At 71.8% G+C, this 111,715-nt stretch carries 107 protein-coding genes (1 of these 107 only partly in view); 61 read left to right on the top strand and 46 right to left on the bottom strand.

Going from position 1 to position 111,715, the window contains the following annotated elements:
* Window positions 1–371: the 5' end (the start) of an MDR family MFS transporter gene (locus tag R8Z57_RS02630; RefSeq protein WP_318352197.1), read on the bottom strand. The gene continues 1,378 nt to the left of window position 1, outside the view; only the first 371 of its 1,749 coding nucleotides appear in the window; it begins with the start codon at window positions 369–371; its stop codon lies beyond the left edge, outside the window.
* Between the two features lie 185 nt (window positions 372–556).
* Between R8Z57_RS02630 and R8Z57_RS02625 the strand changes: the two genes are divergently transcribed.
* A complete protein-coding gene (locus R8Z57_RS02625) occupies window positions 557–1,069 on the top strand; it encodes a 2'-5' RNA ligase family protein (RefSeq protein ID WP_318352196.1) in 513 nt (170 codons plus the stop codon).
* A 4-nt stretch (window positions 1,070–1,073) separates the two neighbouring features.
* On the opposite strand, the gene R8Z57_RS02620 is transcribed toward R8Z57_RS02625, so the two are convergent.
* A complete protein-coding gene (locus R8Z57_RS02620) occupies window positions 1,074–1,736 on the bottom strand; it encodes a YqaJ viral recombinase family protein (protein ID WP_318352195.1) in 663 nt (220 codons plus the stop codon).
* 289 nt (window positions 1,737–2,025) lie between these two features.
* Here R8Z57_RS02620 and R8Z57_RS02615 point away from each other — a divergent pair, with 289 nt between their 5' ends.
* The 8 genes from R8Z57_RS02615 (at window position 2,026) to R8Z57_RS02580 (ending at window position 11,168) form a co-directional block, all read left to right on the top strand.
* On the top strand, window positions 2,026–3,009 hold the full coding sequence (locus tag R8Z57_RS02615) for a hypothetical protein (protein ID WP_318352194.1): 984 nt from the start codon (window positions 2,026–2,028) through the stop codon (window positions 3,007–3,009).
* A gap of 450 nt (window positions 3,010–3,459) precedes the next feature.
* Window positions 3,460–3,975, top strand: a complete 516-nt coding sequence (gene rplJ, locus R8Z57_RS02610; RefSeq protein ID WP_109211493.1) for a 50S ribosomal protein L10 — start codon at window positions 3,460–3,462, stop codon at window positions 3,973–3,975.
* A 42-nt stretch (window positions 3,976–4,017) separates the two neighbouring features.
* A complete protein-coding gene (rplL, locus tag R8Z57_RS02605) occupies window positions 4,018–4,407 on the top strand; it encodes a 50S ribosomal protein L7/L12 (protein WP_109211492.1) in 390 nt (129 codons plus the stop codon).
* 317 nt (window positions 4,408–4,724) lie between these two features.
* The gene (locus R8Z57_RS02600) at window positions 4,725–5,651 is read left to right on the top strand and encodes a sugar ABC transporter permease (RefSeq protein WP_318352193.1); all 927 of its coding nucleotides are present in this window, start codon (window positions 4,725–4,727) and stop codon (window positions 5,649–5,651) included.
* Window positions 5,638–6,561 (top strand): carbohydrate ABC transporter permease, encoded by a 924-nt coding sequence (locus R8Z57_RS02595; protein ID WP_318352192.1) that lies wholly within the window; start codon window positions 5,638–5,640, stop codon window positions 6,559–6,561. The genes R8Z57_RS02600 and R8Z57_RS02595 overlap by 14 nt, the downstream gene beginning before the upstream one ends.
* 94 nt (window positions 6,562–6,655) lie before the next feature.
* Window positions 6,656–7,993: an ABC transporter substrate-binding protein gene (locus R8Z57_RS02590; RefSeq protein WP_318352191.1), complete on the top strand. Its 1,338-nt coding sequence runs from the start codon at window positions 6,656–6,658 to the stop codon at window positions 7,991–7,993.
* 212 nt (window positions 7,994–8,205) lie between these two features.
* The gene (locus R8Z57_RS02585; RefSeq protein WP_318352190.1) at window positions 8,206–10,062 is read left to right on the top strand and encodes a DUF6807 family protein; all 1,857 of its coding nucleotides are present in this window, start codon (window positions 8,206–8,208) and stop codon (window positions 10,060–10,062) included.
* Entirely contained in the window at window positions 10,059–11,168 is a 1,110-nt protein-coding gene (locus R8Z57_RS02580; RefSeq protein ID WP_318352189.1) for a Gfo/Idh/MocA family oxidoreductase, read from the top strand. Before R8Z57_RS02585 ends, R8Z57_RS02580 begins: the two co-directional genes overlap by 4 nt.
* A 15-nt stretch (window positions 11,169–11,183) precedes the next feature.
* On the opposite strand, the gene R8Z57_RS02575 is transcribed toward R8Z57_RS02580, so the two are convergent.
* A complete protein-coding gene (locus tag R8Z57_RS02575) occupies window positions 11,184–12,233 on the bottom strand; it encodes a LacI family DNA-binding transcriptional regulator (protein WP_318352188.1) in 1,050 nt (349 codons plus the stop codon).
* 235 nt (window positions 12,234–12,468) lie between these two features.
* Between R8Z57_RS02575 and R8Z57_RS02570 the strand changes: the two genes are divergently transcribed.
* The 3 genes from R8Z57_RS02570 to R8Z57_RS02560 all read left to right on the top strand — a co-directional run bounded on the left by R8Z57_RS02570 (window position 12,469) and on the right by R8Z57_RS02560 (window position 16,008).
* Entirely contained in the window at window positions 12,469–13,812 is a 1,344-nt protein-coding gene (locus R8Z57_RS02570) for an ABC transporter substrate-binding protein (protein ID WP_318352187.1), read from the top strand.
* Window positions 13,813–13,903: 91 nt separating this feature from the next.
* The gene (locus R8Z57_RS02565) at window positions 13,904–15,037 is read left to right on the top strand and encodes a sugar ABC transporter permease (RefSeq protein ID WP_318352186.1); all 1,134 of its coding nucleotides are present in this window, start codon (window positions 13,904–13,906) and stop codon (window positions 15,035–15,037) included.
* Window positions 15,037–16,008, top strand: a complete 972-nt coding sequence (locus R8Z57_RS02560; protein ID WP_318352185.1) for a carbohydrate ABC transporter permease — start codon at window positions 15,037–15,039, stop codon at window positions 16,006–16,008. The genes R8Z57_RS02565 and R8Z57_RS02560 overlap by 1 nt, the downstream gene beginning before the upstream one ends.
* Window positions 16,009–16,069: 61 nt before the next feature.
* On the opposite strand, the gene R8Z57_RS02555 is transcribed toward R8Z57_RS02560, so the two are convergent.
* Both R8Z57_RS02555 and R8Z57_RS02550 read right to left on the bottom strand, forming a co-directional pair.
* Entirely contained in the window at window positions 16,070–16,741 is a 672-nt protein-coding gene (locus R8Z57_RS02555; protein WP_318352184.1) for a DUF305 domain-containing protein, read from the bottom strand.
* A 7-nt stretch (window positions 16,742–16,748) separates the two neighbouring features.
* Window positions 16,749–17,459: a DUF3105 domain-containing protein gene (locus tag R8Z57_RS02550; protein ID WP_318352183.1), complete on the bottom strand. Its 711-nt coding sequence runs from the start codon at window positions 17,457–17,459 to the stop codon at window positions 16,749–16,751.
* A gap of 363 nt (window positions 17,460–17,822) precedes the next feature.
* On the opposite strand from R8Z57_RS02550, the gene R8Z57_RS02545 reads away from it, so the two are divergent.
* Complete coding sequence (locus tag R8Z57_RS02545; protein WP_318352182.1) at window positions 17,823–19,178, top strand: multidrug effflux MFS transporter; 1,356 nt, start codon at window positions 17,823–17,825, stop codon at window positions 19,176–19,178.
* Between the two features lie 36 nt (window positions 19,179–19,214).
* On the opposite strand, the gene R8Z57_RS02540 is transcribed toward R8Z57_RS02545, so the two are convergent.
* Window positions 19,215–20,237: a nitroreductase family deazaflavin-dependent oxidoreductase gene (locus R8Z57_RS02540; protein ID WP_318352181.1), complete on the bottom strand. Its 1,023-nt coding sequence runs from the start codon at window positions 20,235–20,237 to the stop codon at window positions 19,215–19,217.
* Between the two features lie 104 nt (window positions 20,238–20,341).
* Here R8Z57_RS02540 and R8Z57_RS02535 point away from each other — a divergent pair, with 104 nt between their 5' ends.
* The 7 genes from R8Z57_RS02535 to R8Z57_RS02505 all read left to right on the top strand — a co-directional run bounded on the left by R8Z57_RS02535 (window position 20,342) and on the right by R8Z57_RS02505 (window position 28,134).
* A complete protein-coding gene (locus R8Z57_RS02535; RefSeq protein ID WP_318352180.1) occupies window positions 20,342–21,001 on the top strand; it encodes a phosphatase PAP2 family protein in 660 nt (219 codons plus the stop codon).
* A 9-nt stretch (window positions 21,002–21,010) separates the two neighbouring features.
* On the top strand, window positions 21,011–23,038 hold the full coding sequence (locus tag R8Z57_RS02530; RefSeq protein ID WP_318352179.1) for a helicase HerA-like domain-containing protein: 2,028 nt from the start codon (window positions 21,011–21,013) through the stop codon (window positions 23,036–23,038).
* Window positions 23,039–23,101: 63 nt separating this feature from the next.
* On the top strand, window positions 23,102–23,731 hold the full coding sequence (locus R8Z57_RS02525) for a DUF305 domain-containing protein (protein ID WP_318352178.1): 630 nt from the start codon (window positions 23,102–23,104) through the stop codon (window positions 23,729–23,731).
* A 285-nt stretch (window positions 23,732–24,016) separates the two neighbouring features.
* Entirely contained in the window at window positions 24,017–24,631 is a 615-nt protein-coding gene (locus tag R8Z57_RS02520; protein ID WP_318352177.1) for a hypothetical protein, read from the top strand.
* A gap of 51 nt (window positions 24,632–24,682) precedes the next feature.
* Complete coding sequence (locus R8Z57_RS02515; RefSeq protein ID WP_318352176.1) at window positions 24,683–27,196, top strand: FdhF/YdeP family oxidoreductase; 2,514 nt, start codon at window positions 24,683–24,685, stop codon at window positions 27,194–27,196.
* A gap of 24 nt (window positions 27,197–27,220) precedes the next feature.
* Window positions 27,221–27,700: a MogA/MoaB family molybdenum cofactor biosynthesis protein gene (locus R8Z57_RS02510; RefSeq protein ID WP_318352175.1), complete on the top strand. Its 480-nt coding sequence runs from the start codon at window positions 27,221–27,223 to the stop codon at window positions 27,698–27,700.
* Window positions 27,700–28,134 (top strand): molybdenum cofactor biosynthesis protein MoaE, encoded by a 435-nt coding sequence (locus R8Z57_RS02505; protein ID WP_318352174.1) that lies wholly within the window; start codon window positions 27,700–27,702, stop codon window positions 28,132–28,134. Before R8Z57_RS02510 ends, R8Z57_RS02505 begins: the two co-directional genes overlap by 1 nt.
* A gap of 234 nt (window positions 28,135–28,368) precedes the next feature.
* Here R8Z57_RS02505 and R8Z57_RS02500 read toward each other — a convergent pair whose 3' ends face one another.
* The 7 genes from R8Z57_RS02500 to R8Z57_RS02470 form a co-directional block, all read right to left on the bottom strand.
* Window positions 28,369–28,602, bottom strand: a complete 234-nt coding sequence (locus R8Z57_RS02500) for a MoaD/ThiS family protein (RefSeq protein ID WP_318352173.1) — start codon at window positions 28,600–28,602, stop codon at window positions 28,369–28,371.
* Window positions 28,602–28,877, bottom strand: coding sequence for a DUF6457 domain-containing protein (locus R8Z57_RS02495; RefSeq protein ID WP_318352172.1), 276 nt, complete (start codon window positions 28,875–28,877; stop codon window positions 28,602–28,604). The genes R8Z57_RS02500 and R8Z57_RS02495 overlap by 1 nt, the downstream gene beginning before the upstream one ends.
* On the bottom strand, window positions 28,874–29,653 hold the full coding sequence (locus tag R8Z57_RS02490; protein ID WP_318352171.1) for a molybdenum cofactor guanylyltransferase: 780 nt from the start codon (window positions 29,651–29,653) through the stop codon (window positions 28,874–28,876). The genes R8Z57_RS02495 and R8Z57_RS02490 overlap by 4 nt, the downstream gene beginning before the upstream one ends.
* The gene (moaC, locus tag R8Z57_RS02485; protein ID WP_318352170.1) at window positions 29,650–30,144 is read right to left on the bottom strand and encodes a cyclic pyranopterin monophosphate synthase MoaC; all 495 of its coding nucleotides are present in this window, start codon (window positions 30,142–30,144) and stop codon (window positions 29,650–29,652) included. Before moaC ends, R8Z57_RS02490 begins: the two co-directional genes overlap by 4 nt.
* Window positions 30,141–31,385: a gephyrin-like molybdotransferase Glp gene (gene glp, locus R8Z57_RS02480; protein WP_318352169.1), complete on the bottom strand. Its 1,245-nt coding sequence runs from the start codon at window positions 31,383–31,385 to the stop codon at window positions 30,141–30,143. The genes moaC and glp overlap by 4 nt, the downstream gene beginning before the upstream one ends.
* Entirely contained in the window at window positions 31,382–32,569 is a 1,188-nt protein-coding gene (locus R8Z57_RS02475) for a ThiF family adenylyltransferase (RefSeq protein ID WP_318352168.1), read from the bottom strand. The genes glp and R8Z57_RS02475 overlap by 4 nt, the downstream gene beginning before the upstream one ends.
* A 79-nt stretch (window positions 32,570–32,648) precedes the next feature.
* Window positions 32,649–33,842, bottom strand: coding sequence for an NAD(P)/FAD-dependent oxidoreductase (locus tag R8Z57_RS02470; RefSeq protein ID WP_318352167.1), 1,194 nt, complete (start codon window positions 33,840–33,842; stop codon window positions 32,649–32,651).
* Between the two features lie 115 nt (window positions 33,843–33,957).
* Here R8Z57_RS02470 and R8Z57_RS02465 point away from each other — a divergent pair, with 115 nt between their 5' ends.
* The gene (locus R8Z57_RS02465) at window positions 33,958–34,758 is read left to right on the top strand and encodes an MBL fold metallo-hydrolase (protein WP_318352166.1); all 801 of its coding nucleotides are present in this window, start codon (window positions 33,958–33,960) and stop codon (window positions 34,756–34,758) included.
* A 134-nt stretch (window positions 34,759–34,892) separates the two neighbouring features.
* Window positions 34,893–35,153 carry a hypothetical protein gene (locus R8Z57_RS02460; RefSeq protein WP_318352165.1) on the top strand — a complete coding sequence of 87 codons (261 nt, stop codon included), beginning with the start codon at window positions 34,893–34,895 and terminating at the stop codon, window positions 35,151–35,153.
* A 41-nt stretch (window positions 35,154–35,194) separates the two neighbouring features.
* On the opposite strand, the gene R8Z57_RS02455 is transcribed toward R8Z57_RS02460, so the two are convergent.
* A complete protein-coding gene (locus R8Z57_RS02455) occupies window positions 35,195–35,440 on the bottom strand; it encodes a PLD nuclease N-terminal domain-containing protein (RefSeq protein WP_318352164.1) in 246 nt (81 codons plus the stop codon).
* A gap of 343 nt (window positions 35,441–35,783) precedes the next feature.
* Here R8Z57_RS02455 and R8Z57_RS02450 point away from each other — a divergent pair, with 343 nt between their 5' ends.
* The 7 genes from R8Z57_RS02450 (at window position 35,784) to R8Z57_RS02420 (ending at window position 42,303) form a co-directional block, all read left to right on the top strand.
* On the top strand, window positions 35,784–36,284 hold the full coding sequence (locus R8Z57_RS02450; RefSeq protein ID WP_318352163.1) for a DUF805 domain-containing protein: 501 nt from the start codon (window positions 35,784–35,786) through the stop codon (window positions 36,282–36,284).
* Window positions 36,285–36,362: 78 nt separating this feature from the next.
* Complete coding sequence (locus R8Z57_RS02445) at window positions 36,363–36,755, top strand: TOBE domain-containing protein (RefSeq protein ID WP_318352162.1); 393 nt, start codon at window positions 36,363–36,365, stop codon at window positions 36,753–36,755.
* 2 nt (window positions 36,756–36,757) lie between these two features.
* Entirely contained in the window at window positions 36,758–37,564 is an 807-nt protein-coding gene (gene modA, locus R8Z57_RS02440; RefSeq protein ID WP_318352161.1) for a molybdate ABC transporter substrate-binding protein, read from the top strand.
* Window positions 37,561–38,388 carry an ABC transporter permease gene (locus R8Z57_RS02435; RefSeq protein WP_318352160.1) on the top strand — a complete coding sequence of 276 codons (828 nt, stop codon included), beginning with the start codon at window positions 37,561–37,563 and terminating at the stop codon, window positions 38,386–38,388. The genes modA and R8Z57_RS02435 overlap by 4 nt, the downstream gene beginning before the upstream one ends.
* A complete protein-coding gene (locus R8Z57_RS02430) occupies window positions 38,385–39,470 on the top strand; it encodes an ABC transporter ATP-binding protein (protein WP_318352159.1) in 1,086 nt (361 codons plus the stop codon). Before R8Z57_RS02435 ends, R8Z57_RS02430 begins: the two co-directional genes overlap by 4 nt.
* Before the next feature lie 491 nt (window positions 39,471–39,961).
* A complete protein-coding gene (locus tag R8Z57_RS02425; RefSeq protein WP_318352158.1) occupies window positions 39,962–40,573 on the top strand; it encodes a GNAT family N-acetyltransferase in 612 nt (203 codons plus the stop codon).
* A 98-nt stretch (window positions 40,574–40,671) separates the two neighbouring features.
* Complete coding sequence (locus R8Z57_RS02420) at window positions 40,672–42,303, top strand: SDR family oxidoreductase (RefSeq protein ID WP_318352157.1); 1,632 nt, start codon at window positions 40,672–40,674, stop codon at window positions 42,301–42,303.
* A gap of 3 nt (window positions 42,304–42,306) precedes the next feature.
* On the opposite strand, the gene cydC is transcribed toward R8Z57_RS02420, so the two are convergent.
* The 4 genes from cydC to R8Z57_RS02400 all read right to left on the bottom strand — a co-directional run bounded on the left by cydC (window position 42,307) and on the right by R8Z57_RS02400 (window position 48,428).
* A complete protein-coding gene (gene cydC, locus R8Z57_RS02415; RefSeq protein ID WP_318352711.1) occupies window positions 42,307–43,938 on the bottom strand; it encodes a thiol reductant ABC exporter subunit CydC in 1,632 nt (543 codons plus the stop codon).
* A 188-nt stretch (window positions 43,939–44,126) separates the two neighbouring features.
* Window positions 44,127–45,836 carry a thiol reductant ABC exporter subunit CydD gene (gene cydD, locus R8Z57_RS02410; RefSeq protein ID WP_318352156.1) on the bottom strand — a complete coding sequence of 570 codons (1,710 nt, stop codon included), beginning with the start codon at window positions 45,834–45,836 and terminating at the stop codon, window positions 44,127–44,129.
* A gap of 93 nt (window positions 45,837–45,929) precedes the next feature.
* Window positions 45,930–46,964, bottom strand: coding sequence for a cytochrome d ubiquinol oxidase subunit II (gene cydB / locus R8Z57_RS02405; RefSeq protein ID WP_318352155.1), 1,035 nt, complete (start codon window positions 46,962–46,964; stop codon window positions 45,930–45,932).
* A gap of 18 nt (window positions 46,965–46,982) precedes the next feature.
* Window positions 46,983–48,428: a cytochrome ubiquinol oxidase subunit I gene (locus R8Z57_RS02400; RefSeq protein WP_318352154.1), complete on the bottom strand. Its 1,446-nt coding sequence runs from the start codon at window positions 48,426–48,428 to the stop codon at window positions 46,983–46,985.
* Between the two features lie 258 nt (window positions 48,429–48,686).
* Between R8Z57_RS02400 and moaA the strand changes: the two genes are divergently transcribed.
* Window positions 48,687–49,754, top strand: coding sequence for a GTP 3',8-cyclase MoaA (gene moaA, locus R8Z57_RS02395; protein ID WP_378723596.1), 1,068 nt, complete (start codon window positions 48,687–48,689; stop codon window positions 49,752–49,754).
* Window position 49,755: 1 nt separating this feature from the next.
* Window positions 49,756–50,664 carry a formate dehydrogenase accessory sulfurtransferase FdhD gene (gene fdhD, locus R8Z57_RS02390; RefSeq protein WP_318352152.1) on the top strand — a complete coding sequence of 303 codons (909 nt, stop codon included), beginning with the start codon at window positions 49,756–49,758 and terminating at the stop codon, window positions 50,662–50,664.
* A gap of 66 nt (window positions 50,665–50,730) precedes the next feature.
* On the opposite strand, the gene R8Z57_RS02385 is transcribed toward fdhD, so the two are convergent.
* The 3 genes from R8Z57_RS02385 to R8Z57_RS02375 all read right to left on the bottom strand — a co-directional run bounded on the left by R8Z57_RS02385 (window position 50,731) and on the right by R8Z57_RS02375 (window position 52,483).
* Window positions 50,731–51,336 carry an ArsR family transcriptional regulator gene (locus R8Z57_RS02385; RefSeq protein WP_318352151.1) on the bottom strand — a complete coding sequence of 202 codons (606 nt, stop codon included), beginning with the start codon at window positions 51,334–51,336 and terminating at the stop codon, window positions 50,731–50,733.
* Window positions 51,337–51,410: 74 nt separating this feature from the next.
* Window positions 51,411–51,785: a hypothetical protein gene (locus R8Z57_RS02380; RefSeq protein WP_318352150.1), complete on the bottom strand. Its 375-nt coding sequence runs from the start codon at window positions 51,783–51,785 to the stop codon at window positions 51,411–51,413.
* Between the two features lie 110 nt (window positions 51,786–51,895).
* A complete protein-coding gene (locus tag R8Z57_RS02375) occupies window positions 51,896–52,483 on the bottom strand; it encodes a DNA starvation/stationary phase protection protein (RefSeq protein ID WP_318352149.1) in 588 nt (195 codons plus the stop codon).
* Between the two features lie 178 nt (window positions 52,484–52,661).
* Here R8Z57_RS02375 and R8Z57_RS02370 point away from each other — a divergent pair, with 178 nt between their 5' ends.
* The 4 genes from R8Z57_RS02370 (at window position 52,662) to R8Z57_RS02355 (ending at window position 56,751) form a co-directional block, all read left to right on the top strand.
* Window positions 52,662–54,080, top strand: coding sequence for an amidase (locus R8Z57_RS02370; RefSeq protein ID WP_318352148.1), 1,419 nt, complete (start codon window positions 52,662–52,664; stop codon window positions 54,078–54,080).
* A 149-nt stretch (window positions 54,081–54,229) separates the two neighbouring features.
* Window positions 54,230–55,186: an SDR family oxidoreductase gene (locus R8Z57_RS02365; protein ID WP_318352147.1), complete on the top strand. Its 957-nt coding sequence runs from the start codon at window positions 54,230–54,232 to the stop codon at window positions 55,184–55,186.
* Window positions 55,187–55,603: 417 nt separating this feature from the next.
* Window positions 55,604–56,347 carry a sulfurtransferase gene (locus tag R8Z57_RS02360; RefSeq protein ID WP_318352146.1) on the top strand — a complete coding sequence of 248 codons (744 nt, stop codon included), beginning with the start codon at window positions 55,604–55,606 and terminating at the stop codon, window positions 56,345–56,347.
* Complete coding sequence (locus R8Z57_RS02355) at window positions 56,344–56,751, top strand: DUF3054 domain-containing protein (RefSeq protein WP_318352145.1); 408 nt, start codon at window positions 56,344–56,346, stop codon at window positions 56,749–56,751. The genes R8Z57_RS02360 and R8Z57_RS02355 overlap by 4 nt, the downstream gene beginning before the upstream one ends.
* Window positions 56,752–56,782: 31 nt before the next feature.
* On the opposite strand, the gene R8Z57_RS02350 is transcribed toward R8Z57_RS02355, so the two are convergent.
* The 6 genes from R8Z57_RS02350 to R8Z57_RS02325 all read right to left on the bottom strand — a co-directional run bounded on the left by R8Z57_RS02350 (window position 56,783) and on the right by R8Z57_RS02325 (window position 62,119).
* Window positions 56,783–57,097 carry a hypothetical protein gene (locus R8Z57_RS02350; protein WP_318352144.1) on the bottom strand — a complete coding sequence of 105 codons (315 nt, stop codon included), beginning with the start codon at window positions 57,095–57,097 and terminating at the stop codon, window positions 56,783–56,785.
* 105 nt (window positions 57,098–57,202) lie between these two features.
* Window positions 57,203–58,807: a hypothetical protein gene (locus R8Z57_RS02345; protein WP_318352143.1), complete on the bottom strand. Its 1,605-nt coding sequence runs from the start codon at window positions 58,805–58,807 to the stop codon at window positions 57,203–57,205.
* Window positions 58,808–58,962: 155 nt separating this feature from the next.
* On the bottom strand, window positions 58,963–59,877 hold the full coding sequence (locus R8Z57_RS02340; RefSeq protein WP_318352142.1) for an ABC transporter substrate-binding protein: 915 nt from the start codon (window positions 59,875–59,877) through the stop codon (window positions 58,963–58,965).
* A gap of 27 nt (window positions 59,878–59,904) precedes the next feature.
* On the bottom strand, window positions 59,905–60,630 hold the full coding sequence (locus R8Z57_RS02335; RefSeq protein WP_318352141.1) for an ABC transporter permease: 726 nt from the start codon (window positions 60,628–60,630) through the stop codon (window positions 59,905–59,907).
* Window positions 60,627–61,298 carry an ABC transporter permease gene (locus tag R8Z57_RS02330; RefSeq protein ID WP_318352140.1) on the bottom strand — a complete coding sequence of 224 codons (672 nt, stop codon included), beginning with the start codon at window positions 61,296–61,298 and terminating at the stop codon, window positions 60,627–60,629. The genes R8Z57_RS02335 and R8Z57_RS02330 overlap by 4 nt, the downstream gene beginning before the upstream one ends.
* A complete protein-coding gene (locus tag R8Z57_RS02325; RefSeq protein ID WP_318352139.1) occupies window positions 61,295–62,119 on the bottom strand; it encodes an ABC transporter ATP-binding protein in 825 nt (274 codons plus the stop codon). The genes R8Z57_RS02330 and R8Z57_RS02325 overlap by 4 nt, the downstream gene beginning before the upstream one ends.
* Before the next feature lie 155 nt (window positions 62,120–62,274).
* Here R8Z57_RS02325 and R8Z57_RS02320 point away from each other — a divergent pair, with 155 nt between their 5' ends.
* Entirely contained in the window at window positions 62,275–63,690 is a 1,416-nt protein-coding gene (locus R8Z57_RS02320; RefSeq protein WP_318352138.1) for an NAD(P)/FAD-dependent oxidoreductase, read from the top strand.
* A 30-nt stretch (window positions 63,691–63,720) separates the two neighbouring features.
* On the opposite strand, the gene R8Z57_RS02315 is transcribed toward R8Z57_RS02320, so the two are convergent.
* Window positions 63,721–64,329: a flavodoxin family protein gene (locus R8Z57_RS02315; protein ID WP_318352137.1), complete on the bottom strand. Its 609-nt coding sequence runs from the start codon at window positions 64,327–64,329 to the stop codon at window positions 63,721–63,723.
* 203 nt (window positions 64,330–64,532) lie between these two features.
* Here R8Z57_RS02315 and R8Z57_RS02310 point away from each other — a divergent pair, with 203 nt between their 5' ends.
* The 7 genes from R8Z57_RS02310 (at window position 64,533) to R8Z57_RS02280 (ending at window position 70,361) form a co-directional block, all read left to right on the top strand.
* Entirely contained in the window at window positions 64,533–65,363 is an 831-nt protein-coding gene (locus tag R8Z57_RS02310; protein ID WP_318352136.1) for a DUF4397 domain-containing protein, read from the top strand.
* Between the two features lie 110 nt (window positions 65,364–65,473).
* Window positions 65,474–66,025 carry a class F sortase gene (locus R8Z57_RS02305; RefSeq protein WP_318352135.1) on the top strand — a complete coding sequence of 184 codons (552 nt, stop codon included), beginning with the start codon at window positions 65,474–65,476 and terminating at the stop codon, window positions 66,023–66,025.
* 21 nt (window positions 66,026–66,046) lie between these two features.
* Complete coding sequence (locus R8Z57_RS02300; protein WP_318352134.1) at window positions 66,047–66,610, top strand: RNA polymerase sigma factor; 564 nt, start codon at window positions 66,047–66,049, stop codon at window positions 66,608–66,610.
* Window positions 66,597–67,421 carry an anti-sigma factor gene (locus R8Z57_RS02295; RefSeq protein WP_318352133.1) on the top strand — a complete coding sequence of 275 codons (825 nt, stop codon included), beginning with the start codon at window positions 66,597–66,599 and terminating at the stop codon, window positions 67,419–67,421. Before R8Z57_RS02300 ends, R8Z57_RS02295 begins: the two co-directional genes overlap by 14 nt.
* A gap of 47 nt (window positions 67,422–67,468) precedes the next feature.
* A complete protein-coding gene (locus R8Z57_RS02290) occupies window positions 67,469–67,963 on the top strand; it encodes a DUF427 domain-containing protein (RefSeq protein ID WP_318352132.1) in 495 nt (164 codons plus the stop codon).
* A gap of 79 nt (window positions 67,964–68,042) precedes the next feature.
* Window positions 68,043–68,609 carry a PadR family transcriptional regulator gene (locus R8Z57_RS02285; protein WP_318352131.1) on the top strand — a complete coding sequence of 189 codons (567 nt, stop codon included), beginning with the start codon at window positions 68,043–68,045 and terminating at the stop codon, window positions 68,607–68,609.
* 69 nt (window positions 68,610–68,678) lie between these two features.
* Window positions 68,679–70,361 carry an ABC1 kinase family protein gene (locus R8Z57_RS02280; RefSeq protein WP_318352130.1) on the top strand — a complete coding sequence of 561 codons (1,683 nt, stop codon included), beginning with the start codon at window positions 68,679–68,681 and terminating at the stop codon, window positions 70,359–70,361.
* Here R8Z57_RS02280 and R8Z57_RS02275 read toward each other — a convergent pair.
* On the bottom strand, window positions 70,300–71,073 hold the full coding sequence (locus R8Z57_RS02275; RefSeq protein WP_318352129.1) for a glycosyltransferase family 2 protein: 774 nt from the start codon (window positions 71,071–71,073) through the stop codon (window positions 70,300–70,302). The two genes, R8Z57_RS02280 and R8Z57_RS02275, sit on opposite strands and share 62 nt — an antisense overlap.
* A gap of 192 nt (window positions 71,074–71,265) precedes the next feature.
* On the opposite strand from R8Z57_RS02275, the gene R8Z57_RS02270 reads away from it, so the two are divergent.
* From R8Z57_RS02270 to R8Z57_RS02260, 3 genes are all read left to right on the top strand, one after another.
* Entirely contained in the window at window positions 71,266–72,171 is a 906-nt protein-coding gene (locus R8Z57_RS02270; protein WP_378722452.1) for an SDR family oxidoreductase, read from the top strand.
* A gap of 107 nt (window positions 72,172–72,278) precedes the next feature.
* Window positions 72,279–73,370: a phosphogluconate dehydrogenase (NAD(+)-dependent, decarboxylating) gene (gnd, locus tag R8Z57_RS02265; protein ID WP_318352128.1), complete on the top strand. Its 1,092-nt coding sequence runs from the start codon at window positions 72,279–72,281 to the stop codon at window positions 73,368–73,370.
* Complete coding sequence (locus R8Z57_RS02260) at window positions 73,367–74,005, top strand: GyrI-like domain-containing protein (RefSeq protein WP_318352127.1); 639 nt, start codon at window positions 73,367–73,369, stop codon at window positions 74,003–74,005. Before gnd ends, R8Z57_RS02260 begins: the two co-directional genes overlap by 4 nt.
* 60 nt (window positions 74,006–74,065) lie before the next feature.
* Here R8Z57_RS02260 and R8Z57_RS02255 read toward each other — a convergent pair whose 3' ends face one another.
* The 3 genes from R8Z57_RS02255 to msrB form a co-directional block, all read right to left on the bottom strand.
* The gene (locus R8Z57_RS02255) at window positions 74,066–74,521 is read right to left on the bottom strand and encodes an SRPBCC family protein (protein ID WP_318352126.1); all 456 of its coding nucleotides are present in this window, start codon (window positions 74,519–74,521) and stop codon (window positions 74,066–74,068) included.
* A 126-nt stretch (window positions 74,522–74,647) separates the two neighbouring features.
* Window positions 74,648–75,202 (bottom strand): peptide-methionine (S)-S-oxide reductase MsrA, encoded by a 555-nt coding sequence (msrA, locus tag R8Z57_RS02250; protein ID WP_318352125.1) that lies wholly within the window; start codon window positions 75,200–75,202, stop codon window positions 74,648–74,650.
* The gene (msrB, locus tag R8Z57_RS02245) at window positions 75,199–75,684 is read right to left on the bottom strand and encodes a peptide-methionine (R)-S-oxide reductase MsrB (protein ID WP_318352124.1); all 486 of its coding nucleotides are present in this window, start codon (window positions 75,682–75,684) and stop codon (window positions 75,199–75,201) included. Before msrB ends, msrA begins: the two co-directional genes overlap by 4 nt.
* Window positions 75,685–76,771: 1,087 nt before the next feature.
* Here msrB and R8Z57_RS02240 point away from each other — a divergent pair.
* Window positions 76,772–77,284, top strand: a complete 513-nt coding sequence (locus tag R8Z57_RS02240) for a metallophosphoesterase family protein (protein ID WP_318352123.1) — start codon at window positions 76,772–76,774, stop codon at window positions 77,282–77,284.
* Here the strand turns inward: R8Z57_RS02240 and R8Z57_RS02235 are convergent.
* Window positions 77,250–77,837, bottom strand: a complete 588-nt coding sequence (locus R8Z57_RS02235) for a DUF2238 domain-containing protein (protein WP_318352122.1) — start codon at window positions 77,835–77,837, stop codon at window positions 77,250–77,252. The genes R8Z57_RS02240 and R8Z57_RS02235 overlap by 35 nt on opposite strands.
* The gene (locus tag R8Z57_RS02230; protein WP_318352121.1) at window positions 77,834–78,679 is read right to left on the bottom strand and encodes an endonuclease/exonuclease/phosphatase family protein; all 846 of its coding nucleotides are present in this window, start codon (window positions 78,677–78,679) and stop codon (window positions 77,834–77,836) included. Before R8Z57_RS02230 ends, R8Z57_RS02235 begins: the two co-directional genes overlap by 4 nt.
* Window positions 78,680–78,981: 302 nt before the next feature.
* Here R8Z57_RS02230 and R8Z57_RS02225 point away from each other — a divergent pair, with 302 nt between their 5' ends.
* The 4 genes from R8Z57_RS02225 to R8Z57_RS02210 all read left to right on the top strand — a co-directional run bounded on the left by R8Z57_RS02225 (window position 78,982) and on the right by R8Z57_RS02210 (window position 83,880).
* On the top strand, window positions 78,982–80,997 hold the full coding sequence (locus R8Z57_RS02225) for an acyltransferase family protein (protein WP_318352120.1): 2,016 nt from the start codon (window positions 78,982–78,984) through the stop codon (window positions 80,995–80,997).
* 165 nt (window positions 80,998–81,162) lie between these two features.
* A complete protein-coding gene (locus R8Z57_RS02220; protein ID WP_318352119.1) occupies window positions 81,163–82,368 on the top strand; it encodes a serine hydrolase domain-containing protein in 1,206 nt (401 codons plus the stop codon).
* A gap of 540 nt (window positions 82,369–82,908) precedes the next feature.
* On the top strand, window positions 82,909–83,253 hold the full coding sequence (locus tag R8Z57_RS02215; RefSeq protein WP_318352118.1) for a DUF2200 domain-containing protein: 345 nt from the start codon (window positions 82,909–82,911) through the stop codon (window positions 83,251–83,253).
* A gap of 75 nt (window positions 83,254–83,328) precedes the next feature.
* Window positions 83,329–83,880: an NYN domain-containing protein gene (locus R8Z57_RS02210; protein WP_318352117.1), complete on the top strand. Its 552-nt coding sequence runs from the start codon at window positions 83,329–83,331 to the stop codon at window positions 83,878–83,880.
* Window positions 83,881–83,905: 25 nt separating this feature from the next.
* On the opposite strand, the gene R8Z57_RS02205 is transcribed toward R8Z57_RS02210, so the two are convergent.
* Window positions 83,906–84,886 carry a lytic transglycosylase domain-containing protein gene (locus tag R8Z57_RS02205; protein ID WP_318352116.1) on the bottom strand — a complete coding sequence of 327 codons (981 nt, stop codon included), beginning with the start codon at window positions 84,884–84,886 and terminating at the stop codon, window positions 83,906–83,908.
* A 247-nt stretch (window positions 84,887–85,133) separates the two neighbouring features.
* Between R8Z57_RS02205 and R8Z57_RS02200 the strand changes: the two genes are divergently transcribed.
* The 3 genes from R8Z57_RS02200 to R8Z57_RS02190 all read left to right on the top strand — a co-directional run bounded on the left by R8Z57_RS02200 (window position 85,134) and on the right by R8Z57_RS02190 (window position 88,308).
* Window positions 85,134–86,435: a M18 family aminopeptidase gene (locus R8Z57_RS02200; RefSeq protein WP_318352115.1), complete on the top strand. Its 1,302-nt coding sequence runs from the start codon at window positions 85,134–85,136 to the stop codon at window positions 86,433–86,435.
* A 121-nt stretch (window positions 86,436–86,556) separates the two neighbouring features.
* On the top strand, window positions 86,557–87,702 hold the full coding sequence (locus tag R8Z57_RS02195) for a zinc-dependent alcohol dehydrogenase (protein ID WP_318352114.1): 1,146 nt from the start codon (window positions 86,557–86,559) through the stop codon (window positions 87,700–87,702).
* 21 nt (window positions 87,703–87,723) lie between these two features.
* The gene (locus R8Z57_RS02190; RefSeq protein ID WP_318352113.1) at window positions 87,724–88,308 is read left to right on the top strand and encodes a hypothetical protein; all 585 of its coding nucleotides are present in this window, start codon (window positions 87,724–87,726) and stop codon (window positions 88,306–88,308) included.
* Between the two features lie 112 nt (window positions 88,309–88,420).
* Here the strand turns inward: R8Z57_RS02190 and R8Z57_RS02185 are convergent, their stop codons facing one another.
* The 6 genes from R8Z57_RS02185 to R8Z57_RS02160 all read right to left on the bottom strand — a co-directional run bounded on the left by R8Z57_RS02185 (window position 88,421) and on the right by R8Z57_RS02160 (window position 99,776).
* On the bottom strand, window positions 88,421–90,304 hold the full coding sequence (locus tag R8Z57_RS02185) for an alginate lyase family protein (RefSeq protein WP_318352112.1): 1,884 nt from the start codon (window positions 90,302–90,304) through the stop codon (window positions 88,421–88,423).
* Between the two features lie 37 nt (window positions 90,305–90,341).
* A complete protein-coding gene (locus R8Z57_RS02180; RefSeq protein ID WP_318352111.1) occupies window positions 90,342–94,235 on the bottom strand; it encodes a cellulase N-terminal Ig-like domain-containing protein in 3,894 nt (1,297 codons plus the stop codon).
* A gap of 44 nt (window positions 94,236–94,279) precedes the next feature.
* The gene (locus R8Z57_RS02175; protein WP_318352110.1) at window positions 94,280–96,532 is read right to left on the bottom strand and encodes an FAD-dependent oxidoreductase; all 2,253 of its coding nucleotides are present in this window, start codon (window positions 96,530–96,532) and stop codon (window positions 94,280–94,282) included.
* Window positions 96,533–96,609: 77 nt separating this feature from the next.
* Complete coding sequence (locus R8Z57_RS02170; RefSeq protein ID WP_318352109.1) at window positions 96,610–97,896, bottom strand: ABC transporter substrate-binding protein; 1,287 nt, start codon at window positions 97,894–97,896, stop codon at window positions 96,610–96,612.
* Between the two features lie 57 nt (window positions 97,897–97,953).
* Complete coding sequence (locus R8Z57_RS02165; protein ID WP_318352108.1) at window positions 97,954–98,847, bottom strand: carbohydrate ABC transporter permease; 894 nt, start codon at window positions 98,845–98,847, stop codon at window positions 97,954–97,956.
* The gene (locus R8Z57_RS02160) at window positions 98,844–99,776 is read right to left on the bottom strand and encodes a sugar ABC transporter permease (protein ID WP_318352107.1); all 933 of its coding nucleotides are present in this window, start codon (window positions 99,774–99,776) and stop codon (window positions 98,844–98,846) included. The genes R8Z57_RS02165 and R8Z57_RS02160 overlap by 4 nt, the downstream gene beginning before the upstream one ends.
* A 175-nt stretch (window positions 99,777–99,951) precedes the next feature.
* On the opposite strand from R8Z57_RS02160, the gene R8Z57_RS02155 reads away from it, so the two are divergent.
* Both R8Z57_RS02155 and R8Z57_RS02150 read left to right on the top strand, forming a co-directional pair.
* Window positions 99,952–100,725 (top strand): IclR family transcriptional regulator, encoded by a 774-nt coding sequence (locus tag R8Z57_RS02155; protein ID WP_318352106.1) that lies wholly within the window; start codon window positions 99,952–99,954, stop codon window positions 100,723–100,725.
* A gap of 157 nt (window positions 100,726–100,882) precedes the next feature.
* Window positions 100,883–101,617 (top strand): CoA pyrophosphatase, encoded by a 735-nt coding sequence (locus R8Z57_RS02150; protein ID WP_318352105.1) that lies wholly within the window; start codon window positions 100,883–100,885, stop codon window positions 101,615–101,617.
* Window positions 101,618–101,636: 19 nt separating this feature from the next.
* On the opposite strand, the gene R8Z57_RS02145 is transcribed toward R8Z57_RS02150, so the two are convergent.
* The gene (locus tag R8Z57_RS02145) at window positions 101,637–102,212 is read right to left on the bottom strand and encodes a DUF2510 domain-containing protein (RefSeq protein ID WP_318352104.1); all 576 of its coding nucleotides are present in this window, start codon (window positions 102,210–102,212) and stop codon (window positions 101,637–101,639) included.
* Between the two features lie 74 nt (window positions 102,213–102,286).
* Here R8Z57_RS02145 and R8Z57_RS02140 point away from each other — a divergent pair, with 74 nt between their 5' ends.
* Window positions 102,287–102,688 (top strand): PPOX class F420-dependent oxidoreductase, encoded by a 402-nt coding sequence (locus tag R8Z57_RS02140; protein WP_318352103.1) that lies wholly within the window; start codon window positions 102,287–102,289, stop codon window positions 102,686–102,688.
* A 42-nt stretch (window positions 102,689–102,730) separates the two neighbouring features.
* On the opposite strand, the gene R8Z57_RS02135 is transcribed toward R8Z57_RS02140, so the two are convergent.
* The gene (locus R8Z57_RS02135) at window positions 102,731–103,714 is read right to left on the bottom strand and encodes an LLM class F420-dependent oxidoreductase (RefSeq protein ID WP_318352102.1); all 984 of its coding nucleotides are present in this window, start codon (window positions 103,712–103,714) and stop codon (window positions 102,731–102,733) included.
* Window positions 103,715–103,845: 131 nt separating this feature from the next.
* On the opposite strand from R8Z57_RS02135, the gene R8Z57_RS02130 reads away from it, so the two are divergent.
* Window positions 103,846–105,078, top strand: a complete 1,233-nt coding sequence (locus R8Z57_RS02130) for a glycosyltransferase (RefSeq protein WP_318352101.1) — start codon at window positions 103,846–103,848, stop codon at window positions 105,076–105,078.
* A gap of 62 nt (window positions 105,079–105,140) precedes the next feature.
* On the opposite strand, the gene R8Z57_RS02125 is transcribed toward R8Z57_RS02130, so the two are convergent.
* Together R8Z57_RS02125 and R8Z57_RS02120 are read right to left on the bottom strand one after the other, a co-directional pair.
* Window positions 105,141–105,467, bottom strand: a complete 327-nt coding sequence (locus R8Z57_RS02125) for an ATP-dependent DNA ligase (RefSeq protein WP_318352100.1) — start codon at window positions 105,465–105,467, stop codon at window positions 105,141–105,143.
* 109 nt (window positions 105,468–105,576) lie between these two features.
* Window positions 105,577–106,560, bottom strand: coding sequence for an AraC family transcriptional regulator (locus R8Z57_RS02120; RefSeq protein WP_318352099.1), 984 nt, complete (start codon window positions 106,558–106,560; stop codon window positions 105,577–105,579).
* A gap of 134 nt (window positions 106,561–106,694) precedes the next feature.
* Between R8Z57_RS02120 and R8Z57_RS02115 the strand changes: the two genes are divergently transcribed.
* On the top strand, window positions 106,695–108,389 hold the full coding sequence (locus R8Z57_RS02115; RefSeq protein WP_318352098.1) for a Na+/H+ antiporter: 1,695 nt from the start codon (window positions 106,695–106,697) through the stop codon (window positions 108,387–108,389).
* A gap of 57 nt (window positions 108,390–108,446) precedes the next feature.
* On the opposite strand, the gene R8Z57_RS02110 is transcribed toward R8Z57_RS02115, so the two are convergent.
* Window positions 108,447–109,478 (bottom strand): LLM class flavin-dependent oxidoreductase, encoded by a 1,032-nt coding sequence (locus R8Z57_RS02110; RefSeq protein ID WP_318352097.1) that lies wholly within the window; start codon window positions 109,476–109,478, stop codon window positions 108,447–108,449.
* A 167-nt stretch (window positions 109,479–109,645) separates the two neighbouring features.
* Here R8Z57_RS02110 and R8Z57_RS02105 point away from each other — a divergent pair, with 167 nt between their 5' ends.
* Window positions 109,646–110,137 (top strand): bifunctional nuclease family protein, encoded by a 492-nt coding sequence (locus R8Z57_RS02105; protein ID WP_318352096.1) that lies wholly within the window; start codon window positions 109,646–109,648, stop codon window positions 110,135–110,137.
* Between the two features lie 134 nt (window positions 110,138–110,271).
* A complete protein-coding gene (locus R8Z57_RS02100; RefSeq protein ID WP_318352095.1) occupies window positions 110,272–111,666 on the top strand; it encodes an FAD-binding oxidoreductase in 1,395 nt (464 codons plus the stop codon).
* Window positions 111,667–111,715 lie beyond the last annotated feature (49 nt).

Below are 111,715 nucleotides of genomic sequence, written 5' to 3'. Positions count from 1 at the left end.
ACGGCGCGGAACGCGATGAGCGTGCCGGTGTCCTGCGAGAAGCCCGCGGCCGCCGTGGCCAGCACGAAGATCACGATGGCGAGCTGGATCAGCAGCTTGCGGTTGAACAGGTCGGCGAGCTTGCCCCAGATAGGGGTCGAGATCGCCGTCGTGAGCAGTGTCGCGGTGACGACCCAGGTGAAGGCGGCCTGGTCGCCGCCCAGGTCGTGGACGATGACGGGAAGCGAGGTCGAGACGACGGTCGAGGCGAGCATCGACACGAACATGCCGAGCAGCAGACCGGTGAGCGCCTGCAGCACCCGGCGGTGCCGGCGCTTGTCGTCGGCGCTCTCGGTGGCGACCGGCCCGGTCGCGGGGGTGGACGTGGCCATAGGAGATCCTTCGAGCGGAGAGGGGTGGCGCGGCGACGGTGGCGCGAGAATGGTTGACGCAGGTCAACAGTTGATTGAAGTCAACGATATACGGATCGTTGATCTGTGTCAACTATCTCCGCTTTCGCCCGTATGGACAGGGCGGAAGGCGGCGCTCACCAGCCCATCGGGCGCAGGATGGGTGTGTGTTCAGTGTCGAACTGCTGCCCGATGCGGGCATCGAGGCCGCGATCCGGGCGGAGTGGGAGCGTCTGATCGAGGCGGGGCTGCCGAGCGCCGGCCGGCACAGCGGCTTCAGCAACCGGCCGCACCTCACCCTCGCGGTGCGGGATCAGCTGGACGCGCAGCAGGTCGCGGGGCTCGCCGGACTCGCCGCGGCGCTGCCGCTGCCGCTCGAGCTCGACGGCATCCTCCTGTTCGGCGGCGCGGAGCGGGTCATCCTCGCGCGGCACGTCGTGGTCACCGCCGCCCTGCGGGAGTTCCACGCGGCGGTCGCTGAGTGGCTGGGCCCGCCCGAGCCGCGCTACGCCAGCACCGCGTCCGACCACTGGTCGCCGCACGTCACGCTGGCCCGGCGGATAGACGCCGCGCAGCTGTCCGACGCGCTGCGCGCGGTCGACGTGCGGCCTCTCCGCGGCGCGGCGACGGCGTTGCGGATCTGGGATGCCGCGACCCGCACCGTCACGATGCTCGAGTGACGCGTCAGTCGGCGAGGGCGAGTGCGCGGAACGGTTCCCTCGGGCGGGCCGGCGGCTGCGGCATCCGTCCCGGCTCCTGGCGTGCGCGCATCGTGCGGAGATAGAGCTCGTCGATGAGCGCGGTGGCCAGGTGCACGAGCTTGGCGATCTCGGCCTCGTCGCGGTCGACCCAGGCACAGCGGGGCTCGTCATCGACGGGCACGAAGCCATCGTGCTGCTCCCACGCGACGAGGGTGCGCTCGGCGCCGAGCACATGCTGCTGCCACCACACCTGTCGCAGGTAGCCCCGGGGGATGCTGCGCCAGGCCTTGTTGGTCGTCTTGATCTCGGCCAGCACCACGCGTCCGGACGCGTCGACGGCGATGCCGTCGGGGGTCGCCAGGTGCCGCTTCTCGACCACGGCATGGAAGAGCGCCGACGACGGCTGGATGCCATGGGTAGCCGCGACCCAGCTCGCGATCTCGGGCTCGCGCGCCCGCCCGTGCGCCGTGTACGCGTTCCCCGAGAACCCCGAGCCCATGAGCTTGGCATCGGCGGCACGAGCGATCGCCCGCTCGGAGGTGAGCGTCGCCACGTCGGTCGCGGTGATTCCGCGCGAACGCGCCCGCACCCAGGCCACCCGGTCGCGCGAATCCGCGACGATGCGGGCGGCGAGTTCGGGGGTCACGCCCTCCACCGTACGCCGCCGCCGCGACATCCACCGACGCGACGCACGGCATCCGCGCATCCCCCTCCCACCCCCGTCGACATTGCACGATCTCGGCGAGAACGCATGTCGTCGGCGCCGACGACATGCTCGTTCGTCGAGATGATGCGATCTCGACGGCGTTGCCGACGGCTGGGGCTCCCGGCATCCGTTCCTCCTCAGGACGCCGGACCGGCTTCGTCGGTCGATCGCTCCACAGAACGCACAACCGGGATGTGCGGGGGCGGCTTCGGCGTGGGACCGTGCACGGATGCCGCACCACATCAGCTTCGAAGGCGCACGGCGGGCCGTGATGACCCGCGAGACACTCGAGCGCAACCGCTGGAGCGATCGGGACGTCCGGCGTGCGCTCGCAAGCGGAGGCTTGATGCGGCTGCAGCGGAACCGGTATGTCCTCGCTGCGGACTGGAACGACCTGTGGCCGGAGTCCCGGCACCGGATCGAGGTCGCTGCGGTGTTCGGCGAGATGCGCGGGGGCGATGCCGTCGCGTGCCGCGAGTCAAGCGCGGTGCTGTGGGATCTCCCGCTTCTCCGTCATGTGCCCGATGCCGTGCACCTGGTCATTCCCGGGCAGAAGAACGTGCCGAGCCGCAGCGGTCTGCGGCGGCACCTGGATGCACTTCCTGACCGCGACGTGACGATGCGTCACGGGATTCGCGTCACCACGCTCGATCGCACTCTGTTCGACCTCGCCCGTTCGCTTCCGTTCGAAGCGGCCGTCGCCGCTTGCGATGCCGGCCTCCGGCAGATCGCGTTCCGGGATCGCGCGTACGATGAGGCCGCAGCCGGGCTCTGGCGGGAGCGGATGTCGCTCATGGTGAAGCACGCGAAAGGCGTCCGAGGAGTCCGGCAGGCCGCGGCGGTGATCCAGTTCGCAGACGGACGCGCCGAGTCACCCGAGGAGAGCCTCGCCCGCACCCATCTGCGCACTCTCGGGTTTCAGAGACTCCGCCTCCAAGTGCCGGTTTCCGGCCCGGCGGGTCAGCGATGGCGCATCGACGTCGAGATCGAAGACGTGCAGAGCTTCCTCGAGGTCGATGGCATCGGCAAGTACGAGGACGAAGCTCTGCGGTCGGGTCGCACGCTCGAACAGGTTCTCCTCGACGAGAAGCGCCGCGAGGATTGGATTCGCGGTCTCACTCAGCAGCGTTTCGTGCGCGTCGAGCACAAGCACCTGCGCACGGCTGAAACGCTGGCGGAGCGTCTCGCCGCTTTCGGCATTCGCATCCCGTGAGCGCCGCCGCACACTTCGCCCTCGTCCGTTCTCTCCTGTCCGCCTTGCCTCGCCGAGAACGCACGTTCTCGGCGAACCAGCATGTTGTCGGCGCCGAGGACGTGCTGTCTCGCCGAGATAGCACCATCTCGGCGAACGGCCGGGAAGCGGGGGGGGGGGGGAGGGGGGAAGGGGGGAGGGGGAGGGGGACAGGGGGCGATTTGGCGGAGAGGCGGGTGTCGCGTAGGCTGTACGGAGCCGAAGACCGCCGGTCATCGACGTGCGTGTGAACGCATGGAGATCGAAGCTCTGCAACGCAGGGGCCCGCGCAGGTGTCACGAACGATTCTCCTGGAATCCTGCTCCGTGCGCTTGCGCCGGAGCTTTTTTGTTGCCGTGACGAGCTCAGATGACGGATGCCTCGGCCGGCGCCCCGCCACCGCGGAGCGTCTCGTACACACAAGGAGTGGCCATGGCGCAGAAGGAAGCATCGGTCGCCGAGCTCACGAAGAACTTCGAGGACTCGACCGCCGTTCTGCTGACCGAGTACCGCGGTCTGACGGTTGCCCAGCTCAAGGAGCTGCGCAACAGCATCCGTCAGGACGCGGAATACGCCGTGGTGAAGAACACGCTGACCAAGATCGCCGCGAACAACGCGGGGATCACGTCGCTGGACGACGACCTCAAGGGTCCGTCGGCCATCGCGTTCGTGCACGGTGACCCGGTCTCCGTCGCGAAGGGTCTCCGTGCCTTCGCCAAGGCACACCCTCTTCTCGTGATCAAGGGTGGTTTCTTCGACGGAAACCCCCTGAGCGCTGACGAGGTCAACAAGCTCGCCGACCTCGAGAGCCGTGAAGTCCTGCTGGCGAAGCTCGCCGGTGCGATGAAGGCCTCGATGACCAAGGCGGCATACGTCTTCAATGCGCTTCCGTCGAAGGCCGTCCGCACGGTCGACGCGCTGCGCGAGAAGCAGGAGTCCGCGGCCTGACTTCAGGCCCCGGCGTAGAAACCACAATCAAGGAGATACATCATGGCAAAGCTCAGCACTGAGGAGCTGCTCGACGCGTTCAAGGAGCTCACGCTCATCGAGCTCAGCGAGTTCGTCAAGGCGTTCGAGGAGACCTTCGACGTCACCGCCGCCGCCCCCGTGGCCGTGGCCGCTGCCGGCGCTCCCGCCGGTGGTGCCCCCGCCGAGGAGGCCGAGGAGAAGGACGCGTTCGACGTCATCCTCGAGGCCGCCGGCGACAAGAAGATCCAGGTCATCAAGGTCGTCCGCGAGCTCACCTCGCTCGGCCTGGGTGAGGCGAAGGCCGTCGTCGACGGTGCTCCGAAGGCCGTCCTCGAGGGCGCCAACAAGGAGACCGCCGACAAGGCGAAGGCCGCTCTCGAAGAGGCCGGCGCGACGGTTACCCTCAAGTAATCCCGCGCTGCTTCTGCAGCGATTCCCGAAGGCCCCGGATGCCGCGCATCCGGGGCCTTCGTCGTGCCCGGGCGCCGTCCCACCCCACCCGCGGACGCCGAGACTGCCGCGATCGTGAAAGCCCTTTCTCACGACCTGATCACGAACGAGCGCTGATTTTCCCGAGGACTTGCGCCGCGGCATCCGATCTGACAAGAATGAGAATGCGCATTCCAGAAAGCGCATTCTCAGCTCGAAGACGAGACTCGGAGGAACACGGTGACGACGACGCACCGCTTCATCAGACGGCGCCGGCGCCATGCCGGCGGAGCCGTCGCATGAGCGCGATCAGCGAGCTCGGCAAGCTCAAGTCCGCGAAGGCCGACGGCAAGAAGCAGAACAAGGCGGCCTATCTCTTCCTGGCCCCGTGGTTCGTCGGCCTCGTCCTGATCACCATGGGTCCGATGGTCGCCTCGTTCGGGCTGTCGTTCACGAGGTACAACCTGCTGAGCCCGCCGAAGTGGATCGGCTTCCAGAACTACGTGCGCATGTGGGAGGACGAGCGCCTGCACAACGCGCTGCAGGTGACCTTCACGTACGTGTTCGTCTCGCTGCCCCTGCAGCTGGCGGTCGCGCTCTTCCTGGCGATCGTCCTCGACCGCGGGCTGCGAGGCCTCGCCTTCTACCGCTCGGCGTTCTACCTTCCCTCGCTGCTCGGCGCGAGCGTCGCGATCGCGATCCTCTGGCGCCAGATCTTCGGGATCGACGGCCTGGTGAACCAGGTGCTGGCCGTCTTCGGCATCCAGGGGCAGGGGTGGATCTCGAACCCCGATACCGCCCTCGGCACGCTCATGATCCTCAACGTCTGGACGTTCGGCTCGCCGATGGTGATCTTCCTCGCCGGCCTCCGCCAGATCCCCACCATGTACTACGAAGCGGCTGACGTCGACGGAGCCAGCAGGCGCCAGCAGCTCTTCCGCATCACGATCCCGCTGCTCACGCCGATCATCTTCTTCAACGCGGTGCTCCAGCTGATCGGCACCTTCCAGTCGTTCACGCAGGCCTACATCGTCTCGGGCGGCACCGGCGGCCCGGTCGACTCCACGCTCTTCTACACGCTGTACCTGTATCAGCAGGGCTTCACGAACTACAACATGGGCTACGCCTCGGCGATGGCCTGGCTGCTGCTCGTGATCATCGGCGTACTGACCGTCCTGATGTTCTGGACCTCGAGATTCTGGGTTTTCTACGATGACCAAGATTGACGACGCCGCCATGACGGCCACGCCCGCGACCGAGACGCTCGTCACCGGTCGCCCGCCCCGCACCCGCCGGCGCAGCCCGTTCCGCAAGCCGATGACGAGCATCGTTCGTCACACGCTGCTGATCGCGCTCGCCCTCGGCATGCTCTACCCGGTGATCTGGATGGTCGTCAGCTCGCTGCGGCCGAACAGCGAGATCTTCCGCGATCCGGGCATCATCCCCGACAGCTTCGAGATCTCGAACTACACCGACGGGTGGAACGCGCTGGCGTACCCCTTCAACGTCTACATGTGGAACTCGGCGCTGATCGTGCTGGGCTGCATCATCGGCAACCTGGTGTCGTGCTCCATGGCCGCGTACGCGTTCGCCCGCCTGCACTTCACCGGCAAGCGGTTCTGGTTCGCGATCATGCTGCTGAGCATCATGCTCCCGATCCACGTGATCATCGTCCCGCAGTACGTGCTGTTCTCCCAGCTCGGATGGGTGAACACGTTCCTGCCCCTCATCGTGCCGAGGCTGCTCGCCACGGACGCGTTCTTCATCTTCCTGATGGTGCAGTTCATCCGCGGCATTCCGAAGGAGCTGGACGAGGCGGCGCGCATCGATGGCGCCGGGCACCCGCGCATCTTCCTGCAGATCATCCTTCCGCTCATGGTGCCGGCGCTCGCCACGACGGCGATCTTCACCTTCATCTGGACGTGGAACGACTTCTTCTCGCAGCTGATCTTCCTCACCAAGCCCGAGCTGTACACCGTCCCCCTCGCGCTGCGGTCGTTCGAAGACGCGCAGAGCTCCACCAACTACGCCCAGATGTTCGCGATGAGCGTCGTCTCGCTCATCCCGATCTTCCTGATCTTCCTGTTCGGCCAGAAGTTCCTCATCAAGGGGATCGCGACGACCGGGATCAAGTGACGCTCGCGTCACGCACCTCTTCGCGGGCTCCCGCCCACCCTCATCACACAACGCACCACAACCACACCCGACTCCGGTCGAAAGGATGCAAGACATGCGACGCAACACAACCGCCCCGCGCTGGTTGCTGCTGACCTCCGTCGGCGCAGCGACGATGCTGACGCTGACCGCGTGCGGGGGCCAGGCGGAGACCCCCGCCACCGGACCGACCCTGTCCGATGAGCCCGTCACGCTCAGCTTCACCTGGTGGGGCAACGATGTCCGCCACGGCATCACCGAGGAGCTCATCGCCGCCTTCGAGGCGGAGCACGAGAACATCACCATCGAGCCGCAGTACACCGACTGGGCCGGTTACTGGGACAAGCTCGCCACCACGGTGGCAGCCGGCGACGCTCCCGACATCATCCAGATGGACGAGAAGCAGCTCTCGACCTACGCCGCGAACGGCGTGCTGCTCGACCTCGGCACCCTCGGCGACCAGCTCCCCACGGGGGACTTCCCCGAGGCGGTGCTCGGCACGGGCGCGCTCGACGGGACGCAGTACGGCATCCCGGTCGGCATCAACTCCTACACCTACATGGCGAACGTCGACCTGCTCGAGAGCCTGGGCATCGAGCTGCCCGACGACGAGACCTGGTCGTGGGAAGACCTCAACAAGGTCGCCGAGGAGGTGACGGCCGCCAGCGGCGGCGCCGTCGTGGGCTCGCAGTCGTGGGGCTTCGAGGACGGCGGCCTGAACAACTGGCTCCGCCAGCACGGCGAGTCGCTGTACGCGGAGGACGGATCTCCCGAGGTCACCGCGAGCGAGGAGACCCTGGCCGCGTGGTGGCAGAACCTGCTCGACGTCACCGAGGCGGGCGGCACGCCCGACCCCTCCGCGACGATCGAGCGCGAGTCGGCGGGTCTTGCCGAGTCGTTCACCGCGACGAACCAGTCCGCCTTCGGCCCGTGGTGGTCGAACCAGGTCGCCGCGCTGCGCGAGGCGAGCGGGCAGAACCTCCAGCCGCTCATGGTTCCCACGCCCGACGAAGGCGAGAGCGCGGCGGCGTACTACAAGCCGTCGATGTTCTGGTCGGCCTCGGCCAAGACCGAGCACCCCGCCGAGGTGGCGCTGTTCCTCGACTTCCTCGCCAACAGCGAGGAGGCGGCCGACCTGCTCCTCGCCGAGCGCGGTGTGCCGGCCAACGAGAAGATCCGCGAATACATCACGCCCGAACTCGACGAGGTCAACCAGGAGGTCGTCGACTTCCTCGACGCGATCGCCCCGCGCGTGGGCGACGCTCCTCCGGCCACGCCCCCGGGCGGCGGTGCGATCGAGACGATCATCGACCAGCACACCCAGCGGGTGCTGTTCGGCGAGCTGACGCCCGAAGACGCCGCGGCCAGCTTCATCGCCGAGCTGCAGCAGGCGCTCGACGACGCGGCGATCTAGTCCAGGACCGGGGTGCGTCCGCACGCGACGCACCCCCACAGACCGCACGGGGCCGGACCGAAGTGATGAGGGGTCCGGTCCCGGGCGGCCACGCCGGCGACATCGGCCACGCCGGCCGCGGTGCCGCCCTTGCGGCGCGCCGCTCCCCGAGGGGGCGAATGCGCCGCAGGCAGGTCGTGCACGCCCATCATTGAGAGCAGAAGGAGATCGGGTTGACCGAGGTCACGTCGCGCCCCATCACGATGGCGCAGGTCGCGCAGTACGCCGGTGTATCGCAGGCGTCGGTGTCGCGCGTGCTCAACGGCGTCGCCACCGTCGACCCCGCGATCGTGGCGAAGGTGAACCGCGCGGTGGCGGCGCTGAACTACTCGCCGAGCGAGGCCGCCCGCAGCCTCGTGCGGGGGAGCAGCCACACCATCGCGCTGCTGGTGCCCGATCTCGAGAACCCCATGTTCCAGGGCGTGCTGAAGGGCCTGACGGTCGCGGCGGCGCGGGACGGCTATCGTGTCCTCGTCGCCGACAGCGCTGAGGCCGTGGGCGTCGAGGCCGAGATCGCGAGCGAGGCGCGCAGCAAGTGCGACGCCCTGGTGCTGGTGTCACCACGGATGCCGGATGCCGAGCTCCGCGATCTCATCCAGCGCACGACCCCGGTCGTGGTGGTGAACCGGCGCGTCGACGACACCCCGGCGGCGCAGCTCGCGGTGGACTACGTCACGGCGGTGCGCGAGCTCGGCATCCACCTGCGCGGGTTCGGCCACCGCCGCATCGCGTACGTCGCCGGTCCGCCGCTCAGCTACGCCAACGAGCAGCGCGCGCAGGGCCTCGGCGAGCTGGCACGTGAGTTCCCCGATCTGGAGTTCCTCACCATTCCGGCGGGGTCCAGCATGGAGGCGGGTTACGACTCCGCAGACGCCGTGCTCGAGACCGGGGCGACCGCCGCCATCGCGTTCAACGACCTGGTGGCCCTCGGACTCATGTCGCGCCTGCGCGAAGTGGGCGTCGAAGTGCCCGATCAGCTGTCCATCGTCGGGATCGACGACATCCCGCAGTCCCGTTTCGCCGCCCCTCCGCTGACCACGATGTCGGTCCCGCGGATCGAGATCGGGCGGCAGGCTTGGAATCGCATGCGTCAAGCGCTGGACGGCGAGAACGCCGACCACCCCCTGTTCTACCGCCCCGTCCTCGTGCCCCGCCGCAGCTCCGGCCCCGCGTCGCACGCCAGCGGCTGGGTCGGTCCCGCCCGCCCGGTGCTCCGTCTGGGGTCGACGGTCGTCGCGCAGTACGAGGAGGGCACGCAGGTCGACTCCGTGCTCTCGCCGCGGCCGTACCTCGACGCGGTCATCTCGCGCACGGGCACGCCGCTCACCGTCACCGAACCCACCGATCACCCCCATCACCTGGGCGTGAGCCTCGCGATCGCCGACGTCAACGGCACCTCGTACTGGGGCGGGCGCACGTACGTGCGTGGCGAGGGCTCGATCATGGTGCCCAATCACGGGCGCCAGCGACGGGATCGCCTCCACATCGACGGGCACTCCCTCGACGAGCGCCTCAGCTGGGTCGATCACCGGGGCACCACCCAGCTGGTCGAGGTCCGCGAGCTGCGCTCGGCAGAGCTCGCCGGCGGCTGGGCGCTGCGCTGGCGCAGCCGCCTCAAGGCGACCCTCGACGCCATCACGTTCGGGTCGCCGGCCACCAACGGGCGTGACGGTGCCGGCTACGGCGGCATCTTCTGGCGGTTCGCCCCCGAGATCGCGCGGGTCTTCAGCCCCGCCGGCGACACCGAGCGCGACGTGCACGGCGCGACGACGCCGTGGCTGGCGTTCACCTTCCCCGATCGCGGCACGACCGTCGTGCTGGTGCAGGGCGAGGAGCGGCTGCCGTGGTTCGTCCGGTTCGCCGAATACCTCGGCGCCGGCCCGTCGGTCGCGTGGGATCAGCCGCGCACGATCGCCGAGGGCGGCGAGCTCAGCCTCGAGCTGACCGCGTATGTGCTCGACAGCGAACTGGCGGATGCCGCCGCGGTCGAGGAGGCGCTGCCGGCCCTGCGCGCCGAGGCGGGGCTGTGAGCGGGCGCCTGCGCGTCGGCATCGCCGGCGTGCACGGGCACGGCCGCAGCCACGTCGACGCCACCCTCGGCCTCTCCGCCGACCTCGAACTCGTCGCCGTCGCCGACCCCCGGGGCGGCGGCGACGTGCCCTCCTCCACCGCCGTGTTCGCCGATGCGGCCGCGATGCTCGCCGACGTCGACCTCGACATCGCGGTGCTGAGCACGCCGATCCCGACACACGCCGAGCTCACGCTCCTGGCGCTGGAACGCGGCGCCCACGTGCTGCTCGAGAAGCCGCCGGTGCCCTCGGTCGCCGATCATGTCGCGCTCACGAGCGCAGCGGATGCCGCCTCCCGCGCCGTGCAGGTCGGCTTCCAGTCGCTGGGCAGCGCGGGCGTGGCCGCCACCGCGGAGGTGTCGGCATCCGGTGTCATCGGCGACGTGCGGCACTACGGCGCGGTCGGACTGTGGTCGCGCTCGGAGGAGTACTGGCGCCGTGCCCCGTGGGCGGGTCATCGCGTGCGCGACGGTCGCCTCGTCGGCGACGGCGTCGTCACCAACCCGCTGGCGCATGCTCTCGCGACGGCGTTCGCCATCGCCGGTGCCGCCGAACCCGACGACGTGGTCGCGATCGACGCCGATCTGCGGCGGGCGAACGACATCGAGACCGACGACACGTCTTCGCTCGTCGTCGACCTGCGCGGGGGAGTGCGTCTGGCCGCGGGCCTGGTGACGACGGCGCCGCGGCGGCACGAACCCTACGTGCTCGTCCGCGGGTCGCGCGGGCACCTCGTCTACCACTACACGCTCGACACGCTGCACGTCTTCCGGGACGGGGCGGCGCTGCCGCGCACGTACGCCTTCGAGCGCACCGGCCTGCTGGCGGACCTCGCCGCGCACGTCCGCGACGGCGGTCCGATCCTCGCGCCGCTGCGGCGGACCGGGGCGTTCACCCGGGTGCTCGAGGAGGTCGTCACCGGCCCGCCGCCTGTCCTCGTGGATCGGCGGCTCGTGCGGGTCGAGGCATCCGGATCCGAGACGTTCCGGGTCGTGAGCGGAGTGGAGGATGCCGCGGAGCAGGTGGCGTGGGAAGGCCGCACCTTCCGCGACCTCGGCGTGCTGTGACGAGGGCGGCCGCCGTCACGCGGTGCCGAGCGGTCCGACGCCGATGACGGCCGAGGCCTGGTCATCGATCGGGGCGGTGGAGTTGCGCACCACCAGCGGCGACGACTCGGACAGATGCCGGGCGGGTGCCGCCGGGTCGTCCAGCTGCCACATCAGGAGCTGCACCGCCGCGCGGCCCTGCTCGTGCGGCCGCTGCTGCAGGGTGGTCAGCGAGAACATCTCGGCATACGCATGGTCGTCGATCCCGACCACGCTCAGCCGCTCGGGCACGCGGATGCCCAGGCGCCGCGCCGCGATGACGGCCCCCACGGCGACTTCGTCGCAGACCCCGACGAGGGCGGTCGGGCGGGTGCGGCGATCGCCCAGCAGTTCGACCGCGGCGCCGTAGCCACCGGGGAGCGTGACCTCCGAGGGCACGTGACGGACGGATGCCGCGAGCCCGGCATCGCGCATCGCGCCGCGGTATCCGTCGAGCCGGCGACCGTCGCCGAAACTGGTGCGCCGCCCGTCGGGGTCGCCGCCGAGGAAGGCGATCTGCCGGTGGCCGAGACCGATGAGATGATCGGTGGCGATGCGCGCCGCCGCCTCGTCGTCGATGGAGACGGAGTCGGCGCCGACGCCGTCCCCTCCCACCGTGACGACGGGCTTGCCGAAGGCGACTAGCCGCTCCAGCTCGCGGGCATTGGGCTCGATGCCGACCGCGATCAGCCCGTCGAACCTCTTGCGGGCGAGGAAGTGCTCGAACATCTCGCGCCGTGCCGCCGACTCCGGCGCGGCGCCGTACAGGGCGAGGTCGTACTGCCGCTCGAGCAGTGCGTCCTGGACACCCTCCAGCACCTGGGCGAAGAACCACCGGTCCAGCGACGGCATGACCACGCCGACCGTCTGCGTGCGACCCGTCACGAGGCTCACCGCGCTCGTCGTGGGGACGTAGCCGAGGGCGGTGGCGGCATCCCGCACGCGGGTGCGCGTCGAGGCCGAGACGTAGCCCGATCCGGTGAGCGCACGCGAGGCCGTGGACTTCGACACGCCTGCCGCGCGAGCCACATCGGCGATGCCCGCCATCGGGTCCTCCTCGCCCCCGAGGACGCCGACGTCCCCGATTATGGAACCGGTTCCGGTCCACATTGTGCCGCGCCCGATCGAGTCGCGCCACCATGGGATGCGGTGTTTACCGAGTTGTGATGTGCCGTCGTTGTGTCGCCCTGCGGCATCCCTTAGCGTGAACATGGAATCGGTTCCCTATGTGCCCGCGCGGCATCGACGCCCGATGTTCCGCGGTACTCGATGAGGAGGACGTATGAACACATCCAGGAAGGGCCGCCTCGTCGTGGCTCTGGCCGTGGCAGGCGCCACGAGCCTCGCACTGGCCGCGTGCAGCGGCGGCCCCGGCGCCGGCAACGGCGGCGACGAGGGCGGCGGCGACGGCGGCGACAACGTCGTCACGGTCTACGGGACGATCGTCCCGCCGGAGCAGGAGCTGCTCGAGGAATCCTGGGCGGACTGGGAGGAAGAGAACGACATCGACATCCAGTACGAGGGGTCGAAGGAGTTCGAGGCGCAGATCGCCGTCCGCGCGCAGGGCGGCACGCCGCCCGACCTCGCGATCTTCCCGCAGCCGGGCCTCATGGCCGACATGGCCAGCCGCGACCTGATCCTGCCCGCCCCGCAGGGCGTCGCCGACAACGTCGCCGAATACTGGTCCGAGGACTGGGCGGGCTACGGCACCGTCGGCGACACGCTGTACGGCGCGCCGCTCATGGCGAGCGTCAAGGGCTGGGTCTGGTACTCGCCGGCGCAGTTCGAGGAGTACGGCTGGGAGGTGCCCACCGACTGGCAGGGCGTGCTCGACCTCACGGCGCAGGCTCAGGCCGACCTCGGCACGTCGCCGTGGTGCATCGGCTTCCAGTCCGACGCCGCGACCGGCTGGCCGGGTACGGACTGGGTCGAAGACATCGTGCTGCGCCAATCGGGCACCGAGGTCTACGACCAGTGGATCGCGAACGAGATCCCCTTCACCGACCCGCAGATCAAGTCGGCGTTCGAGGAGTTCGGCAAGATCGCGCTGAACCCCGACTACGTCAACGCGGGCTTCGGCGGCATCGACACGATCGTGACGACGCCGTTCGGCACCGACCCGGCGCAGGCGATGGCCGACGGGAAGTGCGCCCTGCACCACCAGGCGTCGTTCTTCGACGGCTTCCTCGTGGACGCCGGCGCAGAGGTGGGCGAGGACGGCGACATCTGGGCCTTCCTGCTCCCGCCCTACGAGGCGGGCGGCGAGGCCGAGGGTGATGTCGTCACCGGCGGCGGCGAGATCGTGGCCGCCTTCGACGACTCCGAGGCCACTGTCAAGGTGCAGGAGTTCCTCTCGAGCCCCGAGTGGGCGAACAACCGCGTGAAGCTCGGCGGCGTGATCAGCGCCAACAAGGGTCTCGACCCCGAGAGCGCATCGAGCCCGATCCTGCAGCAGGCGATCGCGATCTTGCAGGACGACTCGACGACCTTCCGGTTCGACGCCTCCGACCTGATGCCGGGTGCGGTCGGCGCCGGAACCTTCTTCAAGGGGATGGTCGACTACGTCAACGGCACCGATCTCGACACGGTGCTGCAGCAGATCGAAGCGGGCTGGCCCGCGGACTGATCCGCACCGAACGCGACGGGGCCGCCTTCACCGGCGGCCCCGTCCGTTCCCGCTCTCGCCCCGAGTCCGCCGCTGCACTCGAAAGGAAACCATGTCCGACTTCCTGAGATGGGTGAGCACGCTCAACCCGTGGCTGGAGATCCTCGTCATCGTCGGGGTCTTCCTGCTCGTGGTCGCGCTCATCCTGTTCTTCATCGAGATCGCCCCGCGCCCCGGCCGGATGTACACGACCATCCGCCTCGCCGCGTGCGTCGCGTTCCCCGCGCTCTTCCTCTGGCTTCTGCAGTCCTATCAGTGGGCCATCGGCGCCGCCGCCGTGCTGGGCCTGATCTTCTTCTTCCTCGACAAGCGCGCCAAGGGCGGCGAAGGGTCGCTGTTCCAGCTCTTCGGCTTCATGACGCCGGCGATCCTGCTGCTCCTCGTCGGACTCATCGTGCCGACGATCCAGACGATCTTCCAGGCGTTCATGAACTCCCGCGGCACCACCTTCGTCGGATGGGACAACTTCGTCTGGATCTTCTCGCAGCAGCAGAACGTCCGCGTCATCGTGAACACGATCGTGTGGGTGCTGATCGCTCCTGTCGTCTCGACGATCGCGGGTCTCGCGTACGCCTACTTCATCGACAAGACGCGCGGCGAGCGGTTCTACAAGATCCTCGTCTTCATGCCGATGGCCATCTCGTTCGTGGGCGCGTCGATCATCTGGCGGTTCGTGTACACCGCCCGGCCTGCCGGGGAGGAGCAGATCGGCTTCCTGAACCAGGTGATCGTGTGGTTCGGCGGCACGCCCGTCAACTTCCTCGCGGTCGAGCCGTGGAACACCCTGTTCCTCATCGTCGTGCTCATCTGGATCCAGACCGGCTTCGCCATGGTGATCCTGTCGGCCGCCATCAAGGGCGTGCCGACCGAGCAGATCGAGGCGGCGGAGCTCGACGGCACGAACGGCTGGCAGCGCTTCATCAACGTGATCGTCCCGGGCATCCGCCCGGCCCTCATCGTGGTGCTGACCACGATCTCGATCGCCTCGCTGAAGGTGTTCGACATCGTCCGGACCATGACCGGCGGTGCCAACAACACCTCCGTCATCGCGAACGAGATGTACACCCAGTTCCGCAGCTTCGAGGCAGGGCGCTCGGCCGCGTTCGCGGTGATCCTCTTCGTGCTGGTGCTGCCGATCGTGATCTACAACGCGATCCAGCTGAAGAAGCAGAGGGAGGTGCGTTGATGAGCGCGGTGATGCCGGTCGATCTGCCGATCGACGACGAGGGCAAGAAGGAGCTCGCGCGCGGCGCCCGTAAGGCCGACCGCGACATGTTCGGCAAGACCAAGCGCCGGCTGACCTCACGCTGGGCGACGTTCGCCGCGCTGATCATCGCGATCCTCTGGACGATCCCGACCTTCGGGCTGCTGATCAGCTCGTTCCGTCCGCGGGAGCTCATCCAGACCACGGGCTGGTGGACCGTCTTCGAGAACTGGGGATGGACGCTCGACAACTACGCCACGGCGCTGCAGGCGGGCAACAGCCAGCTCACGATGGCGCAGGCGTTCGTCAACTCGTTCGCGATCACGATCCCCGCGACGATCATCCCGATCTCGATCGCGCTGCTCGCCGCGTACGCCTTCGCGTGGATGGACTTCCGGGGCAAGAGCCTCCTGTTCGTCCTGGTGTTCGCGCTGCAGATCGTGCCGATCCAGATGGCGCTGATCCCGCTGCTGCAGCTGTTCTCGCGCGGCACGATCTTCGGCATCCCGGTGATCCAGGCGATCGGCTCGGCCGGCTACGCGCAGGTGTGGATCGCGCACACGATGTTCGCGCTGCCGCTCGTGATCTTCCTGCTGCACAACTTCATCTCGGAGATCCCCGGCGAGGTGATCGAGGCGGCACGCGTCGACGGCGCGGGGCACGGGCAGATCTTCTTCCGGATCATCCTGCCGCTCACGATGCCGGCGATCGCCTCGGTCGCGATCTTCCAGTTCCTCTGGGTGTGGAACGACCTGCTCGTCGCCCTCATCTTCGCCGACGGCAACGTGGCGCCGATCACGAAGCTCCTCGCCGAGATGACCGGTAACCGCGGTCAGGACTGGTTCCTTCTCACAGCGGGCGCGTTCATCGCCCTCGTGGTTCCGCTGGTGGTGTTCCTGTCGCTGCAGCGCTACTTCGTCCGTGGCCTGCTGGCGGGCAGCACGAAGGGGTGACGCGAGCCGGATGACGGATGCCGCGGGCAGGCGCAGTGCGCCGGCCCGCGGCATCGGTCCGTCAGCCGGTGCAGCCGAGGCGGGCTTGCATCGCCTGCATCGCGGCGATCTCGGAGGTCTGCCCGGCCGCGATGCTCTCCGCCATCTGCAGGGCGCGCGCGTCGCTGCCGAGCTCGAGGAGCGCATCCGCCATCGGGATGGCCCCCTGGTGGTGGCGGATCATCAGCGCGAGGAACAGGCAGTCGGCCTCCTGGCCGGTGGCGGCCTCGAGAGCAGCGATCTCGTCGGCCGACGCCATGCCCATCGCGGCATGCGCCTCGTCGTCGGTCATCGGCTCGGCCGCGGTGCCGCCCCCGTGTGCGTGCTCGGGCGACGCGTCCATCCACTGCATCATCGGTCCGCCCGACTGGGCGAGGCCCCACTGCACGAGCCAGTCGTACATCTCACCGCGCTGGCCGGCCTGCCCCGTGGCGATGTCGTACGACAGCACGCGCAGCTCTTCGTCGTCGGTCTTGCGGTAGATCTCCATCGCCATCTGGATCGCCTGGGCGTGGTGCACCTGCATGTCGCGCGAGAATCCCGCCTCGGGGGAGTTCGGTCCCGGAGAGACCGCGCCCTGCGAGCCGAAAGTCGAGAACCGCCCGACCGCGAAGGCGAGTGCGGCGATCAGCACGAGCGCGACCGCGACGATGACCCACCCCCGGGGGGCACCGGAGCGGGCCTCGTCGGTCATGGCCGGCCTACTGCTTGCCGGGAGCCTCGAACGCGCCGGTGCAGGCCGCGTTCGGCTCGGGCGCGTTGGTGCTCCGCCAGTACGCCTTGATGAACTCCTCGATCCGCTCGTCATCGGCCGAGTCGACCTTGAGCTGCGCGTTCCAGGCGCTGACGGCGATCGGGGTGTCCATGTCGGGGTAGGGCGTCAGCAGCGTGTAGGTCGACGGCAGCTGCGCCTCGAGCGCGGCGACGTCCTCATCCGACACCTGGGCGGGGTCATAGGTGATCCACACCGCCCCGTGCTCGAGCGAGTGCACCGCGTTCACGTTCGGCACCGGCTCGGTGTAGACGCCGCAGTTGAGCCACATCGCGTTGTGGTCGCCACCCGCGGGCGGCGTCTGGGCGTAGTCGACCTCGGTCTCGACGTGGTTGGCGGTGTTCTCGAAGGTCTCGACCCCCTCGATGCTGCTGCCGTCGCTGTCACCACGGTCGTACGTGGGGGCGGGAGCCGGGGCGAAGACGATCGAGGCGACGATCGCGGCGATGACGAGGATGGCGGCCACCGACCCGACGATCCACCAGACCAGCTTGCTGCGGCGGCGCTTGGCGAGCTGCTTCTGGTACTCGGCGAGCTTCTCCTGACGCTTCTGCTCGCGCTGCTGCTTGACGGTCAGCTCGATCTTGGCCTGCGTGGCGGGATTGCCGCTCTTACGCTGCTGGGCGGGGGTCGGGGTCATGCTCGGGATCTCTGCCAATCGCTGAACAGGGGTCGGGGGCGCCCGGCGCGTGCCGCCCGGATGGCGGTGACGGGTTGCCCTCATCCTATGCGAGCGCATGCGACGGGGCCCTGGGAAGCAGCCGACAGGACGGGGATTCCGTCGGCGCCAGGCCCGGGTGCGCGCGTGCGGCGGCGTGACCGGCATCCGGTAGCATGGAAACTTCGAATCGATTCGACCTGACGGTCGACATTGCGCAGACCCGGTGCCATCGTCAGCCCGGATGATCCGCCGCCTCGGTTCCACCCAGCCGCACCGGCCGCCGGCTCCGGCGCCGTCCTCACCACCCCTGTCGAAACTCCCGCCACGAAACGAAGTCCTCTGTTGCTCGACACCGCCTCCGTCCCCGTCCAGAAGCCCGCAGACCGCACGCCCGCCGAATCCGCCCCGCGACCGCACACGACCGGCGCCATCCGCACGCTGGGTTCGAACCCCGCCACCGCGCCGATCGTCCTGCACCCCGGCGACTCCATCCCGCACCGCCGGCGCGTTCTCTACATCGTGCTGCTGGGCGCGCTGACGGCCCTCGGGCCGTTCACGATCGATCTGTACCTGCCGGCGTTCCCGGTGCTCGAGGCCGACTTCGCCACCAGCGCCGCAGCGATCCAGCTCACCCTGACGGGCACCATGATCGGATTCGCGCTCGGTCAGCTCATCGTCGGCCCGCTGAGCGACAAGGTCGGCCGCCGCATCCCGCTGCTCTCGGTCACCGCCCTGCACGTCGTCGCGAGCGTCGGGGCGGCTCTGGCGCCCACGCTCGAGCTGCTGTCGGTCGCCCGCGTGCTGCAGGGCGCCGGCGCGGCCGCGGGCGGCGTGGTGGCCGCCGCGATCGTGCGCGACCTGTTCGGCGGCCGCCGGCTGGTCGTCATGCTCTCGCGGCTCGCGCTCGTCTCGGGCGTCGCGCCGGTGCTCGCGCCGCTCGTCGGCTCGGCGCTGCTCGCGGTCATGCCCTGGCGGGGCATCTTCGTCGTGCTGGCCGTATACGGCGCCGTCATGCTCGTCGCCTCGATCGTGCTCCTGCCCGAGACGCTGCCGCCGGCTCGTCGCCATGAGCGGGGCGCCACCACGGTGTGGCAGCGGTACCGCAGCGTGTTCAGCGATCGCGTCTTCATCGGCGTGCTGATCATCGGCGGCATGACGTTCTCGGGGCTCTTCTCCTACCTGTCGAGCTCGTCGTTCCTGTTCCAGCTCGACTACGGCCTCAGCGCCCAGGAGTACGGCCTGATGTTCGCCGTCAACTCGCTCGGCGTCGTCGTGGGAGTGCAGACGGCGTCCCGCCTGGCGGCCCGCTTCGGCCCCCAGTGGGTGATGGCGTGGTCGACCGCGGTGCTCGTGGTCGCGGCATCCGCCATCATCGTCACCGATCAGCTGGGCCTCGGGCTGTGGGGCACGATCGTGCCGCTGTTCGTCTTCATGACCGCGTGCGGCTTCACCTTCCCGTGCGTGCAGGTGCTCGCGCTCGACCGCCACGGCAAGGCCGCCGGCACCGCGCAGTCGATCATCGGCGCCACGAACTTCGGAGTGGCCGGACTCATCTCGCCGCTCGTCGGGTGGATCGCGCGCGACGCCGGCATCACGGCCACGACGATGGCCGCCGTGATGGCGGGGTGCGCGGTCGTCGGCGTGCTCTCGCTGTGGCTGATCGTGCGCCCGCGCACCGTGGAGCGTCTGACGCCCTGAGCCGGGACGCGCGGCGCCGACCAGCGCGGCTGCGCGTCAGACGGACCGAGGAGGCCGGCGCACCGGCGTGAGCAGGAACAGCCGCGCCGTACGACCCGAGTCGCGCTCGTACTCGCGGTAGTCGGGCCACTGGGCCTCCATGACCGCCCACGTGGCGTCGCGCTGGTCCTCGGGAATCAGCGTCGCGCGCACGGCCATGCGCCGGCCGCGCACCGTGATCTCGGCGTCCGGGTGGGCGAGGAGGTTCGCCGTCCAGGCCGGATGCCGCGCTCCGGCCCAGTTCGTGCCCGCGACGATCGCGCGGCCGTGGCCGTCCGGCGTGTACATCAGCGGGGCATCGCGGGGCTCGCCCGACTTCGCGCCCGTGGTGTGCAGCACCAGCGAGGGTACGACGGCCGCGGTGAGCTGCACGCGGCCGCCGGACGCACGCCACGCGAAGCGCTCCACCGCGGGCAGCACCGTGGTCGCGAAGCGGCGGAACGGCGTGGTGCGCGAGATCGGCGCGAGGATCTCGCGCAGCACGCCGGCCGCGGTGGTGCCGGGCCTGCGGCGGTCGCCGACCGGCTGGGCGGGGCCGACGGGCTGCAGGCGGAAGAGGCGCACGGCGCGGCCGGACGAGCGCTCGTAGCCGCGGTACCCGGGCCACTGCGCCTCGATGCGGGCCCACGCCGCGTCGCGCTCGTCGTCGGGCACGGGTGTCGCGCGCACCGGCATGCGCCGGCCGCGCACGGTGATCTCGGCGTCCGGGTGGGCGAGGAGATTGGCCGTCCATGCCGGATGCCGCGAACCCGCGAAGTTGGTGCCCGCCACGATCGCGCGGCCCTGTCCGTCGGGGGTGTACATGAGCGGGACGTCTCGGGGCGCCCCGGACTTCACACCGAGGGTGTGGAGCACGAGGGACGGCACGAGGAGGGCGCTCAGCTGCACCCGCCCGCCCGAGAGGCGGGCGATGAGCCGTTCCACCGGCGGAAGCAGCAGCGGTCCGATGACACGCCGGAACACCCGGGTGCGGGTGAGGGGCGCGATGAGTGCTCGCACCGCATCGACGACGCCGGACATGAGTCTCCCGCTCTCGCAGTGTGGGCGAGACCGCACCATAGCACCCGGCGGGCCGTCGCGGAACGGTGCCCCGTCACGGGAGGGAGGGCGGGCACAATAGGGCGATGACCGATACGCAGCGCCGCGTGAGGACGTCGGTCCTCACCCTGCTCCTCGTCGGCGGCGCCCTCGTCGTGCTCTCATGCCTGCTCGGGTGGTGGATCTTCGTGCGCGGCGAGGAGCCCTTCGTCATCGACGTCTGGTGGAACCAGGCGCTCCTCGACACCACGCACCCGGTGCTGCTGGCCTTCTCGCGGTTCATGAACTGGATCGGCGGGGGATGGGTCGGGGTCCTCGCGGTGCCCATCGCGGGCGCCGTCGCGCTGATCCTGCTGCGTCGTCCCTGGGCCGCCGCCTACTTCCTCGCGGCCGAAGCGGTGTCGGCGGCCGGCGTCCAGGTGCTCAAGCACCTCTTCGGCCGGGTGCGCCCCGAAGACATCCTGGTCGTCTCGGACTACGGCTCGTACCCGTCGGGTCACGTGGCCAACGCCGCGACCCTCGCCGTCGCGGCGTTCATCATCTTCCCGCGGGCCTGGGTGGCCGTCGTCGGCGCGGTCTGGGTCTTCCTCATGGCCTTCAGCCGCACCTATCTGCACGCGCACTGGCTGAGCGACACGGTGGGCGGGGCGATGATCGGCGCGGGAGCGGCGCTGCTGGTGGCGGCGGCCTTCGCCGTGCCGATGGCGCGAGAGCGGCAGAGACGGCTCCCCGCTGCCCGTCGCTAGGCTGAGCGCATGACCGCCGCCGCCGATCCGACCGCGTCAGAGCCCTCGTCCGACCCGGCGGTCGCCGCCGCAGAAGCCGACCTCGCGCGCCTGCGCGCCGAGGCGGAAGCGGCCGAGGCGCAGCTCAAGGCGGCGCAGGCGCGAGCCGCCCTCGCGGCCGCCGAAGCTGCCGCGGCGAAGGCCCGCATCGGCTCGGCGCCGACCGCCGCCGCCGAGTCCGCCGTACCCGCAGCCGCCGAGGCCCCGGGCGCGGCGACGCCGGGCGAGGCCCCGGTGGCCGCCGCTCCGGGGCCCGCGGGAGCGCTCACCGCTAACCCGCCGACGCAGGAATCAGATCCTCAGCCGACCCCCTCCGCGCCGCGACCCGCGTCGTCCGACCCCGCCACCCCCGGAACGCTCACCCGCGAGGAGGTCGACAAGGTCACCGCGGGGTACACGTTCGAGGCGGCCACGCTCGACCTGGGGGCGCTCGTCAACGGCGAACCGGTGCCCGAGGCGCAGATCCGCATCCCGCTCGGCATGATGAACCGTCACGGGCTCGTCGCCGGCGCCACCGGCACGGGCAAGACGCGCACCCTGCAGGGACTCGCCGAGCAGCTCGCCGCCAAGGGGGTGCCCGTGTTCGCCGCCGACATCAAGGGCGACCTCTCCGGCGTGGCCACGCCGGGCGAGACGAGCGAGAAGCTGCTCGCGCGCACGCGGGCGATCGGCCAGGACTGGAAGCCCGAGGCATCCGTCACCGAGTACTTCGCGCTCGGTGGCGTCGGCAAAGGCGTGCCCGTGCGGGCGACGGTTTCGGGCTTCGGCCCGCTGCTGCTGTCGAAGGTGCTCGGCCTCAACGCGACGCAGGAGTCGAGTCTCGGCCTGGTGTTCCACTACGCCGACGCGAACGGCCTGGCCCTGGTCGACCTGTCGGACCTCCGGGCGGTGCTGACCCACCTCACGAGCGACGAGGGCAAGGCCGAGCTGAAGGAGCTCGGCGGCCTTTCGGCGGCGACGGCGGGGGTGATCCTGCGCGAGCTGATCACGTTCGCGGATGCCGGAGCCGACGTGTTCTTCGGCGAGCCCGAGTTCGACGTGGCCGATTTCATCCGCACGGCGCCCGACGGGCGAGGCGTCATCAGCCTGCTCGAGGTGCCGGGAGTCATCGACAAGCCCGCCCTCTTCTCGACCTTCCTGATGTATCTGCTGGCCGAGCTGTTCGAGATCCTTCCCGAGGTGGGGGATGCCGACAAGCCGAAGCTCGTCTTCTTCTTCGACGAGGCGCACCTGCTGTTCAAGGACGCGTCGAAGGACTTCCTCGCGGCGATCGTGCAGACCGTCCGGCTGATCCGCTCCAAGGGCGTGGGCGTGTTCTTCGTGACGCAGACCCCGAAGGACGTGCCGTCCGACGTGCTCGGGCAGCTCGGATCGCGCGTGCAGCACGCGCTGCGCGCGTTCACGCCCGACGACGCGAAGGCGCTGCGAGCGACGGTCGGCACCTACCCGAAGTCGGGCTACGACCTCGAGCGCGTGCTCCAGGAGCTCGGCACGGGTGAGGCGATCGTCACCGTGATGAGCGAGAAGGGCGCGCCGACGCCGGTCGCCTGGACCAGGCTGCGCGCACCGCAGGGACTGATGTCGCCGACGCCCGACCCGGCGATCGAAGCCGCGGTGAAGGCATCCCCGCTGCTGGCGAAGTACGGCACGGCGATCGACCGCGAGTCCGCCCGCGAGATCCTGACGGCGAAGATGCGCGCCGCCGACGACGCGGCCGCCGCCGAGGAGGCGGAGCTCGCCAAGGCGAAGGCCGATGCCGAGTACGCGAAGCAGAAGGCCGCGATCGACAAGCAGCAGGCCGCCAGCGACAAGGCGGCCGCCGCGGCCGAGAAGAAGGCGCAGCAGGAGTACGAGCGCCTGCTGAAGAAGACCGCGGGCACGTCGCGCACGTCGCGGTCGGCGCAGAAGTCGCCGATCGAGCAGATCCTGAACTCCAAGTCGACGCAGACTATCCTCGGGGGAGTCATCCGCGGGATCTTCGGCACCGGCAGGCGCTGACCCCCGTCGCCCTGCCCGAGGCGCGACGGGCCGCGGATCCCCCCCGATCCGAGAGGCACTCGCGTGCGCCGCAGAGCAGTCGCCGTCGTCGCGCTGACGATCGCGCTGGCGACCGCGGGGACGGGGATCGCGCTCGCGCTCGCCGCGGCTGGCGGGACGGATGCCGCGCCCGCGGCGTCGCCGTCCGCATCACCGTCGATCGCGGTGACCGCCGACGACTACTGCTACGTCGAGGCGATGATCTACTACGGCGTCGAAGAGGCGGAGCTCGCCGAGACGCTCCTGCGCAAGGACGGCCTGGACGCCGGCGCGAGCGGCTTCGCGAGCGGGATCGCCGGGCGCAACGAGGACGAGCTCGCGGATCTGCGCGAGTGGTACGTCTCGTGGTCGGACGCGCGCCCCGTCGAGCCGCCCGCCGACGGCCCGTGCGCCGGCCACGGCGCCGATCACGCCCAGATGCCGGGCATGCCCGCGTGGAGCACGCTGCAGGGCTTCGTCGACGCCGCCCACCCCGATGCCGAGCGCCGGTTCGCCGAGATCCTCCAGGCCCAGAACACGGGCATGATCGCGCTCATCGATCTCATCCTCGCCGGAGATCCGCATCCGGCGGTCGCGGAGTCCGCGGCGGCCGTGCGCGAGCAGGCCGAGGCCGACCAGCAGACGCTGCAGCGGATCCTCGACGCACGGCCCTGAGTCGCCTCCCCGGCGCCGGGCTGCGGCATCCGTTTCCGCGGTCTGCAGGGGAACGGGCGCTGTGCAGGTGGTTCTGGGCGGGTCGGGTCCTGTGGGGGCCCGGTTGACCTGTGGGGCGACGGATGCCGGGGGCTGCGGCATCCGTTTCCGCGGTCTGCAGGGGAACGGGGGTTGTGCAGGTGGTTCTGGGCGGGGCGGGTCCTGTGGAGGCCCGGTTGACCTGTGGGGTGACGGATGCCGGGGGCTGGGCATATACGGATGCCCGCCGGCGGATAGCATTCGGCCATGCCTCGCATCCCTCGTCTGGCCGCCGGCCTCGCCCTTTCCGTCCTCCTCGTCAACGCCTCCGTGGTGGGCGTCGCCCACGCGGCGCCCGCCACGGCGGTGTCGGCCGTGACGATGACCACCCAGAAGCAGAACGCGATCGCCAAGGTCAAGGCCCTCGTGACGACGTTCTACACCGATGCCCAGCTCTCGCTGATCCTGGACAAGCTGGCAGAGAACGTCTACGCGGGAAAGCCGCTGGAGGCGACCTTCGGCACACTGTTCCCGGCGTATGCGCTCAGCGCGAGCCAGACACAGGCGGTCGCCACCGTGACGATCGGTGTGCAGAAGGACCTCGGATCGACGGCCGCCCTCGACAAGAGCTACACGGCCTTCATCCGCAACGCGCAGCCGTACTACACCCAGATCAGCCAGAAGATCGTCACCATGAACCGCGCGGGCGCGACCAAGGCGGCGTGCGCGGCCATGGTCCACCAGATGTTGTCGGCCTACCTCACGAAGGCCAATGTCGAGCGGGCGCTGCTCGACCACAAGGGCAGCCTCAGCGCGAAGGAGTGGCAGTCGGTCCGGACGCACGGCGCCGCCATGATCCGCTGGAGCTTGTACGGCCTCTGACACCTGACTCCGGGGCGCCCGCCGTCGCGGTGTGAGGCATAGCCTGGAGGCATGGCGACGAAGCCCCCGACAGGCGACATCGACGAGAAGCGCGTGCGCGTCACGCCGCCCAAGAAGGTGGCCGTGGGCGTGCCGGCCGTGCTCCACGCCCTCGAGATGGCGAACGAGCAGATGGGCGTCGCGCGGTCGGTGCAGACGCTGCTGCGGGTGAACCAGAAGGACGGCTTCGACTGCCCGGGGTGCGCGTGGCCCGAGGAGGACAAGCGCCACATCGCGGAGTTCTGCGAGAACGGCGCGAAGGCGGTCGCCGAGGAGGCGACGCTGCGGCGGGTCGGGCCGGAGTTCTTCGCCGCGCACTCGATCGACGAGCTGCGCGCCCACGACGACTGGTGGCTCGGCCAGCAGGGGCGGCTGACGCACCCGATGCTGCTCGACGACGGCGCGACGCACTACCGTCCGATCTCGTGGGACGACGCGCTCGGGCTCATCGCCGACGAGCTGCGCGCCCTCGACGACCCCGACGAAGCGGTGTTCTACACATCGGGTCGCACCTCGAACGAGGCGGCGTTCCTGTACCAGCTGCTCGTGCGGGGGCTGGGCACCAACAACCTGCCCGACTGCTCGAACATGTGCCACGAGTCCAGCGGGTCGGCGCTCACCGAGACCATCGGCATCGGCAAGGGCACGGTGTCGATCGAAGACATCCACGAGGCCGACCTCCTCATCGTGGCCGGCCAGAACCCCGGCACGAACCACCCCCGCATGCTCTCGGCGCTCGAGAAGGCCAAGCGCAACGGCGCCACGATCATCGCGGTCAACCCGCTGCCCGAGGCCGGGCTGATGCGGTTCGAGAATCCGCAGACCGTGCGTGGCGTCGCGTTCGGCGGCACGAAGCTCGCCGACGGGTTCGTCCAGATCCGCCTCGGCGGCGACCAGGCGCTGTTCCAGGCGATCGGCAAGCACCTGCTCGAGGCCGACGCCGCCTCGGCGGCCGCGTCGTCGGCGGCGGGAGCCGAGGGTGCGGCACTGCAGGGATCCGTGCTCGACCACGATTTCATCGCCGCGCACACGAGCGGCTTCGACGGCTATCGGCAGGCGATGGCGGATGCCTCGTGGCGCGAGCTCGTCGCCGCCACGGGCGTCCCCGAGAAGGCCTTGCGCCGCGTGGGCGAGGCGGTGCGCACCTCGAAGGCGACGATCGTGTGCTGGGCGATGGGCCTCACGCAGCACAAGCACTCGGTGCCGACGCTGCGCGAGATCGTCAACACCCTCCTGCTGCAGGGGAACATCGGGCGGCCGGGTGCCGGCGTGTGCCCAGTGCGCGGGCACTCGAACGTGCAGGGCGACCGCACCGTGGGCATCTACGAGAAGCCCTCGGCCGTGTTCCTCGACGCCCTCGACGCGGAGTTCGCGTTCGCGGCGCCGCGCGAGCACGGCTTCGACACCGTCGGGGCGATCCGCGCCATGCGCGACGGCCGGGTGAGGTTCTTCATGGGCATGGGCGGCAACTTCGTGTCGGCCACCCCCGACACCGCCGTCGTGGAGGCGGGCATGTCGCACGTGGGGCTCACCGTGCAGGTCTCGACGAAGCTCAACCGCTCGCACGTCGTCACCGGACGCCGCGCGCTCCTCCTGCCGACACTGGGTCGCACCGACCGCGACCGCCGCGGCGGGCGGGAGCAGCGGGTCACCGTCGAGGACTCGATGGGGGCCGTGCACGCATCCCGCGGCCGACTCGCTCCGCCGTCGGAGGAGCTGCTCAGCGAGGTGGCCATCGTCGCACGCCTGTGCGGACTGCTCTTCGGGGCCGGGGCCGGGGGCGCCGCGCCGTGGAGCGCTCCGGCCGGGGGCACCGCCGACCCCGCGCGTCACGACCGCGCCTACCCGGAGCGCACCCCCACCGAAGAGGCGCGACAGGCGGCGACCGCGGAGGAGGCCGGCGCGGCCGAACAGGCCGGGCTGCGGCATCCGTCCAACGTCCCTCACGCCGACTGGGCCGCACTCGAGCACGACTACGCGCTCATCCGCGCGCACATCCAGCGGGTGGTGCCGGGCTTCGAGGACTACGAGGAGCGCATCGACAAGGGCCGCACGCTGCACCTGCCGAACGGCCCGCGCGATGCGCGCCGCTTCGCGACCGTCGACGGCAAGGCGCGGTTCACCGTCAATGCGCTTGAGTATCCCCGCATCCCGCGCGGTCGCCTGCTGCTGCAGACGCTGCGCTCGCACGATCAGTACAACACCACGATCTACGGGAAGGACGACCGGTACCGGGGCATCCATGGCGGGCGGCGCGTGGTGCTCGTCAACGCCAAGGACATCGCGGCGCTGGGGTTCGCCGAGAACGACATCGTCGACCTGGTGTCGGAGTGGACGCGCCCCGACGGCACGGTCGAGGAGCGCCGCGCCGAGGAGTTCCGCATCGTCGCGTACCGCACGCCTCGGGGGAACGCCGCCGCGTACTACCCCGAGACGAACGTCCTCGTGCCGCTGGACTCCGTCGCCGACGTCTCGGGCACGCCCACCTCGAAGTCGGTGGTGATCCGGCTCGAGCGCCGCGCGTGACCGCCGGTGCATAGGCTGGGGACCATGACCCGCGCCGCCGTCATCACCGTCTCCGACCGATCCGCCGCCGGCGCGCGCGAGGACGCCAGCGGACCGATCGCCGTCGCCGCTGTGCGCGACGCGGGCTTCGACTGCGCCGACGCCGTCGTCGTGCCCGACGGCGCCGACAGCGTCGAACGCGCCCTCACGGCCGAGATCGTCGCGGGGGTGAAGCTGATCGTCACGACAGGCGGAACGGGTGTCGCTCCACGCGATCAGACTCCCGAGGGCACCGCGCGCGTCCTCACACGCGAGATCCCGGGCATCGCCGAGGAGCTCCGCCGGCTCGGGGCCGCCGAGAAGCCCGCCGCGATGCTCACGCGTGGCCTCGCCGGTGTCGTCGACCCCCACGGGGTGCTCGTCGTGAACCTCCCGGGATCCACGGCGGCGGTGGCATCCGGCATGCCCGTGGTGCTCTCGGTCGCACGCCACGTGCTCGACCAGCTCGGCGGGGGAGACCACTGATGGGTGCCGGCGCCGTCCGGCTCGCCGCCATCAGCGACGCTCCGCTCGACCTCGACGCGCACCTGCGGGCCGTCGACGACCCGCACATGGGGGCGCTCACGACGTTCGTCGGACGCGTGCGCGATCATGATCCGGATGCCGCCACCGGTGTCGTGGCCCTCGAATACTCCGCGCACCCCGATGCCGAGAAGGTGCTCGCCCAGCTCGCGACCGCCGCGGCGGGCGAGTCAGGGGCGATCGTGGCTGTGTCTCATCGGGCCGGACGGCTCGGCGTAGGCGACGCGGCGGTCGTGATCGCCGTGGCCGCGGCGCACCGGGCCGAGGCGTTCGAGGTGTGCCGCACCCTCATCGAGGCGATCAAGACCGACCTGCCGGTGTGGAAGCGCCAGGTCGAGGCCGACGGCACCGCCACCTGGCTCGGTCTCGGCGGCTGAGGTCGCTCAGCTCGGCCACCTCCGGGTGCGTCGCTGGCGGAGCGATCGCCGGGGGAATGCGCGCCGGCGGCGGAGTGCGCGCCGGGGGAGTGGGCGCCGGCGGAGTGTGCGCCGGCGGAGTGTGCGCCGGGGGAGTCCGCACCGGCGGCGGATCAGAGGACATCTGCGGGTGAGAGGACGCCTTGTCGGGAGAGGTCGTCTCCTGCGCAGAAGTCCTCGGAGGGACGCCGAGACTCAGCCGCCGGCGAAGGGCGGCAGCACGTCGACGAGATCGTCGGCGCCGAGGGGCGTGTCGTCGTCGACCCGCGAGCCGCCGACCAGCACCGCGCAGCGGGGGAGGATGCCGCCGAGGCCGGGGTACGCCTCTGACACTGCGGCGCGCAGCGCCCCGAGCGTGGTCTCCGGCCGGCGTTCGGTGTCGAGCCCGGTGGCCTCCTGGGCGGCGGCGAAGTAGCGGACGACGGCCATCAGCCCTCGTACTCCCACTGCGCGGCCATCTCGGTGATGGCTGCCACGGCTGCGGTGGTGTCTTCCGGCGACCCGCCGGCGCGACCGGCGACGAGGCCCGCCGCGAACGCGCTGAAGGGCGCCGCCGGACGAGCGACCCCCACGGCGACATCGCGCGCGAGGTCGAGGATCAGCGCCACCGGAAGGTCTTCGGCGGACAGTCCGAACCGCTCGCGCAGCGCGGCGGCCCACGCGTCGAGTGCCTCGGGCGGAAGGGTGCGGGACTGCTCGCTCATGACGGCTCCTCGGACGACGGCGCGGCCCGCTGCCGGGCCTCCTCCAGATCCTCCCACGAGTCGACGTCGCGGGTCAGGTCGTCCGGCGCGGCGACCACCGCGATGGCGAGGTCGTCCAGCAGCACACGCACGGGGGCATCGCGGCCGCCATCCGGGAGAGCGGATGCCGCGGCCCGCAGCGCGCGTGTGCGATACACGCCGATGAGCCACTGGGGGCGGCTCGACTGGTCGGCGAGGCAGAGCCCGTCGGTGTCGGAGGGCAGGAGCACGATGTCGTCCACGAGCCGCCGCACGGCGGCGCCGACGCCGGCGAGGTCGCATGCGAGCAGGAGCGTCCACGTGGGGTCGTCCTCCTCCGGCCACGAGGCGAGTGCCGCGACCACGGCCGCCGCCGGTCCGCCGAAGGGCGGGTCCTCGCGCACCCAGGCGACCGGAAGGCTCTCGTCCAGAACAGGGCCCACCACCGTGATCGGCCGGGCCGAGGCATCCGTCGCCGCCGTCACGGCCGCGGCGAGCAGCGTGCGGCCGCCGACGTCGAAGAGGGGCTTGGCCGCACCGCCGACGCGGGAGGCTCGACCGCCCGCGAGGAGGATCGCGCCGAGGCCGGCGACGTCGGAGCGGCGGTCCCGGGGGTCGGATCCGCGACCCGTGGGGTCGGACCGGCGGACTTTGGGGTCGGATCCGCGACCCGTGGGGTCGGACCCGGGGTCTCCGGGGCCGGGTCGGCGGTCTGTGGCGTCGGGTCCGTGGCCGCCGGCCGGTGGACGCGGGGTCATGCCTCGCCGGGGCGGTGCCAGTCGCCGCTCTTGCCGCCCGTCTTGGTGACGATGCGCAGGTCGTCGATCGCCGTGGCCTTGTCGAGCCCCTTCACCATGTCCACCACCGCCAGGGCGGCGACCGAGACCGCGGTGAGCGCCTCCATCTCGACCCCGGTGCGGTCGGCGGTGCGCACCGTCGCTTCGATCTCGACGCCGGTGTCGGTCACGACGAGGTCGACGGTCGCGCCGTGCACGCCGATGACGTGGGCCAGCGGCAGCAGCTCGGGCGTGCGCTTGGCGGCCTGGATGCCCGAGATCCGGGCGACCGCGAGCACATCGCCCTTCGGGACGGTGCCGTCACGCAGGGCCGTGACGACCTCGGGCGCGCAGCGCACGACGCCTCGCGCGGTGGCGGAGCGCACGGTCGGCTGCTTGAGCGTCACATCGACCATGCGGGCGTGGCCGGATTCGTCGAGGTGCGTGAACGTCGGCTGGTCGGCGGAGCTCATGAGATCAGCATGACATCGACGAGGTCGCCCTCGGCCACGGCGTCGACCTCGGCCGGCACGACGGCGTACGCCTCAGCGCGGCCGAGTCCGCCGGCGAGGTGCGAACCCCCCGAGGTGGCGGGCAGCACCCGCCATGCGCCCGCGGTCGATCGGTCGAGCCTCACGGGCAGATACTGGCACCGCCCGGGCGGTGTGCGCCATGCCGCCCCGGCCGGGAGCACGAGTACCGGTCGCTCGATGACCCGGCGCCCTTGCAGAGCAAGCAGCGCGGGGCGCACGAAGACCTCGAACGACACCGCAGCGCTCACCGGGTTGCCGGGCAGTCCGAACAGCAGCGCCCCCGAGGGGAGACGGCCGAAGCCCTGCGGCTTGCCCGGCTGCATCGCCACCTTGCTGAAGGTCATCGCGCGCGCGAGGGTGGTCTTCACGACCTCGTAGGCTCCGGCGCTCACACCGCCCGAGAACACCACGACGTCCGCGCGGGTCGGTGAGGCGGCATCCGTCACCGCGGCGAGCAGCGCCTCGAGCTCGTCGCTCTCGTCCGGGACGCTCGCGCGCCGCACGACCTCCGCTCCGCACTCGGTCGCGAGCGCGGCGAGCAGCAGGCTGTTGGACTCGGGGATCTGCCCGCGCCGCAGCGCCTTTCCGGGTTCGACCAGCTCGCTGCCGGTGGAGATGACGGCGACGCGGGGTCGCCGAGAGACGACCACGTCGGCGGCGCCCGCGGCGGCCGCGGCCGCCACCTGGAGCGGACCGAGCACGTCGCCGGCCGGCAGCACCTCGGCGCCCGCGCGTGCGTCCTCGCCCGCGCGCCGGATGTGCGCGCCCGGGCCGCGGGGCGCGCGGAGCACCGCGATCGTGCCGAGCGAGTCGGCGAGCCCTCCGGCGGTGTCCTCGAACGGCACGATGGCGTCGGCGTCCGTGGGGACGGCCGACCCCGTCATGATGCGCGCGGCCTGGCCGGCCGACAGTGCGGGATCATCGGCCGTGCCGGCGGGCAGATCTGCGACGACCTGCAGGGTCGTCGGCGCGTCGGGCGCGGCATCCGACGCATCCGCGAAGCGCACCGCGAACCCGTCCATCGCCGAGTTGTCGAAGACCGGGATGTCGACGGCCGCCCGCACCGGAGCGCGCAGCGTGAGACCGTGCGCGGCGCTGAGCGCGACATGTTCCGCGGGGAGCGGCGCGACGGCCGCGAGCACGTCGGCGAGATGCTCGTCGACGCTGCGCAGGGCGCTCACGCGAGGACCGCCGCGGGATCGCGGTTCCACGCGTCGATGCCTCCGGCGAGGACGGATGCCTCGACCCCGGCCGCCCGCAGGGCCGCAGCCGCGCGCTGCGCGCGCATGCCCACCTGGCAGACCACCACGACGGCCGCCGCGTCGATGCGGGAAGGATCGGCGAGCACGTCGCCCAGCGGCACCGCGACCGACCCCGCAATGACGCCGCGGGCGGTCTCGAAGGGCTCCCGCACATCGAGCAGCAGCGCGCCGGCGCGCTGCGCGGCGCGCGTCTCGGCGGGTGTCAGCTGCGGGATCGCGGCGGCCGGGCTGAGGGCGGAGGCCGGATCGGCCGGGGAGGCCGGATCGGCCGTGGCGGGCGGCGCAGGCACTGCACCCGCAGCGGCGGTGGGCGCGGCGGCGGTGGGTGCGGAGGCCGTGGCCGGCCGCAGGGGCACCTCGTCGGTGCGTCCGCGCAGCGCGTCGATGACGAGCACGCGCCCGAGGAGAGGGTCGCCCACGCCGGCGATGAGCTTGACCGTTTCGGTCGCCAGCAGCGCGCCGACCTGCAGGCACAGCGCGCCGAGCACGCCCACCTGCGCGCACGACGGCGCGTCGCGCGCGGCATCCGACGGATACAGGTCCGACAGCCGCACCGACACCGTGCCGGCGGGCGGGGCCGACCAGAACACCGTGACCTGCGCGTGGAACTCCTGCACGACGCCCCACACGAGGGGCACTCCGAGCTCGTCGCATGCGGCGGCCACGACCTCGCGGGTCGCGAACGTGTCGGTGCCGTCCACGACGACATCGGCGCCGGTCAGCAGCTCGCGCGCATTGCCGGCGGTCAGGAGCGCGGCGACCGGCCGCACGACGGTCGTCGGCGAGAGGTCGGCGGCGATGCGCACCGCGGAGTCCACCTTCGCGGCACCGACGTCCGCGACCCGGTGCATCACCTGACGCTGCAGATTGGATGCCTCGACCACGTCGTCGTCGATCACGGTGATCGTGCCGACGCCGGCGGCCGCGAGGGCCAGCACGACGGGCGAGCCCAGTCCGCCCGCCCCCACGACGGCGACGTGCGCGGCGGCAAGGCGACGCTGTGCGAGGTCGCCGAAACCGGCGAGCACGCGGTGACGCGCGGTGCGCGTGCGCTCCGCATCGGTCAGCTCGGCGACCGGCTCCACGAGCGGGGGAAAGACCATGCCCTCAGGGTAATCGCGCGGATCAGGGGACGGGCGCGACGAGAAGCGCGCGGGACGCGCGGAGGCCGCGCGCCCGCCGTCACACCCGTCCGGTGAGGATGAGGTTCCAGTACACCCAGGGCAGGATGTGACGGTCGAAGATCCACGAGAGCCTGCTCTCTCGGTACATGCGGCGGAAGAACGGGATGGTCGGCTTCTGCGCGCCGGTGTCGTCGAACTCGGCCCACACCACGGTCGACCGCGAGACCGTGAAAGGGCACACCGCGTAGCCGTCGTAGCGCGCGGTCGGCTCCTTGCCGCGCAGCACCCGGGCGACGTTCTTGGCCACGACCCACGTCTGCTTGCGCAGCGCGCCGCCGCACTTCGAGTTCGTCGTGCCCGCCGCGTCGCCGAGCGACCAGACGTTCGGGAACCGCGGGTGCCGCAGCGTCTCGGGATCGACCTCGACGAACCCGCCCGTCGCGCGGGGGGCGGTGAGCGTCGACGCCTTCAGCCAGTCGGGCGCGGACTGCGGCGGTTCGACGTTGAGCACGTCGTAGTGCAGGTGCTCGGGCCCGTCGGGGCCGCCGAGCACGACCTCCTGGGCGTCGGCATCCACGCGCAGCACGACGCTGCGGGTGCGCAGCTCGATGCCGTACTCGTCGATCTTGCGCTCGAGCTCGCGGTCGAACGGCGGCAGGAAGGCGGTCTCGGTCGGCACGACCATGACGACCCGGATGTCGCCCAGCACACCGGTCGCGCGCCAGTAGTCGCACGCCTGATACATCGGCTTCTGGGCCGCGCCCGCGCACGATGCCGTTCCGTCGGGCTGAGTGAAGACGACCGTTCCCCGGGTGAGGTCGCGCAGCAAGGCCGACGCCTTCTGCGCGAGATCGAATTCGTAATGGGATGCCGCCACCGGCGTCTGCATCGCCTCGACGAGTCCCGGCACACGGTCCCAGTCGAGCTGGATGCCCGGGCACACGATGAGCTGGTCGTAGGTCAGGCGGTCACCGCTGTCGAGCACCACGGCGTTCGTCTCGGGCTGCACGGCGGTGACGGCATCCTGGATCCAGGTCACTCCCTTCGGCATGACGTCGCGCTGCGGCCGCACCGTGATGCTCGCGCGCGCCGTGCCGCCGGCGACGTGAGAGAACAGTGGCTTGTACAGGTGCTCTTCGCGGGGCTCGACGATGGCGATGTCGTGGACGCCGGCGTTGCGCAGGCGTGCGGCGACCGAGATGCCGCCGTTGCCGCCGCCGACGACCAGGACCCGATGGTGCGCGTTCTCCATGCCCCGACGCTAGGCACCGCAGCGGCCGGTCGCAGGGGGGTTGTGCGCGCGGCCCCGGCGTCGCATGATGCCGGGGACGCGGCGGTCGGGTCGCGTCCTGACCGGAGGACAGCCCATGCTCAGGCCCATCGCCGACGGCGTTCTCGTGCACGAGAGCGAGTTCATCCAGAGCAACGCTGTGGTGGTGCAAGGGAGGGCCGGAGTGCTGCTGGTCGATCCCGGCATCACGACAGCCGAGATGGCTGGTCTCGCCGATGATCTCCGTGAACTCGGGCAGCCTGTGGTGGCGGGGTTCTCGACGCACCCGGACTGGGACCACGTGCTGTGGCACCCGCGTTTCGGTGACGGACCCCGCTGGGGCACCGCTCGCGGCGAGGCGGCGATACGCGAGACGCTCGCGCGCGCCGACTGGCGAGAGGTCATCGCCGAGGGACTGCCGGCGGAGTACTCCGACGACATCCCGATGGAACTGCTCGGACTGCTCACGCCGCTGCCCGTCGACGCGACGCGCGTGCCCTGGGACGGGCCGGCGGTGCGGATCATCGAGCACCGCGCGCACGCGCCCGGGCACGCCGCGCTCCTCGTCGAGGACGCTCGGGTGCTGGTGGCCGGCGACATGCTGTCGGACATCCTGATGCCGTTCCTCGACCTGGAGGCCGCGGATCCGCTCGAGGACTACCTCGCAGCGCTGGAGCTGTTCGACGGGGTGGCGGACGAGGTGGATGCCGTCGTCCCCGGGCACGGCTCGGTCGGCACCGGAGCCGAGCTGCGGGCCCGCATCGCGCAGGATCGCGCATACGTCGAGGCACTGCGCCACGGCGACAACCCGGACGACGATCGCGTCGGTCCGTCGGCGCCGCTCGACTGGCTGCCCGATGTGCACGCCTGGCAGGTCGAGCGCCTCGCCGCCCGCTGAAGACCCGGGCCGGCCGGACTGCGGGGCGGGGCTGCTCAGAGGGGGGGGGCGGCCAGTGCGTGCCGGATCTCCGTCGCGCGACGGAGGTGCCGCTACGAGGCCGGGCGTAGGTTCGGGGACGGAGGTGCGAATCCATGCAGAGCGAGTGGGCAGCGAAGATCTTCGGCGACCGAGTGGACCCGCGCAAGCGGCTGCAGGCCGTTTTCGGTGGAACGGTGCCGTCGAGCGGTCAGCCTCCCGAGACGGCGCTCTCGTGGGCGCGTGGCGTCCTCGCCGGTGCGCCCTCGGCCGCCGGTGATGTCGTGGGTGCCACCAGGGAGTTGCGGCGCGCCGAGCCCCGCCTGACGCTCAAGGCCGCGACGTTCCTCGCGCGGCACGCCGTCTCGGCCGCCTGATCTCGCCGTCGGGTCGGCGCCCAGCCCCGACGGCGTGTGCGTCAGCCGCTGTGCTCGTGCTCGGCCGCGCCGGCCCGGCGCCCGACGGCGAGCCAGGCGATCGGACCCGCCACCGGCACCAGCAGGACGAGCGCCGCCCACACCACCGCCTGCGTGGTCGTGAGCCGCTTCGCCGACCGGGCGAGCGAGATGAGCGCGACGATCGTCAGCGCGGTGACCGCCACGGCGACGATCGACCATGCGATGTCGTAGCCGGCCGGAAGCAGAGGGTTGTTCTCGTCGCGCACCACCCCAACCTAGGAGACCTGCACCCGGCCCGCGACATACGCCCGGGCGCTCGGCGCTGACGGATGCCTCGGCCGCCGGCATCCGTTCCCTCGACTTGCGCGAGACCGCACGAATGCACCTGTTGCGCGCCGGGGCAGGTGCGTTCGTGAGGTTTCGCCCGCGAGTGGGGTCGAAGGCGACGGGTGGTAGCGGATGCCTCGGCCGCCGGCATCCGTGTCCTCGACTTGCGCGAGACCGCACGAATGCACGTGTTGCGCGGCGGGGGAGGTGCGTTCGTGAGGTTTCGTCTCGACAACCGCGGTCGGACGAGGCGCCGCGCTCGCGCACCGCTAGGCTCGCCGCGTGGTCTACACCGACGTCGCCCTCTCGACGAGCGCCCCGCTGCACCGGGCGACGCCGCTGCAGGCGATGGGCCGCTTCGTTCGCTGTGCCTTCCGGCTACGCGGGCGCGCGAGTCGCAGCGAGTACTGGTGGTGGATGCTCGCGAACGTGGTGGTACTCGCTGCGGCGCAGATCGCGCTCCCCGTTCTCGTGACGGGCGAGACACCGCAGCCGAGGATCTTTCTGGGGCCGTTCGGCTCGTGGTTGTACGCCGAGCTCCCGCTCATCAACTGGCCGCCTGGAGCGGTTCCGAGTCATCCACTCGCCTCGTTCGGTCTGATCTTCGCCGCGCTTTGGATGATCGCGACGCTCGTCCCCGGCGTCACCGTCGCCGTTCGCCGCCTGCATGACTCGAACCTGTCAGGCTGGTGGGTGCTGCTGGCGGTGTTTCCGCTCGGTGGACCGGTCGTCTTGCTCCTTGCGCTGCGCGCCTCGCGCAGCCAGGGCGCGCGCTTCGACTGAGGGAGAAACGCCGGCGCACCCCCGCTCGTGCGGGTGAATCACGCTGAGACTGCCGCATCTGCGGTGTAGCGTGGCGGTGTGGCCACGTTCAAGATCGCCGAAGCCGCGCGCCTGCTCGGCGTGAGCGACGACACCGTGCGGCGGTGGGTCGACGCCGGAGCGCTCCCCACCACGGGGGCGTCGCCCGCCGAGATCCCGGGCGAGGCTCTCGCGGCCCACGCCGTCGAGCTCGCGGCGACGCCGCGCGACCCGGCCGACCTGCTCTCGAGCGCGCGCAACCGCTTCGTCGGTCTCGTCACGCGCGTGCAGGCCGACGGCGTCATGGCGCAGGTCGACATCCAGGCAGGTCCTCATCGCGTCGTGTCGCTCATGTCGTCGGAGGCGGTCCGCGAGCTCGGTCTCGAACCCGGCTCGCTGGCGGTCGCGGTGGTCAAGGCGACGAACGTCATCGTCGAGACCCCGAGGGCCTGACGATGCGGCGTCTCCTGCGTGCGCGCGGCGCAGCCGTCGTCGCCGCACTGGCGCTCGCGCTCACCGGGTGTGCGGCAGGCGCCGACGAGGATCCGGCAGCGGTTCCGGCGGCGACGACGTCGGCCGGTCCGGAACTCACCGGCGAGCTCACGGTGTACGCCGCAGCATCCCTGAAGTCGGCGTTCGACGAGCTCGCGACGGAGTTCGAGGCGCGGCATCCGTCCCTCGACGTCCAGCCGATCACGTACGACGGCTCGTCCACGCTCGCGACCCAGATCATCGAGGGCGCCCCCGCCGACGTGTTCGCCTCGGCGGACGAGGACAACATGCAGAAGGTGGTCGCCGCCGGGCTGGCGACGGACCCCGAGGTCTTCGCGACCAACACCCTCGTGCTCATCGTCCCGACCGGTAACCCCGGGAACGTCGAGGGCCTCGGCGATCTCGCCGACGACGACCTGACCGTCGTTCTCTGCGCGCGGCAGGTGCCGTGCGGTGCGGCATCCGTCACTCTGCTGGCCGACGCCGGCATCGAGCCGCGCGTCGACAGCTACGAGCAGAACGTCACCGCCGTGCTCACGAAGGTGGCCGCCGGTGAGGCGGACGCCGGGCTGGTGTACGTGACGGATGCCTCGACCACCGACGACGTCGAGCCGGTCGCCGTGCCGGGCACGGGTGCCGTCGTCAATCGCTACCCGATCGCGGCGCTGAGCGGCGCCGGCAACCCGGAGGCCGCCGCCGCGTTCGCCGCGTTCGCCTTGAGCGCGGCCGGCCAGGAGGTGCTTGCAGGCCGCGGGTTCGGAGCACCGTGACCGCCGAGGCCGTCGAACGAGGCCGGGGGGAGCGCGCCGGGTTCGTCCCGCGCGTCCTGGCCGTGCCGGCGGTCGTCGGGCTCGCGCTGCTCGTGCTGCCGCTCGGCGCCCTGGTGCTGCGGGTGGAGTGGTCCACGCTGTGGAGCGACGTGACCTCGCCCGAGGCGCTGTCGGCGCTCGGGCTGTCGCTCGCGACCGGAGCGGCCGCGACGGCGGTGTGCGTCGTGCTCGGAGTGCCGCTCGCGCTGCTGATCGCCCGCAGCAGCGTCCGCACGGCCGCCGTGCTCCGTGCGCTCGTGACCGTGCCGCTCGTGCTGCCGCCGATGGTCGGCGGCGTCGCGATGCTGTTCCTCTTCGGCCGCACCAGCCTGCTGGGCGGGCTGCTGGCGGAGTGGGGCATCCGCATCCCCTTCACGACGACGGCCGTCGTGATGGCGCAGACCTTCGTCGCGCTTCCCTTCCTGGTGCTCGCGCTCGAGGGATCGCTCCGCGCGACGGGCACCGGCTTCGAGCAGGCGGCCGCCGGTCTCGGCGCGGGACGCTGGACCATCCTCGCGCGCGTCACCCTGCCGCTCGCGGCGCCCGGGCTGGTCGCGGGCATCGTGCTGTGCTTCGCGCGCGCGATCGGCGAGTTCGGCGCGACGGCGCTGTTCGCAGGCAACGCCCCGGGCGTGACGCAGACGATGCCGCTCGCGATCTACACCGCCTTCAACGGTGCCGGCGTCACGCAGGGCACCGCGGTCGCGCTGTCGCTGCTGCTGCTCGTCACCGCCGTCGGCGTGCTGCTGCTGGTGCGCGCGTGGCGCGCGGAGGCCCCGCGGTGAGCGCGATCGCGGCGGGGCGAGCGACGGATGCCGGCTCCGGCCCCGCAGCCGGGCTCGACGCTCGCGTCGTGGTGCGCCGCGGCGGGTTCACGCTCGATGCGGCGCTGCGGGCGCCCGCCGGCTCGGTCGTGGCGCTGATGGGCCCGAGCGGCGCGGGCAAGTCGACGCTCCTCGGTGTGCTCGCGGGTCTCACCGCCTTCGATGAGGGACACGTGCGGCTGAACGGCCGCGACCTGGACGTGTCGCCGTCGCGGCGCCTCGCGCCCGCCTCGCGCGGCGTCGTGCTGCTCGGGCAGGACCCGCGGCTGTTCCCGCATCTCAGCGCACGCGACAACGTGGCGTTCGGGCTGCGCGTTCACGGCGCCGCGCGGGCGGCCGCGGCCGACGGGGCCGAGCACTGGCTGCGCCGGGTCGGCCTCGCGGAACTCGGCGGGCGCCGGCCGGCGCAGCTGTCGGGCGGGCAGCAGCAGCGGGTCGCGCTGGCGCGTGCCTTGGCGACGGACCCCGCCGCGCTGCTGCTCGACGAGCCGCTGACCTCACTCGACACCGAGACCGCCGGCGACGTGCGGGCGCTCCTGCACGAGCAGCTCGCCGCCACCGGCACGACGGCGGTCGTCGCGACCCACGACGCGGTGGACGCGGTGGCGCTCGCCGACCGGCTGGTCGTGCTCGAAGCGGGTCGCGTCACGCAGTCCGGGCCCGTCCGCGAGGTGCTGGCCTCGCCGGCGACCCGGTTCGCGGCGGCGGTGGCAGGCCTCAACCGGGTGGTGGGAAGGGCGGATGCCGCAGCCTGGCGCGCGGGCGACCTCGTGCTGCCGCACCCGGCGGGGGTGCGGCATCCGCTCACCGCCGTGTTCCGCCCCAGCGACGTGCGGGTCGTCGACGGACCGGCACGTGGGGTGGGGGAGTGGGCGACGCGGATCGTGCGGCTCGAGCAGACGCCGGCCGGCGTGCGGGTGCGCACCGCCGCCCCCGATGTCGCTGTAGACGTCGCGGCCGACCGGGCGGCCGGCCTCGCGCCGGGTGCGGCCATCACGCTGCGGGTCGATCCCGCGGACGTGCGCTTCATCGACGAGCCCTGAGCCTGCGGCGGCGCGGCGCGTTTCGTCTCGCTCGTTCCTCGCTCGCTCAACGACCGGGGGCGTGGGTGTGCGGCGGCGCGGCGCGTTTCGTCTCGCTCGTTCCTCGCTCGCTCAACGACCGGGGGCGTGGGCGGCGGGGCGGTGGGCGTTTCGTCTCGCTCGCTCAACGACCGCGGGCGCTGGGCGTGCGGCGGCGCGGCGCGTTTCGTCTCGCTCGTTCCTCGCTCGCTCAACGACCGGGGGCGTGGGGCGTGCGGCGGTGCGGGGCGTTTCGTCTCGCTCGTTCCTCGCTCGCTCAACGACCGGGGGCGTGGGGCGTGCGGCAGTGCGGGGCGTTTCGTCTCGCTCGTTCCTCGCGCGCTCACCGACCGGGGGCGTGGGGCGTGCGGCAGTGCGGGGCGTTTCGTCTCGCTCGTTCCTCGCTCGCTCAACGACCGGGGGGCCAGGGCCGCTCCGCAAGACGAAACGCGTTGCGCCGTAGACTCGCCCGCGTGACGCGCATCCGCCCCTTCCGGCCCGGCGACGAGCCGGCGCTCGCCGACATCTGCCTGAAGACCGCGGATGCCGGAGCCGACGGCACCGGCCTGCTCGACGACGACGACCTCTGGGCCGAGATCTTCGTGCTGCCGTACGCAGCCCGTCATCCCGAGTTCGCCTTCGTCGTCGAGACCGCGGACGGCCGGGTCGTCGGATACGTCGTCGGCACGCCCGATTCGGCGGCGTTCGAGGACTGGTTCGCGACCGAGTGGTGGCCGCGCTTTGCCGAGCGCTGGCCGAAGCCGCAGGGCGACCCGCTGCCCGTGAGCGCCTCGCGCCAGGACGGCATCGTCCGCTACGCGTACGCGCGTCACGGCGGGGCCCAGCCGTTCGGCGACGAGTATCCGGCCCACCTGCACATCGACCTGCTTCCCGAGGCGCAGGGTCAGGGCCTCGGCCGGCGGCTCATCGACACGCTGGAGCAGGCGCTGCGCGAGGCAGGCGTGCCGGGCCTGCACCTCGTGGCGTCGTCCGACAACACCGGCGCGATCGCCTTCTACCCGCGGGTGGGCTTCGAGCCGCTGCCGTCGCCCGAAGGCACGCGAGTCTTCGCCACCCGCCTCTGAGCCGGTGCCGACCGGTCGACCCGTCGGCCGGCGCAAGCGCATTCGCGCATCGACGTCAAGCCATCCCCGCGAGGGCACCGCTGTCGTAGTCTGCGGGCGTGGACGATGTCTCGGCGCCGACCGGCCGTGAGCCGGCCCTGACCGCCCTCGATCGCGCGGACGGCTCCGCACCGCGCGCGCTCGTGCTCGGCGCCACCGGCTACATCGGCGGCCGCCTGGTTCCTCGGCTCCTGAGCGCCGGCTACGTTGTGCGGGTGCTCGCGCGCGACCCGGCCCGGGCGGCGGCCTTCCCCTGGGGGGACCGCGTCGAGATCGTGCGCGGAGACGCCACGGACGCGGCATCCGTCGCCGAGGCGGTGCGCGACGTCGACGTGCTGTACTACCTCGTCCACTCGATGTCGGGCGGAGCGCGGTTCGCCGACAATGACCGCCGTGCCGCGCAGACCGTCGCGCGGGCGGCGGTGGCGGCATCCGTCGACCGCATCGTCTATCTCGGCGGTCTGCACCCCGAGGGGGTCACCCTGTCGCCGCACCTGCGGTCGCGCGTCGAGGTGGGCGAGACGTTCCTCGACAGCGGCGTGCCGACGATCGTGCTGCAGGCGGGCGTCGTGATCGGGTCGGGGTCGGCGTCCTTCGAGATGGTGCGGCACCTCACCGAGGTGCTGCCGTACATGCCGGCGCCGAAGTGGGTGCGCAACCGCATCCAGCCGATCGCCGTGCGCGATGTGCTGCACTACCTGCTCGGCGCGGCGCGGCTGCCGCGGGATGTGAATCAGGCGGTCGACATCGGGGGCCCCGATGTGCTGCGGTACGGGCAGATGATGAACGGCTACGCCGTCGAGGCGGGGTTGCGGCAGCGGCCGATCGCGGCACTGCCGGTGCTGACGCCGCGGCTCGCCTCGCACTGGGTCAATCTCGTGACGCCGATCCCGCGGTCCATCGCGCGCCCGCTCGTCGAGTCGCTGCAGAACGAGTGCATCGTCAAGGACCACGCGGTCGACGCACTGATCCCGCCGCCGGCCGGAGGCCTCACGCCATACCGGACGGCGGTGCGGATGGCCCTCGGCCGGGTCGAGGCGGATGCGATCGAGACGAGCTGGCAGGACGCCGAGGTGCTGGGTGCGCCGAGCGACCCGCTGCCGAACGACCCCGACTGGGCGGGCCGCGTGGTCTTCACCGACGTCCGCTCGGCGCGCACGCACGCCTCGCCGGCGGCGCTGTGGGCGGTGATCGTCGGGATCGGCGGTGAGAACGGGTGGTACTCGTCGCCGGTGCTGTGGGCCGTGCGCGGGTGGATGGACCGGCTGGTCGGCGGCATCGGGCTCGCCCGCGGCCGGCGCAGCAAGGATCGCCTGGCGGTCGGCGATGCGCTCGACTTCTGGCGGGTCGAAGCCCTCGAACCCGGACGGATGCTGCGGCTCCGGGCCGAGATGAAGGTGCCGGGGCTCGCCTGGCTCGAGCTGCAGGCGTCGCCCGACGGCGACCGTGGCGGCTCACGCTACGACCAGCGGGCGGTGTTCTTCCCCCGAGGGCTCGCCGGCCGACTGTACTGGCTCGCGGTGCTGCCCTTCCACGGCTTCATCTTCGCCGGCATGGCGCGGCGCATCACCGCGACCGCGGAGGCCGCCGCGACCGACCCGGCCGCCGCTGCCGGGCCGGCCGAGCCTGCCAGGCCGGCCGAACCGGCCGAGCCGTCCGGGCCGGCCGGGCCGCCGCCCGCGCAGCCCTGAGCGTCAGCCCGTCAGGCGGCCGTCTTCGATGCGCACGATGCGGTCGACGAGTGCGTCGGGCACGGCGACGTGCGAGATCAGCACCACCGCCTGGTCGTCGCTCACGGCGCCGAGCAGATCGGCGAGCAGGCGATCGGATGCCGCGGGGTCGACCCCCGCCGTCGGCTCGTCGAGCACCAGCACCGGGAACCCGCGCAGGAGCGCCCGCGCGAGCGCGATGCGCTGGGCCTGGCCGCCCGAGACGAGCGAGCCGCGCTCGCCGACGCGCGCGTCGAGACCGCCGCGCTCGCGCAGCCACGGGCCGAGGCCCACGCGGTCGAGCGCGGCTTCGAGGTCGGCATCGGTCGCGGTGTCGCGGGCGAACAGCAGGTTCTGGCGAATGTCCTCGTCGAAGAGCATCGGATGCTGCTCGCACAGGCCGACGGTGAGCCGCACGTCGTCGGGCGAGAGGCCGTGCACCGACCGCCCGCCGATGTCATAGGCGCCGTCGGTCTCGAGGAACCGCACCAGGGCATGGGCGAGCGTGCTCTTGCCCGCTCCGCTCGAGCCCATCACCAGCACGCGCTCGCCCGGGTGGAGGGTCAGGTCGACGCCGCGGAGGGCGGGACCCGGGGCACCCGGCCAGCGCACGGAGGCGCCCTCGAGGCGCAGGCCCGTGCCGAGCTCGGGCGCCTCGCCCGTCGGCGCGACGGTCTCGGGCGCCAGCTGCGGGGGAGGGGCGGCCGGCGTGGACGCGGCGATGCGGCCGGCGGAGGCACGCACCTGGCGCCAGGCCGAGGCCGCCATCGGCACGGCGGCGAACACCTCGAACACCGCCATCGGCACCAGCACGACGACGGCCAGGCCCGGCGCGTCGAGGGATCCCGAGGCGAGCCCGGGTGCGGCCACGAGCACCGCCGCGATCGACGCAGCGCCCGCGAGCAGCGACACCACGGCGGTGGTGGCCGCCTGAGCGCCCGATCGCCGGACCACCGCGCGCCGCAGCGCCGCGTCGGCGCGGGCGATGCGGGCGCGGCTCTGCTCCTCGGCGCCGAAGGCCTCGAGCACCTCCAGGGCGGTCAAGTGGTCGAGCACGGCGTCGGCGAGGCCTGCTCGCAGCGGCGCGATGCTGCGCTCGGCGCGCGCGCCGGCGATCCAACCCCAGAGCGTCGCGATCGCGGCCGCGAGCACGAGGCAGGCGAGGAGCGTCAGGGCGGCGGGCCACCACACGACGGCCACGAGAACAACGGCGCCGAGCGCGACGAGAGCCGACGACACCAGCGGCTGCACGACGCGGAGCGGAAGGTTCTGCAGCTCGTCCACGTCGTCGACGAGCGCGCCGAGCACCGAGCCCCGGCGCGTGCGCGCGAGTCCGTCGGGTGCGAGGGGGACGAGCCGGCGCACCAGCGCGGCCCTCGTGGACGCGAGCTGGCGCAGCGCGGCATCATGCCCGGTCAGGCGCTCCAGGTACCGGAACACCGCACGCGAGATCGCGAAGAACCGCACGCCGACCACCGCGAACGACAGGTACAGCACGGGCGGCTGCTCGCTCGCCCGCACGATGAGCCAGGCGCTCACCGCGAGCAGGGCGACGGCCGACGCCTCCGAGGCGAAGCCCGCTGCCAGCGACCACCAGAATCGCCGCGCCGGCGGCATCGCGCCGCGCAGCACGTTGCCCGCCGAGCCACCCTGTTCGCCTGTCACGATGTGCCGCTCGGGCCGACCATTTGAGCCAGGTGAGCCGGCCCGGCTGCGTCGGGGAGACTGCTCGCCTGTCACGATGTGCCGCTCGGGGTGACCGATTACGACGGGCGAAGAGGGAGTGTCGGGGAGCTGCGAGGCAGTCACGCGGGCACCTCGCTCGGCTCGAGGCGCACGACCGCGTCGGCGACGTCGCGCGCCGAGATGCGATGCGAGATCAGCAGCACGGTCGCGCCTTCGTCGGCGAGATGACGGAGGCCGCGCCACAGCCGCTCCTCCGTGCGCGGGTCGAGCGCCGAGCTCGGCTCGTCGAGCGCGATCACCGGTGCGGCGCCCCGGAGGTGACGGTAGAAGGCGCGCGCCACCGCGACCCGCTGGGCCTGGCCGCCCGACAGCCCGGCGCCCTGCACGCCGAGCTCCTGGTCCGGGTCGAGCGATCCGGCGCAGGCGAGGTCGAGCGCGCGACGCATGAGTGCGGAGTCGGGCGCCGGGTCGCCGAGAGCCACGTTGTCGGCGATGCTCCCGGTGAGGAGACCGGGCTGCTGCCCCGCCCACGCCAGCCAGGCCGACGGCGCGAGCGCACGCAGGTCGGCACCGGCCCACGATGCGGTCCCTTCGAACGCGGCCGCGCCCCGGAGCGCCGCGAAGAGACTGGACTTGCCGGCGCCGCTCGGCCCCTCGATGAGGGTCACGGTACCCGGCGCCGCGGTCAGATCGACAGGTGGCAGCATCCGTTCTCCGCGCCGCACGCGCACGCCGTCCAGAATGAGCCTCTCCCTCTGCTCACCTGTCGCATCCTGTCGCTCGCCGCGCCCATTCGTGACAGGGGAGCGGGAGAGGGTGAGGCTGACGGCGGTCCCGCGGGCGGTGTCGAGCACGTCGAAGACGTCATCGGTCGCGGCGACGCCCTCCGCCGCCGCATGGAACTGCACGCCGACCTGACGGAGCGGCAGGTACGCCTCGGGTGCCAGCAGCAGCACGAAGAGCCCGACGGCGAGGGTGAGTGCCCCGTCGATGAGGCGGAAGCCGATCGACACCGCCACGATCGCGACCGAGATCGACGCGAGGAACTCCAGCGCGAATCCCGAGAGGAACGACACCCGCAGCACCCGCATCGTCTCGCGGCGGTACTCGCCGGTGACGCGTTCGATGGATGCCGCGGCCCGGTGCTGGCGGCCGAAGACCTTGAGCGTCGAGAGCCCCTGCACGGTGTCGGCGAAGCGCGACGCGAGGTGCTGCAGCGTGCGCCACTGCCGTTGCTGCACCGAGCGGGTCGCAAGTCCGATGAGCACCATGAAGATCGGGATCAGGGGCAGTGTGAGCAGCACGGTGAGGCCCGAGATCCAGTCCTGCCACCACATCACCGCGATGATCAGCGGCGTCGCGACCACCGTCTGCACCAGCTGCGGCAGGTAGCGGCCGAAGTACGCCTCGAGGGCCTCGAGCCCGCGCCCCGCGGTCACCCCGAGCGCCGCCGAGTTGCGGGCGCCGAGCCACTCCGGACCGAGCCGGCCGATCGCGTCGATGAGCGCTGCTCGCAGCTGCAGCTGCACGCGGGCGGCCGCGTGGGCGGCGACGGTCTCGCGCGTCCACATGAGGAGGGCCCGCAGGCCCACCACGACCCCGAGGGCGCCGAGCGTCGGTGCGAGCTCGGGCCACGGCATCCCGTCGATCGCGCCGGTGATGGCGCGCGTCAGCAGCCACGCGAACGCGACGATGACCGCCGTCTGCGCGAGCGCGATGGCGCCGATCGCGACGAAGAACCATCGTGAGGCGCTCGCGTACCGCAGCAGCCGCGGATCGACGGGCTTGCCCGACATACGTCGGGGGCCGGCGTCCTGCGTCTCTTCCATCGCTCCTTCGACCCTACCCGCGGTGCGTCCGGGGGAGACCGGCCGGGACGGGATGACGGATGCCGGGGGCCGCGGCATCCGTCATCACCCGCGTCAGTGGACGGGCGCTGCCGCCGCCTGCTCGATCCGCGAGCGGGTGATGCGCTTGCGGAAGATCCAGTAGGTCCAGCCCTGGTAGGCGAGCACCAGCGGCAGGAAGATCAGGGCCGCCCACGACATGATCGTGAGCGTGTAGTCAGTGCTCGACGCGTTCTCGATGGTGAGCGAGCCCGCCGGATCGCCGGTCGAGGGCATCACGTAGGGGAACAGGGCGAACCACACCGCGAGCACCGCGCCGACGATCGTGAACGCCCCGAATCCGAATGCCCAGCCCTCGCGGCCACGGGCGTTCGAGATCCACGAGGCGATGAGCAGCACCGCGGCCACCGCCGACAGGACCGCTGTCACCAGCGCGAAGTCGCGCCCCTCGGCGAACGCCATGCCGACGGTCCACGCCAGGAACGCCGCGGCGACCACGATCGTGAGGAGACCGGCGCGGCCGGCGAGCCGGCGCGCGTCGGCCGCGACCTGACCGTCGGTCTTCAGCGCGACGAAGTACACGCCGTGCGTGAAGAAGAGCAGCAGCGTCGTGAGGCCGCCGAGCAGGCCATAAGGGTTCAGCAGCGTGAGGAGCGACCCGGTGAACTCGTGGCTCGCGTCCAGCGGCACGCCCTGCACGATGTTCGCCACCGCGACGCCCCAGAGGAACGCCGGCACGGCCGAGCCGATGACGATCATGCGGTCGAAGCCCGCCTTCCAGCGCAGCGAATCGCGCTGGTGGCGGTACTCGAACGAGACGCCGCGCAGGATGAGCGCGAGCAGGATCAGCAGCAGCGCCAGGTAGAAGCCGCTGAAGAGCGTCGCGTACCACTCCGGGAAGGCGGCGAAGAGGCACGCGCCCGCGACGATCACCCATGTCTCATTGAGGTCCCAGACCGGGCCGATGGTGTTGATGACCTGGCGGCGGCTGATGTCGTTCTTGCCGAGGAAGGGCAGCGACATGCCGACGCCGAAGTCGAATCCGTCGAGCACGAAGTACCCGACGAAGAGGAATCCGACGATCCAGAACCAGAGGTAGGCGAGATCCATGACGTGTCTCCGGGGCTCCTAGTAGACCGTGGTCGGGGTGTCTTCGAGCGCGAGCTCGCGCGGGTCGGGGTCGTCGGGTCCGGGCAGCGGGTCGGGTCCCTTCTTCGCGGTCTTCATGATGAGGCCGAACTCGACCACGGCGAGGGCCGCGTAGACGAGCGTGAAGGCGGTGAGCGAGATGAGCACCGTCCAGCCCGGCACCGACGGCGAGACCCCGTCCTCGGTGAGCATGAGGCCGAACACGATCCAGGGCTGCCGGCCCATCTCGGTGAAGACCCAGCCGACGAGGATCGCCAGCAGCGACGCCGGCCACGCCCAGATCGCCAGGCGCCACGCCCACGCCGGGACCTCGCGCTTGGCCTTCTTGCGCGTGAGCCACAGGCCGACGACGGCGGTCAGTGCCGCGATGCCGCCGAGGCCGATCATCCAGCGGAACGCCCAGTAGGTGACCCACAGGATCGGGGCGAAGTTGCCGTCGACCTGGTCGGCGAACTCGGGGAACATCTGGGTCGTGTACTGCATGTTGAGGTCGTTGATGCCCTCCACGCAGCCGTCGAGCGAGTGCGTCGAGAGGAACGCGAGCAGGTAGGGCACGCGGATCGAGAACAGCTCGCTCGTGCCGTCGGGGGTGCCGAGCGTGAAGATCGAGAACGAGGCATCCGCTCCGCAGGCGCTGTCGAACATGGCCTCGGCCGCCGCCATCTTCATCGGCTGCGTCGCCACCATCACCAGGCTCAGCTGATCGCCCGAGATCGCGACGCCCGCGAAGGCGACGATCATGCCCCACAGGCCGTACTTCAGCGAGGACCGCATCATCTCGACGTTCTGCTTGCGCAGCAGGTGCCAGGCCGAGATCGAGATGATGACGCCGGCGGTCATCATGAACGCCGCGAACAGTGTGTGGGGGAGCGCGGCGAGGGCCACCGGGTTGGTGAGCACGGCGAAGAAGTCCGTCATCTCGGCGCGCGAGCCGTCGTCGGCCATCCGGAAGCCGACGGGATTCTGCATGAACGCGTTCGCCGCGAGGATGAAGTACGCCGAGAACCACGCGCCTATCGTGGCGATCCAGATGCTCGCGAGGTGGAGCGCCTTGGGGAGCTTGTCCCAGCCGAAGATCCACAGGCCGATGAAGGTCGCCTCGAAGAAGAACGCCATGAGGCCCTCGAAGGCGAGCGGAGCGCCGAACACGTCGCCGACGAAGCGCGAGTACGCCGACCAGTTCATGCCGAACTGGAACTCCTGCACGATGCCCGTCACGACGCCCATCGCGAAGTTGATCAGGAAGATCTTGCCGAAGAAGCGGGTGAGGTGCAGCCACTTCAGGTTGCCCGTGCGGAACCACGCGGTCTGGAAGATCGCGACCGTGAGCGCCATCCCCAGGGTGAGCGGCACGAAGAGGAAGTGGTAGAGCGTGGTGAGGCCGAACTGCCAGCGGGCGAGCAGCAGAGGGTCCAGCAGATCCATGTGCGGTTCCGATCGATCCGGGCGTGGTCTGACCACAGTAACATGTGGTCAGACCACAGAGGCGGCGAGGTCCGCCAGCCTCTTCGTGGCCCACCTTTCCAGGCGTCCCGGGCGCCGCGCAGACGTTCTGGCCGTGAATAATCGCGTCACCGCGCGGCCGCGCGCCCGACGGCGCGACTACCCTCGAACCATGGCGATCCGGACGCAGCGAGCGGGAGCCGGGACGTGACCACGGTCCCGGTCACGATCGGTCGCCGGATGCCGGCGCCCACGCCTTCCGGCGCGCCCGGCGCTCCGGCGCCCGGCCACCGTGCGACGCCCGGCGACCCTTTGGTCGACACCCACGGACGCGTCCATCGCGACCTGCGGATCTCGCTCACCGACCGCTGCTCACTGCGCTGCACGTACTGCATGCCCGAGCAGGGCAACGAATGGCTCGCGAAGACGAGCATCCTGACCCTCGACGAGATCGTGCAGATCGCGCGGGTGGCCGCCGCGGACGGCATCACGACGTTCCGCCTCACCGGCGGCGAGCCGCTGCTGCGCACCGACATCGTCGAGGTGGTCGGCCGCCTGGCCGCGCTCCGCGGGCCCGACGGTCGTCCGGTCCAGATCGCGATGACGACGAACGGCATCCGGCTGCCCGAGCTGCTGCCCGCCCTCGTCGACGCGGGCCTCGACCGCCTCAACATCTCACTCGACACGCTGCGCCCCGATCGCTTCCGGGCGCTCACGCGTCGTGACCGGCTCGACGACGTGCTCGACGGGATCGCGGCGGCCGCGGCATCCGGTCTGCGTCCCCTGAAGCTGAACGCCGTGGCGATGCGCGACGTCAACGACGACGAGCTGGTCGACCTGGTCGAGTTCGCGATCGCGCACGACGCCGAGATGCGCTTCATCGAGCAGATGCCGCTGGACGCCGGCCACACCTGGGACCGGACGCGCATGGTCACGCAGGAGGAGATCCTCGGCGCGCTGTCGCGCCGGTGGACGCTGACCGCGATGCCCGGCCGCGGCGGAGCGCCCGCCGCGCGGTGGCTGCTCGACGGCGGCCCGCACGCGGTGGGGGTCATCGCATCGGTCACGGCGCCGTTCTGCGGCGACTGCGACCGGCTGCGGCTGACGGCCGACGGGCAGCTGCGCAACTGCCTGTTCTCGACCACCGAGTACGACCTGCTGCCGATCCTCCGTGCCCCGGCCGGCGGCGATGACCGGCAGATCGACGGCATGCTGCGCTCGTGCGTGTGCGGCAAGCTGCCCGGGCACGCGATCAACGACCCCGCGTTCCTGCAGCCCGCGCGCGGGATGAACGCCATCGGCGGCTGAGATGGGCCGTCTCACGACACGCGTCCCCGTCACCCGCATCGCGCTGGGAGAGACCGATGCCGCGGCCCGGCGTCGTGCCGACACCCTCGTCGTGGAAGAGCCCCTCGAGATCCGCATCGGCGGTGAACCGCTCACCGTGACGATGCGCACACCCGGGCACGACCTCGAGCTCGCCGCGGGGTTCCTCGTGTCGGAGGGCGTGATCGGCGCCGGCGGTGATGTGCGCTCGGCCATCCACTGCGGCGCGCCCGGCACCGGCGCCGTCGGTACCGCCGCGATCGGACCCCTGCTGCCGATCGGTCCGGGCGCGGGTGGGACCATCCCGGCGACCGAGAACACCTACAACGTGCTCGACATCGCGCTCGCGCCGGGCCTCGCGGCGCCGGTGACCGACATCGCCCGCAACTTCTACGCGACGAGCTCGTGCGGTGTGTGCGGCACCGCGTCGATCGACGCGATCGAGAAGCGCTCGCGCTTCGACGTGTCGACGGATGCCGCGACCGCCGCCGCGTCCGTGATCGCCGGGCTTCCTCCCGCACTGCGGACGGGGCAGGCGGTGTTCGACAAGACCGGCGGTCTGCACGCCGCGGCGCTGTTCGACGCGGCGACGGGCGAGCTGCTGGTGCTGCGCGAGGATGTCGGCCGCCACAACGCCGTCGACAAGGTGGTGGGCTGGGCTCTGCTCGAAGACCGCCTGCCGCTGACGGGCACGGTGCTGCAGGTGTCGGGCCGGGCGAGCTTCGAGCTCGTGCAGAAGGCGGTGATGGCCGGCATCCCGATCCTCTCCGCCGTCTCGGCGCCGTCCTCGCTCGCGGTCGAGCTCGCCGCGGCGTCGGGCCTCACCCTCGTCGGGTTCGTCCGCGGGTCGTCGATGAACGTGTACTCGCGTCCCGACCGCATCGCCGTCTGATCCGCCAGCGCGCACACGGGCCCGAGGGTCCGGGCCTGGGCCACGGTCTTGAGCGCGGCAGGGACGTCAGGCGGAGGCGGTGAGCTGCACCACGCACTGCGTGGGATCGCAGGACGGGGCGATGCCCTCGACGCGGAGCGGCCCGCCGGCCTGGGCGAGGACGCTGTCCATCAGCCCGACGTGCACCCCGCAGAGGATGCCGCGGTGCTCGGCGGCGGAGGCGTGCGGGCACGGCGTCAGGTCGACCGTCAGCTCGCGCTCGTCGACCAGGGGGTCGAACCCCGCGTCGCCCAGATCTTCGACGAGGGCGTCCAGCTGGTGGAGGGCTTCGGGGCCGAGCTCGGCATCCGTCTCCGACCCGTAGACCCGGCGCAGCAGGTCGCCCCGGCGCGCGGCCGCCTCGGCACGCCGGACGGCCACCGGGCTCGAGGCCTCGTCGAGGCCGGTCGCCGCCGAATACAGCACCCGGGGGCGCCCGCGGGTCGTGCGCCGCTCGGTCTCGGCGATGACGTAGCCCGCGTCGATGAGGCGCTGGACGTGCTCGCGCACGGTGTTGGCGTGGAGCCCGGTCGCCTCGACGAGCTCGGCGATGGCGCGCTGGGGGCGCTGCTGCAGAAGATGCATGATCTCGACTCGGGAGTAGCTCGAGATCGCGCTGTAGCCGCCGGTCATGACCCCATTATCGCGTGCGCGCGGCCGCGCCCTGGGGACGCGGCCGCGCGCATGGCCGGCTGACCGGCCGTGGATCAGAACAGCTGGCCGAGGATCAGGATCGCGATGAAGAAGGCCGCGACGATGCCGATGATGATCGCGAGGGTGCGCCCCGAGCGCTTCGCGACCGCCCAGCCGATGAGGAACGGGATCGCGAACAGGCCGATCGCGACGACCCACCAGAACGCGACATAGGCGCCGGTCGTCGCCTCTTCGAGGCGGCCGCCGAAGAGCTGCTGCGTCGCCGGGTGCGTCGCGAAGCGCACCGCGATGGAGATCGGGACCGCGAGGAAGACGAAGACGATGAGCCCGATGAGCGCCCCCCACAGCCCGGGGCTGCCGTTGCCGGCGAGGACACCCCCATGGAGTTCGGGTTCGGAGTGCCGCTGCTGCTGCTTGCCTGATGCCATGCGCATGAGCCTAGTGGCGGGCGCGATCGGCCCCGTAGCGCGTTCTGCGCGAAAAACGGCGCTGCCCGCCGGTCCGTGGGGAGGGGCGGGCAGCGTCAGGGCGCCAGGGATCACCGCTGCGGGGTGCGGTTCTCCGCGCTCACCATCCACGAGAGCTGCTCCACGCGCTCGAGGATGGCGTGGAGGATGTCGGCACTCGTGGGGTCTTCCTCGTCGACGTCGTCGTGCACGTCGCGACAGGTCGTGGCGACGGCATCCAGTCGCTCGGTCATCAGGTCGACGACCTCGGTCGTCGCGATCTCGCCCTGCGGGAACTCCGGCAGGGTCGTGGTCTGCGCCACCTCGTCGCTGCGGCCGTCCGGCAGCGCGTGCAGCGAGCGCATGCGCTCGGCGACGGTGTCGGCGAAGTCGCGCGCGGCCTCGATGATCTCGTCGAGCTGCAGATGGGTGTCGCGGAAGTTGCGGCCGACGACGTTCCAGTGCGCCTGCTTGCCCTGCAGCGACAGCTCGATGAGGTCGACGAGCACCTTCTGCAGGTTCTCGCTGAGGGATTCGGATGCCGTGAACCCGCGCTCCGCGTTCTGCTCGGGGGTGAGTTCGGCACCGGCACCGCCGCGCGCGGTGCGTCGCTTGTTCCCCGCCGAGCCGGCCGAGGAACTGCTCTTCGAGGTGGTCTTCTTCGCGGTCGTCGTCGCCACAATCGCTCCGTTTCCTGAATGAACCGCCGGCGGGGACCGGCCCGAGGGGATCCGCACTGCACCGGCTGATGAACCGACCGTAGCGACGGGTCGGTGTGCACACCCGGGGATTGCCCTCGGCTCTGCCGCGTGCTAGCGCTCGCGCGCGCGGGTGGGGGCGTGATGGGATGGGGGCGCCATGACCTCGCCGCACCCCGACCTGCCCGCCGCCGCGATCGCCACCGCCGTGCGCGCGGGGGAGGTGTCGGCGCAGGAGGTCGTCGATGCCCACCTCGCCCGCATCGACCTGGTGAACCCCGGCCTCAACGCGCTCACCGTCGTCTTCGCCGACCGTGCACGGGAGGCGGCCGCCCTCGTCGACGCCGCGGTGGCCGCCGGCCGCGACCCCGGCGCGCTCGCCGGTGTGCCGGTCTCGGTCAAGGAGAACATCGACCTCACGTGGTCGGCCACCACCAACGGCTGGCGCGGGCTCGCCGATGCGGTCCCGGCGCGGGACGCGACGATCGTGCGGCGGGTGCGCGAGGCCGGAGCAGTGCCGATCGGGCGGGGCAACATGCCGGATTTCGGCATGCGGTGGGACACCGACAACGACCTCTTCGGCCGCACGCTGAACCCCTGGGATCCCCATCGCAGCGCCGGCGGGTCGAGCGGCGGCGACGCGGTGGCCGTCGCCACCGGGATGAGCGCGCTCGGCCTCGGGAACGACTTCGGCGGCTCCCTGCGTCTCCCCGCGTACGCCGTCGGCGCGGTGGGCCTCAGGCCCTCGCGCGGCGCGGTTCCGCGCGCGGCGGTGGGCGACCATCCCGTCGCGCTGACGCTGCAGCAGTTCTCGGTGAACGGGCCGATCGGTCGCCGCGTCGACGACGTCGCCCTCGCGTTCGCGGTGCTGCGCGGATGGGATGCCGACGACCCGGTGTCGGGCGCAGCCCCGGCCACGCCCGGCGAACCGCTGCCGCGGCGCGTCGGCGTGGTGCGCTCCCCGGCCGGGTCGAGCGTCGACGCCGAGGTGGCCGCCGGTGTCGTCCGGGCCCGGGCTGCGCTCGCGGCCGCCGGGTGGGAGGTCGTCGACGTGGACGCGCCGCTGCTCGAGGAGGCGGCCGTGCTCTGGCGCCGGCTGTCGTGCACCGACATGCTCATCTCGCTCGATCCCGCTGCGCTGGGGCAGCCGCTGGGGCGGTCGGCCACCGACTTCCTGCGCGAGAGCACGGCGGCCGCCCGGCCCTACGAGACGGCGCGCGAGTATGCCGAAGCCTGGGCGCGACGTGCGGTGATCGCCGCCGCATGGCAGCGACTGCAGGCCGACGTGCCCGTGCTGCTCGGGCCTGTGACCGCGTCGCGGATGCGCGGGCCGGACTACGACCTCGGGGGAGCGGATGCCGCCGACACGGCGTGGCGCGACCTCTGGCTCACCGTCACGGTGAACTTCCTCGGCCTGCCGGCGCTCGCGCTGCCGACGGGCCCCGGCGCCGACGGGCTTCCCAGCGGGGTCCAGCTCATCGGCCCCCTGCACGGCGAGGAGATCGTGTTCGACGCGGGACGCGCGGTGGAGGCGGGCGTGCCCCGGCTGGGCCGTCCGCCCGTCCTGGGAGAGGCCTGAGGCCCCGGTCCCGCACGAAGAGTCCGCCGCTTCGCCCTCGGGACCCATGGCCGGAAGGCCCGGATGCCGCCATCATGGGACCGCAGTCGTTCCGCGTATCACCGGCATCCGTCATCCCTCCTTGCGGACGGAAGCCGAACGGAGGATCCATGTCTCGCACGCACGCGTCACCGGTCCTGCCCGATCTGCGCGGGCGGACGGCGCTCGTCACCGGTGCGAGCAGCGGGGTGGGCGTGGAGATCGCGCGCGGGCTCGCGGCGGCCGGCGCAGCGCTCGTGCTGCCCGTCCGGGATCGTGTGAAAGGCGAACGCGCGGCGCAGCGGATTCGCGCATCGGTGCCGGATCCCGCCGTCGACCTGCGCGAGCTCGACCTCGCTCGGCTGTCGTCGGTGCGGGCGCTCGCCGACGCGTTGCGGGCCGAACGCGCGCCGCTCGACCTCCTCGTGCTGAATGCCGGCATCGTCCTGCTCGGCGACCCCGAGCGACACGTCAGCGAAGACGGCTTCGAGCTGCACTTCCAGACGAACTTCCTCGCGCATTTCGCCCTTACGACGGCGCTGCTGCCGCTGCTGCGCGACCGACGCGCGCGGGTCGTCTTCCAGCTGAGCCTTGCAGCGGGCGTGTCCGAGATCCGCTGGAACGACCTCCAGAGCGCCCGCAGGTACACCCCGCTGCGCGCCTATGGCGCCTCCAAGGTCGCGCTCGGGCTGTTCGCGTGCGAACTGGCACGCCGCTCGGCCGCCGAGGGCGGCGGCGTGACGGTCGCGCTCAGCCACCCGGGCGTGGTGCCCGACACCGGGATGGCGCCGGCGCTGCGCGAGCGCCGCGCCGGGGGATCGTCGCACGCACTGGCGCAGCGCCTCGGCCACACGCCGGCCCAGGCCGCGCAGACGGCCCTCCTTGCAGCAGTGGCCGCTGTGCCGGCCGCACCGAGCGGACCGAACGTGGCGCCGCCCTTCTTCGGCCCGTCAGGGCTCCTCCACTTCGGCGGGGCCGCCGCCCGGCAACGGCCCTACCGCCGCATCGTCGACCGCGCGGACGGCGCGCGGATCTGGGACGTGGCGGAACAGCTTCTCGCGGCCCACGCCGACGCGCCCGCGGACTGATCCGCGCCGGCCCGGCTGGCGGGTCAGGGCATCGGGGTCTCGGGCGGCTGCGGGAACGACGGCTCCTCGGGGTGCGGGGCGAGCGGCTCCTCCGGCCACGGGGCGCCGGGCTCGGAAGGACCTGTCGGTTCCGCGGGGCCCGGCGACGGGGCGTCGGGTGACGGACCCCCGGGCGCAGGGGCTCCTGGCCGGGGCGGCACATCGCCCGGCGGCATCTCGCCGGGCATCGGCTCGGGAATCGTGGGGTCTGTCATGATCTCTCCCTGGGCTGAGACGGTGCCGGACGCACCGCGGGCATGCCCTCAGCCTCGTGCGCTCGGGAGCCGCTCGCGAGGCTCTTGACGGTCGCGCAGGGGCGGGCTAACGCGTCGACGGCTCCTGGACGGACGGGCGCCGGAGGCTCCGTAGGCTGGAGACGTGGCATCCGTTCTCAACATCTCGGCGTATCTGTTCACGCACATCGCCGACGCGGTGGAACTGCGGGCCGTGCTGCGCGAGCGCGCTGCGGCCGGCGGACTGAAGGGCACGATCCTGCTCGCCGAGGAGGGCATCAATCTCTTCCTGGCGGGCGACCCGCAGGCGGTGCGGGGATTCGTGGAGGCGCTGCGCGCAGACGCGCGGTTCGCGGCGCTGACGACCAAGGAGTCCTGGTCGGCCGAGCAGCCGTTCCGCCGGATGCTCGTCAAGGTGAAGCGCGAGATCATCCGCATGGATCACCCGACCATCCGGCCGGCAGACGGCCGCGCGCCCGCGGTGACCCCGCCGACGCTGCGCCGGTGGCTCGCGCAGGGAAGCGACGACGACGGCCGCGAGGTCGTGCTCCTCGACACCAGGAACGCGTTCGAGGTGGACTACGGGTCGTTCGACGGCGCTCTCGACTGGCGTCTCGAGAGATTCACGCAGTTTCCGGATGCCGCCACCGCCGCGGCGGCGGACCTCGCCGGCAAGACGGTGGTCAGCTTCTGCACCGGCGGCATCCGATGCGAGAAGGCCGCGATCTACCTGCGGGAGACGGGCGTCGACGCCTATCAGCTCGAGGGCGGGATCCTCGGCTACTTCGAGCACGTCGGCGGCGAGCACTGGAGCGGCGAGTGCTTCGTCTTCGACGAACGGGAGGCGCTGAGCCCCGGACTGGCGCCTCGCGAGCGGGAACGCGCATGACGTCGCCCGAGGCCGCGCGGCCTGTCGCGCGTCGCACATCGCCCGGCGCGCGCGCCGTCGTGGCCGCGCTCGCGATCGACATCGCGTTCGTGATCGCGTTCGCGGCCATCGGCCGGGCCAGCCACGATTCCGATGTCTGGGCGGGACTCTGGCAGACGGCGTGGCCGTTCCTCGCGGCGCTCGGCGCGGGCTGGATCGTCACCCTCGCGTGGCGTGCGCCGTCGGCGCCGCTGCGCACCGGACTCGGCGTGTGGGCGGTGACGGTCGCGGGCGGCATGCTCCTGCGGGCGACGTCGGGGCAGGGGACGGCGCTGCCGTTCATCGTCGTCGCGACCCTGACCCTGCTTCTGGCCCTTGTCGGCTGGCGGGTGGTCGCCGCGATCGTGAGACGCGTCCGACGCTGACGCTGAGCGGGGCGCGGGGCTCGGCGTCCCGTCAGCGCTCGCCGGCCCGGCGGGCGGGACGCAGGCCCGTCTCGATCACGATCCGGTTGCCGTCGATCACGCCGGGGCCGTCGCCGGGCAGCGGGGCGGGCGCCGGAACGATCTGCTCGGCCTCGCGTACGGCACGCGCGGTCTCGGCGCTCGGGTAGAAGAACTCCTCCACCCCGAGCAGTCCACCCGACGAGTGCGCGGGGGCCTCGCCGCGACCGCGGCGGCGGTGGGTGTCGAACGCGAACCAGAGGAAGTACACCGGCAGCGCGATGAGCAGGCCGACGAAGGTCCACACCATCACCTCGCCCACGAGCATGGTTCAGCGTACGTCGCGGTGCCGCCTGCGGGCATCCCCCTCTCGACGGAGATCGCGGCGGCGGAGGATTCCGGATGCCTCGGCCCGAGGCATCCGGAATCCCCGTCATCGATGCGCCGACACCTCGAGCGTGACGTCCGCCGGAAGCTCGTTCCAGAACCAGGTCTCGAATGCGACGGGGGTGCCGTCGCCCGGGACCGCGTCGACCCAGTCCTGGGACGCCGCGACGATCGTGCCGGCTGCGTCTCGTGCGAGGGTCTGGACGACGACGAACTCCTGGTCGTCGGCGAAGTGGCCGCTCACCGTGCCGGTGACGGTGTAGCCGTCGGACTCGGCCACGACGTCGTCGATCGTGAAGGAGCCGACCTCGGCACCCGGCAGGAGGGTGGCCTCGGAGGCTTGAGGAAGATCGACCTGGATGTCGGCGATCTCGTCGTCGCCGATGTCGTACACGGTGCCGACGAGCACGGTGCGCCCCGGCAGCAGGGCGGCGAACTCCGGCGAAGTCTCGATCGGCGCGCCGTCGGCTCCGATCAGGTGCACGTCGAAGTAGGTGTCGAAGACGTAGTCGGGGTTGGGGTTGTCGAGCACCACCGCGTACCACCAGCTGTCGTCGGACTCGGGCCCGAACGCGATCTCCGTCACGGTGGCCGGCAGGGGCGGGGCGAACTCGGCGCCGGGTTCGGGCTCGCCGTCGGCCCCGGGAGCGGCGAGGCCCGGGCTGCGGTAGCCGCCGTCCTCGTCGTCCAAGCCCCAGCTGCCGCCGTCATCGCCGGAGGAGCTGCCCGCGCCGGCGAAGGCGCCGAAGACGGCGGCGAGGCCGACGACGATCGAGAGGAGCCCTCCGACGATCGACAGCACCAGCGCCGTGATGCTCAGGCCCTTGCCGCCCTGGGTCCTGCTGATCAGCGCGATGAGCGAGATCACGAAGGCGGCGAAGAGCATCAGGAACCACACCCAGCCCAGGCCGAACCCTGCGGCCGCGCCGCCGAGCAGTGCCGGGAGCAGACCGATCAGGGTCCCCGCGCCGGCGAGCGCGAGCGCCGTGATCGCGAGGGTCTTCGGGCGCGTGTCGGGGCCGCCCGTGGGGGCAGCGCCCTGCCCGCCGGGATACGTCGGCCCGCCGGGATTCGTCAGGCCGCCCGGGTAGGCAGACCCGCCGGGGTGGACCGGCCCACCGGGATACGTCGGCCCGCCCGGGTAGGCCGGGCCGCCCGGGTAGGCGGCCCCGGCAGCAGGGGCGCTGGGCGTGCGGGCGTACGGGGGCAGCGAGTACGCGTGCGCCGCGGCCTGCTGCTCCGCGGTCGTCGCCGCGCCGGCAGCTGCAGCGGGGGTGGGAGATGCCGCGTGCGCACCGGGTGGCAGCACGTAGGCGGTGGGCGGCGCGTACTGCGCCCCGGGCGCGGCAGAGGGCGGGATCGCGGCATCCGCGCCCGTCGGCACCGCGTACCCGACGGGAGCCGCGTAAGGCCCGGATGCCGGCGCGCCGCCCGACGTGGCGCCGGGCACCGCGTACGACGGCACGGCGTAGCCGGCCCCGTCGACGACGGGTCCGGTGGGTGCGGGCGCGTCAGCGGGGGCCGCGCCGGTCGTCGCCGGGTCGCTGGACGCACTCGGATCCGGTGCCGCGGCGGGCTCGGGCGCGGGGGCCGGGTCGGGAGCGGCGTCGGGGGAGTCGCCGGGTGCGTCCGGGGGGAGGGGAGCGGACATGCGGTTCCTGTTCTGCGAGGGAAGCGTCTGCCCCAACCTAACGAACCGCGCACCCCGGCCCCGGGAGGAGCGGCTTCTGTGGAGACGAAGAGCGGCGCCTCCCCTGCGGCCCACAAGGGCCCGCAGGGGAGGCGCCGAACGTGACGCGCGTCGGGTCAGTTCAGGCCGTTCTCCGTCAGCCAGTCCGCGGCGATGTCTTCCGGCGAGCGCTGGTCGACGGTCGACTGCACGTTCAGCGCCACGAGCCCGTCGGGCGTGAGCGCCGCGCTCACGGCGTTGTTCACGTCGGCGATCTCGTCGGCGACGTCGGCGTTCACGACGGGCACCACGTTCGACGCGAGGAACAGACCCTCCGGGTCTTCGAGGGTGACGAGGTCTTCGGTCTCGATGCGCGGGTCGGCGCTGTAGACGTTCGCGACCTGGATGTTGCCGGCGACGAGCTCTTCGACGGTGGTGTCGGCGGTCGCGTTGAAGGAGACCGTGACGCCGTAGAGGTCCTGCAGGCCCGTCGGGCCGTACGGGCGCTCCTCGAGCTCGGGCGCGCCGCCCAGCACCAGTCCTTCGATGCCGGCCAGGTCGCCGATCGAGGTGAGTCCGTTCTCCTCGGCGAACGAGGCCGTGACGTTGTACGAGTCCTGGTCGGTGGCCGGCGACTGGTCGAGCACCGTGAGGCCGTCGGGGAGCGCCTCTTGCAGGGCCGCGTAGACGTCGTCGGACGTCGTGGCCGTCGTGTCGGCGTCGAAGTACTGCAGCAGGTTGCCGGTGTACTCCGGGAACAGGTCGATCGAGCCGTCCTCGAGCGACGGCATATAGGCGTCGCGCTGGCCGATGTTGAAGTTGCGCTCGACCTCGAAGCCGTTCGCCTCGAGCGCCTGCGCGTAGATCTCGGCGATGATCTCGTTCGAGTAGTACGCCTGCGACCCGATGACGATCGTCGACGAGTCGCCGCCGCCCGCGGGTTCGGTGCTGTCGCCGGTGAGCGGGTCGCTCGAGGCGCAGCCGGCGAGGGCGAGCGCGGCGACGGCGGTGCCGGCCAGCGCCAGGGACAGTCGGGTGCGTGTGATGGACATTGTCGTACCTCCGGATGGTGGTGGGGATCAGCGGGAGACCTGCGGGACGGGCACGGGGGCGCGCGAGAGACGGGCGGCGCGCACGCGCGGCCCGTCGGTGCGCGGCACGGCGAAACGGGCGAGGAGCGCGAAGAGCCCGTCGAGCGCGAGGGCGAGCGCGACGACGACGATCGAAGCGCCGAGGATCTCGACGAAATCGCGGAGTCCGATGCCCTGGAGGATGAAGAATCCGAGGCCGCCCACGCCGATGTAGGCGCCGATGGTCACCGTGGCGACCACTTGCAGCGTGGCGGAGCGGAGTCCGCCGATGAGGAGTGCGAGTCCGAGCGGCATCTCGATCCGGAACAGGATCTGCCACTCGGTCATTCCCATCGCGCGACCTGCGTCGATGACGGTGCGGTCGATGGCCTCGATGCCGGCGTAGGCTCCGGCGAGGATGGACGGGATCGCCAACACCACGAACGCGACGACCGCCGCCTCGGTCTTGAAGGTGACGCCGAGCAGGAGCGACAACAGCACGACCAGGCCCAGCGCGGGAAGGGCGCGGGCGGCGCCCGAGAGGAAGACCGCGATCTCTCGGCCACGTCCGGTGTGGCCGATGAGGTAGCCGATGGGAATGGCGATCGCGGCGGCGATGGCCACGGAGCCGAAGGTGAACGCGAGGTGCTGCGCGATGGCAGTGGGCAGGGGCAGCGAGCCCGTGAGTCTCGCGGGCGAGAAGATCCAGGCGAAGGCCTCGGCGAGAAGATTCACGCGGTCACCACCCGGGGCTGGGTCACTCGACGGGGCATGGTGCGTCGGGTCCAGGGCATGAGGGCTCGTCCTGCCAGCATGAGCAGCGCGTCGATGACGAGGGCGATGATCACGACGGCCACGACGCCCGCGAAGACCTCCGCGATGATGCGGCGCTGCGACCCGTTGGTGAACAGGTAGCCGAGGTTCTCGACGCCGATGAGTGCGCCGACGGTCGCGAGCGAGATGGTCGACATCGCGGTCACTCGCAGGCCGGACAGCACGACAGGCCCGGCCAGCGGGAAGTCCACCGTCCAGAACCGTCGCCATGATCCGAACCCGACCGCGACCGCCGCGGAGCGGGTCACCGCATCGACCGAGGCGAGGCCGTCCGTCACCGAGCGGGTCATGATCGCGACGGCGTAGATCGTGAGCGCCACGACGAGGTTGAGCTCGGAGAGATAAGGCACGCCGAAGAGCGTCAGCAGTGCGAACAGCGCGAACGACGGGATCGTGTACAGGAGCCCGATGAAGGTCAGCACCGGGCCGCGCAGCTTCGTGTAGCGGAAGGCCGCCCAGCCGATCGGCACCGACAGCGCGAAGCCGGCGACGATCGCGATGATGCTCTGTCGCAGGTGGTCGACGGTCAGCGCGCCGATGAGGTCGAGGTTGTCGAGCACCCAGTTCATGACTGCTCCTCGACCAGCACTCCCTGCGTGCGCCCTGCCCCGTCGACGAGCACGGCGCCGCGATCGGTCCGCTTGACGCGAAGCGCGCGGGCGCCGCGGTCGGCGCCGATGAACTCTGCGACGAAGTCGTCGGCGGGGTTCTCGATGATCTCGCTCGGGCTGCCGACCTGCGCGATGTGCGCGCCCTTTTGAAGGATGACGACCTGGTCGCCGAGCAGGAACGCCTCGTCGATGTCGTGCGTCACGAAGACGATGGTCTTGTCGAGCTCGCGCTGCAGCCGGATGGTCTCGGTCTGGAGCTCTTTGCGCACGATCGGGTCGACCGCGCCGAACGGCTCGTCCATCAGCAGGATGTTGGGATCCACGGCCAGCGCCCGGGCGACGCCGACCCGCTGCTGCTGGCCGCCCGAGAGCTGACTCGGGTAGCGCTTGGCGAGCGTGCGGTCGAGTCCGACGACGTCCATCAGCTCGAGCGCCCGCGCGCGCGCCTGCTCACGACGCACGCCGTTCAGCACCGGGACCGTCGCGATGTTGTCGACCACCGAGAAGTGGGGGAGGAGGCCTGCGTTCTGCAGCACGTAGCCGATGCCGCGCCGGAGCTTCACCGGGTCGCGGTCGGCGATCGGGTCGTCGTCGATCGTGATCACTCCGCCGGTCGGCTCGACGAGCCGGTTGATCATGCGCAGCAGCGTCGTCTTTCCGCACCCCGACGACCCCACGAGCACCGTGGTCTTGTGGGCGGGGATGGTGAGGGAGAAGTCGTCGACAGCGAGGGTGCCGTCGGCGAACCGTTTGGAAACCGCGCGGAATTCGATCGCCATGCTGTCCTTTCGGCGGAGACCCCAGAAAACCACAGGTCCCCGACATCCCGCCCGATTTGCCGGAAACCTTGACTCGAAACGTGATCTGTGCGGGGTTCGGCGCCCGCCGGGGAACGGATTGCCCGCGCGTCCCCGGCGGTCGATACCGTGGGCGCATGAGCAGACGCGAATACGACCTGGTCGTCATCGGGGCCGGCCCCGTCGGGGAGAACGTGGCCGATCGGGCGACGCAGGGCGGCCTGCGGGTAGCGATCGTCGAGTCGGAGCTCGTCGGCGGCGAATGCTCGTACTGGGCGTGCATGCCGTCGAAGGCGCTGCTGCGGAGCGCGGGCGCGCTGCGCGCGGCGCGCGACGTCGACGGCGCCCGGCAGGCCGTCACCGGCACAGTCGACGTGGCCGCGACTCTCCGCCGGCGTGACGCCGTCGTCCACGAGTGGAACGACTCCTCGCAGGTGGAGTGGCTGCAGGGCGCCGGCATCGACCTGGTGCGCGGACACGGCAGGCTCACGGGCGAGCGCGAGGTCACGGTCGACGGCGCCGACGGCGAGGCCACCGTCCTCGTCGCGCGGCACGCGGTCGCCGTGTGCACGGGCACCGCCGCGCTGCTCCCCGACATCCCGGGTCTCCGCGACGCACAGCCGTGGACGAGCCGCGACGCGACGGGTGTGCGCGAGGTCCCGGCATCCCTCGCCATCCTCGGCGGCGGCGTCGTCGGCAGTGAGATGGCGACCCTCTTCACGGGGTTCGGCGTGGAGGTGACCGTCATCGCGCGGTCGGGCCTCCTCGGCGGGGTGGAGCCCTTCGCCGGGGAGGCGGTGGCGAAGGCGCTGACGGATGCCGGCGCCCGCGTCCGCTCGGGCGTCGAGGTCGAGCGGGTGGAGCGCCGGTCGGATCAGGTGGTCCTGACACTGTCGGACGGCTCGGAGGTCAGCGCGGCCGAGGTGCTCGTCGCGACCGGGCGCGTCCCGCGCACCGGCGACATCGGGCTCGAGACCATCGGACGGGAACCGGGCGGCTGGCTCGACGTCGACGACACCCTGCGCGTGCGCGGGACCGACTGGCTGTACGCGGTGGGCGATGTCAACCATCGCGCGCTGCTGACGCACCAGGGCAAATATCAGGCCCGTGCGGCGGGCGACGTCATCGCCGCGCGTGCCCGGGGCGGCGAGGTCGACGACGCGCCGTGGGGTCGCCACGTCGCGACCGCCGACCACGCCGTCGTGCCGCAGGTCGTCTTCACCGACCCGGAGGTGGCGGCGGTCGGCCACACCGCGAAGTCGGCGCAGGCGGCGGGCATGGGCATCCGCGTCCTCGACTACGACCTGTCGTGGCTCGCCGGCGCGAGCACGTACGCCGACCACTATCGGGGGCAGGCGCGCGCGATCGTCGACGACGAGCGCGGGGTGCTGGTCGGGGCGACCTTCGTCGGGCCGGACGTCGCCGAGATGCTCCACGCCGCGACGGTCGCGATTGTCGGCGAGGTGCCGCTGCACCGGCTGCGCCACGCGGTGCCGTCGTACCCGACGCTCAGCGAGGTGTGGCTGCGGTGGCAGGAGGAGTACGGCGCCTGACGCGCCGACCCACCCGCACCGACCGCGCTGTCACTGCGGCGGGGCGGGGTACGGGCGCTCGCGCAGCAGCGTGGCGAGATGCGCGGCATTGCGCGCGAGCGTCGCGGTCGTCGACGCGACCTTCTCGGGCGTCTGGGGAAGGTCCTTGTAGTCGGTCTTCTGCATCGCCTCGCCGTTCCAGTACACCCCGCCCTGCGAGGGGATGCTGAAGCCGACGTCGCCGAGCGCCTGGTACAGGTCGGCGGTGATGGCGTGGGCGCCGTCCTCGTTGCCGACCACGACGGTCACCGCGACCTTGCCGGCCAGGAGCGCCCGGCCCTCGTCGTCGGTCTCGGACAGCTCCGCGTCCAAGCGCTCCAGCGCCCGCTGCGCGACGCTCGAGAGGTGGCCCATCCAGGTCGGGGTGGCGAAGACGAGGATGTCGCTCGCGAGCACCTTCTCGCGGATCTGCGGCCACTGGTCGCCGTCGCCCATGTCGGCCTGCACGCCCGGCTTCACGTCGAAGTCGACGACGCGCACCTGCTCGCCGGTGACGTCGTGCTCGGCGAGGGCGTCGAGCACCTGCTGGGCGAGGAGCTCCCCGCTGGACTCGGCGGGGGAGGGCTTCAGGGTGCAGTTGAGTACGAGTGCGCGGAGCATGTCGGATCCTTTCGCTCCCGTCGCACGCTACGTATCGCGCCTCGGAAAGCGCGAGGGGTTGACACTGCGAGGCCGCGATGGATGAAGGCGGATGCCGGTGCCTCGCGCAGAACTTCCGCCTTGGTGCATCCATCCCGGCGTATGCAGCGGAATGCATCTTCACAGGGCGGCGAAACGACCGCCCCTTCATGAGGAGGAAGACAGTGCGCAAGACAGCAGCCGCCGGTCTGGCCATCGGCATGATCGCCGCACTCGGGTTCGCGGCGCCCGCATCGGCCGCGACAGGCACGTCCGCGCAGCTCTCGGTGCTGCACGGCATCCCCGACACCCCCGTCGACGTCTACGTCAACGGCGAGCTGACGCTCGACGACTTCCAGCCGGGCGACCTCGCCGGGCCGCTCGAGCTGCCGGCCGGCGACTACGAGGTGGCGCTCACCGCCACCGACGCCGCCGACGCCAGTGCTCCCGTGCTGGGCCCCGCCACGCTCACCCTCGCGGCAGGGATGAACTACACCGCGGTGGCCCACCTGACCGCGGAGGGTCAGCCCGGTCTGAACCTGTTCACCAACGACACGGCGGCCACGGCGGCCGGCGAGGGCCGCCTCACGGTCCGTCACGTCGCTGCGGCTCCCGCGGTGGACGTGCTCGCCGGGGGCACCCCGGTCATCGAGGACCTGACGAACCCGAACGAGGCGACGCTGAACCTGCCGGCCTCGACGGTCTCGGCATCCGTCGCCCTCGCCGGAGAGACCACGCCGGTGCTCGGCCCGACCGACGTGCAGATCCAGGACGGCGTGCTGACGATCCTCTACGCGTGGGGGAGCGCCGAAGAGGGCAACCTCGCCATCGCCGCGCAGACGGTGTCGGGCCTGCACTCGAACCCGGGCGGCGTGCCCTCCGGCTCAGCCGGGTACCTGGCCGAGCGCGACAACGCGACCGCGCTCCTGCTCATGGGCGCCGCCGGGGCGCTCGCCATCGCGCTCGCCGCGGGCACGGCTGTCGCCGTCCGCGCACGTCGCGGAGCGCAGCGCTGATGACCCGGGGCACGCCGCGAACCGGCCGGTGGGGGCAGTCGATGGTCTCGGCTCTCACCCTCACGGCTCTCGCGGCGTGCCTCGCGGGCTGCGCGGCCGTGGGAGCGGGGGTGACAGCGCCGACCCCCAGCGGCGCGTCGTCCGCCCCACCCCCCGCTCCCACTCCGGCTGTGCAGGTGCCGGTGTCGCCCGCGACGCCGGCCGCGCCCGTCGACGCCGTCGCGCCGGTGCGGGTGCGCATCGACGCCATCGGCGCCGATCTCCCGGTGACCGGTGTGGGCGTCGAGCCGAGCGGCCAGATGGAGCTGCCGGTGGATCCCGCCGTCGCCGGCTGGTACCGGTTCGGACCTGACGCGGCCAGCACCGCCGGGCACATCATGCTGGCCGCCCACGTCGATGCGCCGGGATACCCGATCGGCCCCCTCGCGCGCCTGCGGGACATCCCCGCGGGCGCGCCGGTGACGCTGGAGGCCGCGGACGGCACCGCCCGTGCGTACGCGGTCGAGTCGGTCACCTTCTACGAGAAGACCGCGCTCCCCACAGCAGAGCTGTTCGCCCGCGACGGCGCACCGGCGCTCGTCATCATCACGTGCGGCGGCCCCTTCGACCCCACGACCGGTCACTATCGCGATAACGTCGTCGCCATCGCGCGACCTCGATGACGCCAGAAGCGGAGAGAGACAGTGCAGACGGATGCCGACCCCGATGCCGAAGCGCAGCTGAACGCGCGCTTCGTGGCCGGCGATGAAGCGGCCCTCGCGGAGGTGTACCGGCGGTGGTCGCCGGTGGTCTTCACCCTCGCGCTGCGATCGCTCGGCGACCGCGGCGACGCCGAGGACGTCACGCAGCGCACCTTCGTCTCGGCGTGGACGTCGCGGGCCTCGTACGACGCGCGCAAGGCGCGGCTGTCGACCTGGCTCGTCGCCATCGCCCGGCGGCGCATCGCCGACACGCACGAGTCGCGGGCGAAGATCCGCGCGATCCAGGCGGAGATGGAGCGGGTGACCTCGCCCGACGACCTGGTGCGGGAGCCGCCCGACCTGTCGGAGACGCTCCTCGTCGCCAACGAGCTGCAGCAGCTCGAGCCCGACGCCCGCGCCGTGATGCGGCTGGCGTTCTACGACGACCTGACCCACGACGAGATCTCGCGGCGGCTCAACATGCCGCTGGGTACCGTGAAGAGCCATATCAGGCGAAGCCTCATGCGCATGCGCGACCGATTGGAGGTGACCCGTGTCGCACCTTGACCCCGAGCAGCTCGCCCTGCTCGCGATGGGCGAACCCGTCGCGTCCGAGGCGGAGCGCGCTCACCTCGCCTCGTGCCCCGCGTGCACGGCCGAGATGACGCAGCTGACCCACGCCGTCGTGGTGGGCCGCTCGACCATGGACGAAGCCGACCTCGACACCCCGCCCGCACGGGTGTGGGGGCGCATCCATGACGAGCTCGGCCTCGGTGAGGCGGTCGTCGCCGATCCGCTGGCGCCCGCCGGCGTGGCCTCCACGGCGGAGCCGGCCGATGATCCCGATGCGCTCTCGGAGGGAGCACCCGATCCGGCGGCCGCAGCCGCCGAGATCGCACCCGCTCGCCCGGCGGAGGCCGCACCGGACCGTCGCCGGCGCCGCTCGGCGCGGAGGCTGTGGGTGCTCGCGGCCTCCCTCGTCCTCGTGGCCGTCGTGGGCGCGGGGGCATGGGTCGGCATCTCGTCGAGCCTCGCGCCGGTGTCGATCGCGAGCGCGTCGCTGGACGCCTTCCCGTCGCATCCGACGGCGGTGGGCACCGCCGAGATCGACGAGTCCCGCGACGGCGAGCGCACCCTCACCGTCACGCTGGAGGGGGACGCCGAATCGGACGACTACCGCGAGGTGTGGCTGATCCGCAACGACGGGCAGGCGCTCATCAGCCTGGGGGTGCTCGAAGGGGCCGCGGGCTCGTTCCCCATCCCGGCCGGCATCGACCTCACCGAGTACGACCTGGTCGACATCTCGTTCGAGCCGATCGACGGCGACCCGAACCATTCCGGCGACTCCATCGTCCGCGGGCAGCTGAGCTTCGCCTGACGGCGGGCGCGCGAACCCGTCCCCGCCTCACCCCGGAAGGAGAACACATGCGACCACAGCGCGATCCGGTCGGCGCCGGCCAGGAATCGGTGTGGGACTATCCGCGCCCGCCCCGTGTCGAGAGGGTCGATCGGCGGGTGCGGATCGAGCTCGGCGGGCGGCCGATCGTCGACACCGCCGACGTCGTCCGGGTGCTCGAGACGAGTCATCCGCCGGTCTACTACCTCCCGATCCCGGCGTTCGCCGACGGGGCGCTCACCTCTGGAGCGGGCTCGTCGTACTGCGAGTTCAAGGGCGGGGCCCGCTACTTCGACGTGCGGGGCGGCGACGAGGTGCGCCCCCGCGCGGCGTGGACCTACCCGGACCCCCGCCCGGGTTTCGAAGAGCTTGTCGGCCGGGTCGCGGTTTACGCGCAGGGAATGGACGCGTGCAGCGTCGACGGGGTGCCGGTCGTGCCCCAGCCGGGCACCTTCTACGGAGGCTGGATCACGCCCGAGATCGTCGGACCGTTCAAGGGCGTCCGGGGATCGATGGGGTGGTGAGGATGCCGAAGGCCTTGTGTAGCGATATATCGCTATGTATCGTCGGGCTATCGGAAGGCAGTCGTCAGAGGAGGTCGTCATGAGCGGCTCATTCACGGGGGATCCGTTCGGTCCACGACACCGCGGTCAGGGGGCCGGCATTCCCGGCAGTCTCTGGGATGCGATGGACCAGCTGCGAGACGCGTTCGAGCAGAAGTTCTCGCCGCGCATGGCGCGCGGCGACGTGCGCGCCGCGGTGCTCGCGATCCTCGCGGAGAAGCCGATGCACGGCTACCAGATCATCCAGGAGATCGAGACGCGCAGCGACGGCGCGTGGAAGCCGAGCCCGGGCTCGGTCTATCCGACGCTCCAGATGCTCGCCGACGAGGGGCTCATCGTCGCGGAGGAGTCCGGCGGGAAGAAGACGTACTCGCTGACCGAGGCGGGCCGCGCCGAGGCAGGCGCCGAGGGTGCGCGATCCGCGCCCTGGGAGTCGTTCGGCGCGAAGGACTCCGGCCGGGTGAGCGATCTTCCCAAGGCCGGCGCGAAGCTCGCGCAGGCAGCGGCCCAGGTGGGCCGCGGGGGAACGCCGGAGCAGGTGCGGCAGGCGGTCGACGTGCTGGACGAGGCGCGTCGTAAGCTCTACTCGATCCTCGCCCAGGACTGACTGCCGCTGCCGGACGCCTGCCGGACGCCTGCCCGAGGATCCGGGGCTCCCGTGATCTGAGGAGAATCGATGGCCGACGTCGCCGGTCCGCGCGCGCGTTATCGCCGGATCCTGCGCTTCGCCGGGCGCTACATGGTGCAGGCGTGGTGGTATGAGCTCTTCCTGCCGCGCATCGGGCTCGCCGCCGTCGCGGCCCGGGGCCGCGCGCGGCGGCTGCGCACCCTCGCACGGAACTTCCACGGCCTGGCCGTCGAGCTCGGCGGACTCATGATCAAGGTGGGGCAGTTCATGTCGTCCCGCCTCGACGTGCTGCCGCCCGAGATCACGAAGGAGCTCGAAGGGCTCCAGGACGAGGTCCCGCCCGTCGACTTCGCCGCGATCCGCGCGCTCGCCGAGGCGGAGCTCGGCGTCGACCTCGACCGCGCCTACGAGTGGGTCGACGCCGAGCCGCTGGCCGCGGCATCCCTCGGCCAGGCGCACCGGGCCCGGCTCACGGCCGCCGACGCCGCCGAGACCGGGTTCGCCGACGTCGTCGTCAAGGTGCAGCGGCCGGGCATCGACGCGATCGTCGACGTCGACCTGGCGGCCCTGCGCAGGGTGGCCGGATGGCTGCGCCGCGTGCGGGTGGTGCGCGAGCACGTCGACCTGCCGGCGCTCCTCGAGGAGTTCGCCGCGACGAGCCGTGAGGAGATCGACTACCTCCACGAGGCCCGCAATGCCGAGCGGTTCGCCGAGAACTTCGCCGGCGACGGACGCGTGGCCGTGCCCGAGGTCGCGTGGGAGCGCACCACGCGGCGGGTGCTCACTCTCGCCGACGTGACGGCCATCAAGATCAACGACGTCGACGGCCTCCGCGCCGCGGGCATCGACCCGTCGCAGGTGGCCACCGCGTTCGCCAACGTGATGTTCGACCAGCTGTTCGTCGACGGCTACTTCCACGCCGACCCGCACCCCGGCAACATCTTCGTCACCCCGGTTGACGGCGCCGCGCCGGGGGAGCGGGCGTTCACGCTCACCTTCATCGACTTCGGCATGATGGGCGAGGTTCCCGACGGACTGCGCCGCAACCTGCAGCGCCTCATCATCGCGGTCGCCGCCCGCAACAGCCGGCAGATGATCGAGAGCATTCGCGCCCTGGGAGTGCTGCTGCCCTCGGCCGACACCGCCGAGCTGGAGCGGGCGATGACCGCCCTCTTCGCCCGCTTCGGCGGCATGGGCTTCGCGGAGCTGAAGGACGTCGACCCGCGGGAGTTCCGCGACTTCGCGGTGCAGTTCGGCGACGTGATGCGCGCGCTGCCGTTCCAGCTGCCGGAGAACTTCCTCCTCATCGTGCGCGCCGTCTCGCTCACCTCGGGCATGTGCAGCTCGCTCGACCCCGCCTTCAACGTGTGGGACGCGGTGGAGCCCTACGCCGCGCAGCTCCTGCGCGACGAGCGGGGCAACGCCGCGCAGGCGGTCGCCGCCGAAGCGGCCGCCATGGCGGGCATCGTGGCGCGGCTGCCGCGGCGGCTCGACGACCTCGTCACCAAGATCGACGACGGCCGGCTCGCCGTCGACACGCCGCGCCTCGATCAGCGCCTGCGGGCCCTCGAGCGCACGAGCCGCCGCATCGTCTCGGCGGTGCTCTTCGCCGGCCTCTTCATCGGGGGCGGCGTCCTCGTGCTGCAGGCGCCGGTGTTCGGCTTCGTGCTCATGGGCGTCTCGGCGCTGCCGCTGCTGCACGCCGTGTTCGCCGGCTTCGGACGGCGCTGAGCAGGGCCAGGCGCGTCCACCGCACCGGCGGGAAGTCCGCCGGCCAGTGGACGACCACGGTGCGGAACCCGCGCAGCACGCGGCGGGCGAAGCTGCGGCCGCTTCCGAAGGGCCGCATCGAGATGCCCATCGCCGGCCCGCGCAGGAGGCGGATGCGGCCGCGTCCGCCGAGGTGGAACGCGAGATCGAGATCGTCGTGGAGCTCGGGATCATCCCGGTGGACCGTCGAGCGGATGCCGCGCCACGCGCCGGCCCGCATCCCCATGTTCGACCCGAACAGCGGGAGGTGGCCGAGCGTCGCCGTCGCGACCGCCCCGTAGGCGCCGAGATACGCCGCAGCCAGCGGCGTCCGGAGCGCGGGCGGACCGTCGATGAAGCGCGCACCGCCCACGAACGCCGCCACGTCGCGGCGGGAGGCGAAGGCCGCGACCATCGCCTCGACCCACCTCTCGTCGGGCACGCAGTCCGCGTCCAGGCGCAGCAGCACGTCGCCCGTCGCGGCGTCGTAGCCGCGAGCGCTCGCCGCCGGGATGCCCGGCGCCTCGCACCGGACCACGCGGACACCGGCGGCGCGGGCGACGGCGGCCGAGGCATCCGTCGATCCGTTGTCGACGACGACCACCTCGTCGGGCGGTCGCGACTGCCCGCGCAGGGCGCGCAGGCAGCGGGCGAGCTCGGTGTCGTCGTCCTTGACGGGGATGACGACCGACACCGTCAGCGCGTCGGCGGGGACGTGGGCGATGGGTGCCTCCTCGGTCGGGGTGCTGCCAGTGTGCGGGAGCGAACCCCGCGCGCGAGAGGGACTTGACCGCCGCGGGACGCGTGAGTATCCGGCCGCCGTATCGATCCGGCCGCGCGGGCGCAACCCCGGAGCGCGCGTGCCGGGGCCTGCCTACCGTGAGGCATGGCTACCGACAAGCGCGACCAGTACACGTTCACCAACCCCGCTGAGATGTACGCCGGCTTCGATCCGAAGAAGCAGCACCAGCCCGAGCCGGGGCTGGATGCCGAGCTCGAGCCCCGGGCCGACCTCGGCGAGGAGACCTACCGCGGCACGGGGCGGCTCACCGGGCGCAAGGCGCTCATCACCGGCGCCGACTCGGGCATCGGTGCGGCGACGGCGATTGCCTTCGCACGCGAGGGTGCCGACGTCGCGATGTCGTACCTGCCCGAGGAGGAGAAGGACGCGCAGCGCATCGCCGGGATCCTCCAGGACGCCGGGGTCACGGCGCTCACGCTCCCGGGGGATCTGCGCGACGCCGGCTACTGCCGCGATCTCGTGGCCCGCGCCGTGGAGGGGCTCGGCGGGCTCGACATCGTCGTCAACAACGGCGGCAAGCAGATCTTCCACGAAGACCTCGCGACCCTCGACGACCAGCAGTTCGACGACACCTTCAAGACGAACGTCTACGCGATGTTCTGGATCACCAAGGCCGCGCTCCCGCACTTGCGCCCCGGCTCGACGATCATCAACACCACCTCGATCCAGGCGTACCAGCCGTCGGAGATCCTCGTGGACTACGCCTCGACGAAGGCGACGATCAACGCCTTCACGAAGGCGCTCGCGCAGCAGCTCGCGCCGAAGGGCATCCGCGTGAACGCGGTCGCCCCGGGACCGATCTGGACGCCGCTGCAGGTGACCGACGGGCAGCCGCAGGAGAAGATCGAGAGCTTCGGCGAGCAGACTCCGCTGGGCCGCGCCGGGCAGCCCGCCGAGCTGGCGCCCGCCTATGTGTTCCTCGCCTCGGCGGAGTCGAGCTACGTCGCCGGGGAGACGCTCGCGGTCACCGGCGGATCGCCGACACCCTGACGCCGGGTCGGCGCGTCAAGACCCTGGTGAACGCGTCCGGGGGCGTCCCTAGAGTGGAGGACGGGGCGTCCCTGCGGCGCGCCCGACCGAGGAGCGGAGGAACGGCGATGCAACTGGGAATGGTGGGCCTCGGCCGGATGGGCGGCAACATCGTCCGGCGATTGATGCGGGACGGCCACGAGTGCGTCGTGTACGACGTGAGCGCCGATGCCGTCGCGGGCCTCGCCTCCGAGGGCGCCGTCGGCGCCTCGAGCCTGGCCGACCTGGTGTCGAAGCTCGAGGCGCCGCGTGCGGTCTGGCTGATGATCCCCGCGGGTCTCACCGGCAAGGTGGTCGACGAGGTGGCCGCACTTCTCGAGCCCGGCGACATCGTGATCGACGGCGGCAACTCCAACTACCGCGACGACGTCCGGCGGGCCGCCGCGCTGCAGAGCACCGGCGTGCACTACGTCGACGTCGGCACGAGCGGCGGCGTGTTCGGCCTCGAGCGGGGCTACTGCCTGATGGTGGGCGGGCCCGATGAGGCGTTCCGCCGCATCGAGCCGGTGCTGCGCACCATCGCGCCCGGCGGTGGCGCGGTCGAGCGCACGCCGGGCAGGTCGGGCGACCTCGCCCCGGAGGAGCTCGGGTATCTGCACTGCGGCCCGTCCGGTGCCGGGCACTTCGTGAAGATGGTGCACAACGGCATCGAATACGGCGTGATGGCGGCGCTCGCCGAGGGCCTCAACATCCTCGAGCACGCCGACGCCGGCGTGCAGGAGGCGGAGCACTCGGCAGAGGTCGCCCCGCTGGAAGAGCCCGAGTTCTACCAGTTCACGATCGACACGCCCAAGGTCGCCGAGCTGTGGCGGCGCGGGTCGGTGATCTCGTCCTGGCTGCTCGACCTCACGGCCGCCGCGCTCCACGGCAATCCGACCCTCGACGGGCTCGCCGGGCGCGTCTCGGACTCGGGCGAGGGGCGCTGGACGGTGAAGGCGGCCGTCGACACCGGCGTGCCGGCGCCGGTGCTCGCCGCGTCGCTCTTCGAGCGGTTCGCGTCGCGCGACGAAGACCACTTCGCCAACCAGGTGCTGTCGGCGATGCGCCTGCAGTTCGGCGGTCACCAGGAGCTCCCCGCGGGCGACGTGCTCGAGGCGGGTGCGCGCAAGGCCGAGTCGTCGGGCCGCGGTCAGTCCCGCACGGCGGACGACGGCTCGTGACGAACGCGGATCCCAAGACGAAGGCGGATCTGAAGAAGACGATCGCGGCGTACACCGCGCCGAAGGGGTCCTTCGAGATCGTCGACGTGCCGCCGCTGCGCTACCTGATGGTGGACGGCCACGGCGATCCGAACGTGGCGAGCGACTACCGCGACGCGGTCGCGGCGATCTTCGGCGTCGCGTACACGCTCAAGTTCCTGAGCAAGCGGGAGCTGGGCCGCGACTACGTCGTCATGCCGCTCGAGGGCCTGTGGTGGTCGGACGACATGGCGACCTTCACCACGGAGCGCGACAAGTCGCGGTGGAGCTGGACGATGATGAGCCTCGTCCCCGCGTGGATCCATGACGACCACCTCGAGCGCGCCCGCCGGGCCGCCGCCGAGAAGGCGGCTTCCGCCGCCGTCGGGCTGCTGCGGTGGGAGGAGCTCTCAGAGGGCCTCTGCGTGCAGACGCTGCACCTCGGCTCGTACGACGACGAGGCGCCCGTGCTCGCCGACATGCACGAGCGCTTCATCCCCGGCGAAGGGCTGCGCATGCGGGGCCGCCACCACGAGATCTACCTCGGCGATCCGCGCCGCACCGCGCCCGAGAAGCTGCGGACGATCCTCCGCCAGCCCGTCGAACGCGTCGGGTGACCCCTGGACGACGGATGCCGCACCCTGAACGGGTCGCGGCATCCGTCATCACGTCTTGTGTCAGCGCGGGACGTCGCCGCGCCAGGCGCCCGTCTCTCGCGGGGCCTTCTCGATGAACTCCTTGAAATTCTCGAGATCCTTCTTGACCGCGTGCTTTCCGGCGCCGACGAGCGAGCCGAGCTTCTCGATGGCGTCGGTCGGCTCCCAGTCGATCTGGGCCGTGACGCGGGTCTTGTGGTCGTCGAGCTTGTGGAAGGTCACCACGCCGGCGTGCGCGGTCTCGCCGCCGGTGCTGCGCCACGCCACGCGCTCGTCGGGGTGCTGCTCGGTGATCTCGGCGTCGAACTCGCGCTCGAACGGCCCCACCTTCACCTTCCAGTGGGTGTGCGTGTCGTCGAGCTGCGTGATCGACTCGACCTCGTCGAGGAAGCTCGGGAAGCTCTCGAACTGCGTCCACTGGTTGTAGGCCATGGAGATGGGAACGTCGACGTCGATGGTCTCGATGATCTGACTCATGACTCCAGCGTGCGTGCCGGCACCGCTGCATCGCATCCCCTTGACGTGAGCGCCGCGGGCATCTAGACGCGAAGACGACGGATGCCGCGATCCGGCCGGGTCGCGGCATCCGCTCCTCGCTCGTGCTTATGCCGTCGCGTCGGCGCGCTTGGGCAGCACCCATCCCGCGCGCGGGAAGTGGCAGGTGTACCCGTTGGGGATGCGGAGCAGGTAGTCCTGGTGCTCGGGCTCGGCCTCCCAGAACGGACCCTCGGGCTCGATCGTGGTGACGGCCTTGCCCGGCCACAGCCCGGACGCGTCGACGTCGGCGATCGTGTCGCGGGCGACCTGCTCCTGCTCGGGGGAGAGCGGGAAGATGGCCGACCGGTAGCTCGAGCCGATGTCGTTGCCCTGGCGGTTCAGGGTCGACGGGTCGTGGATCTGGAAGAAGAACGCCAGGATGTCGCGGTACGTGGTCTTGGTGGGGTCGAAGACGATCTCGACCGCCTCGGCGTGACCGGGGTGCTTGCGGTAGGTCGCGTGCGCGTTCTCGCCGCCGGTGTAGCCGACACGTGTGCCGAGCACGCCGGGCTGGCGGCGGATGAGGTCTTCCATGCCCCAGAAACAGCCGCCGGCGAGGACCGCCGTCTCGGTGCCGGGGGTGCGGGTGATCTCTCCGGTGTCGAAAGGACCGCTGGTCATGATGCGTGCTCCTGGTTCTGGGACTCGTCCCGGTTGAGGTTCTCGAAGAGGTGACGGTAGGCGCCGTAGCCCTCGCCCTCGAGCGACGAGGCGGGCACGAAGCGCAGTGCGGCCGAGTTCATGCAGTATCTCAGGCCGCCGGTCTGCCGGGGGCCGTCGGGGAAGACGTGGCCGAGATGGCTGTCGGCGCCCGACGAGCGCACCTCGGTGCGCGGCAGCAGCAGCTTCCAGTCCTTCTTGGTCGAGACGGCGTCGGGCTCGATGGGCCGAGTGAAGCTCGGCCAGCCGGTTCCGCTGTCGTACTTGTCGGCCGACGAGAAGAGCGGCTGGCCCGACACGACGTCGACGTAGATGCCGGGCTCGTGGTTGTTCCAGTACGCGTTGCGGAAGGCAGGCTCCGTGCCGTCCTCCTGCGTGACGCGGTACTGGGTGTCGGTGAGGCGGCTGAGGGCCTCGGGGGTCTTGCGGTAGTCGTTGCTCACGATCTCCTCCGGTTCGCCGCCGCTGGCTGCGGCGTCACAGAGAAAAACCGCCGCCCCGTCGGATTTGGTCCCGCGAACCTGGGAGCGAGCTTCGAGTTCCCGGCGCGCGGGCGTCCCCGGTCGCGTCGCCGCAAGGTCGGAGATCTGCGGCGACTCGGGGGGATCCGCCCTTGGCGGTCCGATCCGAGGGTGATCTCCGACATCGTGGCGCGCGGCGGGGGCGCCCGTCGCGTCGCCGCAAGGTCGGAGATCGGCGGCGACTCGGGGGGATCCGCCCTTGGTGGTTCGATCCGAGGGTGATCTCCGACATCGCGGCGCGCGGCGGGGGCGCCCGTCGCGTCGCCGCAAGGTCGGAGATCGGCGGCGACTCGGGGGGATCCGCCCTTGGCGGTCCGATCCGCGGGTGATCTCCGACATCGTGGCGCGCGGCGGGGGCGCCCGTCGCGTCGCCGCAAGGTCGGAGATCTGCGGCGACTCGGCGGGATCCGCTCTTGGCGGTCCGACCCGCGGGTGATCTCCGACATTGTGGCGCGCGGCGGGGGCGCCCGTCGCGTCGCCACACGGTCGGAGATCTGCGGCGACTCGGCGGGATCCGCTCTTGGCGGTCCGACCCGCGGGTGATCTCCGACATTGTGGCGCGCGGCGGGGGCGCCCGTCGCGTCGCCACACGGTCGGAGATCTGCGGCGACTCGGCGGGATCCGCTCTTGGCGGTCCGACCCGCGGGTGATCTCCGACATTGTGGCGCGCGGCGGGGGCGCCCGTCGCGTCGCCACACGGTCGGAGATCTGCGGCGACTCGGCGGGATCCGCTCTTGGCGGTCCGACCCGCGGGTGATCTCCGACATCGTGGCGCGCGGCGGGGGCGCCCGTCGCGTCGCCGCAAGGTCGGAGATCTGCGGCGACTCGGCGGGATCCGCTCTTGGCGGTCCGATCCGCGGGAGATCTCCGACATCGTGGCGCGCGGCGGGGGCACCCGCCGCGTCGCCGCGAGGTCGGAGATCTGCGGCGACTCAGCGGGATCCGCTCTTGGCGGTCCGATCCGCGAGAGATCTCCGACATCGTGGCGCGCGGCGGGGAGAATCGGGGAATGGCGACGCGGCTGCTGCTCATCTCCGACACCCACATCCCGGGGCGCGCGCGGACGCTCCCCGACGACGTGCGGCGGGCGGCGGATGCCGCCGACCTCGTGGTCCACGCGGGCGACTGGGTCGCGGCATCCGTCGTCGACGATCTGGCGCAGCACGGCGAGGTGCTCGGGGTGTGGGGGAACAACGACGGACCCGACCTGCGCGCGCGCCTCCCCGAGGTCGCGCGCCGCACGATCGAGGGCGTCCGGTTCGCGGTGGTGCACGAGACCGGCGACGCGAAGCGCCGTGAGGCGCGGATGGATGCCGCGTACCCTGACGCCGACGTGCTCGTCTTCGGGCACAGCCACATCCCGTGGGACACCACGACGCCGCGCGGGCTGCGCCTGCTGAACCCGGGATCGCCTACGGATCGGCGGCGCCAGCCCGTCCACACCATGATGACCGCCGTCGTCGACGACGGCCGCGTGGACGTGCGGCTCATCGAGGTCGCGCGGGATCGTCCGTCAGCCTGACGGCACCGGCGACGATCCCGGCGAGGAGCGAGCCCAGCCCCCCGGCGGCCATGTCGCCGATCGTGTCCTGGTAGCTCACGAAGATCTCGGGGGCGATGAAGGTGCGGCCGGCCCACTCCACCATCTCCCAGAGCGCGCTCAGCGCGAGCCCGAGCGCGGTCACCAGCACGATCGGGGTCGCGCGACGCGTGTCGTCGCCCCGGGGCGGCGGCACGATCCGCAGCCGCGCGAGCACGACGTAGGCCATCGCGGCCAGCAGGCCGGTGCACGCGAAATGCACCACGAGGTCCCAGGCGGGGACGGTCTCGTAGAGGTGCAGCACGTTGCTCCACGCCGCGACGAGCACCGTGACGCAGAAGAGGATGTCGAAGCCTGGGCGCGCGCCCGCGAAACGCGGCACGACCAGCGCGAGGAGCGAGAGCGCCACGACGCCCCCGTCGGCCGGACGCCACCAGACGAACGCGGCGACGACGCTCAGCACGCCGACGAGCCGGACGCCGTCGGCCACCCATTCGCCGCCGCTGCGGGGCGGGGAGAGGAACCGCTCGATCACGAGGCCCCTTCCGCGTCGGTCATCGTCACCACGGCCTGCACCGGCATGTGGTCGGATGGCCAGACGCCGCCGTACCGGGAGGCGTTGATCGCGGCGCGCTCCACCTGGATGCCGGCGGTCACGAGGATCCAGTCGATGCGGGGGCGGTCGTCGCGAGGTGGGCGGTAGTTCGCGAACGTGCCGACGGATGCCGTCACCCGGCGCGCGGCGGTGAGCCAGGCGTCCTGCCAGGGGCCGTCGTCGAGGAGGGCGCGCAGCGTGCGCGAGCCTGCGCCGGCGTTCAGGTCGCCGGTGAGGATCGTCGGATCGCGGTCGGCGATGGCGGTGAGCGCGTCGGTGGAGCGCACCCGCGAGCGCGGCGAGAACGGGTCGAGATGGGTGTTCAGCGCGGTGAAGCGTTGCCCCGTCGCCCGATCGCGGAAGCGGGCGGTGACGACGATGCGCGGGATCAGGTTGCCCCACGACCGCGAGCCGCCCTCGTGCGGATGCTCGGAGAGCGCGGTCTGCTCCCATGCCACGAGCTCGAGCCGCTCGGCGTCGTAGAACAGCGGGCAGCCCTCGCCGGTGCCGCGCGGGCCGTGGCCTCGCCCGAGGGATCGGTACCGCGCACCCAGTGCGTCGCGCACGAGGTCCGCCTGGCCGGGCATCGCCTCCTGCGTGCCGAGGATCGCCGGCTGCTCGGCCCGCAGCAGTGCGCGGACCGCCGGCGCGCGATGCCGCCATCGATCGGCCCGCCGCCAGGCCAGGCCGTCCATGCGGCGGCGCACGTTGAACGTCATCACGTGGAGGCCGGGCGGCGGGACGGGACCGATCAGCGGTCCCGCCAAGTGCTCGTCGGCCATCGCGCCTCCCGTCTCTGTGCTCCCACGGTAGGCAGGCGGCGCCCCTCCTCGGCAAGGGGTTGCGCATCACCGCTGCCCGTAGGGCTGCCCGGTGCTCCGATGTCCCACTTTCAGCGATGCATGTCCCACTTTCGGCGGTGCATGTCCCACTTTCGGTCCCATGGGCGGCCTTGAAGGGACGAAAGTGGGACATGCCCTCCGGGGTCCGCGGATGAGGGGAGGAGGTGTCGCGGCTAGCCACTCGCTGGGCGGGCCGTCAAGACCCCTCCGTCGCGTCACCCGGCCCGCCTAGACTGCCCGTCGTGGTGGACCGAGCACGCGCCCAGCCCGACCACTCGGGTTTCCGCGCCGACATCCAGGGACTGCGAGCGATCGCGGTCGGGGCGGTGCTGCTGTACCACGCGGGGGTGCCGTTCCTCCCCGGCGGGTACGTCGGCGTCGACGTGTTCTTCGTCATCTCGGGGTTTCTGATCACCTCGCATCTGCTCGATCAGCTGCAGCGTCACGGGCGGCTGCGGTTCGGCGAGTTCTACGCGCGGCGCGTGCGGCGCATCCTGCCTGCCTCGTTCGTCGTGCTGGTGCTGTCGCTCGTGGCGGCGCTCATCTGGTACCCGCCGTTGCTCATGCGCGACGTGTGGGCCGGTGCGGTGGCGACGGCGCTGTACGTGCCGAACTACTTCTTCGCCGCCGCCGACTCGGACTATCTCGCCGAGTCGTCCAACCCGTCGCTGTTCCAGCACTACTGGTCGCTCGGTGTGGAGGAGCAGTTCTACCTGCTGTGGCCGGCATTGCTGGCCCTGGTCTGGGTGCTCGTGCGATCGAGGCGGGCGCTCACGGTGGTGCTCGCCGGCGTCGTGGCAGGGTCGTTCGCGCTGTGCGTGTGGCTCACGTTCACCGCTCAGCCGTGGGCGTTCTTCTCGCTGCCGTCCCGCGCGTGGGAGCTCGGCATCGGCGGCATCGTGGCGGTGGTGCTGCAGCATCGGGCGCGCGCCGTGCCCGAGCGCTGGGCCCCCGCGGTCGGGTGGCTCGGGATCGCGGCGGTCGCGGCATCCGTCGTCTTCTTCTCATCCGAGACGCTCTTCCCGGGCGCGGCCGCAGCGCTGCCGGTGCTCGGCACGGCGGCCGTGATCGCGGCGGGCCGGACGCGCGGCGGGCCCACCGCCATGCTGTCGGTGCGGGCGATGACGTTCCTGGGACTGATCTCGTACTCGCTGTACCTCGTGCACTGGCCCGCGATGGTGCTGCCCGCGGCCGCCGTGCCCGGGCCGCTGCCGCTGTGGGCGACGCTGCTCATCGCCGTCGCCTGCGTGCCGGTGGCATGGCTGCTGTACCGGTTCGTCGAAGACCCGGTGCGCCGTGCACCGCTCCTCACCCGACGGCGCGCACGGGTGACCCTGATCGGCGCGGTGGCGGGGTCGCTGGCCTGTCTCGGCGTCGCCAGCGCGGCCTACGCGGTGGCCGACAGCCGGTCGCTGCACGTGGAGCGCGCGGCGTCGGGAACCGTCATCGTCGATTCGCCGCGGGGCACCGATTTCGTCCCCGACAACCTGGCACCCGCGCTGCGCGACGCGCGCGACAGCCTGCCCGAGCTCTACGACGACGGGTGCATGCTCGGGATCGCGTCGACCGACCCCGAGGGCTGCGTGTACGGCGACCCGGCCGCGCCGCGGATCGTGCTCTTCGGCGACTCGCACGCGGCGCAGTGGTTCCCGGCGCTCGAGGGCTTCGCCACCGCCGCGGGCTACTCGCTCGAGGTGCACACCAAGAGCTCGTGCCCGGCGACCGACATCGAGACCCTGCGCCGCGGCGCGCCGTATCCGCAGTGCGCGACGTGGCGCGATGCGGTCATCGAACGCCTCAACGACGACCCCCCGGCGCTGGTGGTGCTGGGCACCTTCACCGACCCGCAGCTCGCGCCCGGAGTCGAGGACGACGCGAGGACGTGGGATGCCGCGCTCGGACGCACGATCGATGCGCTGAGCGCGCCGGTGGCCGTGATCGCCGACACCCCTGACATGCACGAGGATCCGGCGCCGTGCCTGTCGGCCCACCTGTCGGAGGCGGAGGTGTGCGCGAAGCCCCGCGCGGACGCGCTGGCGGGCCCGGCCCGAGAGGCCGAGCGGACCGCGACCGGGGAGCGGGGCATCCCGCTGATCGACCTCAACGACTACCTGTGCGATGACGAGGTGTGCCCGGCGATCATCGGCAGCACCCTCGTCTACCGCGATTCGCACCACCTCACCGCCGCCATCAGCGCCGATATGGCGCGAGTGATGGGGGAGGCCCTGCGCCCGCTCCTGCCGGCGGCCGGCGGCTGATCCCCCGGGCCGGGGCGCTTGTCGTGACAGTGCTTGTCGTGAGAGCGCTTGTCGTGAGAGCGCTTGTCGTGAGAGCGCTTGTCGTGACAGTGCTTGTCGTGAGAGGGCGGAGCACGACAGAGTGGACGCGGGGACGGGACTCGGCGAACACGAGGGGGACGGTCGATGTCGAAGCGTGCGGAGTCGTCGCGACCCGGTGGCCCGGCTCGATGGGCGGGAACGACGGTGCTCGCGGCCGCGGTGCTCGTGCTGGCGGGCTGTGCCGGTGAGCCCGCGCTCGCGCCGAGCGCGGAGCCCACGGCATCCGATCCCGCCATCAGCAGACCGGCCGCGCCCGAGGGTGAGCTGTCGCCCGAGCTGCAGGATCGCCTGCAGCAGACGGTCGACGAGACCATGGCCGAGTACGGCGTGCCGGGCGCCGCAGTGGGCGTCTGGATCCCGGAGCAGGGGTCGTGGACGAGCGCCGCCGGCATCGCCGATCTCGAAGGGGACGTGCCGGTCACGACCGACATGCAGTGGCCGCTGCGCAGCATCACGAAGTCGTACACCGTCACCCTGCTGCTGCAGCTCGTCGACGAGGGACTGCTCAGCCTCGACGAGAGCATCGGGCAGTACGTGGACGGCGTCACCGACGGCGAGGAGATCACGCTGCGGCAGTTGGCGAACATGTCGAGCGGCAACGCCGACTACACCAAAGACGCGTTCGTCGAGGCGTTCTCGGAAGACCCCGAGCGGATCTTCACGCTCGACGAGCTCAACGGATTCATGCTCGGCGAGCCGGCCCAGTTCGCTCCGGGCGCCCGGAAGGTCTACACGAACGCCAACACCAACCTGCTCGGCGCGACGATCGAAGCGGTGACGGGCGAGGAGTTCGCCGACGTGCTCTGGGAGCGGATCCTGGAACCCCTCGGCCAGGACGGCACGGAGTACAACCTCGACGTCGCGACGTGGAGCGCCCCGCACCCCGTGGGGTACGCGCCCGTCGACGGCGGCTTCGAGCCGCAGGCCGACAACCTCTCGGTGTTCGGGCCGGCCGGTTCGATGGTCTCGAGCCTGGACGACGCCCGGGTATGGGGCGAGATCCTCGCGACCGGCGCGATGCTGCAGCCCGAGACGCAGGCCGAGCGCGAGGAGGGCGCCCCGCTCGAGGTGGGCCCGCCGTACGACCTCTACGCACTCGGCATGGGCGAGACCGGGGGCTGGTGGGGCCACAACGGCGAAGGCTTCGGCTTCACGGCGGCCGTGTTCCACGAGCCCGAGACCGGCGCCACGATCGCGGTCTTCACGAACGTCTCGAACCTCGCCGACCGTGCGCATCCGGCCGACCAGATGTTCCGGCGGCTGGCGGCGGTGGTCGACGAGGAGAAGTGAGCGGCCACGCGCATCGGTCCTGCCCTCCGTGCGTGCCAATCCGACCGTGCGTTTATCAGTCCGGCCGCCGCAGTGTCAACGGGCGGCGCGTCCGGGCGCGCCGACATACGCTGGCGGAGCAGTGAACTTCAGTGCAGCGCGAGACGGTCGAGCAACGGCGTTCGGGTCGCCTTCGACTCCCGTCAGGCGCGCTGATGGTCCCGGTGGGAGGGCTACCCACCGGGACCATCGCTGTCTCCGGGCGCCCCGGGCGCGCGTCCCGCTGTTGTGGAGAACGCGCGCGTTCTTCCGGCTGCGGCGCCTCCCCGCCGCACCTGAGTCGGCGAGAGTGCAACGGGTGGACGAGACGTAGGGAACCAACCAGCATCTGGGCGACCAGCTGTACTCTCGCCGCGGTGGCGGCTGCGGGGCGGGGCCCGCGGAGAGAAGGATGCTGCGAGCCCGGGCATCCGGGACGGGTCGGGGTCGGCATCGGCGCGCGTCCGCGTGCGGCCGCGATTGCTGCCCCACCGCGCGGCGGCGCGGGATAGCCTGACGGGCATGCACCGCATCTTCACCACCAGCTTCGCCGCCGTGTACCCGCTCTACGTGGCGAAGGTGGAGCGGAAGGGGCGCACCGCCGAAGAGCTCGACGAGGTGATCGAATGGCTCACCGGCTTCGACGACGCGGAGCTGAAGCGCCACCTCGACGAGCACACGACGTTCGAGGACTTCTTCGGCGAGGCGCGGCTGAATCCGAACGCGGGACTGATCACCGGGGTGATCTGCGGCATGCGCGTCGAGGAGATCGACGACCCGCTGATGCAGAAGATCCGCTACCTCGACAAGGTCGTCGACGAGCTGGCCCGGGGCAAGGCGATCGAGAAGATCCAGCGCACCCCGTGAGACCCGGCGCGGGTTCCGGCGGGCGACGGCGGCACTGCTACGTTCGGGTTCGAGTCGCAGAGAGAAGAGGCGGGCGTGGAGCGCAGCAGCTGGGTGCTGGTGGACGGCGAGAACATCGACGCGACCCTCGGCGGGTCGATCCTCGGCAGGAGGCCGCAGCCCGACGAGCGGCCGCGCTGGGACCGCCTGCTGAGCTTCGTGTCGGACCGCTGGGGCACGACGGCCAAGGGACTCTTCTTCCTCAACGCCAGTGCGCACCTGCCGATGCCGTTCGTGCAGGCGCTCCTCGCGCTCGGCTACCAGCCGGTGCCGCTGTCAGGCCCCGCCGACGAGAAGGTCGTCGACATCGCCATTCAGCGCACACTGCGCGCGCTCGCCGATCGCCGCGACGACGTCGCGCTGGTCAGCCATGACCGCGACTTCGCCGAAGACCTCGCGCGCCTCACCGGCGACGGGCGGCGCGTCGCCGTGGTCGCCTTCCACGAGTTCCGCAGCGCGGAGTTCGCTGCGATCCCGGGCGTCGAGTTCTTCGATCTCGAATACGACGCCGAGGCGTTCGACGCTCCGCTGCCGCGGGTGCGCGTCATTCCGATCGAGCAGTTCGATCCCGCGGAGTTCCTGCGCTGAGGGCGCCGGCCCCGCAGGAGTCGCGTCAGTACCAGCCGGTCGACTGCGAGTGGCCCCACGCGCCGCACGGGGTGCCGTAGCGGCCGGAGATGTAGCCGAGACCCCACGCGATCTGGGTCGCCGGGTTGGTCTGCCAGTCGGCGCCCGCGCTCCCCATCTTGCTGCCGGGCAGCGCCTGCGGGATGCCGAAGGCGCCGCTGCTGCGGTTGTACGCCTGGTAGTTCCAGCCCGACTCCTTCTGCCACAGCGAGACGAGGCATCCGAACTGGTCGTCGCCCCAGCCGTAGCCGCCCAGCATGGCGCGCGCCGTGGCCTGTGCGTCGGCCGGGCTCGTTCCCCCCACCGCACCGCCGGTCGCGTAGACCGGGCTCGGCGCCGACGAGCCGGAGGACTTCTTCGCCGCAGCGGCGGCGGCCTCAGCCTCGGCCTTGGCGGCAGCGGCGGCCGCCTCGGCCTCCTTGCGCGCCTTCTCCTCCGCCTCCTGCTGCGCCTTGAGGGCGATCGCGGCGTCCAGCTTGCCGCGCAGGCCCTGCGCCTGCTCGTTGACCGTCGCGGTGAGCGAGGTCACTGCCGTCGTGAAGTCGTCGGCGTGCACGGCCGGCAGGGCCTGCGCGCGCTGCAGCTGGGTGACGGCCGCCTCGAGCTCGGACGTGTCGATGCTCGTCTCAGTCGTACCGACGTCGAGTCCCGACGCGGCGATGTCGGAGGCGACCGTCGTCGCCGCGGTGACGGCGGCGGACGCTCCCGCGAAGACGTCGTCGGTCGTCGCGTGGGCGTCGGCGCCGGTGACCGTCGTGACGGATGCCGTCGTGAACGACGCGAGGGAGAAATTCGAGAGGGTTCCGGATGCCGCGGCCTGCGATGCCGGTGCGGCCGAGGTGAATCCGGCACTTGCCAGAACGCCGATCGCGAGTGTCGCCGCGACCAGCACCGGACGACGTCGGAAGCGGCGTTCGGCTCGTCGGAGAGTGCGGCGGGCGGGCGAGAAGGCGGTCTGGGTGCGCATGAAAAACCGGGTTCCGTATCAGCGAAGCGCGCCTGCGAGAGGCGCGGTGTGACCGTTCGGGCGGGCACAAGTCCCCGAGTCTGGCCGTCGTTTCTGGACGGTTCCGGTGCGTTACCTGAACGTTATATGTGAGCGGCCGGCCGGAAAAGGCCCGATCACGTGGCCCGGACGCGGCTGTCGGCGACGGCTGCAAGAGGGCTCCGAACTACGATCGAAGCACCGCTCACGCCGTTCGAGGAGGCTTCCCTTGCCCTCATCCACCGCCCTCGCGACCGCCGGATCGCTCGCGCACGCCGACGACCTGGCGACGTTCGTAGCCGCGTCGCCGTCCAGCTTCCACGCCGCCGCCGAGGTCGCGCGGCGCCTGGAAGCGGCCGGGTTCACCCGTCTCGACGAGGCCGAGGGCTGGCCCGCCCCCGCGGGTGGCAGGTACGTCGTGGTGCGCGACGGAGCGGCGATCGCGTGGGTCGTGCCCTCCACCGCGTCGGCCGCCACGCCTGTGCGGATCTTCGGAGCGCACACCGACTCGCCCGGCTTCAAGCTGAAGCCGAAGCCGACCACGGGTCGCCTCGGCTGGTTGCAGGCGGGCGTCGAGATCTACGGCGGTCCCTTGCTCAACTCCTGGCTGGATCGGGAGCTGCGCCTGGCCGGGCGGCTCGTGCTCGACGACGGGTCGAGCGTCCTCGCCGCGACGGGGCCGCTGCTGCGCCTTCCGCAGCTGGCCATTCACCTCGACCGCGAGGCGAACGACCACCTTGCGCTCGACAAGCAGTCGCAGACACAGCCGGTGTGGGGCCTCGGCGCCGTCGAGTCGGCCGACCTCCTCGGCGAACTCGCCGACGCGGCCGGCGTGGACGCCACCCGCATCCGCGGGTACGACGTCGTCACGGCCGACGCGGCGCAGGGCACGACGTTCGGACGCGACGACGTCTTCTTCGCCTCGGGGCGTCTGGACGATCTCGCGTCGGTGCACGCCGGGGTGGCTGCTCTGGAGCGCGCGGCCGACGGTCACGACGCCGACCACATCGCGATGCTGGCGGTCTTCGACCACGAGGAGGTCGGTTCGGGGACCCGCTCGGGCGCGGCCGGCCCCTTCCTGTCGGATGTCCTCGAGCGGCTCTGGCTCTCACTGGGCGCGGGCCGCGAAGAGCAGCTGCGGGCCCTCGCGGCGTCGTGGTGCGTCTCGAGCGACGTCGGTCACTCGGTGCACCCGAACTACGCCGAGAAGCACGACCCGGTGGTGCAGCCTGTCCTCGGGTCGGGCCCGATCCTGAAGATCAACGCCAACCAGCGCTACGCCACCGATGCCGCCGGGGCCGCGGCGTGGGGCGAGTGGTGCGCGCAGGCCGGGGTGACCAGCCAGGAGTTCGTCTCGAACAACGCGGTTCCGTGCGGCTCGACGATCGGCCCGATCACGGCCACGCGGCTGGGCATCCGAACCCTGGACGTCGGCATCCCGATCCTCTCCATGCACTCGGCGCGCGAGCTCGCCGGCGTGAGCGACCTGTGGGACCTCGCCCGCGTGGCGGAGGCGTACTTCCGCGGCTGACCGGGGCCGGGTCGCGGGCTGACCGGGGCACGGTGCCATGGCACGTCCTCCCCGCGGGCGCAACCCCCTCGGATGACCGAGCCCGCGCCCGCAGGGTGTCGCAAGACACCGGGAGGCGCACATGAAGGCGATGACGTACCGCGGGCCCTACAAGGTCCGCGTCGAGAACAAGCCCGATCCGCGGATCGAGCATCCGAACGACGCGATCGTGCGCGTGGAACTCGCGGCGATCTGCGGCTCCGACCTGCACCTGTACCACGGCATGATGCCCGACACCCGCATCGGTCACACCTTCGGGCATGAGTTCATCGGCACCGTCGAGGCGGTCGGCGGCTCGGTGGAGCGCCTGCGTGTGGGCGACCGCGTCATGGTGCCTTTCAACATCTACTGCGGGTCGTGCTTCTTCTGCGCGCGGGGCCTGTTCTCCAACTGCCACAACGTCAATCCCAACGCCACGGCGATCGGCGGCATCTACGGCTACTCCCATTCGACCGGCGGCTACGACGGCGGTCAGGCCGAGATGGTGCGAGTGCCCTTCGCGGATGTCGGACCCGCGGTGATCCCCGACGACATCGCCGACGAGGACGCGCTGCTGCTCACCGACGCCTTCTCCACCGGCTACTTCGGCGCGCAGCTCGCCGACATCGTCGAAGGAGACACGGCGGTCGTCTTCGGCGCGGGGCCGGTCGGCTTGGCGGCCGCGCGGTCGTGCTGGCTCATGGGCGCCGGCCGGGTCATCGTCGTCGATCACCTCGGCTACCGGCTGCAGAAGGCGCGGGAGTTCGCGTTCGCGGAGACCATCGCCTTCACCCAGGTCGGTGACATCGTCCGCGAGCTGAAGCGCATGACCGACGGGCTGGGCGCGGATGTCGCGATCGACGCCGTCGGCGCCGAGGCGGACGGACACGTGATCCAGCACGTGACCTCCGCCAAGCTGAAGCTGCAGGGCGGGTCACCGGTCGCACTGAACTGGGCGATCGACTCCGTGCGCAAAGGTGGCACGGTCTCGGTCATGGGCGCCTACGGGCCGATGTTCAGCGCGGTGAAGTTCGGCGACGCCATGAACAAGGGGCTGACCCTCCGCATGAATCAGGCGCCCGTGAAGCGGCAGTGGCCGCGCCTGTTCGCGCACATCCGAGCGGGGTACGTGCGGCCCAGCGAGCTGATCACCCACCGCATCCCGCTCGAGCACATCGCCGAGGGATACCACCTGTTCTCGTCGAAGCTCGACGACATCATCAAGCCGGTCGTCATCCCGACGGCCTGAGCCGGCGTGAAGGAGAACACCATGCCGTACACCTCCGACAAGCCCGGCGCGATTCCCAGCGCCGAAGAGCTGCGCGCACGCATCCCGGGCTGGGGCGCCGACCTCGACCCGGCCGACCGGCCGGCCTCGCCGCGGGAGCAGCCGGGCATCGAGACCGGTGCGCACTGGAACATGCCCGAGCCCCAGCCCGATCCCGGCACGCGCGAGAGATCGGTCGAGCACGAGCGGCTGACGCCCGTGTTCGGCACCGCCCAACCGCTGCGGGGCATCGCCGGCAGGGTGCGGCGGTACGCCTACGACACCTACAGCGAGGGGCAGGCGGCGCACTGGCTGCTGCTCCTCCTCGGCGATCGGATCGACTCGGCGAGCGCACACGCGCGGTCGCTCTTCTCGACCCGCCCCGATGACCCGATCACCCAGTCCGGCGTCCTCGGCGAGCGCGGGCACCGCCCCTTCTCGTCGCGCTTCGGCCCGGGCAGAGCCGACCTCAAGCACGCGTGGCTGGATCCGCTCCTGGTCGTCGGACCCTGGGTCGTCACCGCCGTCGCCGGGTTCGTGGTGGCGCGGCGGCTCGTCCGTGTCGCAGGGGCAGCCTTCCGCCGCTGACCGGGGCGGGTGCGACGCACAGAATCGGAGCTTCTCGCCGACACGCCGGGAGCGGATGCCGCAGCCCGGCGTGTCGCGCGAAACCTCCGATTCTGTGCGCCCGATCGCAGGGTCAGCGCGCCTGCGGCCGCCCCTTGCCGTTCGCGTGACCCGGCATGCCCGGGACGCCGGCGTGGTCGGGCGGGCCCGGTACACCGGCGTGCGCCGGGGCGCGACCCTGACCGACACCGGGCTCGGCCGGATCAGTCAGTCCGCCGTGCGTGAGGCTGAGGTACGGCGCCGAGTGGATGGTGGTCATCGGCCCCTCCTCCGCGAGCAGCGCGTCGAACGTGGCCGAGGGGTAGTGGTTGGCCGCCAGCTCGAAGTAGCTCATGCTGTGGGCGATCACCCCGGCCGCGCGCAGGTAGTCGATCGTGCGCACGTTGGCGAGCTTCGCGATGTCGCCGGTGTAGTACGGGAAGCTCGCGGGTGCCGCCACCCACGCGCTCGCGGCGGCGACGGCGTCACCGAGACCGGTGCCGTTGGCGTTCACATACGCGTGCAGGTCGTAGCCATGGGCGTCGAGCGTCTCGGCGGTGAGCATGAGCGGCAGCAGCGAGAAGTGGGTGTACCAGATGCCGTAGTCGCCCACGCCGTTGTTGCGCGTCACCTCCTCGGGGAGGTGCCCGTTCGCATCGATCTGGTGCTCGAGCAGCTCGGTGGCGCGCGTGTGCGCCGCCGCGATCGCCGCGTCGTCCGCGAGATACGCCGCGCTCGCCGTGGTCAGCTCGAGCGCCCAGCTGCCCCAGTTGTTGGTGCGGTGCAGGATGGATCCGGCCACCGGCGTCGCGGTCTCGGAGAGGAAGCCGGCGAAGCTGCGCTCACCCTCCTCCGTCCACACCGGCGTGCCTCGCAGCAGCTCCGCCGCGAACACGAAGGCGGGGAAGTGGTAGCTGAACGCGAGCGCCGAGTCCTCACTGGTGCGGACGCAGTCGATCGTCCCGGTCCACGCGTCGATGAACGAGGCGGCGTGCGTGCCATACGCCTCGTCGCCGGTCAGCCGGTAGGCCAGAGCCAGCTGGTAGGCGGTGTTCGCATCGTTCTGCAGCCCGTCGCGGGCCGCCCGGTGAGCGGTGGGGTTGTTGTAGAAGAACGGCACGAAGAACACCTCGGGCGGCGCCGGCGTGCGCGCCATGCCCGCGGCGGCGTCGGTGAGGAGCAGATCGAACGCGGATGCCTGGGGCTCCACTCCGCGATCCACGCGCGACCCGATCTCGGCGATGCGCTCGGGGCTGTTCAGCACCACCCCGCGCTCGACGGTCGTCGCTGCCGCACCCGACCAGGCGACGCAGTCGGCCGGCGCCGGCTCGTCACGGTCGACGACGCCCGTGAGCTCCACCGAGTCGACGACCATGCGCAGGTCGCGGTGCGAGGCGAGCGAGAAGCCGCCGTCGTCGAAGGCGGCATCCGTCACCGAGAGCGCGGGCTCTGTCGCGCCGTTCAGCGAGACGTCCAGCCGGTCTCCGTCGAGGTGCGCGGTGACCGTCACCCAGTCGGTGCCCGGTCGAGCCGCGGTAGGGGTGGTGCCGAGATAGGTCACCGCGGAGTTGCCGGCGGCCTTGATCACGGCGAGCTCGCCGTTGTTGCGGACCAGGACGGTGTAGCCGGACTGCGTGTAGTCGTCGGTCGTGCCGGAGCGATGGACGGTGAAGCCCGCCCACGCGGTCGCGCCGCCGCCCTCGGTGCGGAACGTCGCAGTCGCCGTGCTGGTCTCATCCAGCCCGTACTCGGTGAGCGCGAGCACGGAACCCCGCGTGGATCCCGGCGTCACGACGCGCGCGGCGCCCTCCGACGCCTGCCAGTCGCCCGCGGCGACCGTCCACACGCTGCGCAGCGTGTCGAAGTCGTCGCGGAAGGTGCCGTCGTCGCCGGTCAGGGCCAGGGCCGGCTGCGCCGCACCCACGAGCACCATCGCCGCCACGGCGGCGAGCGAGGCTCGCCATCGCATCTTCATCATCTTGTTTCCTCTCCCTCGTTCGGTCATCCAGCGGTGGTCATCGGACGGTCACGGTGACGACGCGCGACGCCGTCTCGCCGTGCGCGTTGGCGAAGACGGCGACGAGGGCGTGCGACCCCGGTGCGACGTCTTCCAGGCGCACCGTCGCGCGCTGCGCGTCCGGCGTGCGGGCCGGCAGGTCGCCCGTGCCGACGACCGTCCCATCGAGCTCGAAGCGGTAGGACGTCGCGTTGGTGCCCCACCACAGGTCGGCGGTCGCCGTGAACGCGCCGTCGCGATCCCAGTTGTCGTGGCTGACGACCGGAGTGCCGGGCGCGGCATCCCTGACGGTGACGGTGGTGGACGTGGTGCTCGTCGCGCCCCGCGCATTGATGAGCTCGGCGGTGTAGCGATAGGTGCCGTTCGGCTTGTCGGTGAACGCGACTCGGGTGGCCTGAGACATGCCGGCCGTCGGGTCGAGCACCTGAGTGGTGACCAGCACGCCGTTCTCGTAGAGGCGGAACGCGCCGCCGGGCGTGCCCCACCAGAGGTTCATGACGACGTCGTAGACGCCGTCGTGCAGTCCGTAGGCGTGGCCGCTCGTGTTCGACAGCGTCCCTCGCCCCGGTGCGGCGATCGGGGCGGTGTCGGCGTAGACCAAGACCGTGGCGGTCGCCTCGGTCGAGAGCCCCGCACCGTTGACCGCGCGCACGCTCACGATGCGGGTTCCGGCCATGCCGGCCAGGTCGATGGCGGCGTCAGGCGCGACGACCTCACCGTCGAAGGCGACCTCGAGCTCTACGATCCCGGACTCGTCGTCGGCGGCGCCGACGGCGAGCCGGAGCGTCTGGCTGTCGGCCAGCAGCAGACCCTCTGCCGGCACGCCGGTCAGCACCGGTGCCGTGAGGTCGGGCTCGGTCACGGTGGTCACCCGCAGGGACGCGGTCCGCGCGAACGACCCGACGCCGTGCTCGACCGACACCACGTCACCCTCCTCGACCTCCAGCGCCCCGAGGTCGAGCTGCCCGGTGTAGTCCCGCGCGTTGACGCCCGTCTGCGCCACCGTGAGCGTGGTCACGGGCAGGCCGTCGACCGACACGCGCACTTCGCCCACGTTGCCGCCGGACGTCTCCATGTTGAGCGGGGCGCGCAGCGTGACGGTGGCCGAGCCGTCGGCCGGCGCCTCGTCGACATCGAGCGCGATCGAGCTGGAGGTGAACGCCCGCCACGCGAGGGACTCGATCCAGGCAGTGGTGAAGGTCACCCAGCCCTCCGTGTGACCGATGTTCGCGACACCGGTGTTGAACGGGTAGTGGCCGTTCTTGGGGCTGCCGTCGAAGACGCCGCGGGCACCCTGGAGCAGGCCGTAGCCGCCCTGGTACTCCGAGAACCACCCCAGGTCGAGTCCTTCGAAGGCGAGGGCGGGATCGTTGATGCGGTACTGCGCGGCCCGGCCCGTCGGGTTGCGCCCGAAGACGTTGTCGACGTGCGCCTGTGCGATCTCGCCGAGACGAGCGTCGATGGCGTCGTTCTCGATCAGCGTCGAGGCGGCGAGCGCCGCCGCCGGGAACCCGAGCACGTTGCCGGACTCGTTCGGGTCGTCCGACGAACCGCCGCCGGTGAAGCTCGGGATGGTCCAGCGGTCTTCGCTGTACTTGCGGAAGTCCCACATGTTCGCCGAGCGGTCGATCACGACGTCGGCCCACACTCCGGCGAATGCCGAGAGGCCGTCGGGGACGTCGTCCGGCAGTGTCGCGGCCAGGGTCGCCAGCGACGTCATCAGGAGGTATTCGCCCTGGCGCTGCCCCTTGGTGGTCAGCGGATCGGCCAGGTCGACGTTGTCGACCAGCCATGCGGCCTGGGCGACAGCGGCATCCCGGAACGAGTCGGCGTCGCCGCGGCCTTCGCGGAGCGCGACCTCCCACATCCGCAGGTTGGGGACGATGGAGTGGCCGGGCGGGAACTCGCCCTTGCCGGTGCCGATCTGCGTGTACACCTGCAGCAGATCCGCCGTGTGCGGGGTGTAGTCGTGCCAGAAGTACCTGCTGTACTCGGCCTTGCTCCAGATCGGGAACAGGTAGTCGCGCACGTCTTCGTACAGCGACGCGGGGATCCACTCGTCGAACTCGGGATACGCCCAGAGGAAGGAGGCGAGCTGCTCCTTCACCAGCACGTGGTCGTACTGGCCGCGCAGGTAGATCTCGGCGCCCCACGCGAGCAGGCGCGCGATCTCGGGGCTGCCCTCCGCGGTCGGGTACTCGATGCCTTGGTACACGGCGTCGGGGAGCCGGATCGCGGCGATCGCCGACGGGTTCGCGGCGTAGAGGTCGACGAGGCTCGACAGCTCGAACGACATCTGGTGCGAGTCCCGCCAGCCGAGGCCTCTCATGCACTGGGGATGCGTGCCGTTGAGCGGCTTGGCGGTCACGTCACCGAAGAAGCACCGCACGTCGCTCATGAATGCGATGGCGTTGTCGTAGCTCACGCGCTCCGTCCAGTCGGCGCCGATGCCGAACTCGTACGAGTCGCCTTCGCCCGCCGCACCCTGGACCAGGATGCGGTACGGCCCCGTGGAGGACGGGTCGAAGGCGGTGAAGTCGCCGATTCCGGCCTGGACGGTGCCTTCGAAGACGACCGCGTCGGTCGCGTCGACCACCTGGAACGTCTCGCCGTCCTGCGCGTGGGGCGCGGTGAAGCGCTTGGGTCCGCCCAGGTCGTACCCGGTCTGGTTGATGACGACGGGCTGCGGTGCGCCCGTGCCCGTGGACGGCGTCCAGCCGCAGCCGGAGGCACTGGTGGGGTGCCCCGCGGGCGCGGCGGTGATCTCCTCGATCCCGATGCCGCCGATGCGCGCGTCGGCCCGGTAGGCGCCGATCCCGATGGTGCCGCCCGCGACGTCGGCGGGGACGGCGGCGACGAGAGCGCTGTCGAGCCAGACCGCGATGATGCCGTTCGCGCGGGTGACCTCGATGTTGGCCCAATCGCCCAGTTCGAAGGGCGCGCGTCCGGCGCACAGCACCGTGCCCCCGTTCGGCCGGGCGAGCTTGATCCCGGTGGCGGTCAGCTGGATGGCGGTGTTGCGCGCCACGTGACTGACGGGTGCGGTCGCGTCGACCAGGATCGACACCGTGCCGTTGGACGCCAGCTCGTCGGCGCGGATCGAGGTGCGGAGCGTGTACGCCTCGGGGAGGGCGATCGCCGCGTTCGGGCGGAGGTAGCTCCCCGAGGTGGCGGTCATGTTGTCGATCGCGGCCGCGTCGACCTCTCCGCTCTCCACGCTCCAGCTGCCGAGGGTGCCGGACAGGGGCGTCCAGCCGCCGACGCCGCCCGACCACGTCTCGGTGAACGGGAGACCCGAGCCGCCGGGCTCCGGATCGTCCGCCACCGGCACGAGCCGCACGCCGGCCGCGCGGGTGTTCGTCGCGCTCGACGTCGCCTGCCGGGCGAGGGTCACCGTCGCCGTCTGGCCGGCCGATAGCTGGACCGAGCCGAGCGGCGCCCACGTCCCGCGGTGCGCGTTCTGATCCACGGCGGTCGTGGTGGCCGGCGCCGCGCCGACCACCACCGAGTACTGCGCGGCGGGCTCCGAGTTGGCGGCATCCGGCACGCCCGCCTCGACACGGTAGGTGCCGTCCTGGCCGACGGGCAGGGTCCACGTGGCGGTGGCGCCGGCGCTGTTGGCGTACAGCGAGGGCGCGCCGTCAGGACCCTTCACCGCGCTGGGGAGCCACGAGCCGGTCGTCGAGAACGGGAGGGAGCCGTCGGGGCGGGCCGCGGTGTCGCTGACCTGCACGGTCACGGTCGGCGGGGGTTCGGCGGCGGTCGCGGCGGCAGGAGCCCCCGCGACGGCGAGAGCCGCGACGGCGAGGGCCGCGGCGGCGACGGACGCGACCATGGCACGGCCGCGTGCGCGCAGGCGCCGCGGGACCGCGCGAGTGACGGGAAGAGGCATCCGGATCTCCTTCGATCGGTTTCTCGCGCGGCGGTCCGCGCCGGTCAGTACACGCGGATCGACACCACGTGGGCCCGGGGGGCGCCGTTGGTCGCGAGCACCCGCAGTCGCAGCGCCTGCGCGGCGTCTGCCGACACCTCGTGCACGCGCTGGCGGCGGCGGTTCGCCTCGACGTGCACCAGCTCGCGCCAGGCGTCGCCCTCCCGCGCCTCGACCACGTAGTCGCGCACGAGCTCGGGGAAGACGCGGTCGGGCGTGCGGTGGTGGTGGAGCGTGTTCAGCTCGACGTCGGTGTCGTCGTCGAAGACGAGACGCACCTCGCGCAGACGCTGCGGCGCATCCCACTCGAGCGTGAGAGCCGGGTCCTCGTCGATCGGCTCCGACATCCAGAGATTGGGGCCGCCGTAGAACCGCTGGTAGCCGCCGACGGCCTTGCACACGGAGAACGCCTCGGTGGTGGGGCTGACGCGCACCCGGGGCGTGCGACCGCGCAGCGGGATGGCCGGCCACGCGATGACGCTCTCGGACTCGTCCACGGCGACGTTCGCGTCGCCGTCGGCCTGTGGCCGGTGGGGGAGCGCGAGGATGCCGGGGACCTGGGCCTGCGCCAGCATCACCGAGACGCCGTCAGCCGCCTCGACCACGACGACCACGTTCTCGGGCTCGTCGGGCGTCCAGGCGAGCGGGAAGCGCACCCACTGCGGCTCGTCGGAGCCGGAGGCGTCGACCTCCACCCGCGCACGCTGGTCGATGGGGACGGCGTTCTGCCGGTGCCCGGTGGTCCAGAGTGACGCCGCCAGGCGGGTGTCGGCCGGAACGTGCAGCAGCAGCTCCACGTGGTCGATCCGCGGATCGACGGGGACGAGAACTCCCAGGTCGCGTTCCAGGGCGAACGGCTCGTCGACGGCGGCCGGGTCGAGCTCGCGGGGGTCCAGGGTCTGCGCGGTGGTCGACGCGCTCACGCGTGCCCGTCGGGCGAGATCGTCGGGGTCGGCATTGCGGATGCCGAAGACCGAGGCATCCTGTCGCAGCAGCGTCTGGCGCAGAGTGCCGGCGTGCGTGCCGGCGAGCTCGCGCGGGCGCACGCCGAGGTCGATCGCCAGGGCCGCGCCGGTGCCCGCAGCCTCGCCGCCCGCGCCGCAGGTGGCCATGACACGCGTCGAGCCGAAGGCGACATGGCTGGCCGAGATGTCACGGCCGGCCAGCAGCAGGTTCGCCACGTTGCGGGAGTAGTAGCTGCGGAACGGGATGCCGTAGATGCCGTTCGAGTAGCGCTGATGCGCGCCGGCCTCGGTCGCGTACATGCCCTCGACGGGGTGGAGGTCGATCGACCAGCCCCCGAAGGCGACGGCGTCGTCGTGGTCCACCTGGTCGAGGATGTCGTTCTGCGACAGCACGTGGTCGCCGAGGAACCGGCGGTACTCGCGCTTGCCGGGAAGGGCGCCCACCCACTCCAGATCGAGGGTCTCGGCGTCGAACCTGCCCGAGTTCTTGATGTAGTCCCAGATGCCGAAGATCACCGAGCGCAGCTCGTCGCGGATCGTCTCGTTGTCGTGGACGGTGTCGAGGTGCCCGCCCCACTCGATCCACCAGTAGTGCGCCCCGGAGTCGCCGGATCGCAGGATGCGGGACGCCGGGATCGGGGTCTGGGTGATGTCCTTCGCCGAGTCGGGCGCGACGAACGCCACGGGCCGGCCGAGGTCCTTGGTGTAGAAGAGGATCGTCGAGCCGAGCAGCTCGCCGTCCGCCTCCTCGGGCGCCCAGCTCTCGCCGAGCTCGTGCGCCGCCTCACGGCCGATGCGGTACTCGGCTCCGGCGAGGTGCCCGATCAGCCCGTCGCCGGTGCAGTCCAGGAAGTAGGGGCTGCGGAACGTGGTGAGCGTCTCGGAACCCATCGTCCAGCCGTGAACGGCGGTGATGACGCGCTCACCGCCCTGGTCCGCGGCATCCACCTCCCGGACGTCGGTGTTGAGGAAGAGCCGGATGTTGGGCTCGGCGCGGACGGCGTCGTGCACCACCTCGTCCCAGATGATCGGGTTGCCCTCGGGGTTGCGGTACTGGTTCTCGACGTACAGCTCGCCGATGACGCCGCTCTCACGCGCGAACCGCTGCACGCCGTGCCCGGTTGCGCCGACCACCCACACCCGCACCTCGGACGACGAGTTGCCGCCGAGCACCGGCCGGTTGCCGACCAGCGCGACCTGCTTGCCGAGCCGGGCCGCGCTGATCGCGGCGCAGACCCCGGCGAGGCCGCCTCCCACGACGGTGATATCGGCTTCGACGTTCTGAGTGCGCATGGTTCCTTCGACGGGTCGCGGTGGGGCAGGGGAGTCACCGGCCCGGGTCGCCCCGGGCCGGTGAGTGGAGGGGAGTGTCAGATGAGACCGTTGATCGTCTGGCCGGCGGCCTTCATCGCGTCGGATGCCGAGCTCTGGCCGATGAGCACCGCCTGCACCTGCTCGGCGATGGCGGTCTCCATCTGCGCGTACGCGGGGTACTGCCACAGCGGGCTCGGCTTGGCGGTGGCCGTGATCGTGTCGGTGAACTCCTGGACGAACACGTTCGAGGTGACCGCGTCGGAGGCGAGCGCGGCGTCGGTGGTGGGCGGCAGCCCGAGAGCCGAGAAGTACTCCTCGCTCTGCTTCGGGTCGCTCGTGAGCCACTGCGCGAAGTCGGCCGCGGTCTCGGCGCCCTCGCCGTCGACGACCACGACCAGGTGACCCCACAGCACGTGCTGCGGCTGCGCGCCGGCCTTGAGGACCGGACGCGCGATCGGGGTCATCTTGTCGCCGAGCGACGCGTCGGGCGACTGCGAGAGCACCGACGACTTGCCGACCGGGGCGTCGTCGTACAGGGCGGTGGCGCCCTGCGCGAAGAGCGTGCGGGCCGCGGCGCGGTCGATGTCGGCGGTGATCAGGCCGTCGTCGTAGAGCTTCTTGTACCACTCGACCGCCTCGATCGAGGCGTCGTCGCCGATCGTGGCCTTGCCGTCCTCGATGATCGGCGAGCCGAAGGTCTGCATCCAGACGACGATGTCCTTCAGCTGCGCGGCCTTCGTGCTCGCCGCGTACGGGATCACCCCGATGCCCTTGAGCGCCCGGAGGCCCTCCTCGAACTCGTCGATCGTGCCCGGCGTCAGCGACGCGCCCGCCTTGTCGTAGAGCTCGGCGTTGCCGATGAGGCCGATCGCGCCGATCGTCCAGGGCAGCCCGAGCTGCTTGCCGGCCGAGGTGCCGGCGCCCAGCGCCGCGTCGGTGTACCCGCGGCCGCCCGTGTACGCCGACAGGTCGACGAGCTTGCCGAGGGCGGCGAGGGCCGACAGCCACGCCACGTCCAGCTGCGCGGCGCCGGCGAACTGGCCGCCGCGCACCTGCAGCGTGAGCTGGTTGAGGTACTCGTTGTACGGGTAGGCGCTGGTGTCGATCGAGATGCCCTCGGCGCTCGAGAACGTCTTCAGCGCGGACTCGATCGCGGGCTTGGCCGCCTCTTCCGAGAGGCTCCACGAGGCGAAGGCGAAGTCGGTCGCGGCCGCGGCGCCGGGCGTCGAGGCCGGTGCCGTCGAGCCCCCGGTCGAGCAGCCCACGAGGCCGAGCACGGCGGCTCCGCCGAGTCCGAACACGGAGTAGCGCAGCAGAGACCGCCGCGAGATGTCGTTTGCCATGAGTTCTCCTTCGAAACAGTGCGATCGGGTGGGTGTGGGTGGGACGAGACGAGCGGGTCAGCCCTTGACGGCGCCGGCGGTGATGCCGCCGACGAGGAAGCGCTGGAGCAGGATGAAGGCGATGCAGACGGGCACCGAGACCACGAGCGAGGCGGCCATCAGCGCGGGCCACGACGTGCTCGCCTCGGAGATGAACGTGTTCACCAGGCCCGGGGGCAGCGTCTGCCGGTCGGGGCCGGCGAGCGTCAGCGCGAAGATGAAGTCGTTCCACCCGCGCACGAACGCGAACAGTCCGGCGGCGACCAGGCCCGGGGCCGCCAGCGGCAGCACGATCGAGTGGAAGATGCGCCAGGGCCCCGCACCGTCGATGCGGGCGGCCTCGATGAGGTCGTCGGGGAGAGCGTCGAAGAAGCCCTTCAGCATCCACACGCACAGCGGCAGCGTGAACGTCGTGAACGACAGGATGAGCGCCAGGTAGGTGTTGAGCAGGCCGAACTGGGCGAACACCAGGTACAGCGTGACCAGCAGCAGCGCCTGCGGGAACATCTGGCTCGACAGCACGAAGTACATGAGCGACTTGCGCCCGGCGAACCGGTACTTCGAGAAGGCGTACCCCATGTACATCGAGACGATGACCGACAGCACCGCCGTGATCACCGACACGATCACGCTGTTGCGGAAGTAGACGAAGATCATCTCGTTGCCGAACACCGTCGCGTAGTGGTCGAGGGTGATCTCGCGCGGGAACAGCGTCGGCGGGAAGGCGAAGACCAGGTCGTTCGGCGTGAGCGAGGTGACCAGGAGCCAGTAGACCGGAGCGAATCCGAAGAAGGCGATCACGGCGAGCGTGATCCACGTGCCCCAGCGCACGCGCCGGCGACGGCGGCGCGTCTCGGCGGGAGGGGGCTCCTCGGCGAGGACCGTGATGGGCGTGGCCGTGATGGTGGTCACCGGGTTGCTCCCTTCTCGCCGCGCTCCGAGAGCCAGACGTAGACGACGACGAGGATGCTCAGCAGGACCATCCAGACGATGCCCAGCGCCCCGGCCTGCCCCAGGTCGTATCCCTTGAACGCGGTGTCGTACACCTCGGTCGCGAACGTCTGGGTGGTGCCCGCGGGGCCGCCGCCCGTGAGGACGAAGATGGTGTCGAAGTGCTGGAAGTTCCAGATGAACTCGAGCAGCACGACGAGGCCGGCGACGCCGCGGATGTGCGGCCAGGTCACCGTGAAGAACCGCCGCACGGTGCCGGCGCCGTCCATGGCGGCCGCCTCGTGGAGCTCGGTCGGCACGGTCTGCAGGGCGGCGAGCAGCATCACCATGATCCACGGGAACGTGTTCCAGGTCTTCGCGACGATCAGGGCGACCCGCGCGGTGTCGGTCTGGAACAGCCAGGCGACCGGGCTGTCGATGGCGCCGAGCGAGAGGAGGATGCCGTTGAGCACGCCGTAGTTGGCGTCGAAGATCCACATCCACAGGAACGAGACGACGACGCCCGGGATCAGCCACGGGATGAGGAAGGCGCCGCGCAGGAACCGCTGGCCGGGGAAGGACTGGTTCAGCACCAGGGCGAGCGCCAGTCCGATGACGAACGGCGCCACCGTCGCCCCGACCGTGAAGATGAGCGTCTGCACGAGGAGCGGACCGAACTCGGTCGTCAGGACGTGGGCGATGTTCTCGAACCCGACGAACGTCATGCCGGGGTAGAGCAGGTTCTCGTCGAAGAAGCCCGAGATCAGCGAGCGGATGAGCGGGTACAGCACGATCGTGCACAGCAGCACCACGCCCGGCAGCAGCAGGAAGGTCAGGAACGCACGGTCGCTGAGCGCCGTGCCGCGCGTGCGCCGGGCGGCGGCGGGGGCAGCCACGCGGGAAGTGGTCATCGTCGTCCTTCGCAGTGTCGATCCGGCGCGTCATCGCTGAGTGGCCGGAGTGACGTCTTCTCTCGACGTCGACTACAGAGTGCACGACGTGCGCAATATCCGCAACTGCTATGCACTATGTGCATGAGTGTGATTTACTGAGAGCGCTCGGGGCCGATGATGAACCGGAGGACACATGCCTGCAGACAAGGGCGCGAACCAGAGCGTCGAGAAGGCGATCGCCGTTCTGGAGAGCTTCTCCGGTGGCGAGCCGATGCGCGTGGGCGATGTCGCCCGCGCGGCCGGGATCGGCCAGTCGACGGCCTCGCGTCTGCTGGCGACGCTCGAGGCCGGGGGGCTGGTCGAGCGCGACGCGCAGACCACGCTGTACTTCCTCGGCTCGGAGCTGCTGACGCTCGCCGGCATCGCGATCAATCAGAACCGCGTGCACCGCGTCGGCCGTCAGATCGCGCAGGGGCTCGCGGGCAAGCTCGGTCTCGGTGCGAACCTCGCGCTGCTGCGCGACGCCGAGCTCATCTACCTCTGCAACTTCGAGGGGCCGCAGTCGCCGAAGTCGCACACGCTGATGGGGCAGCGGGTTCCGCTGCACGCCACGAGCATCGGCAAGTCGACGCTCGTGGGCACGTCGCGCGAGTCGCGCCACGCTCTGATGCCGAAGCTCGCGGGCTACACCGAGTCCACCATCACGACGCACGAGGCGCTCGACCGCGAGGTGGCGCTGATCGCGCGGCGCGGGTATGCGACCGAGGTGGAGGAGTTCGTGCTGGGCCGCGCGTCGGTCGCGGCGCCCATCCTCGACCAGTCGGGGCGGATCGTCGCCGCCGTGTCGATCTCGGGCCCGCGGTCCACCATCGACCTGGAGACCCGCGAGGCGGAGCTCGGCCGGATCATCATCGAGGCCGCTGATCGCATCAGCTCCGGCCTCGGGTATCAGGGCCCGGCCGGCTGAGCCCGCTGGGTTCCGGTGCACAGGATCGGAACTTTTCGCCGACACGCCGGACGCGGATGCCGCAGCCCGGCGTGTCGCGCGAAACCTCCGATGCTGTGCGCACGGTTGCCCGATGCCGGCGACGCGCGGTGTCGCCCGCCCGGCGTAACCTGAACCAATGCGCGCCGAACCGACCACCGGAAGCGCCCGCGCACAGCTGGCCGCACTCGTCGAGCGAACCCACGGCGCCCGCGACCCCCTGGTCGATCTGCCGCGTCCGCCCGACGCCCGGCCGGCGGCCGTGCTCATGCTGTTCGGCGTGCTCGACACGCTTCCGAGCGACCACGCCGCCCGCGCCGAGCCGGTATCGCGCGACCTCGACGTGCTGCTCCTCGCCCGCGCGACGACCCTGCGGGCGCACCCGGGCCAGGTCGCCTTCCCGGGCGGGCGCCTCGACCCGGGCGATGACGGACCCGTCGGCGCCGCCCTGCGCGAAGCGCGGGAGGAGACCGGTCTCGATCCCGAAGGCGTCGAGGTGCTCGGCGTGCTGGCCGACATCCCGCTCGCGTTCTCGGGTCACCTCGTGACCCCGGTGCTCGGGTGGTGGCGGCATCCGTCCCCCGTTCACGTGGTCGACGAGGCCGAGTCGGCCGCCGTGTTCCGTGCCCCCGTCGCCGACCTGCTGAACCCCGCCAACCGCGGGGTCACGGTGATCCGCCGCGACGGGCAGGAATGGCGCGGCCCCGGATTCCTCGTGCGGCATGCGTCGGGCCACCATCTCGTCTGGGGATTCACCGGCATGCTGCTCGACGGCCTCTTCGACCGCCTCGGCTGGACCGAGCCGTGGGACGACAGCCGCGAGCTTCCGCTCGATCTGCCCGAAGACCGGGATCCGCCGCCGGCTCAGCGGTAGCGGGGCGGCCGGCGCCCGCTCAGCGGTAGCGGTAGTGCTGCGCGCTGGTGTTGACCCAGCTCGTGAAGCGCCGGGCTTCGGCGTCGCGCTCCGGCGGGAACGGCGCGACCCAGACCTGCGCGCCGGTGATCACCACGTGCGGTGCGAGGCGGTGGATCGCCCGGTTGAGCGCGCGCGGCGTGATGGCCCCCGCCGGCCCGAACAGGCGCCGCTCGACCGCCGCTCGCGTGAACGCCGGGCGCCGCAGCAGCGCATCGCCGACCTCGACGGATGCCTCGACCTCGCCCACCGGCTGGCTCAGGTCGCCGTAGTGGATCCAGCGGCCGTCGACCACGATCCCCGCGAAGTCCTGCTCCTGCCCGCTGTAGCGCACCTGGCTCGTCCACGCGCGCCCGTCCCACCACCGCGTGCGACCGCGCTGGTCGTCGTACCAGCCGGCGTCGGCGGGACCCGCCGCGACGGGTCCGGCATCCGTCCGCAGTTCGATGTCGGGCTCGCGCAGGTCGATGTACTGCTCGGTCCAGTGCGAGCCGTCCCACCAGCGCTGCTTGCCGGTGCCGTCGTCATACCACCCGGGTGCGGGCTGCGTCGCCATGCTCCGAGGGTAGTTCGTGACGGCGGCAGACGGTGAGAGGCCCCGGGGGTCCGCGGCCACGGCAGACTGGTGCCATGCCCCACGTCGACGACATCGTCCCCGCCGAGCGCCGCCATCTCCTCGACCTGCCGGTCTACGGCCACCTCGGAACCATCCGCCCGAACGACACCGTGCAGGTGAACCCCATGTGGTTCGAGTTCGACGGCGAGCACGTGCGCTTCACGCACACCAACTACCGCCAGAAGTACCGCAACCTCCAGCACAACCCGGCCATGTCGCTGTCGATCCTCGACCCTGACAACCCGTTCCGCTACCTCGAGGTGGCGGGCCGCCTCGTCGACGTCGTGCCCGACCCCGAGGGCTCGTTCTACGTGCGGCTGCAGAACCGCTACGGCGACGCGAGCAGCACTCCGCCGCGCGACAAGGCCGACCGGGTGATCCTGGTGATGTCGATCGAGCGCGCCACGAAGATGTAGTCCTCGGCGCGGGGGACGGATGCCGCGGCCCCGCGCCCGAGGTCACGCCAGCGCGCGCATCTTCTCCAGCAGCGGCTCGGCGACCTCGGCGAGGAAGCGGTCCTGCTGCTCGTCGCCGATCTGGACGATCGCGACGTCGGTGAACCCGGCGTCGACGAACGGCCGCACGCTCTCGGCGAGCTCGTCGAGGTCGGGACCGCACGCGATCGACCCGGCGACGTCCTCGGGCCGGACGAACTGGCTCGCCGCCGCGAAGCTGGCCGGAGTGGGCAGTTCGGCGTTCACCGGCCACCCGCCGCCGAACCAGCGGAACTGCTCGTGCGCGCGCTGCACCGCGGTCTCCTTGTCGGGGTCCCACGACACCGGCACCTGGCCGATCTTGCGCGACGGCTCCTCGGCGCCTTCGTCGCGACGGGCCTGGTCCCACGAGGCGACCAGGTCGGCCTGCGGCTCGACGGCGATGAGATGGTCGGCGAGCGGCGCGAACGCCTCGATGCCCTCGTCGCCCGACACCGCGACCCCGATCTCGAGCGGGCTGTCGGGCAGATCCCAGATGCGGGCGGAATCCACGCGGAAGTGCTCGCCGACGTAGGTCACCAGGTCGCCGGTGTGCAGCTCGTGGATGATCTCGATCGCCTCGACGAGCATCTCCTGCCGCTTGTCGACGCTCGGCCAGCCCTCACCGACGACGTGCTCGTTGAGGCTCTCGCCCGAGCCCAGCCCGAGCAGGAAGCGGCCCTCGCTCAGCAGCTGCAGCGTCGCCGCCTTCTGCGCGACGACCGCCGGGTGGTAGCGCATCGTGGGGCAGGTCACGTAGGTCATGAGCTCGACGCGCGACGTCGCCTGCGCGACGGCTCCGAGCACCGTCCAGGCGTGCGGCGAGTGGCCCTGACTCACCAGCCACGGGGAGTAGTGGTCGCTCGACACCTCGAAGTCGAAGCCGGCATTTTCGGCCGCCCGCGCGTAGCGGACCAGCTCCCGCGGACCGCTCTGTTCACCCATCAGCGTGTATCCGAACCGTGTCATGGGCGCGACGATACGGGCCCGGCACGGCGCTCGCCGGGGGATTGCGACCCTCGCCGGCCGGTGCTATCCCGGGCCACCCTGCCCGAGGTGGCGCTTCCGCCGCGGCGGCGGGATGCGCGAGGGTGGGCGGTATGGCGACGGTCGTGTTCTGCCCCATCACCTTCAATCTGGCCGAGGTCACGCGCGGCATCGAGGTGGCCCGTGCCCTCGATCCCCGGCACGACGCGGTCTTCATGGGCTACGAGAGCGACTTCTCGCACCTCATCACCGACGCCGGGTTCGACTACCGCGCCTGCGCGCCGGCGTTCACGCCGGCCGAGCGCGAGCAGGCGCTGAAGTACGACCAGGGCCGCACGTTCCGCAGCCCTTACACGCACGAGCTCGTGTCGGCGCGGGTGGCCGTCGAGCGGGAGCTGATCCGGAAGACGGATGCCGCGACCGTCGTCAGCGGCACCAACCCCACGTCGATGATCTCGGCGCGCGCCGAGCGCGTCCCGCTGGTCTATCCGGTGCCGTTCGCGCTCACGCGGCCTCAGGTGGAGCAGACGCGCCGGCTCGGGCTGGTGCGGGGACGCGGGCGCTGGGCCCGCGCCGCCGACCGTGTGGCCACCGAGGCGCTGCGGTGGGCCTACAACCACGCGCCGCTCGCGCCGCGTGCGTTCGCCCGCGTCGCCGAAGAGAACGGCGTGCCGCCCCTCAAGACCGTCGTCTCGCTGCTGGAGGCGGACTGGAACCTGCTCACCGTGATGCCGTGGGAGCTCGAGGGGTACACGCTGCCCGACGGCTACGAGCGGGTCGGGCCGATCTTCGCGCACCTCGACGCGCCGCTCCCGCCGATCGTCGAAGAGCTCGCGGCGCGCGACGAGCCCCTGGTCTATCTGGGCCTCGGCTCCTCGGCGAGCCGCGACCTGACGCTGGCGGCGGCCCGGCAGCTGGGCGGGCTGCCCGTGAACGTCGTCGCACCGGTGCGGCACTATCTGCAGCCGGGCGACCAGCTGCCCGCCAACGTGCACGTCACCGACCTGCTGCCGGCCCATCGCCTCGGCGGGCTCGTCGACGCCGCGGTGCTGCACGGCGGACAGGGGACCGTGCAGACCGCCTGCGCCGCCGGCATCCCGTTCGTCGGGATGGGGCTGCAGCCGGAGCAGGTCTGGAACGTCGACCAGTGCGTGAAACAGGGCAACGCGCTCGCGCTGGCGCCGAAACAGGCCGGGACGCCGGCGCTCGCCGCGGCGGTGCGGCGGCTGCTGTCCGATGAGAGCCTCCGCACGGCGGCGGCACGGGTGCGAGACGAGTTCGCGGGGGAGAACGGGGCGGCGGCGTCCGCGCGCTTCGTCGAGCGGCTGATCGCGGCGCGGGCCTGACAGCAGAGCGGATGCCGCAGCCCGGGCGTCTCGGCGGCGCTTCGTCGCGGCGGGGGGACGGCTCAGGCGAGGGGCTCCGGGGCATCCCCCTCGTCGGGCGGCTCGGGGACGATCTGCAGACCGGCGGGCGAGTTCGCGGTGCGCATCAGCGCTTCGAGCCACGCCCGGTTGATCTTGGCCGGTCGTCCGCCGAAGTAGCCGAAGACCAGGCTGGCGCCGGAGTGCACCCACACCGTGGTGCGCCCGCCGCCGGTGCTGATATCGCCGTGCCAGGTGAAGAAGAAGGGCTCGTTGCGCCGGAGCTTGGTGCCGATGACCACCTGCAGATGGGAGAGCACCCGGTCGTCGAGCTCTGCGCGGACGCCGCCCTCATATGTCAATCTGCCCACGCCACTCCTTCGACGGGCACGAATCCCGCTCTTCAGACTCTGGGCCAGACGGCCTGCGGCCGCCCCCGGACGGACCGCCGCGCGAAAGCGCCGCCCGGGAAACGAAGGCTCAGCGAGCGTCGCCGCGGAGGGTCTCGCGGGGGCTGCGACCGTACGCGTCGCGGTAGTGCTTGGCGAATCGCGACGCGCTGGCGAACCCCCATCGGCGGGCGATGTCGGAGACGGGCGCCGCCGATCCCCGCTGCAGCTCGGCGTGCGCGCCGGCGAGGCGCTCACGGCGCAGGTACTCCGTCGGCGTGATGTCCAGAGCGCGGCGGAACGCGTACTGGAGGCCGCGCGTGGAGATGTCGGACGCCTGGGCGATGTCGTCGATCGTGATGGCCTCGCGCGCGTGCGCCTCGATGTAGGCGATCGCCCGGCGCACGCTGCGCGGCGCGGACCGCCGCTGGGCCGAGCGGTCGAGGCTGAAGGCGAACTCCGGCGAGAACGCCGCGAGGGTGGTGTGGAGGGCGTGCCGGCGCAGTTCCACCTCGATCAGCTCCGAGTCGGACTCCGACGCGAACATGGCCCCCGCCACGTGGTAGAAGACGCGCTCCCAGTGGGCGGCGAGCCCGCGGCTGATCGGGGCCGAGCCGACCGTCGCGGACCCGAGTGAAAGACGGTCGTCGCCGGTCATGCGACGGGCCTCGTGCTCGGCGAGCGCCCGATCGAACACGAGCGCGCGCACATCCGCCCGCTGCTGCCAGCGCGCCGTGGTCGGACCGTCGATCGCGGCCCAGGGGAGCGAGGCGTTCAGATCGCCGCGCGGTGTGCCCACCCACCCGCCGCGCGAGACCACGCGGCAGGCCATGAGCTGATCGACGGGATCGATGGCGGATTGCACCGACGCCGACAGTCGATACCGGACGACGGAGAACCCCGGTGTCGCGGCCGACGTCCAGGAGAACCCGAACGTCCGCGGATTCACGCGCTGCAATGCCGCCGACGGCACGAACTGCCGCCACGTCTCCTCGACGGCGCCGACGTCGCGCGACGCGACCGTCAGAACCTCCCCCAACCCTGCCTCCATCCCGATCTCGGTGCGTGCGGGCACCGAACCGACACTCTAACCCGGCGATCGCGGGGCAGGGGCGGGGGCTTGACATCGGGGTGGCGCGACCCCTCTTGTCGCGGCATCCGGGAATCGCTTCGCCCCGCGCGCGGTTGCGAGAACCGAAGGGAGCCGGCATGAATGGACTCGAGGTCACCGTCCTGCTGGGGATCACCGTGCTCACCGGTGCGATCCTCGCCCCGCGGCTGCGCGTGGCCGTGCCGCTGCTGCTCCTCGTCGCCGGGCTCGGGCTCGGTTTCATCCCCGAGATCCGCGAGATCGCGCTGCCGCCCGAGACCGTGCTGCTGCTCTTCCTGCCGGTGCTGCTGTTCTGGGAGAGTCTCACCACCTCGCTGCGGTCCATCCGGCGGGACTTCCGCGGCATCGTCCTGATGAGCACGGCGCTCGTCGTGGCGAGCGCGTTCGCGGTGGCGGGCATCGCCGCCGCGCTCGGACTCCCGTGGAACGCGGCGCTCATCCTCGGCGCCGCCGTCGCGCCCACCGACGCGACCGCGGTCGCCGCCCTCGGACGCATGCTGCCGCGGCGCAACTTCATGAATCTGAAGGCGGAGAGCCTCACCAACGACGGCACGGCTCTCGTGCTCTACGGCGTCGCGGTGGGCGTGGCCGTCGGCGGTCAGTACACGCCGCTCGACGTCACCGGCCTCGTGCTGATGTCGTACGTCGGCGGCGCCGTGGCGGGGGTCGTGGTCGCCGGAGCGGCCTACCTCGTGATGCGCCGCCTGCACAACACGCTCAACCTCAACATCGCGCTGCTGCTCGTGCCCTTCACGGCGTTCCTGCTGGCCGAGCTCATCCACGCGTCGGGCGTGCTTGCGGTCGTGGTCGCCGGCCTGATCGTCGCCTACATCAACCCGCGGATCAGCACGGCCGCATCGCGTCGCCAGGCCGCCTGGACGTGGCCGCTCGGCTCGTTCCTCCTCAACGGCTCGTTGTTCGTGCTCATCGGGTTCGAGGTGCAGGCCGTCGCGCACGAGATCCCGCCCCGGGAGATCGGGTGGCTCGCGGTCGTGACCGTGGCGGTGTGGCTGGTGCTGCTCGTCACCCGCTTCGTCTTCCAGACCGCGTCGGTCATGGTGATCCGGCTGCTCGACCGTCGTCCCTCGCAGCGGCTGCGGCGGACGACGTATCGCTCGCGGATCGTCAGCGCCGTCGCCGGCTTCCGCGGTGCGGTGTCGCTTGCGATCGCCCTCTCGGTGCCGATGATGACCTCGGCGGGTCAGCCGCTGCCGGGTCGCGACGAGATCATCTTCGTCACCGCCGGGGTCATCGTGCTCACGCTCCTCGTGCAGGGGCCGCTGCTGCCGCTGGTGGTGCGGTGGGCGAGCCTGCCCGACGACTCGGCGATGCAGCAGGAGCTCGAGCTCGCCGAGCGGGCGATCACCGGCGCCGCCCTCACGGCCGTCAAGGAGCTCGCGCACGACCACGGCGTCAGCGAAGAGATCCGCGATCGCCTGACCCGCGACTACTACGAGTACCTCGAGCGCAACAACGAGCGGGTGCAGGCGCGCCAGCGGGCCCGCCTCGAGGCGGAGCTCGTGGATCCGGAGCCGCTGATGGGGGAGACGGATGCCGCGATGCCGTCGCCCGCGACCGCGACCGCGGTCCTCGAGAGCCCCGCGCCGCTGCCCTCTCCCCGCGAGCGCGACGAGGAGTACTCGAGGCTGCGCATCGCGGTGCTGGACCGCAAGCGCGAGGTGCTGTACCGGCTGCGCCGCGAGGGCGCGGTGGACGACGCGGTGGTGACTCAGATCCAGACGCGGCTGGACGTCGAGGAGCTGCGGATCACGGGCGTCGAGATGCTCGACTGAGCCCGGCGCGCAGCCCGGGCGCCGTCCCGGGGCCCCCTGCGCGCCCCGCCGCGGCGCCTATGCCCGCGTCGGCTCCCAGCCGAGCGCGGGCGCCACGTGCTTCGCGAACGACTCCACGACGCGCAGGTTGAACTCGACGCCCAGCTGGCTCGGGATCGTCAGCATGAGCGTGTCGGCCGACGCGATCGCCGCATCGTCCTTGAGCTGCTCGACGAGCTCGTCGGGCTCGGCGGCATAGGTCTTGCCGAAGGTCGACCGCATGCCGTCGATGACGCCGATCTGGTCGCCGTCCTGCCGGCCGCCGAAGTACAGGCGATCCTCGGCCGTGGTGATGGGGAAGATCGACCGGCTGACCGACACCCGCGGTTCGCCGGCGTGCCCCGCAGCGCGCCACGCCGCGCGGAAAGCGTCGATCTGCTGCGCCTGCAACAGGTCGAAGGGCGTGCCGTCGGCTTCGGTGAGCAATGTCGACGACATGAGGTTGACGCCCGTGCGCCCGGCCCACTCGGCGCTGTCGCGGTTGCCGGCGCCCCACCACACCCGGGAGCGCAGGCCGGGGGAGTGCGGCTCGATCCGCTGCAGACCGGTCGCGCCCGTGCCGAACGGCGACGACGGGTCGCGCTCGGCGAGGCCCTCGCCGTCGATCGCCCGCAGGAACAGGTCGAAGTGCTCGCGGGCGAGATCGGCGCCCCGCGGATCCTGCGAGCCGGTGTAGCCGAACGCCTCGTACCCGCGCACGACGGTCTCGGGTGAGCCGCGGCTCACGCCCAGCGCCAGCCGCCCACTGGAGAGGAGGTCGACGGCCGCCGCCTCCTCGGCCAGGTAGAGGGGGTTCTCGTAGCGCATGTCGATGACGCCCGTGCCGACCTCGATGCGCGAGGTGCGCGCGGCGATCGCGGCCAGGAGCGGCATCGGCGAGGACTGCTGCCGCGCGAAGTGGTGCACGCGGAAGTAGGCGCCGTTCACGCCGAGATCGTCCATCCCCTGCGCGAGATCGATCGCCTGGAGCATCGAGTCGGCGGCGCTCAGCTGCCGTCCGCCGCCGAGTGGGCCGTAGTGTCCGAACGAGAGGGTTCCGAATCGCCGCATGTCGACTGCAACGGTACGCCCGCGGCATCCATTCCGGTGAATGCAGGTGCACAGCAGGGTGCGGCGCACCCGCACGGGCGGCAGCGTGGACCCCTGTCCCACCCCGCCGGGCGTGCTTACGATGGCGGAGACGGAGTGATCGGATGCCGCGGCGAGAGGGGACGGCGATGGTCCAGGTTCGCGTGGCCGGCGTCGCCCTGGACGCCTCGGGACAGCACGTGCTGCTGCTGAAGCCGGTGGATCAGATCCCCGGCGACGGGCTCGTCCTGCCGATCTGGATCGGGCAGCTCGAGGCGACGTCGATCCTCGTCGCCGTCGAGAACGCCGACGTGCCGCGCCCGCTCGCCCACGACCTCATGCGCCTGATCCTGGTCGCGCTCGACGCGAACGCGACGCGCGTGGAGGTGACGCGGATCGACGACGGCACCTTCTACGCCGAGATCACGCTGTCGACCGCGCTCGGCGACCGCATCGTCGACGCGCGGCCCTCCGACGCCGTCGCCCTGGCCTCGCGCGTGGGCGCGCCGATCTGGGTCGCCGATGAGGTGCTCGCCGAGGCCGGCGTGCCCGATGTGCTCACCGAGACCGACGCGGCCGAGAGCCTCGACGAGTTCAAGCGCTTCCTCGACGACGTCGAGCCCGAGGACTTCGGTGGCTGACGCCGTCTCATCCGCAGATGTATCTGAGCGCCGGTGCGGGGCTCTTTCGTGAGGTGGCCGGCACCGGATGCGCGGCCGCGCCGGCGCAGCCGGGAAGGACCCCGCCGCCGCACCCCTCATCGAAAGGCACCTGCATGTCTCTGAACGACCTCGCGATCGACGTTCCCCACGCTGCGGCCGGCGCCGCCGCGGCCGAGCTGCGCGCCGCGCTCGGCGACCGCGTCCTGCTTCCGGGCGACGACGGCTTCGACGCCGCCCGGACCCCGTGGAACGTCGCGGTGGCGCAGCGTCCCTTCGCCGTCGCCCTGCCGCGCTCGGCCGGCGACGTCGTCGACGTCGTGCGAGCGGCGACGCTGTCGGGTCTGCGCGTCGCGCCGCAGTCCACCGGCCACGCCGCCGCCGCGCTCGGCGACACCGATCTCTCGCACACGGTGCTGGTCTCGCTGCGCGGGCTGCGCGGCGTCGAGGTCGACGCCGCGGCCCGCACCGCACGCGTGCTCGGGGGGTCGCTGTGGAACGACGTGATCGAGGCCGCCGCACCGCACGGGCTCGCCGCGCTGCACGGCAGCGCGGGTGACGTCTCGGTCGCCGGCTACGCACTCAGCGGAGGCCTGTCGTTCTACGCGCGCGCCCACGGGCTGGCCGTGAACGCGGTCCGCGCGGTGGAGGTCGTCACCGCGGACGGCTCGCTCGTCCGCGCGACCGCCGACGAGAACGCCGACCTCTTCTGGGCCCTCCGCGGCGGATCGGGCGCGTTCGGCGTCGTCGTGGCGCTCGAGATCGATCTGCTGCCCATCGCCGACGTCTTCTCCGGCATGCTGCTGTGGGACGCGTCCCGCGCCGCCGACGTGGCGCACGCATGGGCGGAATGGTCCGCGTCGGCACCCGAGACCGCCACCACGGCCCTGCGCATCATGAACTTCCCGCCGCTGCCCCAGCTGCCGCCCTTCCTCTCGGGCCGGTCGGTGGTCGTCATCGACGGGGCGATCGAAGAGACGGATGCCGCGGCATCCGCCCTCCTCGCTCCGCTGCGCGCGCTGGAACCCGAGCTCGACACGTTCGCGCGGATCCCGGCCGCCGCGCTGGTCGCGGTGCACATGGACCCGCCCGAGCCGACGCCGTCGGCGACCTGGCACGCGATGCTCGGCGGGCTGCCCGCAGACGCGGTGGACGCCTTCGTCGCCTCCGCGCACGCGCCCGGGCTGTTCGTGCAGGAACTCCGCCACGTCGGCGGCGCCGCGAGCCGCCGGCCCGAGCACGGCGGCGCCGTCGCGGCGCTCGCCGGGGACTACCTGCTGCATTCGATCGCGATGGTGCCGGCGCCGGAGGCCGCTCCCGCCGCCACGGCCGCGGTACGCCAGGGAGTGGCCGCCCTCGCGCCCTGGCACATCGACGCCGTCGCGCTGACCTTTCTCGACGCGCCGGGCGCCGACCGCGCGGTCGCCTTCGGTGACGCGTGGGCGCGGCTGCGGCAGCTCAAGCTCGACTACGACCCGGCGAACCTCTTCGCCGCAGCACGTCCGGTGTGAACCGAGATGCGGGCGGCGCGGCGCTCGTCGCGCCGCCCGCCCCGTCGTG

Source organism: Microbacterium sp. M3, assembly GCF_033548675.1.
In the GTDB taxonomy this organism is placed as follows: domain Bacteria; phylum Actinomycetota; class Actinomycetes; order Actinomycetales; family Microbacteriaceae; genus Microbacterium; species Microbacterium arthrosphaerae.
The sequence above is the reverse complement of the archived record's forward strand: the minus strand, read 5'-3'. Positions and strand labels throughout refer to the sequence as shown.

Excerpts from the sequence above, each read along its gene's own strand:
- R8Z57_RS02170 (WP_318352109.1), bottom strand. The coding sequence starts at position 97,896 with ATGGCAAACGACATCTCGCGGCGGTCTCTGCTGCGCTACTCCGTGTTC.
- R8Z57_RS02505 (WP_318352174.1), top strand. The coding sequence starts at position 27,700 with ATGGGTGCCGGCGCCGTCCGGCTCGCCGCCATCAGCGACGCTCCGCTC.
- R8Z57_RS02185 (WP_318352112.1), bottom strand. The coding sequence starts at position 90,304 with ATGATGAAGATGCGATGGCGAGCCTCGCTCGCCGCCGTGGCGGCGATG.
- R8Z57_RS02145 (WP_318352104.1), bottom strand. The coding sequence starts at position 102,212 with ATGGCGACGCAGCCCGCACCCGGGTGGTATGACGACGGCACCGGCAAG.
- R8Z57_RS02475 (WP_318352168.1), bottom strand. The coding sequence starts at position 32,569 with ATGGTCTTTCCCCCGCTCGTGGAGCCGGTCGCCGAGCTGACCGATGCG.
- R8Z57_RS02175 (WP_318352110.1), bottom strand. The coding sequence starts at position 96,532 with ATGCGCACTCAGAACGTCGAAGCCGATATCACCGTCGTGGGAGGCGGC.
- R8Z57_RS02290 (WP_318352132.1), top strand. The coding sequence starts at position 67,469 with ATGCGACCACAGCGCGATCCGGTCGGCGCCGGCCAGGAATCGGTGTGG.
- rplL (WP_109211492.1), top strand. The coding sequence starts at position 4,018 with ATGGCAAAGCTCAGCACTGAGGAGCTGCTCGACGCGTTCAAGGAGCTC.
- R8Z57_RS02195 (WP_318352114.1), top strand. The coding sequence starts at position 86,557 with ATGAAGGCGATGACGTACCGCGGGCCCTACAAGGTCCGCGTCGAGAAC.
- R8Z57_RS02160 (WP_318352107.1), bottom strand. The coding sequence starts at position 99,776 with ATGACCACTTCCCGCGTGGCTGCCCCCGCCGCCGCCCGGCGCACGCGC.
- R8Z57_RS02495 (WP_318352172.1), bottom strand. The coding sequence starts at position 28,877 with ATGAGCGAGCAGTCCCGCACCCTTCCGCCCGAGGCACTCGACGCGTGG.
- R8Z57_RS02270 (WP_378722452.1), top strand. The coding sequence starts at position 71,266 with ATGGCTACCGACAAGCGCGACCAGTACACGTTCACCAACCCCGCTGAG.
- R8Z57_RS02140 (WP_318352103.1), top strand. The coding sequence starts at position 102,287 with ATGCCCCACGTCGACGACATCGTCCCCGCCGAGCGCCGCCATCTCCTC.
- moaC (WP_318352170.1), bottom strand. The coding sequence starts at position 30,144 with ATGAGCTCCGCCGACCAGCCGACGTTCACGCACCTCGACGAATCCGGC.
- R8Z57_RS02190 (WP_318352113.1), top strand. The coding sequence starts at position 87,724 with ATGCCGTACACCTCCGACAAGCCCGGCGCGATTCCCAGCGCCGAAGAG.
- R8Z57_RS02115 (WP_318352098.1), top strand. The coding sequence starts at position 106,695 with ATGAATGGACTCGAGGTCACCGTCCTGCTGGGGATCACCGTGCTCACC.
- R8Z57_RS02285 (WP_318352131.1), top strand. The coding sequence starts at position 68,043 with ATGAGCGGCTCATTCACGGGGGATCCGTTCGGTCCACGACACCGCGGT.
- fdhD (WP_318352152.1), top strand. The coding sequence starts at position 49,756 with ATGGGCCGTCTCACGACACGCGTCCCCGTCACCCGCATCGCGCTGGGA.
- cydD (WP_318352156.1), bottom strand. The coding sequence starts at position 45,836 with ATGGAAGAGACGCAGGACGCCGGCCCCCGACGTATGTCGGGCAAGCCC.
- R8Z57_RS02350 (WP_318352144.1), bottom strand. The coding sequence starts at position 57,097 with ATGCTCGTGGGCGAGGTGATGGTGTGGACCTTCGTCGGCCTGCTCATC.
- cydC (WP_318352711.1), bottom strand. The coding sequence starts at position 43,938 with ATGCCGCCGGCGCGGCGATTCTGGTGGTCGCTGGCAGCGGGCTTCGCC.
- R8Z57_RS02470 (WP_318352167.1), bottom strand. The coding sequence starts at position 33,842 with ATGGAGAACGCGCACCATCGGGTCCTGGTCGTCGGCGGCGGCAACGGC.
- R8Z57_RS02320 (WP_318352138.1), top strand. The coding sequence starts at position 62,275 with ATGAGCAGACGCGAATACGACCTGGTCGTCATCGGGGCCGGCCCCGTC.
- modA (WP_318352161.1), top strand. The coding sequence starts at position 36,758 with ATGCGGCGTCTCCTGCGTGCGCGCGGCGCAGCCGTCGTCGCCGCACTG.
- R8Z57_RS02330 (WP_318352140.1), bottom strand. The coding sequence starts at position 61,298 with ATGAACTGGGTGCTCGACAACCTCGACCTCATCGGCGCGCTGACCGTC.
- R8Z57_RS02590 (WP_318352191.1), top strand. The coding sequence starts at position 6,656 with ATGCGACGCAACACAACCGCCCCGCGCTGGTTGCTGCTGACCTCCGTC.
- R8Z57_RS02595 (WP_318352192.1), top strand. The coding sequence starts at position 5,638 with ATGACCAAGATTGACGACGCCGCCATGACGGCCACGCCCGCGACCGAG.
- rplJ (WP_109211493.1), top strand. The coding sequence starts at position 3,460 with ATGGCGCAGAAGGAAGCATCGGTCGCCGAGCTCACGAAGAACTTCGAG.
- R8Z57_RS02520 (WP_318352177.1), top strand. The coding sequence starts at position 24,017 with ATGCCTCGCATCCCTCGTCTGGCCGCCGGCCTCGCCCTTTCCGTCCTC.
- R8Z57_RS02215 (WP_318352118.1), top strand. The coding sequence starts at position 82,909 with ATGCACCGCATCTTCACCACCAGCTTCGCCGCCGTGTACCCGCTCTAC.
- R8Z57_RS02550 (WP_318352183.1), bottom strand. The coding sequence starts at position 17,459 with ATGACCCCGACCCCCGCCCAGCAGCGTAAGAGCGGCAATCCCGCCACG.
- R8Z57_RS02105 (WP_318352096.1), top strand. The coding sequence starts at position 109,646 with ATGGTCCAGGTTCGCGTGGCCGGCGTCGCCCTGGACGCCTCGGGACAG.
- R8Z57_RS02325 (WP_318352139.1), bottom strand. The coding sequence starts at position 62,119 with ATGGCGATCGAATTCCGCGCGGTTTCCAAACGGTTCGCCGACGGCACC.
- gnd (WP_318352128.1), top strand. The coding sequence starts at position 72,279 with ATGCAACTGGGAATGGTGGGCCTCGGCCGGATGGGCGGCAACATCGTC.
- R8Z57_RS02150 (WP_318352105.1), top strand. The coding sequence starts at position 100,883 with ATGCGCGCCGAACCGACCACCGGAAGCGCCCGCGCACAGCTGGCCGCA.
- R8Z57_RS02100 (WP_318352095.1), top strand. The coding sequence starts at position 110,272 with ATGTCTCTGAACGACCTCGCGATCGACGTTCCCCACGCTGCGGCCGGC.
- R8Z57_RS02510 (WP_318352175.1), top strand. The coding sequence starts at position 27,221 with ATGACCCGCGCCGCCGTCATCACCGTCTCCGACCGATCCGCCGCCGGC.
- R8Z57_RS02460 (WP_318352165.1), top strand. The coding sequence starts at position 34,893 with ATGCAGAGCGAGTGGGCAGCGAAGATCTTCGGCGACCGAGTGGACCCG.
- R8Z57_RS02135 (WP_318352102.1), bottom strand. The coding sequence starts at position 103,714 with ATGACACGGTTCGGATACACGCTGATGGGTGAACAGAGCGGTCCGCGG.
- R8Z57_RS02130 (WP_318352101.1), top strand. The coding sequence starts at position 103,846 with ATGGCGACGGTCGTGTTCTGCCCCATCACCTTCAATCTGGCCGAGGTC.
- R8Z57_RS02380 (WP_318352150.1), bottom strand. The coding sequence starts at position 51,785 with ATGGCATCAGGCAAGCAGCAGCAGCGGCACTCCGAACCCGAACTCCAT.
- R8Z57_RS02465 (WP_318352166.1), top strand. The coding sequence starts at position 33,958 with ATGCTCAGGCCCATCGCCGACGGCGTTCTCGTGCACGAGAGCGAGTTC.
- R8Z57_RS02315 (WP_318352137.1), bottom strand. The coding sequence starts at position 64,329 with ATGCTCCGCGCACTCGTACTCAACTGCACCCTGAAGCCCTCCCCCGCC.
- R8Z57_RS02565 (WP_318352186.1), top strand. The coding sequence starts at position 13,904 with ATGTCCGACTTCCTGAGATGGGTGAGCACGCTCAACCCGTGGCTGGAG.
- R8Z57_RS02110 (WP_318352097.1), bottom strand. The coding sequence starts at position 109,478 with ATGCGGCGATTCGGAACCCTCTCGTTCGGACACTACGGCCCACTCGGC.
- R8Z57_RS02340 (WP_318352142.1), bottom strand. The coding sequence starts at position 59,877 with ATGTCCATCACACGCACCCGACTGTCCCTGGCGCTGGCCGGCACCGCC.
- msrA (WP_318352125.1), bottom strand. The coding sequence starts at position 75,202 with ATGACCAGCGGTCCTTTCGACACCGGAGAGATCACCCGCACCCCCGGC.
- R8Z57_RS02205 (WP_318352116.1), bottom strand. The coding sequence starts at position 84,886 with ATGCGCACCCAGACCGCCTTCTCGCCCGCCCGCCGCACTCTCCGACGA.
- R8Z57_RS02240 (WP_318352123.1), top strand. The coding sequence starts at position 76,772 with ATGGCGACGCGGCTGCTGCTCATCTCCGACACCCACATCCCGGGGCGC.
- R8Z57_RS02255 (WP_318352126.1), bottom strand. The coding sequence starts at position 74,521 with ATGAGTCAGATCATCGAGACCATCGACGTCGACGTTCCCATCTCCATG.
- cydB (WP_318352155.1), bottom strand. The coding sequence starts at position 46,964 with ATGGATCTCGCCTACCTCTGGTTCTGGATCGTCGGATTCCTCTTCGTC.
- R8Z57_RS02345 (WP_318352143.1), bottom strand. The coding sequence starts at position 58,807 with ATGTCCGCTCCCCTCCCCCCGGACGCACCCGGCGACTCCCCCGACGCC.
- R8Z57_RS02540 (WP_318352181.1), bottom strand. The coding sequence starts at position 20,237 with ATGTCCGGCGTCGTCGATGCGGTGCGAGCACTCATCGCGCCCCTCACC.
- R8Z57_RS02385 (WP_318352151.1), bottom strand. The coding sequence starts at position 51,336 with ATGACCGGCGGCTACAGCGCGATCTCGAGCTACTCCCGAGTCGAGATC.
- R8Z57_RS02570 (WP_318352187.1), top strand. The coding sequence starts at position 12,469 with ATGAACACATCCAGGAAGGGCCGCCTCGTCGTGGCTCTGGCCGTGGCA.
- R8Z57_RS02400 (WP_318352154.1), bottom strand. The coding sequence starts at position 48,428 with ATGGATCTGCTGGACCCTCTGCTGCTCGCCCGCTGGCAGTTCGGCCTC.
- R8Z57_RS02615 (WP_318352194.1), top strand. The coding sequence starts at position 2,026 with ATGCCGCACCACATCAGCTTCGAAGGCGCACGGCGGGCCGTGATGACC.
- R8Z57_RS02500 (WP_318352173.1), bottom strand. The coding sequence starts at position 28,602 with ATGGCCGTCGTCCGCTACTTCGCCGCCGCCCAGGAGGCCACCGGGCTC.
- moaA (WP_378723596.1), top strand. The coding sequence starts at position 48,687 with ATGCCGGCGCCCACGCCTTCCGGCGCGCCCGGCGCTCCGGCGCCCGGC.
- R8Z57_RS02280 (WP_318352130.1), top strand. The coding sequence starts at position 68,679 with ATGGCCGACGTCGCCGGTCCGCGCGCGCGTTATCGCCGGATCCTGCGC.
- R8Z57_RS02155 (WP_318352106.1), top strand. The coding sequence starts at position 99,952 with ATGCCTGCAGACAAGGGCGCGAACCAGAGCGTCGAGAAGGCGATCGCC.
- R8Z57_RS02370 (WP_318352148.1), top strand. The coding sequence starts at position 52,662 with ATGACCTCGCCGCACCCCGACCTGCCCGCCGCCGCGATCGCCACCGCC.
- R8Z57_RS02600 (WP_318352193.1), top strand. The coding sequence starts at position 4,725 with ATGAGCGCGATCAGCGAGCTCGGCAAGCTCAAGTCCGCGAAGGCCGAC.
- R8Z57_RS02355 (WP_318352145.1), top strand. The coding sequence starts at position 56,344 with ATGACGTCGCCCGAGGCCGCGCGGCCTGTCGCGCGTCGCACATCGCCC.
- R8Z57_RS02575 (WP_318352188.1), bottom strand. The coding sequence starts at position 12,233 with ATGGCGGGCATCGCCGATGTGGCTCGCGCGGCAGGCGTGTCGAAGTCC.
- R8Z57_RS02560 (WP_318352185.1), top strand. The coding sequence starts at position 15,037 with ATGAGCGCGGTGATGCCGGTCGATCTGCCGATCGACGACGAGGGCAAG.
- R8Z57_RS02220 (WP_318352119.1), top strand. The coding sequence starts at position 81,163 with ATGTCGAAGCGTGCGGAGTCGTCGCGACCCGGTGGCCCGGCTCGATGG.
- R8Z57_RS02180 (WP_318352111.1), bottom strand. The coding sequence starts at position 94,235 with ATGCCTCTTCCCGTCACTCGCGCGGTCCCGCGGCGCCTGCGCGCACGC.
- R8Z57_RS02515 (WP_318352176.1), top strand. The coding sequence starts at position 24,683 with ATGGCGACGAAGCCCCCGACAGGCGACATCGACGAGAAGCGCGTGCGC.
- R8Z57_RS02530 (WP_318352179.1), top strand. The coding sequence starts at position 21,011 with ATGACCGCCGCCGCCGATCCGACCGCGTCAGAGCCCTCGTCCGACCCG.
- R8Z57_RS02230 (WP_318352121.1), bottom strand. The coding sequence starts at position 78,679 with ATGGCCGACGAGCACTTGGCGGGACCGCTGATCGGTCCCGTCCCGCCG.
- R8Z57_RS02490 (WP_318352171.1), bottom strand. The coding sequence starts at position 29,653 with ATGACCCCGCGTCCACCGGCCGGCGGCCACGGACCCGACGCCACAGAC.
- R8Z57_RS02535 (WP_318352180.1), top strand. The coding sequence starts at position 20,342 with ATGACCGATACGCAGCGCCGCGTGAGGACGTCGGTCCTCACCCTGCTC.
- R8Z57_RS02365 (WP_318352147.1), top strand. The coding sequence starts at position 54,230 with ATGTCTCGCACGCACGCGTCACCGGTCCTGCCCGATCTGCGCGGGCGG.
- R8Z57_RS02555 (WP_318352184.1), bottom strand. The coding sequence starts at position 16,741 with ATGACCGACGAGGCCCGCTCCGGTGCCCCCCGGGGGTGGGTCATCGTC.